The 115,343-nt window shown below is 42.4% G+C and carries 80 protein-coding genes (2 of these 80 only partly in view); 43 read left to right on the top strand and 37 right to left on the bottom strand.

The genetic code is table 11. The features are described from left to right. Window positions 1–280, top strand: partial view of an MFS transporter gene (locus E2P86_RS07150; RefSeq protein WP_134431894.1) — the 3' portion only. It extends 905 nt beyond the left edge of the window; only the last 280 of its 1,185 coding nucleotides appear in the window; its start codon lies beyond the left edge, outside the window; the stop codon is at window positions 278–280. Between the two features lie 44 nt (window positions 281–324). On the opposite strand, the gene E2P86_RS07155 is transcribed toward E2P86_RS07150, so the two are convergent. From E2P86_RS07155 to E2P86_RS07185, 7 genes are all read right to left on the bottom strand, one after another. Then, window positions 325–2,814: a zinc-dependent metalloprotease gene (locus E2P86_RS07155; RefSeq protein WP_134431897.1), complete on the bottom strand. Its 2,490-nt coding sequence runs from the start codon at window positions 2,812–2,814 to the stop codon at window positions 325–327. A 24-nt stretch (window positions 2,815–2,838) separates the two neighbouring features. Continuing rightward, window positions 2,839–4,473, bottom strand: coding sequence for a RagB/SusD family nutrient uptake outer membrane protein (locus E2P86_RS07160; protein WP_134431900.1), 1,635 nt, complete (start codon window positions 4,471–4,473; stop codon window positions 2,839–2,841). Window positions 4,474–4,492: 19 nt separating this feature from the next. After that, complete coding sequence (locus E2P86_RS07165; protein WP_134431903.1) at window positions 4,493–7,831, bottom strand: TonB-dependent receptor; 3,339 nt, start codon at window positions 7,829–7,831, stop codon at window positions 4,493–4,495. 143 nt (window positions 7,832–7,974) lie between these two features. Further along, window positions 7,975–9,150, bottom strand: a complete 1,176-nt coding sequence (locus tag E2P86_RS07170; protein ID WP_134431906.1) for a FecR family protein — start codon at window positions 9,148–9,150, stop codon at window positions 7,975–7,977. A gap of 69 nt (window positions 9,151–9,219) precedes the next feature. Further along, window positions 9,220–9,828 (bottom strand): RNA polymerase sigma factor, encoded by a 609-nt coding sequence (locus E2P86_RS07175; RefSeq protein WP_085473038.1) that lies wholly within the window; start codon window positions 9,826–9,828, stop codon window positions 9,220–9,222. Window positions 9,829–9,994: 166 nt separating this feature from the next. Beyond that, window positions 9,995–11,164: an FAD-dependent oxidoreductase gene (locus E2P86_RS07180; protein WP_134431908.1), complete on the bottom strand. Its 1,170-nt coding sequence runs from the start codon at window positions 11,162–11,164 to the stop codon at window positions 9,995–9,997. Between the two features lie 25 nt (window positions 11,165–11,189). After that, window positions 11,190–11,930: a helix-turn-helix domain-containing protein gene (locus E2P86_RS07185; protein WP_240775587.1), complete on the bottom strand. Its 741-nt coding sequence runs from the start codon at window positions 11,928–11,930 to the stop codon at window positions 11,190–11,192. Between the two features lie 150 nt (window positions 11,931–12,080). Here E2P86_RS07185 and E2P86_RS07190 point away from each other — a divergent pair, with 150 nt between their 5' ends. From E2P86_RS07190 to E2P86_RS07205, 4 genes are all read left to right on the top strand, one after another. Continuing rightward, the gene (locus E2P86_RS07190; protein ID WP_206368000.1) at window positions 12,081–13,376 is read left to right on the top strand and encodes an adenylosuccinate synthase; all 1,296 of its coding nucleotides are present in this window, start codon (window positions 12,081–12,083) and stop codon (window positions 13,374–13,376) included. Window positions 13,377–13,443: 67 nt separating this feature from the next. After that, window positions 13,444–14,010, top strand: coding sequence for a Crp/Fnr family transcriptional regulator (locus tag E2P86_RS07195; RefSeq protein WP_134431911.1), 567 nt, complete (start codon window positions 13,444–13,446; stop codon window positions 14,008–14,010). 125 nt (window positions 14,011–14,135) lie between these two features. Further along, window positions 14,136–15,380, top strand: a complete 1,245-nt coding sequence (locus tag E2P86_RS07200; RefSeq protein WP_134431914.1) for an outer membrane protein assembly factor BamB family protein — start codon at window positions 14,136–14,138, stop codon at window positions 15,378–15,380. A gap of 38 nt (window positions 15,381–15,418) precedes the next feature. Then, window positions 15,419–16,285 (top strand): alpha/beta hydrolase, encoded by an 867-nt coding sequence (locus E2P86_RS07205; protein WP_134431917.1) that lies wholly within the window; start codon window positions 15,419–15,421, stop codon window positions 16,283–16,285. An 89-nt stretch (window positions 16,286–16,374) separates the two neighbouring features. Here the strand turns inward: E2P86_RS07205 and E2P86_RS07210 are convergent, their stop codons facing one another. From E2P86_RS07210 to E2P86_RS07250, 9 genes are all read right to left on the bottom strand, one after another. After that, window positions 16,375–17,532: a sialidase family protein gene (locus tag E2P86_RS07210; RefSeq protein ID WP_134431920.1), complete on the bottom strand. Its 1,158-nt coding sequence runs from the start codon at window positions 17,530–17,532 to the stop codon at window positions 16,375–16,377. Window positions 17,533–17,542: 10 nt separating this feature from the next. Next, on the bottom strand, window positions 17,543–19,504 hold the full coding sequence (locus tag E2P86_RS07215; protein WP_134431923.1) for a beta-N-acetylhexosaminidase: 1,962 nt from the start codon (window positions 19,502–19,504) through the stop codon (window positions 17,543–17,545). 1 nt (window position 19,505) lies between these two features. Beyond that, the gene (locus E2P86_RS07220) at window positions 19,506–20,684 is read right to left on the bottom strand and encodes an AGE family epimerase/isomerase (RefSeq protein WP_134431926.1); all 1,179 of its coding nucleotides are present in this window, start codon (window positions 20,682–20,684) and stop codon (window positions 19,506–19,508) included. A gap of 10 nt (window positions 20,685–20,694) precedes the next feature. Further along, a complete protein-coding gene (locus E2P86_RS07225; RefSeq protein WP_166785160.1) occupies window positions 20,695–22,722 on the bottom strand; it encodes a GDSL-type esterase/lipase family protein in 2,028 nt (675 codons plus the stop codon). A 61-nt stretch (window positions 22,723–22,783) separates the two neighbouring features. Beyond that, complete coding sequence (locus tag E2P86_RS07230; protein ID WP_085472763.1) at window positions 22,784–24,025, bottom strand: MFS transporter; 1,242 nt, start codon at window positions 24,023–24,025, stop codon at window positions 22,784–22,786. Continuing rightward, window positions 24,015–25,169 (bottom strand): kelch repeat-containing protein, encoded by a 1,155-nt coding sequence (locus tag E2P86_RS07235; protein WP_134431932.1) that lies wholly within the window; start codon window positions 25,167–25,169, stop codon window positions 24,015–24,017. The genes E2P86_RS07230 and E2P86_RS07235 overlap by 11 nt, the downstream gene beginning before the upstream one ends. Continuing rightward, a complete protein-coding gene (locus E2P86_RS07240) occupies window positions 25,169–26,086 on the bottom strand; it encodes a dihydrodipicolinate synthase family protein (RefSeq protein WP_134431935.1) in 918 nt (305 codons plus the stop codon). Before E2P86_RS07240 ends, E2P86_RS07235 begins: the two co-directional genes overlap by 1 nt. 86 nt (window positions 26,087–26,172) lie before the next feature. Continuing rightward, complete coding sequence (locus E2P86_RS07245) at window positions 26,173–27,726, bottom strand: RagB/SusD family nutrient uptake outer membrane protein (RefSeq protein ID WP_085473040.1); 1,554 nt, start codon at window positions 27,724–27,726, stop codon at window positions 26,173–26,175. An 18-nt stretch (window positions 27,727–27,744) separates the two neighbouring features. Continuing rightward, window positions 27,745–31,125 (bottom strand): SusC/RagA family TonB-linked outer membrane protein, encoded by a 3,381-nt coding sequence (locus tag E2P86_RS07250; protein WP_134431938.1) that lies wholly within the window; start codon window positions 31,123–31,125, stop codon window positions 27,745–27,747. A 121-nt stretch (window positions 31,126–31,246) separates the two neighbouring features. Here E2P86_RS07250 and E2P86_RS07255 point away from each other — a divergent pair, with 121 nt between their 5' ends. From E2P86_RS07255 to E2P86_RS07275, 5 genes are all read left to right on the top strand, one after another. Further along, the gene (locus E2P86_RS07255) at window positions 31,247–31,957 is read left to right on the top strand and encodes a FadR/GntR family transcriptional regulator (protein ID WP_085472767.1); all 711 of its coding nucleotides are present in this window, start codon (window positions 31,247–31,249) and stop codon (window positions 31,955–31,957) included. 72 nt (window positions 31,958–32,029) lie between these two features. Next, entirely contained in the window at window positions 32,030–33,394 is a 1,365-nt protein-coding gene (locus E2P86_RS07260; RefSeq protein WP_134431941.1) for an alpha/beta hydrolase family protein, read from the top strand. Between the two features lie 51 nt (window positions 33,395–33,445). Then, window positions 33,446–33,988 (top strand): GNAT family N-acetyltransferase, encoded by a 543-nt coding sequence (locus tag E2P86_RS07265; RefSeq protein ID WP_134431944.1) that lies wholly within the window; start codon window positions 33,446–33,448, stop codon window positions 33,986–33,988. A 91-nt stretch (window positions 33,989–34,079) separates the two neighbouring features. Further along, window positions 34,080–34,820, top strand: coding sequence for a metallophosphoesterase family protein (locus E2P86_RS07270; protein ID WP_134431947.1), 741 nt, complete (start codon window positions 34,080–34,082; stop codon window positions 34,818–34,820). A 25-nt stretch (window positions 34,821–34,845) separates the two neighbouring features. After that, complete coding sequence (locus E2P86_RS07275; RefSeq protein ID WP_134431950.1) at window positions 34,846–36,144, top strand: cryptochrome/photolyase family protein; 1,299 nt, start codon at window positions 34,846–34,848, stop codon at window positions 36,142–36,144. Between the two features lie 19 nt (window positions 36,145–36,163). Here the strand turns inward: E2P86_RS07275 and E2P86_RS07280 are convergent, their stop codons facing one another. From E2P86_RS07280 to E2P86_RS07295, 4 genes are all read right to left on the bottom strand, one after another. Next, entirely contained in the window at window positions 36,164–36,745 is a 582-nt protein-coding gene (locus tag E2P86_RS07280) for a DUF1003 domain-containing protein (protein ID WP_085472772.1), read from the bottom strand. 132 nt (window positions 36,746–36,877) lie between these two features. Beyond that, window positions 36,878–38,470 (bottom strand): RagB/SusD family nutrient uptake outer membrane protein, encoded by a 1,593-nt coding sequence (locus tag E2P86_RS07285; RefSeq protein WP_085472773.1) that lies wholly within the window; start codon window positions 38,468–38,470, stop codon window positions 36,878–36,880. 15 nt (window positions 38,471–38,485) lie between these two features. Then, the gene (locus E2P86_RS07290) at window positions 38,486–41,416 is read right to left on the bottom strand and encodes a SusC/RagA family TonB-linked outer membrane protein (protein ID WP_134431953.1); all 2,931 of its coding nucleotides are present in this window, start codon (window positions 41,414–41,416) and stop codon (window positions 38,486–38,488) included. A 524-nt stretch (window positions 41,417–41,940) separates the two neighbouring features. Next, window positions 41,941–43,572, bottom strand: coding sequence for an ABC-F family ATP-binding cassette domain-containing protein (locus E2P86_RS07295; protein WP_134431956.1), 1,632 nt, complete (start codon window positions 43,570–43,572; stop codon window positions 41,941–41,943). Window positions 43,573–44,234: 662 nt separating this feature from the next. Between E2P86_RS07295 and E2P86_RS07300 the strand changes: the two genes are divergently transcribed. Then, on the top strand, window positions 44,235–44,753 hold the full coding sequence (locus tag E2P86_RS07300; protein WP_166785161.1) for a GNAT family N-acetyltransferase: 519 nt from the start codon (window positions 44,235–44,237) through the stop codon (window positions 44,751–44,753). 109 nt (window positions 44,754–44,862) lie between these two features. Then, a complete protein-coding gene (locus E2P86_RS07305; RefSeq protein ID WP_134431962.1) occupies window positions 44,863–47,391 on the top strand; it encodes a cation-translocating P-type ATPase in 2,529 nt (842 codons plus the stop codon). Between the two features lie 66 nt (window positions 47,392–47,457). Here E2P86_RS07305 and E2P86_RS07310 read toward each other — a convergent pair whose 3' ends face one another. The 10 genes from E2P86_RS07310 to E2P86_RS07355 all read right to left on the bottom strand — a co-directional run bounded on the left by E2P86_RS07310 (window position 47,458) and on the right by E2P86_RS07355 (window position 61,368). Beyond that, window positions 47,458–48,612, bottom strand: a complete 1,155-nt coding sequence (locus tag E2P86_RS07310; RefSeq protein ID WP_134431965.1) for a TlpA family protein disulfide reductase — start codon at window positions 48,610–48,612, stop codon at window positions 47,458–47,460. Beyond that, window positions 48,602–49,699, bottom strand: a complete 1,098-nt coding sequence (locus tag E2P86_RS07315) for a TlpA disulfide reductase family protein (protein WP_134431968.1) — start codon at window positions 49,697–49,699, stop codon at window positions 48,602–48,604. Before E2P86_RS07315 ends, E2P86_RS07310 begins: the two co-directional genes overlap by 11 nt. A gap of 1 nt (window position 49,700) precedes the next feature. Beyond that, the gene (locus E2P86_RS07320) at window positions 49,701–51,074 is read right to left on the bottom strand and encodes a RagB/SusD family nutrient uptake outer membrane protein (RefSeq protein ID WP_134431970.1); all 1,374 of its coding nucleotides are present in this window, start codon (window positions 51,072–51,074) and stop codon (window positions 49,701–49,703) included. Between the two features lie 11 nt (window positions 51,075–51,085). Continuing rightward, complete coding sequence (locus E2P86_RS07325; RefSeq protein ID WP_134431973.1) at window positions 51,086–54,565, bottom strand: SusC/RagA family TonB-linked outer membrane protein; 3,480 nt, start codon at window positions 54,563–54,565, stop codon at window positions 51,086–51,088. A 20-nt stretch (window positions 54,566–54,585) separates the two neighbouring features. Beyond that, a complete protein-coding gene (locus tag E2P86_RS07330) occupies window positions 54,586–55,746 on the bottom strand; it encodes a FecR family protein (protein WP_134431976.1) in 1,161 nt (386 codons plus the stop codon). A 71-nt stretch (window positions 55,747–55,817) separates the two neighbouring features. Next, a complete protein-coding gene (locus tag E2P86_RS07335; RefSeq protein WP_134431979.1) occupies window positions 55,818–56,381 on the bottom strand; it encodes an RNA polymerase sigma factor in 564 nt (187 codons plus the stop codon). Between the two features lie 142 nt (window positions 56,382–56,523). Beyond that, entirely contained in the window at window positions 56,524–57,582 is a 1,059-nt protein-coding gene (locus E2P86_RS07340; RefSeq protein ID WP_134431982.1) for a dihydrodipicolinate synthase family protein, read from the bottom strand. Beyond that, window positions 57,582–58,604, bottom strand: a complete 1,023-nt coding sequence (locus E2P86_RS07345) for an NAD-dependent epimerase/dehydratase family protein (RefSeq protein ID WP_085472779.1) — start codon at window positions 58,602–58,604, stop codon at window positions 57,582–57,584. Before E2P86_RS07345 ends, E2P86_RS07340 begins: the two co-directional genes overlap by 1 nt. 10 nt (window positions 58,605–58,614) lie before the next feature. Beyond that, the gene (locus E2P86_RS07350) at window positions 58,615–59,841 is read right to left on the bottom strand and encodes an Nramp family divalent metal transporter (RefSeq protein WP_085472780.1); all 1,227 of its coding nucleotides are present in this window, start codon (window positions 59,839–59,841) and stop codon (window positions 58,615–58,617) included. Window positions 59,842–59,847: 6 nt separating this feature from the next. Then, complete coding sequence (locus tag E2P86_RS07355; RefSeq protein WP_134431985.1) at window positions 59,848–61,368, bottom strand: PQQ-dependent sugar dehydrogenase; 1,521 nt, start codon at window positions 61,366–61,368, stop codon at window positions 59,848–59,850. A gap of 361 nt (window positions 61,369–61,729) precedes the next feature. On the opposite strand from E2P86_RS07355, the gene E2P86_RS07360 reads away from it, so the two are divergent. From E2P86_RS07360 to E2P86_RS07375, 4 genes are all read left to right on the top strand, one after another. Further along, window positions 61,730–64,846 (top strand): SusC/RagA family TonB-linked outer membrane protein, encoded by a 3,117-nt coding sequence (locus E2P86_RS07360; RefSeq protein WP_134431988.1) that lies wholly within the window; start codon window positions 61,730–61,732, stop codon window positions 64,844–64,846. Window positions 64,847–64,857: 11 nt separating this feature from the next. Next, entirely contained in the window at window positions 64,858–66,471 is a 1,614-nt protein-coding gene (locus tag E2P86_RS07365; RefSeq protein WP_166785162.1) for a RagB/SusD family nutrient uptake outer membrane protein, read from the top strand. A 61-nt stretch (window positions 66,472–66,532) separates the two neighbouring features. Then, window positions 66,533–69,271: a hypothetical protein gene (locus E2P86_RS07370; protein WP_134431993.1), complete on the top strand. Its 2,739-nt coding sequence runs from the start codon at window positions 66,533–66,535 to the stop codon at window positions 69,269–69,271. Between the two features lie 60 nt (window positions 69,272–69,331). Further along, on the top strand, window positions 69,332–69,970 hold the full coding sequence (locus E2P86_RS07375; protein ID WP_085472784.1) for a GntR family transcriptional regulator: 639 nt from the start codon (window positions 69,332–69,334) through the stop codon (window positions 69,968–69,970). 27 nt (window positions 69,971–69,997) lie between these two features. Here the strand turns inward: E2P86_RS07375 and E2P86_RS07380 are convergent, their stop codons facing one another. Then, a complete protein-coding gene (locus tag E2P86_RS07380) occupies window positions 69,998–70,795 on the bottom strand; it encodes an SMP-30/gluconolactonase/LRE family protein (protein ID WP_134431996.1) in 798 nt (265 codons plus the stop codon). Window positions 70,796–70,949: 154 nt separating this feature from the next. Here E2P86_RS07380 and E2P86_RS07385 point away from each other — a divergent pair, with 154 nt between their 5' ends. The 17 genes from E2P86_RS07385 (at window position 70,950) to E2P86_RS07465 (ending at window position 97,648) form a co-directional block, all read left to right on the top strand. After that, window positions 70,950–72,272 (top strand): aspartate aminotransferase family protein, encoded by a 1,323-nt coding sequence (locus E2P86_RS07385; protein ID WP_085472786.1) that lies wholly within the window; start codon window positions 70,950–70,952, stop codon window positions 72,270–72,272. Between the two features lie 6 nt (window positions 72,273–72,278). Next, window positions 72,279–73,457, top strand: a complete 1,179-nt coding sequence (gene dgoD / locus E2P86_RS07390) for a galactonate dehydratase (RefSeq protein ID WP_085472787.1) — start codon at window positions 72,279–72,281, stop codon at window positions 73,455–73,457. 16 nt (window positions 73,458–73,473) lie between these two features. Next, on the top strand, window positions 73,474–74,244 hold the full coding sequence (locus E2P86_RS07395; RefSeq protein ID WP_085472788.1) for an SDR family NAD(P)-dependent oxidoreductase: 771 nt from the start codon (window positions 73,474–73,476) through the stop codon (window positions 74,242–74,244). A gap of 1 nt (window position 74,245) precedes the next feature. Next, window positions 74,246–75,631, top strand: a complete 1,386-nt coding sequence (locus tag E2P86_RS07400) for a hypothetical protein (protein WP_085472789.1) — start codon at window positions 74,246–74,248, stop codon at window positions 75,629–75,631. After that, a complete protein-coding gene (locus tag E2P86_RS07405; protein WP_085472790.1) occupies window positions 75,621–77,186 on the top strand; it encodes an SLC5 family protein in 1,566 nt (521 codons plus the stop codon). The genes E2P86_RS07400 and E2P86_RS07405 overlap by 11 nt, the downstream gene beginning before the upstream one ends. A gap of 44 nt (window positions 77,187–77,230) precedes the next feature. Further along, window positions 77,231–78,439: a M20 metallopeptidase family protein gene (locus tag E2P86_RS07410; protein WP_134431999.1), complete on the top strand. Its 1,209-nt coding sequence runs from the start codon at window positions 77,231–77,233 to the stop codon at window positions 78,437–78,439. Continuing rightward, complete coding sequence (locus tag E2P86_RS07415; RefSeq protein ID WP_134432002.1) at window positions 78,432–79,403, top strand: Gfo/Idh/MocA family protein; 972 nt, start codon at window positions 78,432–78,434, stop codon at window positions 79,401–79,403. The genes E2P86_RS07410 and E2P86_RS07415 overlap by 8 nt, the downstream gene beginning before the upstream one ends. A gap of 89 nt (window positions 79,404–79,492) precedes the next feature. Continuing rightward, window positions 79,493–80,104 carry an RNA polymerase sigma factor gene (locus E2P86_RS07420; protein WP_134432005.1) on the top strand — a complete coding sequence of 204 codons (612 nt, stop codon included), beginning with the start codon at window positions 79,493–79,495 and terminating at the stop codon, window positions 80,102–80,104. Between the two features lie 98 nt (window positions 80,105–80,202). Further along, window positions 80,203–81,369 carry a FecR family protein gene (locus E2P86_RS07425; RefSeq protein ID WP_134432007.1) on the top strand — a complete coding sequence of 389 codons (1,167 nt, stop codon included), beginning with the start codon at window positions 80,203–80,205 and terminating at the stop codon, window positions 81,367–81,369. Between the two features lie 107 nt (window positions 81,370–81,476). Beyond that, on the top strand, window positions 81,477–85,124 hold the full coding sequence (locus E2P86_RS07430) for a SusC/RagA family TonB-linked outer membrane protein (protein ID WP_134432010.1): 3,648 nt from the start codon (window positions 81,477–81,479) through the stop codon (window positions 85,122–85,124). A gap of 22 nt (window positions 85,125–85,146) precedes the next feature. Further along, complete coding sequence (locus E2P86_RS07435) at window positions 85,147–86,691, top strand: RagB/SusD family nutrient uptake outer membrane protein (protein WP_085472796.1); 1,545 nt, start codon at window positions 85,147–85,149, stop codon at window positions 86,689–86,691. Between the two features lie 63 nt (window positions 86,692–86,754). Beyond that, window positions 86,755–87,888 (top strand): TlpA disulfide reductase family protein, encoded by a 1,134-nt coding sequence (locus E2P86_RS07440; RefSeq protein ID WP_134432013.1) that lies wholly within the window; start codon window positions 86,755–86,757, stop codon window positions 87,886–87,888. A gap of 281 nt (window positions 87,889–88,169) precedes the next feature. Continuing rightward, a complete protein-coding gene (locus E2P86_RS07445; protein ID WP_134432016.1) occupies window positions 88,170–89,264 on the top strand; it encodes a serine hydrolase domain-containing protein in 1,095 nt (364 codons plus the stop codon). A gap of 159 nt (window positions 89,265–89,423) precedes the next feature. Then, window positions 89,424–90,899, top strand: coding sequence for an alanine/glycine:cation symporter family protein (locus tag E2P86_RS07450; protein WP_134432019.1), 1,476 nt, complete (start codon window positions 89,424–89,426; stop codon window positions 90,897–90,899). Between the two features lie 473 nt (window positions 90,900–91,372). Continuing rightward, on the top strand, window positions 91,373–94,642 hold the full coding sequence (locus E2P86_RS07455; protein ID WP_134432022.1) for a SusC/RagA family TonB-linked outer membrane protein: 3,270 nt from the start codon (window positions 91,373–91,375) through the stop codon (window positions 94,640–94,642). 3 nt (window positions 94,643–94,645) lie between these two features. Then, the gene (locus E2P86_RS07460) at window positions 94,646–96,382 is read left to right on the top strand and encodes a RagB/SusD family nutrient uptake outer membrane protein (RefSeq protein WP_134432025.1); all 1,737 of its coding nucleotides are present in this window, start codon (window positions 94,646–94,648) and stop codon (window positions 96,380–96,382) included. Window positions 96,383–96,442: 60 nt separating this feature from the next. Beyond that, window positions 96,443–97,648, top strand: a complete 1,206-nt coding sequence (locus E2P86_RS07465; RefSeq protein ID WP_134432028.1) for a purple acid phosphatase family protein — start codon at window positions 96,443–96,445, stop codon at window positions 97,646–97,648. Window positions 97,649–97,881: 233 nt separating this feature from the next. Here the strand turns inward: E2P86_RS07465 and E2P86_RS07470 are convergent, their stop codons facing one another. Continuing rightward, on the bottom strand, window positions 97,882–98,541 hold the full coding sequence (locus tag E2P86_RS07470; RefSeq protein WP_085472803.1) for a YceH family protein: 660 nt from the start codon (window positions 98,539–98,541) through the stop codon (window positions 97,882–97,884). A 108-nt stretch (window positions 98,542–98,649) separates the two neighbouring features. Here E2P86_RS07470 and E2P86_RS07475 point away from each other — a divergent pair, with 108 nt between their 5' ends. The 3 genes from E2P86_RS07475 to E2P86_RS07485 all read left to right on the top strand — a co-directional run bounded on the left by E2P86_RS07475 (window position 98,650) and on the right by E2P86_RS07485 (window position 101,786). Beyond that, entirely contained in the window at window positions 98,650–99,555 is a 906-nt protein-coding gene (locus tag E2P86_RS07475; RefSeq protein WP_240775588.1) for a histone deacetylase family protein, read from the top strand. 82 nt (window positions 99,556–99,637) lie between these two features. Next, window positions 99,638–100,696, top strand: a complete 1,059-nt coding sequence (locus E2P86_RS07480; RefSeq protein ID WP_085472805.1) for a nucleoid-associated protein — start codon at window positions 99,638–99,640, stop codon at window positions 100,694–100,696. Next, window positions 100,677–101,786 (top strand): DUF3810 domain-containing protein, encoded by a 1,110-nt coding sequence (locus E2P86_RS07485; RefSeq protein ID WP_166785163.1) that lies wholly within the window; start codon window positions 100,677–100,679, stop codon window positions 101,784–101,786. The genes E2P86_RS07480 and E2P86_RS07485 overlap by 20 nt, the downstream gene beginning before the upstream one ends. On the opposite strand, the gene E2P86_RS07490 is transcribed toward E2P86_RS07485, so the two are convergent. The 4 genes from E2P86_RS07490 to E2P86_RS07505 form a co-directional block, all read right to left on the bottom strand. Further along, complete coding sequence (locus tag E2P86_RS07490; RefSeq protein ID WP_134432034.1) at window positions 101,783–102,943, bottom strand: MFS transporter; 1,161 nt, start codon at window positions 102,941–102,943, stop codon at window positions 101,783–101,785. The genes E2P86_RS07485 and E2P86_RS07490 overlap by 4 nt on opposite strands. Window positions 102,944–103,023: 80 nt before the next feature. After that, window positions 103,024–103,362, bottom strand: a complete 339-nt coding sequence (locus tag E2P86_RS07495) for a DUF2853 family protein (protein WP_085472808.1) — start codon at window positions 103,360–103,362, stop codon at window positions 103,024–103,026. Between the two features lie 89 nt (window positions 103,363–103,451). Continuing rightward, window positions 103,452–105,479, bottom strand: coding sequence for a M3 family metallopeptidase (locus tag E2P86_RS07500; RefSeq protein WP_134432037.1), 2,028 nt, complete (start codon window positions 105,477–105,479; stop codon window positions 103,452–103,454). A 62-nt stretch (window positions 105,480–105,541) separates the two neighbouring features. Continuing rightward, window positions 105,542–106,108: a YqgE/AlgH family protein gene (locus E2P86_RS07505; RefSeq protein ID WP_134432040.1), complete on the bottom strand. Its 567-nt coding sequence runs from the start codon at window positions 106,106–106,108 to the stop codon at window positions 105,542–105,544. A 176-nt stretch (window positions 106,109–106,284) separates the two neighbouring features. Between E2P86_RS07505 and pdxH the strand changes: the two genes are divergently transcribed. The 6 genes from pdxH to E2P86_RS07535 all read left to right on the top strand — a co-directional run bounded on the left by pdxH (window position 106,285) and on the right by E2P86_RS07535 (window position 112,718). Further along, window positions 106,285–106,941: a pyridoxamine 5'-phosphate oxidase gene (gene pdxH / locus E2P86_RS07510; RefSeq protein WP_134432043.1), complete on the top strand. Its 657-nt coding sequence runs from the start codon at window positions 106,285–106,287 to the stop codon at window positions 106,939–106,941. 4 nt (window positions 106,942–106,945) lie between these two features. Beyond that, window positions 106,946–107,437, top strand: a complete 492-nt coding sequence (locus E2P86_RS07515) for an NADH-quinone oxidoreductase subunit C (RefSeq protein ID WP_234991194.1) — start codon at window positions 106,946–106,948, stop codon at window positions 107,435–107,437. 6 nt (window positions 107,438–107,443) lie between these two features. Then, window positions 107,444–108,634, top strand: a complete 1,191-nt coding sequence (locus E2P86_RS07520; protein ID WP_085472812.1) for an NADH-quinone oxidoreductase subunit D — start codon at window positions 107,444–107,446, stop codon at window positions 108,632–108,634. Between the two features lie 184 nt (window positions 108,635–108,818). After that, window positions 108,819–110,156, top strand: coding sequence for a dihydroorotase (locus E2P86_RS07525; protein WP_134432046.1), 1,338 nt, complete (start codon window positions 108,819–108,821; stop codon window positions 110,154–110,156). A 4-nt stretch (window positions 110,157–110,160) separates the two neighbouring features. Then, entirely contained in the window at window positions 110,161–111,216 is a 1,056-nt protein-coding gene (locus E2P86_RS07530) for a S66 peptidase family protein (RefSeq protein ID WP_134432049.1), read from the top strand. A gap of 8 nt (window positions 111,217–111,224) precedes the next feature. Further along, complete coding sequence (locus tag E2P86_RS07535; RefSeq protein ID WP_134432052.1) at window positions 111,225–112,718, top strand: M14 family zinc carboxypeptidase; 1,494 nt, start codon at window positions 111,225–111,227, stop codon at window positions 112,716–112,718. Window positions 112,719–112,757: 39 nt separating this feature from the next. On the opposite strand, the gene E2P86_RS07540 is transcribed toward E2P86_RS07535, so the two are convergent. Beyond that, on the bottom strand, window positions 112,758–114,926 hold the full coding sequence (locus tag E2P86_RS07540) for a S46 family peptidase (protein WP_134432054.1): 2,169 nt from the start codon (window positions 114,924–114,926) through the stop codon (window positions 112,758–112,760). Between the two features lie 114 nt (window positions 114,927–115,040). On the opposite strand from E2P86_RS07540, the gene E2P86_RS07545 reads away from it, so the two are divergent. Next, on the top strand, window positions 115,041–115,343 hold the beginning of the coding sequence (locus tag E2P86_RS07545) for a hydrogen peroxide-inducible genes activator (RefSeq protein ID WP_134432057.1). The gene runs 639 nt beyond the window's last position; the window shows 303 of its 942 coding nt (coding positions 1–303); it begins with the start codon at window positions 115,041–115,043; the stop codon falls past the right edge of the window.

Raw genomic sequence — 115,343 nt, forward strand, 5'->3', positions numbered from 1 at the left:
TACTACCGCTATTCTGATGGGAGGTGCCAGCGGATTGGCATTTAGTCTTGCCATTCTTTTTTTCTCCTTGAAAAGTAAGACGATGGAGGGAACCATTAAAATATCCGGGATGGCACAGTCGGTCGGGTACTTGATCGCCGCAATTGGACCGCCTATATTTGGCTTGCTGTATGAACGAGATCCTTCGTGGCAAAGCTCTTTTTATTTCCTATTGGTAACCATCACCCTAATGGTTTATTTTGGTGCAAAAGCAGCCAGGCAACGTTTTATTGAAGATTAATCACATAAAAAAGGTGGATAGCTGCTGCTACCCACCTTTTTATTTTATTTGTTTATCTTTTTAATCTGTGTGATTCGATTTAAAAGATCATTGTAGTGTTCTTGTTCAAAATTGCTTGCACGTTTGGCTGCCTTTGCGATTCTTTTTTCAACTTGGTTTAGCGCACTATGCATAATAATACGCATGTCGGAAAGATTCGGGTTATATGGCGTTAATCCACTAGCCGCATAGATGGTTTCCTGTACAGGTTTATCTAACTTTAAGAGGACGCCTAAACGATCTACGTACGCCCGTTGTAAGCCTCTGCTGAATACATCATTGACCGGGCTATTAAATATCTGCGCTTCGATATCGTTCAGAAGATCGGTTACTTTATACGCCTTGTTTCCGTTTTTAAACTCATCATCCAACATGCGGGCAAAGCCATATGTTTCTAAAAGTGATGTTAAAACTTGATTTTGCATTTCAACCACTTTGTTGACCATAATACCATAGTCTACACGTGACATCAGGGTACTATCCAATAACCAGGTCGGTGTCTGGAAAACCTGACGATTGATAAAGGCAACGGCCGCTTGTTGCTTATCTTTGGGAACGTAATTGAAAACGGCACCTTTCTCGCCCATAGTTTTTACATCCTCTGTCATCGCTCCAATATTTGCGACAACATGATTTACATAGCGACGATATTGGCGCATTACCTCAAGGTATAACTCTTTCGTACTGCTTAGATTATCGTCCTTATCGAAAGTCCATTTCTCCAGGTTAGGGAGAATATATTTCAGGTTAGCTATCCCATAGTCACTCGCTTTCACGGCATCATTCCCTAAATCTTCACTTTGTGCGCGCGGATCCATAGAACCTTGCTTACCGTAATAGTACACCGGATTTTTGATTTTCTCTTGAATGTGTCTTTCCCACCACGAGGCATCTTGTTCCGGACTTAGGTGCGGCATGTAACGGTACCCAAAATCAATAGCGTAACGGTCATACTCCCCAATTTTAGGGTAGATATTCTTAATTCCATCGCCCGGTTGTGCTACGTAGTTAAAACGAGCATAGTCCATAATGGACGGCGCTGTACCATATTTCTCCGTGAATGCCGGTGAACGCAACGAATCCACATCATACGCACTGCTTGATCCAAAATTATGTAATAAACCTAATGTGTGACCAACCTCATGTGACGATACAAAACGAATCAATTGGCCCATCTGCTCATCGCTTAATTTTGCACCTCGGGCACCCTCATGGATAGCTGCTGTTTGTACAAAAAACCAATTACGTAGGAGAGACATCACATTGTGGTACCAACCGATATGGCTTTCAATAATTTCGCCTGACCGAGGATCTGAAATTCGCGGACCATACGCATTCTCTGTTTCAGATGCGAAGTAGCGGATCACAGAATAGCGTGCATCTTCGGTACTAAATTCAGGGTCTTCTTGTGGGGAAGGAGCTTCTTTACCGACGATAGCATTTTTAAAGCCAGCAGCCTCGAAAGCCGTATTCCAGTCGTTCACACCCTCAATTAAGTAGGGAACCCATTTTTTTGGTGTGGCCGGATCAATGTAATAAACAATTTGCTTTTTCGGAGTTACCAGTTCGCCGCGTGCATAGGCTTCCGCATCGGAAGGCTCAAGTCTCCACCGTTGAATAAATGCTTTTGCCGTAACTTTTTGATCGTTGGCCCCGAAATCCATTTTACGATTTGCAAAATAACCGATACGCTGGTTGTCGTAACGAGGTTGCATTGGTGTTTTTGGCAATAAGACCATCGATGTATTTAAGCCAAAGGTCATCGCCCCAACAGTTTTATCTGCCGGCAGGTCTGGTGATTTGAAAGTTTTTACCGTTTTTACCTCTATATTCGTTGGAAACGCTTTGATGGTATCGATATAAGAACGGGCGGCATCAATGCCAGCTAACTTATAGGTTTTCTTTAGATTCTCAGGCATTTGCATCCCTGGAATCTCGCCGTTATAAAAGTCGGTTACATCAATGAGGTAATTTTTTCCACCTTCATTAAAAGCTTTGATTTCAAATGCTGCTAGAATTGGCATCGCATTAGAGTTGGCAAGAGCTTGGTGAATATCACTGTTGCCAGAAGCCATGTATGCATAACTTGGTACACGTAGAAAGATGGTGTTCTGGTGTCGCTGCCATTGCCAAAGTTGATCGTTAATCATTTCTCCGCCATACTGTGATCTGTATTCTTTAAGACCAACAGGGGTTTGGGTAAAACGGGTAACGACCAACATATCACGGTGAAGTAAACTGTCCGGAATTTCCATGTAATATTTGTCGGCTACATGGTAGGTGTTAAAAAGACCTTTTGACTTGATCGCGGTATTGTCGATCAGGTCTTCAAACTTTTTAATCTTTTCCTTTTTTGTCTTTTCCGTATCCTTTTTAGTTTCCTCTGTTTTTTCGGATACTTTTACCAGTCCGGACCATTTGCCTTGCGCATGGCTTGCTCCCATGGAGAGAGCAAGCGCAGCAAGGGTGAACGTAATTTTATTTAAATGTTTCATTTTTAATTTTAGGACGAATAATAATTACCAACCCGGATTTTGTGGGTTTAGATTCGTGTTGACGCCAAGTTCAACTAATGGGATAGGCATCCAGTAGTTTTTAGTGGTAAAGACACGTGTGCCGGCTGATTTTGGTGCGTATTTAAAGCTACCATCGTTATTTTTGGTGATGGTAACGCCTGATACCGATTTGTTAAGCATCGTTTCTGCGGCTTTCCAACGACGTAGATCCTGGTACCTGATATTGTCTTCAAAGGCAAGTTCAATACGGCGTTCGTTACGAATTTTGACGCGCATTTGTTCCTGATTAAGATCTTTTGCAAGCTCCGGCATATTGACACGTTTGCGGATAGCATTTACAGCCTCGTAAACAGCTTGTGTAGGACCTGTTGCTTCGTTTTGTGCCTCTGCGAAATTTAACAGGACCTCGGCATAACGCATAATGACCCAATTGGTACTACTACCTGCCGACGCATCTTTGTTATAATCGAATTTTTCATCAATAAATTTACGGATGTAGTAACCGGTAGGTGTAGGGTTTGTACGAGGCATATCAAGGCCACCCGTAAATGTTTCAATTTTACGATCTTTAAACAAGCTTTCATTGTGTAATATCGCTTTATCAAAACGAGGATCACGACCGACGTAAGGTTTTGCTTTATCGTAGCCTGAACCTTGTTCCGTAATAGCTTTTCCATTGGCCATCTCGTAGGCGTCTACTAGATCTTGGGTCGGGCAGTTGATTCCTTTTCCACCAAATCCAGTCGAGCTATTGTTTTTATCAAAAGCGTGTTGTCTTTCTCCTTTCAAGCCATTATATCTGGACTCGAGTATAACTTCAGGACGTGTCATGATGTTTTTAGTCAAAAAGACATTGGTGTATTCTTTTTGAAGATCATAAGCTTGCCCACTTATTACACGCGATGCTGCATCTGCAGCCTTCTGCCAGCGCTGTTGGCTATTGTCCTCATTATTCAGTGGGCTGGCATCCCAGATTAATACCCGTGTTAAGAAAGCTAAGGCAGCATCTTTGGTGATGCGTCCCCATTCTTCCTTACTGTATGTACTAGGAAGCTCCGTTGCTGCTTTTTCGAGTTCAGCTGCGATAAAAGCCATGCCGTCTTCATGACTTACCTTCAACGGCTTGTCTTCAGCCTCTTCTATGGGCTGCAAACGCGTAATAAGCGGTACGTCTTTAAAGTTAGAGAATAACTGAAAGTAGATAAAGGCACGGAAGAACCTAGCCTGTCCCAATAACGTTTTGCGATCGGTATCGTTCAATACGTTGGTTTGCTCTACACGTCCAATAAAGTAATTTACCTTACGTATCTGTGCGTACGCGTCTTTCCAAAGGTTACGCTCTGGGAAGGTCGTGTTAAAGAAATCACCACTGAGGTAACCAATCAACTTACGTTCTTCTGAACCGATCAATTGGAGGTCATCAGTGATGGCTCCGGGCAGGTATGTATTGGTAAACCCTGTGTTTAAGAATGTGTAAAATTCATTGATGGATAATTTGATTAAGGCAGGGTCTTGCCATACGGTTTCTTCAGAAACCAAATTTAACGGTTTGCGGTCGAGAAAATCTTTTTGACAAGAGGTCATGGTGGTGAGGCCTGCCAAGAAGAGTATTCGAGCTATATTGTTTATTCTTTTCATTAGACAAATGCAATTAATATTAAATACCGACACGTACACCAAAAGAGAAAATACGCTGTGGCGGATAGAGATTAGCTGTTGCACCGGTAGATTCTGGATCGTAGCGTCTGTTTTTACTGATCGTAAATAGATTTTGCCCTTGCAGCGTCAGTCCTACAGAACGAAGTCCAGTACGTGTTAACCATGCCGATGGAACGGTGTAAGCTATTTGTGCGGTTCTAAGCTTCAGGTAATTCCCATTTTTCACAAAGAATGTGGAAGGGAGTCTGTTATTTTCGTAATTGGATAACAGGCGCGGGTAGCTCGCATTAAGATTCTCCGGTGTCCATCTATCCATATGCAGCTCATAGAAATTTGCAATATCGTTGGCTGCTGTATAGTTGATGAAAATATCCGTAGAGGCTTGGAAAAAAGCATCGACAGATAGCCCTTTCCAGCTCGCACCTAGATTAAGTCCGTATACGGTCGGTGGGTTAATATATTGCGCTTCGAAGGCACGGTCGGGGCTGCCGCTATAGAGTTCAACAACACCGTCGCCATTCATATCCTCATATCGGATATCACCCGGTTTAGGTGTGATTGGCGTTCCATTCGGACTACTCAAATATTTTGGCCAGTTTGCGACATCGGCTTCATCCTTGAATATACCATTTGCCTTTAAGATCCGTACCATCCCGACAGTGCTTCCTTCTTGACGGTTACCCGGTAAGACGGCATCATTTTCACCATAATCTACTACTGTACTTTTGGTATAGGTCATGTTTAAACGCGCATTGATTTGTACGTCCTTGATCTTACTACGGTGTGATACGGCAGCTTCGTAACCATAATACCGTTCCCGTGCGAAGTTTTGAAGTGCAGGTGTTATACCGAAAGAAAGGGGTACATCATAGGATCTAGAGCGTAGGATGTCAAATTTGTTCTTGTTGTAGTAATCAACTTCAAATCCAAGCTTACCTTTCCAAAGTATCGCATCTAATCCAATATCGAACGCATCGACCTTTTCCCATGTAATATTAGTATTTGGCACAGTTAGGTTTGATATACGAGTCAATGGTGTAATGGTGTTACTTGTACCAAAGACATATCCTGCTGGTACTACAGCGTAGTTGTAAAAGTAGGTATATAGATTTCCACCATCGTTTCCAAGACGACCATACGAAGAGCGTAGTTTTAAGTTATCCACAAAGGAGAAATTGTCTTTGATAAAACGCTCATCAGAAACAATCCATGCGGCAGATACGGCAGGGAAAAAGGCATCTCTTTTACCTTTCGGGTAATAAGGAGAGCTGTCATGACGGAAGCTTCCTTCAACGATATAGCGTTGGTTATAGCTATACACAAGTCTTCCTACCACACTACGTCTTGCATTTTCGGTGGATGAACCTAGGTTCTTTTGTGTGCTTGCATCGCCCAGGAAAAGTTGGTCTAGACTGGAAACGGGGTAGTTGCTACGCGAAGCGTTCATCATCTCACTCTTGAACTCGTTTTGTTCATATAAAGCCATTGCATCTACATTATGCGCACCAAATTTTCGTTTATAGTTCATTCGAACTTGAACATTCACGTTGTTATTTTGGTTATATGTTTGGTCGAGATATGGCTTTTCCGTTCCATTTTGCAACGTATAATCATCGGTGTTCTGTGCGATGGTGTATTGTTGCACTGGAATGGTGAATCCTTTTTGGAAAGAGCTGTTACGATCTACGGTCACTGCTGCACCGGCCGATAAACCTTTTACAAAAGGAATTTGCTGTGTCAGTCTAAATGAACCGGTAAATACATTTCTAGTTGTCCGATTGTAACCACTCTCCGGCATTACGTCAGTTTTAGGATTTCCTGAAAAGCCAGAGTACGCATAAAAACCATTCGTAAACTGTGCCGGAGAAATCGAGCCCAAGGATGCCAAACGACTAAAGATTGTTTCTGCATACGCAGAGGGGTTACTTGCTGTTTCGGTGATATAGTTGATTCCGACAGCTAGGTTCGTGTTCTTTGTGATATCATAGTCGGTATTGCTTACCAATCCATACCGTTTCAGTCCTGATGTTTTCATTAAACCATCTTGATCGGTATAAGAACCACTGACAAAATAACGTGCATTTTTAGAACCGCCATTAATGTTGACGTTATGCTTTTGCAACATCGCAGTGGTATTCAATACTTCTTTATACCAATTGGTATTGGGGTAGCGATTCGGGTCAGATCCGTCAAGGAACTTTTGCAATTCAGCATCTGTATACTTGGTTTTTGGGGAAGTACCACGTTCAGCGATATCATTGTCATACATCTCATTATTGAGTAATGCGTAACGATATGAGTCTAGAAAACGAGGTAAACGCGTGCTTTCCTGAAACCCCAATTGTCCACTGTATCCAATTTCGAGTTTATCTCGGGTTCCCTTTTTTGTCGTGATTAAAACCACGCCATTTGCACCACGTGTTCCATATACTGCTGCTGCGGCATCTTTTAATATGGTAACACTTTCTATACTGTTGGGGTCAAGTTTATCGATTTCCATTCCGATAATCCCTTGTCCTTCACGGGCAACACCATCGATTACGATCAATGCTTCGCCCATACCCCGAATTTTTAATGTTGCGCGGTCCCGGTCGGGTGCACCCGAGGTCATCGTAGAGGTCAAACCCGGTGCTCTACCCATTAAGGTATTGGATAAATTAACGGCAGGAGACTGTGCCAGTTCTTCCCCCTTTATGGTATTTATCGCTCCGGCAACAAGTTTTTTCTGTTGCGCACCGTAACCCACGATAACGATGTCACTGAGTTCGGTAACCGCTTTAGAAAGGACAATTCGAACCGTTGTATCGTCCGTTTTGATCTTCAGGTCGCTACGTTGGTATCCCAAAAAAGTCCCTTCAAGAATATCATCAGATTCGGCAGGAATTGCGAATTCTCCTTGACTATCCGAAACGACAATAGCGCCTGTACGTTTGTTTCGAATCGTTGCGCCGGGAAGGACCGTCCCTTGATCATTTTGGATCGTACCTTTACGTATCTTTTCCTGTTGTTGTTTGGTCGTTGTTGTCGAATTTGTTGCTTTCGCTTTCTTTTTTAGGACAATATTTTTGTCGGTCACGACATAACTAATATTGGTGTGCTCAAAAATGGCCTGTAAAGCTTGTGTTACGGATGCATTTTTAATGTCGATCTGCTTCGCCTTCGTTCCGGCAAGAAGCTGATCATCAAACAGAAAGTTATATCCTGATTGTTTTTGAATCTCTTTAATTAGATTTTCAATTTGTAGATTATTTCCCTTGATATTTATGGCTTGCGCTTCTCCTCGAAAAGAAACGAGTGAGAATGTCACAGCCATCAATAGGGCTGCATTAAATTTCATATATTTGAAATAATTAGGTGTTCTAAGCTAGTGTTAGGTGTTACTTTCGAAGGGTTAACCTTAAAGCACAATGCTTTTAATTCTTAGTCTAGGTAAACCAGGGGTGTTGATCACTTCTGGTTTTTTATTTGGATTAGTACATACTACATCATCAAGCGAACCCTCCCTTCTTTCATTTCAAACCTGATGGTTTCGGTTGTTTTAAATAGATTTAATATTTCTGTTAGTGGTGTATTTCTGCTTAAAGAACCGCTAAATGTTTTCTTATTTAATGCTTCAGAACCAGAAGCGATATACATATCAACATTGTACCAACGCGAAAGCTTTTGAATAATCTGTGGTAAGGGTTCTCGTACAAAAACAAAACGGTCATTCATCCAGGCTAAAGCAACCTCCATATTAGCTGGTTTTGTTGTTAGGTGGGACGCCGAATTTATGCTCTGCATTCCGGGGATCAACGTTTCGTTTTGTCCAAAGGCTGATACATTGACTTTCCCCGCCACGAGGGTGGTAACAGTTGCTTCATCCGGATAGGCCGATAGATTAAACTTGGTGCCAAGAACTTGCACTTGCTGTTCGTTACTTTCGACTATAAAAGGCTTCTGCGCATTATGAGCTACCTCAAAATAGGCTTCTCCTTCTAACTTTATTATTCTTTTACTTCCATTAAACTGCTTGGTAAAGGTCATCTTGGATGCTGAATTTAACCAAACTTTGGAACCATCAGCGAGTATCATTTTGTATTGTCCCCCTGTTGGAACAACAAGAGTCTGCCATGTATTGGTATTATCTTCGTTTTGAATCTGTTCTCCAGTTGCATCGATCAAACGATTATTTTCAACGCGAAGTGCTCCTTCTGCGCCCAAGGCAATCTCTTTTCCATCGGCAGTCTTTAGAAAAGCTTTGTTTGTTCCAGGCTGTACCTCCTCCATATGACTATACGTAGGGTAGGGATGTGTTGGTTTGCTTTCACGGAAATAATTACTTCCTAAATAAATGAAACACGATACCATACATGCCGCTGCAATATACTTCCAAATTTGACCGTACGAACGTTTTTGCTTCCGTATCTGGGGATGTGTTTCTTCTGGGGCTTGCAGTCCTTTTATCGTAGATTGGAAACGCTGAAACGCTTGTCCGGTATGGAAGGCATCGGAAGCACTCTTATCCGTATGAAATGTTTCGTTCACAAGCTCCGAAAAGGTAGCTTCATTCGCCGGATCATTAGACTGTTGGATAAATTCCAGTAACTCCTCAGCGGTTAATTGCCCCTGAAGGTATTTTGTATATAGATCTTCGAATTTTAATTTATTATTCATGTACAGCTGTAGCTAAAGCGCTCCCATTATAGACAGACGTAGAAAACGGGATAAGGAAGACATTAAAAATCACTTATTTCGAAAAATAATTTTTTCGAGGAGTAAGGTGGCAATCAGAATTGTATTTAAATCCATGTTACTGGCCATATGAGCACGGATAATCTTGAGAGCCCGAACGATATATGTTTTTGAAGAGGTGATAGATATATCTAGTTTTACGGCGATTTCTTCGTGTGAAAGACCTTCTATTCTGCTTAGTACGAAGACAGCTTTTAGCTTTTCAGGCAAAGCGTTGATACTTTCCTGTATACTATGTTGTAACTCTTTATATTCTAAGCGTTGTTCCGGAGTAAGGGCATGGTCGGAGAAGTAATGGATTAATTGTTCTAAGTTATCGGTCACTAAGACTTTTTTTCGCAGCACATCGAGTGTCGTATTTCGTGCGATGGTGTAGAGATACGCCTCAATATTAGTAACAGACGATAGTTCCTGTCTGCGACTCCATACTTTCACAAAAATCTCTTGGGAAACATCTTCGGCTAATTCATGAGATTTAATTAACTTTTTAACTGTGGTGAAAACGTGGGACCAGTATCTGGCAAAGAGCTTTTCGAAAGCTGCGGTAGACCCTTCTGCCAACTGTTCTATAAGGTCGCTATCCTCCTGAAAAATGTGCATCTCACCCCTGTAGTTAATAAAGTTCATTTCCGAGCTGGAAACCATCGTTTTTAAGATATTGCCTATCAAAAACTTAGATACAAAGATAGATTATTATTAAGAAACTGTTAATACATTTGATGTTTTATTTGAAAAATGACACCGATTTAGCTATCGGCTTGAGCGGCTAGGGGTTCTCGAACCCCGTGAAAAAAGCCAGCATATCACGTAAGGCATGCTTGTTATGCATGGTTTCTCCGTTGTCGAGTGATTCTTTTGCGATTAAGCTCGCTCTTTGCCGCATCCTGGACTCATAATCTGCTATCGCTTCGAGGGGCGCTTTAAATATATTTCCGGTCAGGTTGTTGCATAATTCAAGTGCATCTAACATCGCCATATTTACGCCTTCACCGGCAAAAGGAGGCATCACATGAGCGGAATCACCTATAAGTGTTAGATTGGGTTGAGCAACCCAATGTTGATCTAAAGGCATGCAGTAAATGGGGCGCGGGGTCAATGGATAGGTGACCACTTCTAGGAGTTCATCCCATAATGGATTCCAGGATGCATATTTTGTTTTGTACCAGTTTTTTACTTGTTGTGGGGTATTAAAATCTACTGTATTCTGCTGTGTCCAGTTTTCATCGACTTTAAAGCTGAGATAAAATCCGATCTCATCACCTCCTTTTTGTCCCATCAAGATATTTTCGGTCGCGCCAAATGCCATGATCTTTCCTCCTTTTAAGAGTTGTGTAACAGCAGGAGATTTTTCTGAGGCGTTTGGTATATTTCCTTCGATCATTGTAATGCCTGAATAAAAAGCCTTGATATCGGTGAGGTAAGGTCTGATTTTAGAATGTGCTCCATCAGCCGCAATAACAATATCTGCGTAGGCAGTATTTCCATCTTTGAAGTAAAGTATCCATCCGTCGTTCTGCGGTTTCATCTCTGTAAAATGACAGTTCCAATGTATGGTACCCGGTTGTAAAGCGTCTAAAAGAAGGTTTCTCAAAACTCCGCGATCAATGTCGGGACGAAAATGAGGGTCGCCAAAATTTTCTTCCTTTTTGACACCATGATCGCTAAAGAAGACCGTTCCTTGGGGATCCATGATTTGCTCCCGATCCGCGCCACGCATATAATTTTTTTTGAATACCTCCATTAAGCCTGCTTGTTGTAAAGCTGCTAATCCCGATTCTTGGTGTAGATCCAAGGGAGAGCCTTGTACCCTTGCTGTGCGGTCAAAATCTCTTTCATAAATTTTTATATTGACACCTTTATCTTGTAATAACTTAGCTAATGTTAATCCGCCAGGTCCACCGCCTACAATGGCTATTTTCTTGTTTTGTAGTAACATATTTTCAATTTTGAATACCACAAAATTAGGGCTTGGCTACCGTGAGGAATTGTAAAAAACGGTCATTTTCATTTTTGAATAACTCTTTGGGAGAAACGCCCGATAGTTTTTTAATCTCCTTGATAAAATGGGACTGATCGGTATAGTTCAATTGCGGAGCCAGTTTACCTTCTTTGATGTAGGGGAGAGCGGCCTGAAAGCGTAATATATTGCAATATGTCTTTATGGGCAGCCCTAACTGTTGGTTGAAATAACGGTTTATCTGGCGTTCGCTCCAACCAATATTGTAGGAAAGTTCCCGAATACCAATCGCTCCATTGGAATCGAAAATAAGACGAAAGAGTTTGCGTTTTCGTTCATCCATGTTGGTTGGTTGCTTACTGTGTACCTTGTTGGTGATCGCCGAACAGAATTGTTCGAAATTCATGGAATGAAGGGAAGGCAGGTCCCAAAAATCAACAGGTAAAATTTTTCCGTTATCTAGCACATCTGCAACAGAAATTTGAAGTATATACTCTAAAGCAAGGGGATTGAAGCTAACCGAGTAGAATTTTGTATAGTTTCGGTCGGGCATTTTCTTTGGCTTTGTTTCCAAACCGAGCAGGGTAACTTCGATCTCTTTCTCTGGTTTAAAAGCAAAGACGAGATCAACCCTGCCATTAGGAATAATGATTCCTTCACGAATATCCTCCATGTTGTCCAAGGCTGAAAAACAATAAACGAAATCCGCTATACCTTCATCGCTTAGTTTAAATTCAAAGTTCACTGTCCTTAGTTATATCTTCAATACTATTTATATGATCACACAACTTTTTTGAAAGATACAGTATTTTCAATAGGTTTCAATTTGCTTTTTGCCAAATGACAATTGTGTTGTATCGCACAGCACATAGCTTTGTATTACAATTTAAGTTAGATGAAAACAGGAAAAATGGATATTCTCGTTGGCCTGCAATGGGGCGACGAGGGAAAAGGAAAATTTATCGATCGCATTTGTTCGGCGTACGATATTGTCGCTCGTTTTAATGGAGGAGCGAATGCCGGACATACAATCTTCTGGCAATCGCACAAAGTAACATTGAAATTATTACCTTCCGGGGTATTCTACCCGCATATAAAAAATGTAATCGGTACCGGTGTGGTGGTTAATCCAACGCAGTTAAGACGTGAAATCGATGATTTATCAGCAATTTCCGCAGGTTTGTCGATCACTAATAATCTATTCATCTCCAAGAAAGCCCACTTAGTACTGCCAACGTATGCATATCGAGACACTTATATGGAAGCGTCAGCTGATTTTCAAACAATCGGGACGACAAAAAATGGAATTGGACAGGCGTACGCGAATAAGATGCTTCGTCAAGGGTTCCGTGTTGGGGATATCTACATGGATACGTTCGAGGAGAAAGTGAAGACTGCCATCGTTCGGGAATATGAGGAGCTCCGAGCAAAAGAACAAGAGATGATTGATTTGCAAGAAATGATACATGTTTTTTTTACTGATATCGAATACCTGAAGAAGCTGCACATTATTGATACAGAGTTGTACTTGAATACGGCACTATATTCCGGGGAACGAGTTTTGGCAGAAGGAGCGCAAGCAACTATGCTTGATATTGATCACGGAACATATCCTTATGTTACTTCCTCCAGTACGATTGCTTCAGCCGCCTGTGTGAGTTTGGGGGTTTCACCAACTAAAGTAGGGGATGTTTATGGTGTTTTTAAAGCTTATACAACAAGGGTTGGGGACGGTGCTTTTCCGAGTGAGATCGCGGATGAACTAAGTGAAAAACTTCGACAAAAGGGAAATGAATTCGGTTCTAATACCGGACGGCCACGTCGCATCGGGTGGTTAGATTTGTCTGCGTTAAAGTACGCGGTGATGTTGAATGGTGTTACACAGCTTATCATGACAAAGGCTGATGTATTGAATGAGATGGAGACGGTTGATATCTGCACGCAATATATAGTCAATGATGTGATATCTGATTATGCATCTTTAGATTACAGTTTTCAGTTGGCAAAGCCAGTGTGGACGAGGTTGATGGGTTGGACTGGTGATTTTACGCAAGTCGAAAGTGAGATGGATTTACCGGATGGCCTGATGGCCTATATTCGCTTTTTGAATACAGCGCTGGAAGTTCCTGTTCGATATCTTTCTATTGGTCCGCAGCGGGATGCAATTGTGGAATTGACGGAGGATCTTTAAAAGATATTTACTGTACGATAAGAACGAAAATTTTTGTATTTTTTGGTTCTTATTTATACCCTACTGGATGAAGGAGCTTATTGCATATATAGGAAAATTTGGAACCATGGATAGCGAGGAAAAAGCCAGCATCCAAGAAGCCTTCAAATGTATATATATAAGGAAGGGCGATTATTTTGCAGAAAATGGTCGAATAAGTGATAAGATAGCCTTTGTCGAGGATGGTGTGTTTCGCTCCGTCTACTACAATAAAAAAGGCGATGATTTCACAAATTACTTTATTTATGAAGGTCGTTTTATTGGCGACTTGCATAGTTTTCAAGGGCAGTTACCGGCCAGTGATTATATAGAAGCAGTAACGGATGCGACGATATGGTCTATTGACGCAGCAGGTTTCGCTTTGCTGGAAAAGGAAGTTTCTATATGGCCTGTATTAATCAGTAAGCTTTATGCTTTTGTCTCTGAAAGCAAACTTAAGACAGCAAGTCTAATGAAGAATTTAGAAGCAAAAGAGCGCTATGCGCTCTTTCTTAAGCATTACCCTGGATTGGCCAATCGTGTTCCTCTAAGTATGTTGGCTTCTTATCTCGGTATAACATCCTCTTCACTAAGTCGAATACGTCGAAATGGTTGATGTGTCTCTGTAATCTCGACGATAGTTGCGTTAATAAAGATCTTATCTTTTTGAATATGAATATTTTGTGCATTCCTTTTTTTTGTGTTAATTAGTGTACTAACCCTTATCTAAACGTATTCAAAATGCCTCAAAAATCAACGCTTGTTTTTTTCTTGCTCTTCGTAGTCGGCCTGCAATTGAGTTTGTATGCGCAACAATTGGGGCGGACGGCTAATCGACAGAATAATAGTGAAGGCGCAGACATCGGGGATCAGTTGGCTTTGCAGTGGAAGTTTCAGACGAAAGGTGTGGTATATGCATCGCCGATTGCGGATCAAGATTTCATTTATATCGGGTCCTGTGATAGCAATTTGTATGCGCTACATAAAACCACTGGAGCAGAAGTTTGGCGTTTTCGAAGTAAGGGCGAAATTCGTTCCTCGGTAGCCATTGCTGCCGGCTTAGTACTTTTTATGAGTACGGATGGTGTTTTTCATGCGATTGATGCAGCGAAGGGTACAGAGCGTTGGTCTTTTCAAACCAAAGGTGAACGGTTTTTTGATACCTGGGATTATTATCAATCTTCACCTGCGGTGTATGACGGTACGGTGTATGTTGGTTCGGGGGATCAACATATTTATGCACTCGATCTGAAGAGTGGGGTGTTGCGGTGGCGTTATAAGACGGATGGGATTGTGCATGCATCACCTACGGTAAATGAGGATGCAGTCTTTATTGGTAGTTACGATGGTTTTTTCTACTGTCTGGAACATAGCGGGAAGTTACGTTGGCGTTTCAAGACGGTGGGGCAAACTTATTTTCCGAAAGGAGAGGTGCAGTTCCATGCCGCAGTAGCCGATAGCAGCGTGTATTTCTGCTCGAGAGATTTTAATCTGTATGCCTTGCATACGAAAAGCGGTACTGGCCAATGGATATATCACCAACCGGGTAGTTGGACATGTGTGCCCAGCATAAACAAATCAGACCTAGTCGTTACGATGTCGGATTCTTTTACAACATTGGTCTTTAATAAAGAAGACGGCACCCTTCGGCATAAACCATCTGTACCACTGAACGTTTTTAGCAGTCCTACAATCCATAACAATCAAGCTTATTTTGGAGCGCTTAATGGTGTTCTATATCGGTTGAATTTAGAAACAGGGCAGCAGGAAAGCATTTTCCAAACAGATGCGAGTAAAAAATATAGCGCTGACTTTTTTGATCATGATGGTACGATGAGGAAAGATTTAGACGCACGTTACCAGCATGATATCAATAAATTATTCGCGGGCTATCTCAAAATGGGAAGCATCTTTTCTACGGTGTGGGTCGAGGCTTCTACGTTATATTTCGCCACAGCTGACGGCGCGGTGTATGCTATCAAATAAAATAGTTTTATCTTGCCGTGCTATTTAACATTGGTTCTATGCAGAAGCTATATCCTTTTTTGATTACGATCCTTATTGTTGCTGTATCTTCCCGATTACAGGCTCAGTTTGTGAAAACTCCTGTTACTTTTGGAGAAACTACGGTCTTTCCCTCCAAGGTACTGGACGAAGACCGTCGAGTAAATGTCTATTTACCACCGTTATATGCAGAGAATCCTGAAAAGAAGTATCCTGTGGTCTATATTCTTGATGGTGGGGTTGAGGAAGATTTTTTTCATTTGACAAGCTTACTTCGTTTTAGTGCACAAGCATGGGTCGATCGATTTCCAGAAGCAATCGTTGTCGGTATCGAAAATGTAAATAGAAGACGAGATTTTACTTTTGCGGTTCCTAATCTTGATTTTTTGGCAGAGGAGGGTTTTCCAAAAACCAGCTTTGTCGCACATGGTCAATCTGCGAAATACATTCAGTTCTTAGGAGAGGAGTTAAAACCCTTTATTGAGGGGACGTATCGAACGGAAGACAGAAGTGTAGTAATTGGGGAATCGCTAGCAGGTTTATTAGCGACCGAAATATTGTTAAAGAAACCTACGTTGTTTACCGACTATATCATCATCAGTCCTAGTTTATGGTGGGGAGGTCGCTCTCTTCTTTCGGAAGCCCACGTGCTTTTAAATAAGAACCTTAAAAAAGAAGTTAACGTCTACATTGGTGCGCCCAGTAAGGACGAAGATACGAAGATGTTCAATGAAGTGGAACAGTTGCACGGTATAGTAGAAAAGTCTTCGAAGATTCATACTGTTTTTGATTACTTGCCGCAAGAGACTCATGCCACGGTGATTCATCAGGCTGTTTATAATGCCTTATTGTTTTTGAAACCCTTACCTACTGTTTCTAGACCTTAATTAAGGTGTTATTGATTGCATTAGGTCTAAAGAAACCCCTATAAAATGATGTGTCGACTATAGGGGTTTCTTTGAAAAATTATACTTCTTTATAGTTTGACCGGTATAAAGACGATTTCTTTATAGTTGTCTTTTTCATAAAATACGCCTATTGTTTTTGGATTCAATAATACCAAATCCGAATATGCGGAATATGATCCTTTGTAGCCGGCTGGCGCTTTTGCAACGACCGTATTCTTATACCAAGTTTTACCTCCGTCTTTCGATAATCGTAGCGTGAGATTATCCCGGTTTTTTGTGTCGGCGGCATTGCAGACGGCAAGGATGTATTTACCTTTCTTACGCCATGATAAGACGCTACCTTGGTTTACCGGATCGGGTAAGTTCTTATCGTAGAACGTTGTGTCCCACGTTACTCCACCGTTGTTGGAGTAGCTGATAATGCGTGTACGTACATTTCCCTGTTGATTGCGGCTATTCATGTAAACACCGGTTTCGGATATTTGGGCAGCCATAGTCTCGTTGCTCCCCTCGAAAGGAACAGTAGACCCTATCTTATAAGTTTTTCCGTGGTCATCGCTATAGAAAGAGTGTGCATAGTAATCTTTGCCATTGGCGAGCGGATTTCCTTCCGAATGATTTGCCGGAATATAGAGACGACCTTTGTAGGGACCGCTATCTAATTGTAAGGCATGCCCTGGTGTATTCGCGAGCGTACGCCAATCTGCATCAAAATTATAAGCTGGATTGACATCCGGTTGTTTGGGTTGGTGTGTTGCCGCCGTGATGTTTACTGGGGCAGACCAGGTCTTTGCTCCGTCTGTAGAGGTGATAAACCAAGATTCCCGTAATCCTTTTCCTTTCCGTATTTCACTTTCGTGGTTGTTTCCAGTATTATAAAATAAAAAGATACGTCCATTGGGATAGTTTGGATCAAGCAAATCGACTACTGGAGCCGCATTTCCTGCTTGTAGTTTTTCATAGTCTGCAGCCACCTGTATGGCGCCCCATGTTTTACCATTGTCTTTACTGATTTTATAGACAATGTCCACATTTCCATAGTCGCCTGCATGATCGACTCGGCCTTCTGAAAAAGCCAAAAGATCTCCATTTTTATTTTTAACAATCGCCGGAATCCGATAACTGGCGTAACCCGCTTCGCCGGATTTGAAAACGGTTACTTCTTGTGCATTTAAGGTGCTTTGCATCAGTAAAGCAGCACCGATATAAAAAAGTTTATTCATCATAGTCATTGTGTTAGCGGTAAGGAACAAAGGTAAACATCCATTTGTTGGGGTTATCCCAACTTCGACCAGCAAAACTACCCACAGGTAATTTTATTAAGACATGGTTCCATCCTTTATTCAGATAAATTTGTTGAGGCTGACGAAAGGTGTATCCTTCGTCGAGTAGTGGTTTTTCTAGGTTGCCTTTTAGGCCTGGTTGTCTCCAGATGGGTGGTTCAATCCATTTGCCATTTACCTGGATGGCACTGTGTAGGTTATCCCAGGTGTCCTTAGTTGGTGAATCGCTCGCATATGAACGCGATAAATTTCCGAACCCGATCCAGAAAGGTTGATAACCGATGCTATCGGACCATATTTTAGTACGCGCATACCAAGTTGTATTTGTTTGTGGTTGAGCGAGGACGCCTTGTATAACATCGGCCCACCAATGGCGCAATATGACCGTTCCACCAGTAATGTGATATGTAGGCACGATTGTCGAATCGAACGCCTGCTTTTCGATGGAGAATGCCTGCGTTAGTTTTCCTTCATTCGGAAAAGGTCCAATTAACTCCCATGTGATGTGGCTATGTTTTACATAAGGAAATGGTAGGTTTTTGAAAAATTTTTCCTTGTGCTGTAATAGTCTTTTTTCAAAGGAAGAAAAAGATAGATTTTCTTCCTGATCTACGGGTTGAATATTTGCCTTCCAACCAGCCAAACCACCCCCTTGCCAAATTCTTTCTGCAAAGGTGAGCATCGCTGGATAAACGGCATTTTGTAAAAACATATCTTCAGGAGCCGAAACAGCGCGGTCCGGCCATACGCACAAGGTGGCTCCCCACAGATTTTTATGCGCTTTCTTCTGCTCGCCAATCTGGCGGTAAAATAACGTCGTCACCGTTTCTAGCGGATCCATGTGGTTAATGTAAAGGTGTTTCGAGTCTATATAGATTAATGCGCCATCAGGCTCAATTGCCTTTGGTCCACCCATCCATAGCTGACGGATTGTTTGCGGCATTAAATTGCCGCCTGGATCCCAACCTAAGGTTTTAAATCCGAGGGACTCGACATAGCGCGTCATTTCCCCCATGAAGTTAGGGTTCGTTATTTTGACTTCGTCCCCACCAATATGAAGGTAAGGCAGTCCCGGGTAGGTGTTTGCAAACTCATGTAACAGTTCCTTTAGAAATACCATACCCGAATCTGATTGCATATCCACACCAAAAAAACGATGAAAAGCGGCGCTGTGTCCCGGCATATCGATTTCTGGCAAGAAGGTAATATGTCGATCCGAACAGTATTTGATGAGTTCTCGAAACTCTTGCTCAGTATATGATTGACCCGCCCATCGTGTCATATTGGTAGAATCGGTTAATCCGGGATAACGTTTGCTGCTCAGGCGCCATGCAATATCTTCCGTAAAATGAAAGTGGAAAACATTAAGCTTGTATTGCGCCATGATATCGATTTGTTCTTTCAGCATTTCTAAGGGCTGGTAATTTCGACCAACATCAACTAAGAATGCACGCCATGGAAAGGCTGGTTCATCTTCGATGCTGCAAAAGGGGACAGTGCCTTGCGCTGTTATCAATTGTTTCAAGGTTTGCAAACCATAGTACAAACCAGATTTCGTGGAGGCAGCAACAGTAATGCCCGTTGTCGAAATGGTCAAGCGGTAGCTTTCTTTTTTCTCGCGCATATTCCGTGCGTTCAACGTTAGATTTAATACTGTTGAACGGGGGGCAGATCTGTTTTTTGCATACGAAAACGGGATCCTATTCGCCTTCATTACTTCAGACAGGAGGTATAATTCTCGATCTATTCCGGAGGTGTCTCCTTCTAACGTTATGCCTTGACGAAGGTCTAGAATCCCATTTTGCCAAGATACTTTTTGAGGCATAGGGAGCAGGTCGCTTTGTGCGCGAACGGGATGAAGAAAACCCACCAGAATTAGTGTGAAAAGAAAGCAGATTGGGCCGTGTTTTTTCATGTTAAGGTTTCATAAATTTCGTTAACGTCATCCAGCAGTACCACTCTTGACGAGGGAGGTGGAATGGGCCTTTGAACAGATTTCCTTTTGCCGGCTGTGCTACTTTTCCATCGCGATGCAGGTAACCAAACCACTCGCCATGTTCTTTATCATGAAAATGTGTATAGGCATAATCGTGTATCTGTTGATGCATTTCTGCATATTTTTCATCTTTGGTGACCAAGTAGGCGAGGAGGGTGGCGATGATGGTTTCATTTTGTGGCCACCAAAACTTCATATCTTGCCAGTACTCCTGTACAGGCTTGTTGTATACATCTCTGAAATATAAGATTCCGCCATGTTCTTTATCCCAGCCACGTTCCCACATATAATCAAGCATACGACACCCAAGATCTATTAATTTCGGATCCTTGTTGCGGTATAGCGCTTCATGTAGAATAAACCAGGCGCCTTCGATTGCGTGTCCTGGGTTTAGGGTGCGTCCTTCAATGTGATCGACAATACTCCCATCGAGGGCTACCTGCTCCATTACACATCGAATATCGTCTTTCACAAAATTGGTTTCAATTTCTTTGATCCAACCTTCAATGGCGCTATCGCACCGACTGTCACCAATGGTCTCGCGTAACTGTTGCGCTGTGTTGATCATAATCATAGGAATTCCGATTCCCTTCGTTGGTCGTGTATTTTCAAATTTAGGCTCTATCTTGCGCTCCCCCTCCGCATATTCCATACAAACCCCAAAAAGATCACGTGCATTTTTTGCGGCCTGCGGATCGCCAGACGCCTTGGCATATGCGGCAAACGCTATAACGGCAAACGTCTCAGAGAAAAAATAACGACGCATGCGTAAAGGGGTCCCTTCCTGATCAACATGAAAATACATTTTACCATGCTCATCAAAACACTTATTCAATAGAAAATCGTAACCCAGCTTTGCGCCATCCAACCACTCTTGACGTGGCTCTACGGTATTGTATAACGTGGCGAGCAACCAGCAAGCACGTCCTTGAATCCAAACTGCTTTATCCGTGTCTAGTAAGGAGCCATCGGCGTCACGCATCAGTAGGTACCCACCATTTTCTTCATCATATGATCTTGGAAACCAAAAAGGAACCGTGTCTTCTAAAAGTTGTTTTTTATAAAAGTCAGCTAGTGACTGTAGTTGTTTCTGATCCATTATTCTTTTTTTATAGAGGCAAGCGGAAAGTGCTGGCCGGTAAATTTGCATTGTTTACTAAATTTCCTGTGCTTACAGGCTCCCAACTATATACCAAGGCTTTCAAAGTGACTCCTTGCGGTTTTACGATGGTCACCTTATTTTGTATGATGTTGGCGGTGGCAGGTAATAGCTTCCCTTCTGCCGTTTGGAAGGAGAATCCGGCTAAAGAAGCCGTGTTGCTGGTCTTCATTCCTGTTGCGTAATCGAATGTCAATTCGATGGTGTCGCCATGGATTGTGCTTGTCCGAAATAAGGGGCCAGAAGGAGTTACCTGTTGCTTATAATGTTTCGCCAATGCCCATTGCGCAAGCCTTTTTCCAACGGTTATTTTATTTCGAGGATGTACATCAAGAGGATCACCTATGTCCGTAGTAACAACCATTCCCGCATTAGGAATTTTTTGTAGCATCTGTCGTTGTACATCGCGAAAGAAAGGCCAAGATGGGCGTTCAATACTCGATAGTTGTACATAATAGAATGGAAGTTCTTCCTGCCAGCGCTGGCGCATGTCTTGCACGAATGTTGGGAAAAGATGTTGGTACAGTTCCGCATTTTCGGCATCGCTTTCTCCTTGATACCAAAGGATGCCTGCTAGTGCAAAAGGAGCGATTGGAGCAATGCCAGCTTCATAAATATAAGAAGGGGCATAGGGATGTTGCTGAAATGGCGATGGCGATTGTTCCAGGTTTTTATTTGCTCGTTCACGGCACCAGGTCATAAGGTAGTCGCTTTTTCGCCAAGGATGCAATGCCCCTGTATATTGTGCATTGGACTCGAGGGTTAATCGTGGAATCCAGGCCAATTGCGGCGAGCCGCCAACGGAAAGATCGATCATGCCGATTGGAATCTGTTGGTTGTTGGCAATCTCTACCGCAAAAGCATAAGCTACCGCAGAGAAATTTTCAGCCTCTTGGGGACTATTTACTGACCAAGCGCCGGTAAAGAAATTTAGGGCATTAACTTGCGCTAATGTTTGTTGATCCCAAACGATGTCGTCGGTGGGTGCAAGATTGTTAAACTTGAGTAAGCGTATGGGTAAACGTTTGCCTTCCTTGTGTGCTAAATTATCCCCTTGGTTCGCGCTCTTTACAGGAAAAGCCATGTTGGATTGCCCCGCTGCTAACCATACATCTCCCACGAGTACATCGTCGTAAGTAAATGTTTGCCGGTCGCTCTTAACGGTTAAGGTTTGCGGGATGCGGTTTACGGCTTGTGCAGGGAATTGCACCTGCCAAGTTCCATTTTTGTCTGTTTTTGTGCGTTGTTTCTGTGCCGACCACTGTACTTCTATTGTCGTGCCAGCATCTGCGGTTCCCCATACCGTAAATGGCTTATCTCGCTGTACAACCATCTGTTTTCCAAAAACAGCTGGCATCTTTAATCCACCAAAATTACCTGTTAGATGTTGTGCGACAAAATCAGCAATTTTGTATGCTCCCTTTTTATTGGGATGTAATGTTGGAGAATCTGTAATAAGATCAGGTCTATTATGCAGAGCCGCGTAAAGATCAATGACCGGCAATGCACGAGCGGCAGCAACATCGACTATTAAATCCTGTATTGCGTGGTACCAGTTAAATGTACTGGACGAAAATCGCGGGTGTCCCGTGAATATGGGCGACATTTTACAGATATATATCTTTAAAGTCGGGTTATTTGTGCGTAAGGTATCAATAAGCCAAAGGTAATCTTGCACAAATTGATCCCGATAGTGGGGGAAGTTACGCGGGTCGGTATCATTCAAGCCTAAGTGAATGATAGCAATGTCTGCACGAAAATGTAAAGCATCTCGGAACTGCTTCGTATTAGCATAAGGACGATGTCCGTGGCGTAATAAAGTAGCGCCACTGTGACCAAAATTCTCTACATTGAATTGTGCTCCAATTTTCTCTTGCAGTACAGCCGGATAAGCGTTTGTTGCCGGTGAATCAAGACCTAACCCTTCCGTTACAGAGTCACCTATACAAGCTACTTTTACCTTTTTTTGCTGCGCCATTACTAACGGGATCACGCAAAAAAGAAGGTAAGCTACGCCCAAAATTTTGTATAGCTGTTTTTTAGTCTGCGTCGACATAATCTATAACTTTTGGTTTGAGAGTAAGAAGTTGCAGCAGAAGGGCTATGGCGACAATGAGTGCCAGCAGAGCAAATCCATTATTAAAGTGGCCTTCGTCTTTGAAGCGGCCTAATATCTGCGTAACGGCAGCGCCGGCAAAAACACCTACCATATTCATAAAGCCATATGCGGTGGCGCGAAGGCGTGGCGGAACAAACTGACAAAGGATCGGCATATTATTCGCATCAAAAATGCCAAACCCGATTCCAAACAAGATAGCAGCGCCTACAATACTGTAAAAGGTACTTCCTGTACCTAACAGAATTAACGCAGGTATTGTTAGAAACAAGCCGATTGCGCTGGTGTAAACGCGACCGCGTACATTTCGAAGAACCCACCTGTCGCTCCAGATTCCGCCGACAATAACGCCGATGAAAGAAGCCACAGCAATTGTAATTGTCGATAGTGGACCAGCTGTCGCCATCGGAATATTCAGGTTGTCCGCAAATAAAGTAGGGAGCCAGTTTTTGGTTGCCCAACCGGGAAGGCTGGGGGCGGCAAAGTAAAAGAGGATAACCCAAAAAGCAGTCATAGAAAATAAAGAAGATAAGCCTTTTATAAACGGAATTCGCTTTGGTAGATTTTCTTTGCTAGCGCCTGCTACTTGCTTTATTGTTGGTTCATGAAGCAAAGCAGCAAGGATAAAAGCATAGATAACCCCAATGATGCCAAACCAATGAAAGGCGGTATGCCAGCCATATTGATACGCTACCGTAGCACCAAAACCACCGAGAGCTTGTCCCATGTAAAAACCAGTCATATGTATACCCACAGCTAATGATCGGGTGCGTCCCGTGTGATAATCTGCGATGAGCGCCAGTCCGGCTGGAATGTATAAGGCTTCACTAAGTCCCATAATAGCGCGTAATACTAACAATTGATTGTAATTTTCTGCTAGCCCCATGGCATAGGTGACGGTAGACCACACAAACAGGCTAGCGACAATTAACCACTTTCGGTTTACCCGATCTGCAATAATCCCAGCAATAGGACTCATGAACCCATAAATATAAAGGAAGACAGCCATGAGGACTCCAAAGGCTTCTGCCTTTTGGAGTTCCACAATATCGATTTGCATGCTTTCACGCATGGTAGATAACATTTGGCGGTCCAGATAATTAAGAAGGGCTACGACCCACAGTAAACCGACCACGAGCCATGGATAATATTTGTTATTTCGCATGTTTACCTCCCTTTCCTATAGTTCCTACGAGAATCTGGTCGGTCCGAATCCCAGCCTTTATCTCGCCACTCGGAATGATAATCATGTTCTTGTAGGATAGCGCTTGCGTTGTGACCGGTGATTTCGCCGGTAGGGGCGCTATTTTGGACCATTTTTTCTGCTGTATATTGAATTTCCAGCTGTCGGATGTAAAGCCCGGATGGTTTTGTTGTAGGAACGCCTTTTGCTGTATAAGTATTTGTTTTTGGTTGCTATCTTCTGTCGCGGTTATTTTTGCGATCAGGTCTTCTACCTGATGGAACGTAGACGCATCATCGCCACCGAAGATCAGGATGTCGCCTTGGTCATCCATAACACCTGTCCCGGCAGCCAATGGGCGCGGAAGCGTTCCTATAGTCTCTATTTTTTGTGTGCTAAGATTCCATTGTAGTACCTGATCGTACATTGTACTTCGACTGTTTTCGTTACGTTTACGTCCACCGATAATGTAAATGTTTTGTTCTTTTGCATCGGTTAAAAATATAGCATGGCTAACCGGATAAGGGAGTGTTGTAGGATGTGTTTCCCAAGTTGATCCTGCGGTCGAAAGGTTCAGTTCATATATACGTGCTGACACGTGTTCGGTGTTCTCTCCTCCAATAAAAAACAACTTGTTTTTTACTTTCAAGAGACCGCCATTTGTATATGGATGTGGTAGGTTAGGTAACCGCGCTATCTGAATGGAATCTGCGGTTAGTTCCAAGGTAAATACATCTTTTTGAATCCCATTATTATTTTCTCCACCAGCTATATATAATCTCGTGCCATCACTGCATACAGCGCTGTAGGCCAGTGGGATATGTGTAGGTGTCTGTTTGACGAAGTCTACATGTCCGTCACCGATTTCATAGATATAGGCCTCTTGATGGTATTCTTTCGCGCCACCATCCCAAGGCATCGTTGCCGGAAAGTTAGCTCCACCCATAAGAAGTAACTTATTATCGATAATTCCTGTAATAGGACCAGCAAGCCCTAGGTGGGCACTGCCATCCGCTTGCATGGGTAATTTCGATTGGGTATCCCAATGGATCGTTTGTGTTGCATCCTCGGGGTTACAGGCGGTTAAGGCAATAGTCATGCAGAAGGTGAAGATTTTAGGTTTCATTAATGTTTAGATTTAAAAGCGGCAAAACCAAGGTTTGCTACCTCTTGCTCAAAGGCTGTAAATTGTGCATTGTCCATATTCGCAACCGGGAGTCTAAAGCCACCGCAGTTTAGGTCAATTAGTTTCATATAGGCCTTTCCGGTAGCAATACCGCCGTATTTTCCGAGCAAGGTAATCATATCGATTGATTTTTGCTGTAAGTCATTCGCTTTTGCAAAATCACCTGCATCGTATGCGGCTATCATGTCGTGATATAGGGGAGCGGCATAGTTGTACGTACTTCCAACCGCACCTTTACATCCCAGAACTAAGGAAGAAAGCATATTTTCATCACGTCCCCATAACATATCATATTTCTTATTCTTGTAGTTGCTACACGAAAGAAAATCCATAAAATCTTCATGTGTATATTTAATTCCCTTAAACGTTGGAATCAGCGCATCCACTTCCTTTAATAGATCTAACATAGCGTAATTTCCACCTGTTAGTACAGGGATATGGTAATAGTAAAATGCGGTATTGGGTGCAGCTGCAGCTACTTCAGCACAGCATACGGCCAATTGTTTTGCCGTAGCCGGTTTAAAGTAGAAAGGGGAGGTGAAAGAGATAACATCGACGCTTTCATGTTCAGAAATTGCCGCCAACTCCTTGCACTCCTTTATATTAGTACCGCCTAAAAACATCATTAAGGTGAAGTCTTGATCGTTACGTGTAAGCGCGGCCCATGCTTTCATGACATTAACTTTTTCGTCGAATGTGAGGGAAACACCTTCTCCGGTCGATCCACATATAAAAGCACCTGCAATGTTGTTTCGTTTTAGACTTTGGTAGTAGGTGGGGATTAAGTCAAGGTTTAGTTCACCATTATCTAGAAAGGGTGTAAAAGGAGCTGCAATTAAGCCATTAATGTGTTTCATCTTTTATTAATTTTTTATGTGTTTCTTGTAAAGGAGGTTGTATTATTTGATGATGTAATACAACCTCACTTATCTCGTTTTGCGTGTTATGGTTTGGTTGTGGTATATCCAGGCGTCTGATTCACCAACGGATCATTGGTCCACACATCGCGTCCAATCGGCCATAATACTTTGTAAGCTTCTGTGCTTTTTGTGAGCACGCCGTAGGGATGACTGGTTGATTTGAACGCCAAGGGTTCATTGTTGTACTTCATGCGGCGGATATCGTACCATCGTTTTCCTTCATAGACAAACTCTTTGGAACGTTCGGCAAAAATGGCAAGCTCATTCGCATCTTTGGTACCATTGACAAAAGGTGTTGGATCATTGCCGTTAAAGGCCCGGTTGCGCACCGCTTGGATGTATGTTTGTGGATTGGCTCCCTCCGCATTTGCAATTTCAGCTAACATCAGTAATCGATCTGCTTCCCGATATATTGGCCAATCATCGGTCCAGTTGCGAATATTATTATTTATCGTTCCCATGAATTTGGTCAATACGGTATTACGGATAGTAACCTTTTGAGGTGTTACGGAGCGATCGATCGCATAAAAATCATAAAAGGTAGCATCTCTGCGGCGATCCAAGATGTTATATGATTTAAAGAGCTCATAGGTATACGCATAACGTTGTATTCCACCTGTGCTGCTTTGTGCGATATTAAGTGGATCTATTAAGGTAGGGGCTGTCGTGCTAACCGTGTCTTTGTAGTAAATTCCATTGAAATTAGAGGTAGCGTATAAAAAAGATGCTACCGCAGGTTGTTCGGCTTCATTGAAAGCAAAAGGCAAGGTGAAAATGATTTCAGCGTTACGCTTTTGCTTGAAGACATCCGCAAAGTTGGCCACCAAGGAATAGCCGGTCACCGCATTAAGTGCTGTTTTTGCTTCGGCTAAATCGGCCGTATTATTATATACTTTTGCGGACCAGAGGAAAACTTCTCCTTTTAACATTTGGGTCGCGTTTAACGTCCAATAGGCTTTATTAGTACCCTGTATCGTTCCGAAATACTGTGCCGAGGAAGCGATGTCTGCTTTAATTTGCGCCAATACCTCAGGCTCTGTCGACCGCGCCAATCGCAAAGCAACCGGATCCGGTTTGCCGGTTAAAACATCGGGAACTAAGCGTAACGGAACGCCCCCAAAGGTGCGCAAGAGATGGAAATAGTAGAATGCACGCAAACCATGCGCTTGTCCGAGTAGATTGGCTTTTCGCTCTGCCGATAGAAAGGTGACGGTGTTTACTTTATCAATAAATAGATTGATCTGTAAAATGCTATTCATAAATCCGGACCATGCACCGAGTCCCGGTGAGACTTCAGTCATCGCTTGATTTATAACAACTAATTCGTTCAGAGATACATCCATACGTGCTGTACTCGTTAGACCACCACCACGCATTTCACCTAGGCGGAAAAAGCTGAATTGGTTGTTCCGGAGATCACTATGGATACCAATCATAAAGTTGTTTACTTGCGTTTCATTTTCCCAAAAATTTCCTTCAGCAAAAAAATCTTCAGGCGCCAAATTCAAGTGCTTATCGCAGGCTGTTAACCCTGTCAAGGAGAAAGCAACCAAGGCTAATTTTATATATTTTTTCATGTTGTTTTTCATCTGTGTTTAGAAAGTGATTTTTCCGCCCATAATCAGCATCGTCGGAATGGTATAGGCGCTGTTTTGTAGGCCAGTTCGTTCCGGTAATACGTTCATTTTATTGGTGATATATCCTAGGTTTTGTCCCGATACGGTGAGTGTTAATCCCGCTATTTTAGCGCGATTTAGCCATTCTTTAGGCAAGGCGTAACTCAAAGATACTTCGCGGAAAGCCAAGTAATTGGAACTTTTCCAGAACATATCACTTGGACGGTCAAAGTTCTTTGCATTCAATTGATCGGCCCATACGTAGCGTGGGTATTTTGCATTTGGATTTTCTGGTGTCCAGGTATCGTTCACCAACGTCGTCGCATTAAACTCCCCTTGAAAGAAACCTAAAGACCACATTTGCATCTGATCCATTTGAATATGACCTAAGGCAAAATCCATACGAGTAAACAAGGAAAGCCCTTTGTAACTAATGGTTGTGTTGAAACCTCCGGTCCACTTCGGTAAAGTATTTCCTAACCGCACACGATCATCCATATTGATCACACCATCTCCATTGATATCTTCCCACATCACATCGCCTAATTGTGTCGGTAGGTATCCCGTCAGCCCCTGTTCTTGTATAATTTTTTGGCTGGCTACTTTTTTACCCGCAGCAGCACCATAAAATACTTCTCCAGCGGCATCATCACGCACATTATAATTCGAGAGATCGGCCTCATTCCGGATAATCCCTTTCATCCGAAAGCCATAAACATCACCCCATTCCATGCCTTCCTGAAGTCCGCCAACCCAAATAAGAGAACCGGTAGCAGGGTCATACACTTGCGTACCATCCTGGCGGTTGCGATCATTCCCGTTGTAAGGCAGCTTTATCACTTTGTTACGCACATAAGCGGCATTGGCATTCACGGTCCAGTTTACCTTATCATTCTGAATGATTTTGTATCCCAGTTCAAACTCAATACCGCGATTTCGCATCGTACCATTATTGGTTCTAATGGACGGGATACCGGCGGAGTTAGGGAGATTGATGTAGGCCAATTTATCCGATGTGATACGGTTGTAGTATGCCGTGGAGAAGTTCAGTTTGTTGTTCAATAGACCGATGTCCATTCCCACTTCGGTAGTTTTACTTTTTTCCCAAGTCAATTCATTGAGTGGAGCAGCAGAGAAGAGGAAGCCACGCGACTGGTCGTATGCCTGTTGAACACTATAGCCCCCCTGCACTTCGTAGACACCAATAGCGTTACTTGTTCCGATACCAATATTTCCGTTTTTACCCCAACTGGCGCGTAGTTTTAAGAAATTTAACCATGGTGCTTTTTCCTGCATAAATTGTTCTTTAGTGGCAATCCAGCCGACAGAAGCAGCCGGAAAGACACCCCATCTGTTGTCGGCGCTTAGGCGCGATATCCCATCGCGACGAAAGGTTGCAGAGAAAAGGTATTTATCGGCATAATCGTAGGTTGCATTTCCAAACTGTGAGATAATACGATCATTCGTATGTGCGGAGGATGCACCTCGCGTAGGATTGGCCGCCGTGTTGGTCGTTAAACCTAGCGCCATGAAATCGTCGGTCGGAGCTAATGCACCTGAAGCACCTAAACCGCGGTAGTACGAGTCGTAAAATTCAGCACCAGCCAAGGCGCTTACCGTATGGTCACCAAATGACTTGTTGTAATTAAGAACCGCGTTATAGGTTTGTCTGATGTCTCGCCAAAAACTAGCCGAACTACTGCGTTGTCTGTTCCAGCCCGCATTGGGATCTGTATAACTTAGGAAGCCTGTTCGGAAATCCTGATTGAAGGATTCGTGATACTCTTCCTCGTAATACAGAATACCCTTCATTCGTAAAGATAGTTCCGGTAAGAAATTGACGACTAATGCTTGGTTTAAGGTGAATTTATCACTCTGTGCTCGTCTTTTGTATTTATCAATATTAACCAATGGGTTACCATCGCTGGCATCCCGGCCAAGAATCCAATCTCCTGTAACCGGACTTTTGCTCCGTAGTGTTGGCGGAGCCGATAGCATACGTCCCCAGTAATTGCTCTCGCCGTTTGTTAAACTTTGATCACGCCAGTTTGCGCGGGTGAAGTTGATCGTCGATTCGGTCTTAATCCAATCCTTGATTTTATAATCCGCATTTACAGCGAAATTGTACCGTTTGTAGAAGGTTTCTAATGAGAGTCCCTTTTCATCATATAGGCCGACACTACTAAAGTAGTTGGCTTTGTCATTTCCGCCTGAGAAGGATAGGTTGTAATCTTGTGATGGGGCAGGGCTTTTGAAAGCAACGTCACGGTAACTGAAGTCTTCATAAATGAGGTCATAAAATTGCCCGTTTGCATCATAGTTACCAGCTGCATTGGTTGGAATTACATCTTTCATTGTTTTCCAACCTTGATCCAAGAGAAATCGATTTTGATCCGTTAGACGCATGAGACTCCATCGTGCTTCATTAGCATAATTGCCATCAAGTGGCGTTACACCGTCAGCAGCAAAGTATTTGTTGCCCGTACCGCGTGGCCCCGGGCTGCCTAATGTGGTATTTGGGAGTGTGCCTGATTTTATCGCACCGACGGCGCCAAGTCTATTCCATTTTACATAATCACCTGCATCTAGAAACTCATATGGAGAGTTTAGATAATTGATACCCCGAATTGCTTTTAAACTTAAGGAAGAACTTCCTGTTTTCCCTCTTTTTGTGGTGACTAATATAACACCATTACTTGCTCTGGCACCATAGATAGCTGTGGCAGCGGCATCTTTTTGAACATCTATACGCTCAATTTCATCGGGATTAATATCTGATAAACTAGTTCGAACCTGACCATCCACTAAAATAAGTGGGCTACCGGTACCGTCCCAATGGGTGCCACCACGTAATACAATGTTCGGCATGGCGCCGGGACGTCCCGAACCGGTCGATACACGCAAACCTGGTACTGTTCCTGCAAGTGCTTGCGCCGGATTTGCGCGCATTCCGGATTCTAGTATTTTATTGTCCAACGTAGAGACGGAGGCCGTTAGTTTCGTACGTTTTACGGTGCCATATCCCATAACGACTATCTCATCTAGCTTTTCATCATTGGACTCCATGATAATTTCCAAATGATCTGTTTGGGAAACAGATGTTTCTTGCGCACGGTATCCTACCGCGGTAAACAATAACTTATCCCCATTTTTTGACCGAATGGAAAAGTTGCCATTTTCATCGGTGGAGGTACCTGTTTTTTGTGTTAGGTTGGCGATCGTTACCGCAGTAAGTGGATTTTTGTTTCCGTCTAATACCCGGCCCGAAAGCATGTTCTGCGCTACAGCTTCGTCGTGCAGTAGGCAGAGGAAAAGCAATATAAAGACGCTTTTCAGTTTAATTAGGTAGTTCTTGTTCATAATTATTTGTTTTAATATTGGATTATGTATAACATAATAACAAAACAAATGTATGACATAATATTTCAGATGTCAAAATATTTTTGATATTATTGTGAATAAATTGTTAAGTATATAGGCTATGAGTCAGGAGAATGTCTCTATTGAAAAGCTTGGAGGTATCGATACCTCCAGTTTGGTAGACAAGGTTGAAGCACGTATTGTGAGCTTTATTCAAGAGAATAAATTAAAAGTTGGGGATGTGCTTCCTAAGGAGTTGGACTTAGCAGAGAGCTTGGGGGTGAGCCGTACAGTTATTCGGGAAGCATTACTACGCTTAAAGACTATTGGCCTCATTGAATCGAAGAAACATAAAGGGGCTGTCTTGACGAATCCGGATGTGCTTGGATCTTTGCGAAAAGTTTTTCATCCTTCAATTTTGGATAATGCTACCTTGAAGGATATGTTCGAGATGCGTTTGGCGTTGGAAGTAGGGATGGCTGATTTTATAGTCAATAAGATTACAGATCAGGACCTACAGGAGCTGGAAGCGATTGCAGAAGATATTGTATCGGGCGATACGGCCGCACCCTGGCAGGTTGAAGATGAAATACGGTTTCACGGTAAGCTATATGAGATATCGGAGAATAAAATCCTTCTCGAGTTACAAGAGTTGTTGATTCCTATTTTTCAATATGTACACCAAAGTGGTTTGTTAGAACGGCCTATTGTAGAAGGTGATTTTATCTCGCATAAAGAGCTTGTTGAGGTGCTTAAAAAGCGAGATGCCGATGCATATCGAAAAGCAATCCGCCAACATTTAAGTAACCACTTCGCTCGAATCTTAGCTTAAAAAACGCAATTCTGTATTTTGATAAAGTATCCATATTGCTTATCTTGTGGGTACTTACCAAAATACACTTATATGACTTTTAGTGCATCGAAATTTCTATTTGCTTGTTTATCCTTTTTCCTATTTACACACGCCGTTACCGCTCAGAATTATGCGGGGCGCTGGCATGGTGATTTAGATGCAATGGGTACCATCATTCCGATGGTTATCCAACTCCAAAAAGTTGAAGGTACCTGGAAAGGTGCTTTAGATGTGCCAAGCCAGAATGCACTTAATTTGCCTTTGGATATTAGCCTTGTGGGAGATAGTGTCTCCTTAAAGGGACCAAGTGGTATAAAAATAGCCGGACGATTTAGTTCGGATAGCGTGTTACATACGGTTTACTTTCAAAATGGTTTTGAAGCAAAGGTCTTGTTCAAGCGAAAGGAAGGAACCGAAATGGTTAGTTTACCGCCTGCACGTGTACGCCCACAAGAACCGAAAGCACCCTTTCCTTATTTAAGTCGTGATTTTAAGATTACAGATGAAGGGACGACGCAGGCTGGTACCATAACAAGCCCTAAGGGGGAAGGAAAGTATCCCGCCGTTATCCTCGTGAACGGTTCTGGACAACAGAATCGTAATTCGGAACTGTTTGAGCATAAGCCATTCCTAGTTTTGGCGGATTATCTTACTCGAAATGGAGTTGTTGTGCTGCGGTATGATGACCTCGGAACAGGAGAATCTGTAGGTGATGTCGGCAGTTTAACGACATTAACAGCGGCAGATAATGCGGAGAAATTACTAGCGTATCTTAAGAGTCAGCCGGAGGTTGATGGTAATAAACTTGGTATAATTGGCCATAGTGAAGGTGGTGTGATAGGTCCCATTATTGCGGCGAGAAATCCAGATGTGAAATTTGTGGTTAGTTTGGCTGGGATGGCTATTTCAGGCCGCGAGTTACTGGGGCAACAGTTGATGGAGCTTGGGTTAAAAGGGGCATCAGCGAGCAAGAAACAATTCTATATGTCGATGCTGGATGCGATGGCAGCCGAGAATACTTATAATCAGGCACGGGCCAAAATGGAGGATCTAATTGAGGAGTTTAATGGTGTGGAAAAATTGACCAAAGAAGATACCGCTAGCTTACAGCCTTTATTTATGCCTTGGTATTTGACGTTCCTGAAATTACAACCAAAAAATTATTTGTCTGAAGTGAAAGTACCGATGTTGGTGCTTAATGGAGACAAGGATGTTCAGGTGCGTTCGGAAGCGAATATTGCTACTTTTCAAACGTACTTGCCTGCAAATAAGAAGCATACTTACAAACGCTATCCACAATTGAATCATTTGTTTCAAACCGCTCAAACAGGTCATGTAGATGAGTATGTAACGATTGAGGAAACGTTCAATCCGGAGGTGATGAGCGATGTCCTGGAGTGGATGAAAAAGCTCTAAGCCTCGGTTAAATTATTGGATATCCCGTTTTTTTAACGTAAGTTGTTAACTATGATATTTTTACCTGAGATAGAAACGCAACGATTGATTCTGCGTGAATTGCGGGATGAAGATGCCGCAGCTATTTATGCTTATTTTTCGCAAGATTCGGTGACCGAGTTTTATGATTTAGAAACGTTTACCAGTATTCGACAAGCGCGTAGCTTATTGAAGTTATGGAAGAATTTGTATGTCAAAAGAGGAGGGATGCGTTGGGGGATTGTGTTAAAAGGCGAAGACGATCAAGTGATTGGCACATGTGGCTATCATGCCTGGTCTAAGATTCATAACCGAGCAGAAATTGGCTACGAATTGGATCCCACTTATTGGGGGCAAGGCTTGATGACTGAAGCAATTGAAGCTATCGTTCGTTATGGAAAGAATGCGATTAAACTAAGGCGTATAGAGGCTTTTATCGATCCAGCGAATCGTTCCTCTGGTCGGGTTTTGGAGAAGGTCGGTATGGAAAGTGAAGGCATTTTGCGAGATTATTATTTTGAAAAAGGACGTTTTGTCGATGCGGAAATCTATTCGATTATCAATAAGGAAAATTAAAAGTACTTATAAACAATCGCTACCTGAACTTCGTCGTATAATGGACAATAGGAAGCAATAAGATTCCTTATCTTTGTTTTTTTAGATAAAGATGATACAACTCGCCATCATTAGTGATATACACGGTAATCTTTTAGCATTAGAAGCTGTTTTAAAGGATATTTCAGATCGTTCTATTGACCAGATATATTGCCTCGGTGACCTCGTTGATTTTGCCCCGTGGGGAAACGAGGTAATCGATCGGATTCGGGCACATCGTATTCCTTGTTTGTTAGGGAACCACGATGAGCGTATTGCATACGATTTACCAATTATACCATTAGCCCATCATGATGCGATTGAAACCGCGAACCGCGAGATCGCGATCAACTGGAGTAAACAGAGTATTCGAGCAGATAATAAGCAATGGTTGGCGGCACTGCCGTATAACATTACCTTGACTTATAAGAGCGGATCTTCGATAAAGAATATCTTGTTGGTACATGCTACGCTGGAAAGCAACGATGCCTATATGTATCGTGATGATTCTAAAAACGAGCTTATAGCGGTACTGAAAGAACGTTCGGTTGATACGCTGGTCATGGGACATACCCATCAGTCCTATATCCAAGAGCAGTCGGATATTCTTTTTGTCAACAGTGGTTCTGTTGGCCGCAGTAGGGAGGATGATCGAAAAGCAACCTATACCATATTGCAGATTACGGAAACAGGAATAGATGCTGAAATCGTGAAACTGAATTATGCTATTGACGAAGTGGCCTCTGCAATCTATAAGAGTGACATCCCAAATTTCTACGGTGATTTTTTATTAAAAAAGGCTGCATTAGTCTAACTCCAACCTGTCAAATTAAAAGTATATGATCAAAGAAGAAGTTGCTGTTTTCTGGTTTCGAAGAGATTTACGTTTAACGGATAATACAGGCTTGCATCACGCTTTGAAGGGTGGCGTACCAGTGCTTCCTATTTTCATCTTTGATACCGATATTCTGGATCGATTGGAAGATCGAAACGACCGTCGTGTTGACTACATTCATCAAGCCATTTGTGCCATTAATGAAGAGTTAAAAAGATATGGTACCACTTTATCTGTTTATCAGGGTAAGGTGATGGATATCTTCGAGGAGCTGCATGCTTCTTACCGGATCCAGGGCGTCTATTGCAACAGAGATTACGAGCCGCAAGCGATTCAGCGAGACACCGCCGTTTTTCGCTATTTTGAAGAAAAGGAAATCAGCTTCAAGGCTTATAAGGATCAGGTTATTTTTGATAAAGGAAATATTGTGAAAAGTAACGGTGAGCCCTATACGGTCTACACACCGTATGCGACAAAGTGGAAGCAGACATTACAGGGATCTCATTATGCGGAAGTGAATCTCGAACTGGATAATTTCTTTCGACAACCATTCATGCCGGTGCTTGCGCTTGCTGATCTTTCTTTCGGTAAGACTGATATTACCTACGTTGAGCCAACGCTTGATCGCCGTATAATTGAGACATATGATGCGACAAGAGATTTTCCAGCGATCAAAGGAACGACAAACCTCAGTATAGCGTTACGTTTTGGGACGATTAGTATACGGAAGTGTGTTTCTTTTGCCCTTCAATATAATCAAACCTGGCTTTCAGAGTTGATTTGGCGCGAGTTTTTTATGCAAATTCTCTACCATTTCCCCCATGTGGAGAATCATGCTTTTAAAGAGAAATATGATCGCATTGCTTGGCGCAATGAGGAGAATTTGTTTAAGTTTTGGTGTGAAGGGAAGACCGGCTATCCGATGGTAGATGCGGGCATGCGCGAGTTGAATACCACCGGATTTATGCATAATCGAGTACGGATGGTAGTTGCTAGCTTTTTATGTAAACATCTCTTGATTGACTGGCGTTGGGGGGAAGCTTATTTTGCCGCTAAACTGAATGATTATGAACTATCGGCTAATAACGGAAATTGGCAATGGGCAGCAGGATGCGGCTGTGATGCGGCTCCCTATTTCCGGGTGTTCAATCCTACACTACAAAAAGAAAGGTTCGATAAAGAGGGTATCTATATTAAACGATGGGTTCCAGAGTGGGGGACAGCAGCCTACCCTGATCCTATTGTGGATCACAAAGAAGCTTCAAAACGAGCGGTCGCGGTATATAGCTTAGCCGTAAAATAGTGTAGGGGCTACGTGCGGCTTAATTGGTTTCCGGTAACTTCTTTTCTAAACGTTCGATTTTTGCGGTAAGTTCCTTGAGTAGTTTTAAATGGGCGACCTGGGAATCGAATAATTCTTTTATTTGATCCTCCAGAAGAACATCTACCTTTTGGTGCAGGCTTCGTATCTCCAGCTCCGCTTTGAGGTTTACCAGATAATCATTTTCGCTCCGTTGTCTATCTTTTTCCTCTTGACGATTTTGGCTCATCATAATGATAGGCGCTTGTAGCGCTGCCACACAGGAGAGTACGAGATTCATCAGAATAAAAGGGTAGGGGTCGAATTGTTCATTCTTTGCGACAACCGTGTTGTAGAGTATCCATAACATCAATATGACCGTGAACAAAATAATAAACTTCCAGCTACCGCCAAAACGAGCAACCTTATCCGATATGGCTTGCCCCCGCGACAACATTTCTTTTGGGGGATGGAGTAGGTTGTTTACGATGAGTTGTTCCTCCTCCAATGTTTTTTTTACTATATCATGAAGTTTCCGAATATGATCGTCACTTTGTTCAATCATTGCAATAATCTCTTTGTTGCTTATTTGTTCTTCTTTCATGATGAATAGGCTGCTGAGTTAAAGATATAAACTAAGGTTTAAAGATACAAGAAGAACTTCTGCCTGGAGAAAAAAGGAGGCGCCATTTTTTGATGGCGCCTCCTAATCTACCTTATTTTGGAAGTAGTGACGTTAATAACCTGGATTCTGTACCAAATTAGGCTCTGTAGAAAGACTGCTTTCATGGAATGGCCATAAGTATTGATGTGGTTGGAACCTACGATCTTCCACTTTTAGTACTTCTTTTTTATCACCTACGAGTCGCGCATGGCCCAGTAAAGGTTGGTTTAATACCTGCTCAGCAAGTCTCCAGCGTAAGATGTCGTCGTAGCGTAAGCCTTCGCCGGCAAACTCAGTACGTCTTTCGTTGCGTATAAGATCTATCCATTCCGTTTGTGTTTTGGACACCAATGTTACGTCAGCAGTGGTCATATCCAGTCCCGCACGTTTACGCACTTGGTTGATGCAACTTTTTGCCAAATCATCCACATCGTTAAGCATAATCTTTGCTTCCGCATAGGTTAACAATACTTCCGCGTAACGAGCAAGGCCAAAGTGCATATTTCCTCCAGTCCTGAAAGCATCCGCTTCGTCCACAAACTTTTTAAACCAATAACCTGTGCGGCTGCTGCGGAGGTTCTGGTAATAGAAGATTGCCTTCGGGTCGTAGATATCAATTTTTTCCTTATTGAAGAGGTCGCCATGCCCGAAAATACTTGCAGCTAAACGCGGATCTCTATTCAATTTCGGGTTTAACTCATATTGTTCTTTCGTATGCAAGGGGCATTTATCAATCGGTCTTCCCTGTAGTGTCCAATAACTGTCGACAAGCGCTTTTGAAGGGACAACGTAAGACTGACCTTTGCCTGTCCGGTATTGGGGAGCAAGGTGTTCAAAAGAGGCTGTCGCCGTATTGTTGTGACTCTCCATGTCAAATTTGATGATAAATTCTTTATTTGTTTTATCTGCTTTGTAGTTAAACAAGTCTTCATATTTGGTGTGGAGTTGAAATTTCCCGGAATCCATAACCTCTTTCGCCAAGCGGGCAGCTAGGTCATAACGACCATGTTGGAGCGCGTAACGCATGACCAATGTCTTAAAGGAATATTTGTTAAACATGTATACATTGGTGGTGCCTTCCTCCTCTGGTAGGCGGTTGGCGACATCTTCACACATGTCGAAAAGCTTATTTAGCACTTCTTCTTTTTTTGTTACAGGAGGCGTTGCTTCCTCGAGGGTAACAGGAACTAATACGAATGGAATGTCTCCCCAGTAAGTGGTAATACGGAAGTAATGCCAAATACGTAGCCCTTCGAGAATAGCTTTGTATTTTTGACGTATGGCCTCATTTTCCACATATGGAGTCTCGATATTTGCCAGATACGTGTTGATGCGTCCAACATGTTTGTTAAATAATGTCCAATAGTATTCCGAGGCACGGGCATTACTAGTGAAGTTTCCATTCGCTATAATCATGTGGTGATCCGTCTCAATACGGGCATAGGCGTTATCGCTGCGACCTTCACTCATGTAAAAGAGTAATCTTCGTTCCGTAGGTCCCATAAAGGCATCCAGATAACTACTGTACACGACTCTTCGTAAATCTTCCTCCGTGTTGAAGAATTCTTCAAAAGAAGTTGCTGTTGGATCTCGTTTATCTAAGAATTTTTCACAGCTCGAAAAAAGGGTTGCTGCTGCGACAAGGGGTAATATATATCTTTTCATTTGCTTATTTCTCAATTAATAAATACTTGTGCTGATACCAAAACTATATGTCGCCATTCGTGGATAGTTACCATTACCATCATTGGTTGATGGGCTATCTACATCGATACGCTCCGGATCTAAACCTTCCCATTTTGTGAAAGTAAATACATCTTGTGCATTGGCATATATGCGGAAGTTCTTGAAGCTTTTTCCAATCTTAGGAAAGGTGTATCCCAACTGAAGTGACTTGACGCGGAAGAAGGCCGCGTTGCTAAGCCAAACATCACTTAAAAGTGTATTTGTAGTTGGACCTGTCCACAGACGAGGAAAGCGACTGTTGGGGTTCTCTGCAGACCAATAATCATTAGCATACTCTACCCGAGGAGCCCCCAGATTGTTGCTGTTTCCATCCACAAAAACCGGATAAGCTTCTTGACCAATCAGACGTCCTGTACGTTTCCCAATACCTTGACCTAAACCAAAGAAATCCCAATTTTTATACTTTAATGTAATGTTTATTGCGTAATTCATGTGTGGTAGAGGGTCAGCGAGATAAGTCCGGTCCTGATCGTTGATAATGCCGTCACCATTACGGTCTACATAGCGTATATCTCCGGGCAATGTGTTTGGTAGCTTTGCTTGTGTAGCATCTATTTCAGCTTGGTTTTGGAAGTACCCATTGGTTTCAAAACCATAGTAGTTGTTAATAGGAATTCCTTTGTACCAAATACGGTTGTTATTGCCTTTAAAAATTAAGCTATCTGTGACGTTGTGTCCTGCTTTGAGCATCCTATTTTTATTATCAAAGAGCATTCCCCCTACGGTATAGGAGAAGTCTCCTTTTTTGTCGGACCACGAAGCCGAAAGTTCCCACCCTTTGTTTTCCACTTCACCAATGTTTACGGCCGATATAAGTGTGTTGGAACCCGTCAGTGGGGGCACTGCAAATTGATCGTAAATTAAGTCATACGAGTTTTTGTTATAAACTTCTGCTGTTACTGTCAAGCGATCTCGGAGTGCTGTAATATCAACCCCCACATTCCATTGTTTTTGCTTCTCCCAAGAGAATTTTGGGTTGGGAACACGCATGGTCCAACCCCAGGTGTTTACCGACTCCTCCCATAGATAGGGGTCTACATTTTCATTTCCAATAAGACCGTACGATCCACGGAATTTAAGGTTGGTGATGACCTTGCTGTCTCGTAGACCGCTGAAGAAAGATTCGTTATGTGCGTTCCAGGCTACAGCTCCTGAAGGGAAGAAGCCCCAACGGTGTCCGGGCGCAAATTTTGAACTCCCGTCAGAACGTCCGGTTAACTCCAGGATATATCGGTTATCGAAAGCGTAATTTAGTTTCCCGAAGAAAGAAGCTTTACTGATTTCTTTATAATCTGTGTAGGTAAGGTTCATTACCTCTGTTCCTAAAGTAAGATATACCTTATCGCGACTGTCCCGAAGATCTTTATTGTAATTCAATAATCCGCGTGCGGTGAGCTGACTTTCACTAACCCCTTGACTGGCTTCTACATTGTTTGTCCAGATGGTGACTGGCGCATTGTTTTCGTCAAAGAATTTATAGGTCTGGCGTTCTTGTTTATTCGCCGATTTATTAATCATGTAGGATACGTTTCCTTCGATATTCAAATTCTTATTGATATTGTATTTTGGACGAAGATTAATAGTGCTCCGATCGTACATGCTATTTTTTGTTCCTCCATGCTGAATAGCAGCCACTGGATTCATGTTGTTGTGCAAGATATAGGGCTCTGGGCGGTCAATATCATAGAATATAGACTGTGTAGGGTTCATGCGCCAGGCAATTTTATACAAACCATGACCATCATCGTTCGCAAGAAGTCTGTTTACTTGTAAGCGATGTGCGTAAAAGTCGGCCATAAGCACAAATTTGTCCGCAATATTGATGTTGGTATTAAAACGAGCCGAGAATTTTTGTGATCCTTCAATTTTGTTGAGCCCGTTTTCCTTAATATGGCCCAACATGAGGTTGAAGGTACCTACACCACCGCCACCGGATACGCTCGCGTTGTTATTTAGCGCTGTCGAGGTGCGTTCCATAATCTCATCGACCCAATTCACATCTTTCTTTTGCCCACTTTCGAAAGCTGAAATTTCTTCTGCGCTATATACAGGAGGTTGTCCTTGCTGCTGTAATGTTGCATTTCGAAGCTTCATAAACTCGGCACCCCCTACAAACTTGGGTAGATCAATTGGTTTGTTGACTGCAAACCAATTGTTGGTACTGACTTTAAACTGACCCGTCTGTCCGCGCTCTGTTTCAATAATAATTACACCGTTTGCTCCACGAGAACCATACATTGCGGTAGATGCAGCATCTTTCAGTACTGTTACACTCTTAACTTGGTTGGGATCGATATCATGGATGCTTTGTTCCATACCATCGACAATAACCAAAGGGTCGGCAGCACCTAAAGTGCTGATTCCTCGGATAGAGATAGTTCCTGGTACACTTCCGGGTAAGCTGTTGCCACGCATCATGGTTACCCCGGGCATCGTTCCAGAGAAGGCGTCTTGCATTTTGAAGATAGGGCGATTTTTAATCTTATCCATATCCAATTGGGCCACCGAGGAGGCGACGTGCTTTTTGTTTACTTCGGAGAAACCTACAACAACAATTTCATCAAGACCAATATCATCAGAATTTAATGTTACGTTTAGTTCTGTTTTGTTTTCGATATTGATTTCGGTTTGATGATAGCCTACGCCGCTGAAGATCAATGTTGCTCTGTTTCCTTGTGGTAGTTGGATTTGGTATTCCCCTCTGTCATTGGTAGTTGTGCCGATGTTGGTCCCTTTAATTAGAATACTGATGGAAGACAAAAGATTGCCTTTTGAGTCTCTAACGATGCCTTTTGTAGTTTGCTGGGCATACAGTTGTGTGACCGCTGCCATAGTAAAAATGGCAGCAATAACTGGTTTTCTCATAGTTTATAATTACGTGTTTAAATTAGTTTTTGACTGGTATTTGGTTTTTAAAAGTATTCTTTATTTTATAAATACGCAAATATAAGTTATAATTTGTTTTCGTAATGTTATTAAATCTTTAATTTAAAAACTATTAACCTTGTTTTTGCGTTCTTGTATTTCGTTTTGTTTCATTTATGTTTGTTTAGACAAATAAAATTAAGATTTGCCTATGGTGAGCTCATTGTATAGTGTTCGGGTGTTAATAAGCTTTAGGTTTTGAGATGACGGTAGAAATTTGAAATGTTTTAATGCTCTTTCCAATCTTAAAAGCTCTTTCTGCACGTTATCGTGTAAAGAAAACTATCGGTAGGAATGATGTATAGCGTACTATGATGCCTGCGGCAGTTTAGCGAAGGAGAGGAGGAGTGGGGGAGGTTTGGTAGCGACGCTACATCATTCGTGTTGGAATGATGTATAAAAGAGCGCTGATGTTTGTATTTTTGGGGGAGGAAGTGAGGTTCGCGCCGTATGGCGCGAACTCCTTATCTTTCAATATCCTTAAGGCTTGCCATTTTTTTGTATTCTAAGAAGCCTTTGATGTCTTCAAAATGTTCACGAACACGTTTGTTGCCAAACTCAAAAACTTTTTTCGCCAGGCCGTCCAAGAAATCACGGTCGTGTGAAACCAGAATCAATGTACCATCAAAGTCTTGTAATGCATCTTTGATAATATCTTTTGTCTTCATATCCAAGTGGTTGGTTGGCTCATCGAGAATCAAAACGTTCACCGGCTCCAGCAAGAGCTTAATCATAGCTAACCGCGTCTTTTCACCACCCGATAATACTTTTACTTTTTTCGTTGTGTCATCACCGCTGAACATAAACGCGCCAAGTAGGTCTTTGATCTTAACGCGTACATCGCCGACGGCAATTTGATCTATGGTTTCGAATACGGTTAATTCCTCGTCCAATAACGCGGCTTGATTTTGTGCGAAATAACCAATTTTTGCATTATGACCTACTTTAAGAGAGCCTTCAAAGTCGATTTCGCCCATTATAGCCTTGATCATCGTAGACTTTCCTTCACCATTTTTTCCAACGAAAGCGACTTTCTCTCCGCGTTCGATCACTATTGCGGCTTTTTCGAACACCAGGTGATCTCCATATGCCTTCGTAAGATCTTCTACAATCAGTGGATACTGTCCTGAACGTGGAGATGGTGGAAATTTTAAACGAAGTGCAGAGGTGTCGACCTCATCGATTTCTATAATCTCTAGTTTCTCGAGCATTTTCACCCGCGACTGCACCTGTAGCGTTTTGGAGTAAGTACCTCTGAATCTATCGATAAACTCTTGATTGTCGGCGATAAAACGCTGTTGCTCTTCGTACGCTTTTAGTTGGTGCTGACGTCGCTCTTTGCGCAATTCTAGGTAGTGACTGTATTTAGCTTTATAGTCGTAAATGCGACCCATCGTTACCTCAATAGTACGGTTGGTAATATTATCCACAAAGGCACGGTCATGGGAAATAACGATTACTGCTTTTGCAGAATTGACCAAGAAATCCTCTAACCATTGAATACTTTCGATATCCATGTGGTTGGTAGGCTCATCCAATAAAATTAAATCAGGTTTTTTCAGAAGGATTTTTGCTAATTCAATACGCATGCGCCATCCACCGGAAAATTCGGAGGTCTGACGGCTAAAATCGGCACGCTCAAAACCTAAACCTTTTAATACTTTTTCTACCTCTGCATCGTAGTTGGTGTCTTCGATAGAATAGAACTTTTCACTCAATTCTGAAACACGCTCGATTAACTTCATGTAATCATCGGTTTCGTAGTCGGTTCTGATATTTAACTGTTCGTTCAATTCTTCCAACTCATCCCGCATTTTATATACTTCATCAAATGCTTTAGATGTCTCCTCAAAGACAGTCATGCCATCCGTGGTAAGTAAGTGCTGAGGCAAGTAGGCGATTACAGCATCTTTGGGTCCTGATATATTACCTGTTGTTGGCTTTCCAGCCCCCGCAATAATCTTTAATAGTGTGGATTTTCCTGCACCATTTTTACCCATAAGGGCTATTTTATCATTTTCATTGATCGAGAATGATACATCACTGAAAAGTGTCGTTCCACCAAAAGAAACGGAGATGTTGTTTACGTTGACCATTTTTATTCTTAAAAGCCTGTGCTGGCTGATTTATAGCGGCTACTTCTTTGTTTTTGAAACAGTCGGCTTTTGTTAGCTTGGCGTGCATAACGTTAGGCAAACGGCTTTTGTCAATACAAACTATGTAGCTAAGCGTATTTGGGCGCAAAGTTACGATTAAAAAAGATTTTTAACAGATAGATTTTTATGATGGTCATAAGATGCTGAAATAATACAAATGCATCGATTTCAAAGGTCTTTAATTTTGCGAAAGGTTTAAAAAATGTTAAATGATATTTTTTTAAGTCTTTCGGCATTGCTTTTGAATTAAAATAATAGATATTTAATCATCTATAAATTCTTAAGCCTATGAAAAAGATAAGAGTTACAACGGAGGATGGTTCAGAATTAAAAATCAATAAATCTGATATCAGAGTTTCAAAGTGTTCCCCGAGACAATACCCATTTGCATTGGTTGGCGTATCGTTAAAAGACGGGAAGATCATACTTGAAAAGCGATCAGATAATTTATAGAAAACCATCACATTATAATAATTCTCACCTTTGATCGTCTCGAATACAAAGGTGAGAATTTTACCTTCTATTTTGCGATTTGAATCTTTTCACCATTATAGGTATACCTATTTATGTATATCTTTATTATTAAGAACAGATCGATACAAATGTCCGCAGAAAATATAAGATCAGGCAACAGGTATACTTTGGAACATATGGTGCCTTCGCAGTGGGAGCTTTATAAAAGTATCCGGCTTGAAGCCCTCCAGACCAACCCGGAAGTGTTTGGAAGTAACTACGCGAAAGAAGTGCTGTATACACAAGAAAATTGGGTTTCTTTTTTAGCAGATTCGACGCGCGCTATTTTTGGCTTATGGAGGCAAGGTGAGATCGTCGGTTTGACGGCTGTGGCACTTCATCGAGATGATCCAACCAAAGCGATTCTGTATTCGACATTTATCAAAGAGGAGCACCGTGCAAGAGGCTTGTCACGGCTTTTCTATGAAGCTAGAATTGAGTGGGCCAGATCCCAGGGGTGTGCCGCGGTGGTGGTGTCTCATCGACAAGGTAATGACGCTTCCATGGCGGCTAATCAGCGGTATGGATTTATTTATACACACAGGGAACAAACGCAATGGCCCGATGGGACTGTCGATGATGAACTGATGTATATTCTGGAATTGTAGAAAACACCTGCCTTGGCAGGTGTTTTTATTTATTGTTTTTTAAAAACAAAATGATGCGTAGGTTGGTTAATTTGAAAAGATAATAAGTACATACCTCCTGTGTTATATTATGAGTAAAAAAGAACAACCTTACCTGGGGCTCCATGACGATGAGGTCATCGAATCTCGCGCAAAGCACGGCTCCAACCAATTGAAGTCTACGACAAGGTGGCACTTTTTACATACTATTTTGGGCTTGTTAAAGGAGCCTATGATCATCCTTCTATTGGTAACCTGCAGTATATATTTGATTAACCGATCGTATGATGATGCAATTTTTATGGCATTTGCGATTTTATTTATGGTGGCGATAGAGATTTTTCAAAACATGCGAACGAAGGTCGCCATGGAAAATCTGAAGGATTTGTCGCAGCCTAAGACTCTGGTATATCGTAATGGGGAAAGGTTTTATATACAGAGCGAGGAATTGGTTGTGGGTGATGTGATGGTGGTGGAAGAAGGGGGCGCAATTCCTGCTGATGCTTTGGTTTTGGATTTCCATGATTTTTCGGTTAATGAGGCTGTTTTAACGGGGGAGTCTCTTTCTGTTTTTAAAAACACCTCCGGTGAGAACAAAATCTTTAAAGGTACTTTAGTGGCGACGGGTACAGCGACAGCAAGAGTTACTGCGGTGGGAGATTTTACTGCGATCGGCAAAATAGGAACTTCAATTACGGCAATTGAAGTGGAGAAAACGCCATTAGAGGTGCAGATAAACAACTTTGTTGGTAAGATGGTGCTAGTTGGCGCGTTGGTATTTGGAACGGTGTTGTTAATTAATTATCTCGAGTCGCGGTCTTTTGTGGACAGCCTATTGAAATCGTTGACATTGGCTATGAGTATCCTACCGGAAGAGATTCCTGTTGCTTTTACCTCTTTTATGGCGTTGGGGGCCTGGCGTCTGATGAAGGTGGATGTGGTTGTTAAGAATATGAAAACAGTGGAGACATTGGGTAGCGCCACGGTAATTTGTGCAGATAAAACAGGAACTCTTACACAGAACAAGATGCAGTTGGCAGGCGTTTATTCCGCTGTTGAAAAGGAAATTTTTTACTATGAGGGTAAGGCTGATACTCATGGGGCAGAGGTGGTCGCCGTTGCGATGTGGGCGAGCGAATCTATGCCTTTCGATGGAATGGAAAAGGCGCTGCATAAAGCTTATTTGGAGCAGCAGGAGACGGATCAACGGAATACCTATACATTGGTGGAGGATTACCCGCTCAGTGGGCAACCGCCCATGATGACGCATGTATACGAGAAGCCCGATGGTCGCTTTTTGGCAGCCTCTAAGGGGGCTCCGGAAGCAATTATTGCGGCTTGTAAAATGAGTAATGCTGAGGTTGCTGTGGTTACTAAAGTAATGGATGAGCTGACGTCAAATGGATATCGATTACTGGGGGTCGCATGTACAGAATTGGATACTGCCGATTTCCCACTAGACCAATGGGGGTTTGATTTTGCCTTTGTAGGTTTAGTTGCATTTTATGACCCACCCAAAGCGAATATTCGAGAAGTGCTTAGCGATTTCCGTAAAGCAGGTATTGAAGTTAAAGTTATCACGGGTGATAATCTGTTGACTACAAGAGCGATTGCGCAGCAGGTCGGGCTTGTACAAGTTGAAAATGGTTTGATCGGGGCGCAAATACAGGAAATGACGGATGAGGAACTGTCTAAGCAGTTGTCCAACACGGCTGTTTTTGCGCGCATGTTTCCGGAAGGGAAGTTGCGGATTATTAATCTGTTGAAAAAACAAGGACATATTGTGTCTATGGTAGGAGATGGTGTTAATGATGGCCCTGCTCTGCGTGCAGCGCATATTGGCATTGCGATGGGACATAAAGGAACTGATATTGCGAAACAGGCTGCCTCATTGATATTAGTGGAAGATGATCTTTCTCGAATGGTCGACGCAATAGCGATGGGAAGGCGGATATACTCGAATTTGAAGAAAGCCATTCAGTATATAATCTCTATTCATATTCCTATTATACTTACGGTTTTACTTCCATTGATATTGGGGTGGGTATATCCCCATATTTTTACGCCCATGCATATTATTTTCTTGGAGTTGATTATGGGGCCAACGTGCTCTATTGTTTTCGAGAATGAACCGTTAGAAAAAAATGCGATGAATGAACCTCCTCGTTCCTATGTTCGTACTTTTCTGAAAGGAAAGGAGCTTATGGTGAGTGTCGTGCAGGGGCTGGTGATTACCCTTGGTATTTTAATAACGTATCAATGGGGTGTTTCGAGAGGTGCGTCGGAGAGTGAGGTGCGGAGTATGGTTTTCCTTACATTGATTAATGCGAATATCTTTTTAACCTTGGTCAATCGCTCGTTTTTTTATTCGATTTGGTATACATTACGCTATAAAAATAATTTGGTGCCTCTTGTTATCAGTGCAACTGTACTTTTGGTAATGTCCTTATTTTTGATTCCTTTTTTTACAAGCTTCTTTGGTTTTACGAGTCTCTCTATGGAAAAATGGTTTTTTAGTTTAGTTGTAGGTGCGCTTTCTGTATTGTGGTTTGAGGTCGTGAAATGGTATATCAGGGGCTCTAAAAAGACATCTGAGCGTAATAAAAAGGATCGCGTGTAAGAAAGGAAACCACGTCGCAGCAAGAAGGCGGGCGACGTGGTATTCATCGTTATTTTTAAGAGATCTTTAAAGCACCGATTGCAGAAATTCACGTAGCTTTTCACCGCGCAGGTTTTTAGCAATGATTTTACCTGATGGATCAATTAAGAAGTTTGTCGGTATGGCGGTTACCATGTACAAATTGTTAGCGTTGCTTTCGTCCTTGCGATCGATGGCATGTACAAAGGGCATCGCATCTTCTTTTAGCGCCTTTTCCCAAGCAGATCGATCTTTGTCAATTGACAGCGCAAAGACGGTAAAGTTTTTATCTTTAAATTCCTCATACGCTGCTTTTACGTGCGGCATTTCTTTGCGACACGGCCCACACCAAGAAGCCCAAAAGTCCAACAATACATACTTGCCACGGAAGGCTGCCAGTGATGCCTCTTGACCATCCAATTTTGGAGCAGTAAACGTAGGTGCTTGTTGTCCGACCTCGATTCTGCTATAACGTTGTAGGTCATTTTGCATCTTTAATAAATAGTAGCTTTTGGTTAGTGATGCGTCTCCAAATTGGCCTAAAAATGCCGTAAGCTCTTCTTTGGTACTTCGCGGCGGACAATATTGTGTCGCCAACATCGCGTAAGTCATGGAGTTCGGATTCTTTTTTACAAGCGACATAATTTCGGTTTTTTGTAAACCATAAATTGAATCTATCTTTTTGCCTTCCTCCTTGAGCATAGCCAGGTTTTCTGGAGTTTTTGCTTCCGTATTGTATGCGTGGAAAGCCTTATTGTAACCGTCTGTTGCTTTTTTCAGGAGTTTAGTCGATTGAAGGCTATTATACGTTTCATTGAAAAGCCGCATCGGCTCCGACTTACTAATTTGCTCCTCCGTGAGGCTGCCATCAACTACTTTTGCGTGGATCTCAGCACCTTTGTTTCCTGTAAGGAAGTAAATCGCAGGTCGTTTCATGGAAGGTCCCAAGTTACCGAGAGCCGGTACATGCAGTACATAGAAGCGTTGGTCTTCTATGTTCAATGGTAAGGTTAACGCAAAGCGATCTTCTTTACTGCTGGTGGTACCAATAACTTGGTGGTTTGCATCTAAGATATGGATCTCTTGATTTCCCAGCCCGACCAGTCGGCCACTGATATTTACTTTTGTTTCTTGTGCGTCGGCGTATGAAAAAATGCCACTCAATCCCAGGATGTATCCTAGTATTATTTTTTTATTTACCATATTTTGTCTCTAAGAAATGAATAAGTTCATCGTGATGGATATGTTCTTTGATAATTTGCCCTTCCTCGTCAATAAGAAATAAGGAGGGTAGCAGCTTAACTGCATATGCTTCCGCTGTTGTATTTCCTTTAAAACCTGTTAGATCGGAAATCTGTATCCATGGAATCCCATCCTTATGGATTGCTTCTTTCCATAGATTTTCTTTATCATCCATGGATAGGGAAACGATTTCAAAGCCTTGATTTTTGTATTTTTGGTACGTGCTGACCAGTTTCCTGTTCGCAATGCGACATGGTGCACACCAGGAAGCCCAAAAATCGAGTAATACTACTTTGCCACGCAATTGCGCTAAGTTGAACGTTTTGCCAGCAGCCGTTTTGCTGGTCAGTGCCGGTGCCTTTTTTCCTACAAGGTAGGTCGCTGCTTTGCCTTTCAAGGCAGACTGGAGCTCTTTATAACTGGCTGTATAGGCTAATTGGGGATCGAACAGTGCAGATATTTTTCGTAGCTGTTCATAATTGAGGACCGCAAAGTAGGGACGGCACCAATCGATTACAGCAATAGATGATGGATAGCATCGGATATAGTTGTAGCGAATCGAATCCACTTTGTTATTCCATTTTTGCATGGCAATCCCCAGTTGTACTTTACCTTCCTCATCTGCATTTTCATATTGCCGTCCAAGTTGTATCAAGCTGTCCTGAAGCTGTCTTGTATCTTGTTCAAAACCCTTCTTTAAAGCGTTCTGTGTACCGCCAATAATTAGATTATTGTGTTTCCAATCTTCGTCAAGGCGAATATATGTTGAACCTTTTTCTAGATAAAATTCAACACTACGGCGGATTCCTTTTAGACGAATGCTGGCGCTATAAGATTTGTCCACTGTGCCGGAAAAAGAGAATTTATTATCCTTCACCAGAACCGAGTCTAATAGCTGACGCCCTCCATCGTTTTTATACAAATAGGCCCACGAAAGGGGAGATGTCGAAACGACTTCACCCGAGATACGATAGTCTTCTTGTGCAGTAGCGGTGATGGATAGGCCACAAAGGCCTATCCATAAGAAGAATTTAGAAATACTGCTCATACTACCGCGGATTAGGAACCATGTTGGTGTTCATCAGTAAGACCTTTGCCGGAATCTGCTGTACAAATTTTAAGGAACCTTTTTCCAAGGTGTAGTCGGCTCCTGTGTTTGCTCGTTTGTATGTTTGGGCAAATAGTTGGTCCTTATCTAAGCGCTTCATATCCAGCCAACGTTGTCCGCGACCAAAAAGTTCAATACGTCTTTCGTTGATGACTAGTTTAAGTGCATCTTCTGCTGCTGTCGCCGTTAGTAGTTTGTAGTCGGCTGGGGCAAAGCGTTTTTTACGTAAATTGTTTAGTAGTGTTAAAGCTTCACTGGTTTTACCTGAACGGGCGTAGCATTCTGCTGCAATCAGCATCATTTCTGGCACCCCGATATTGTAGTTGAGCTCGCTACGAAGATATACTGGATATGGCTCCTTGGTCGGTGTGCCATTAAACTCCAGGTTAGACCAACCAAATTTAAAGCGCAAGTCTTTCTTGTCGATAATGCTCAATAAATCAGGAGAAATGCAACTGCCTGTCAGTATAGTCCCCGAATTGGTGATCCGATAAGCAAAAGCTTCTGGATCCGCCTCTGGTTTAGGTTTGTTGGTAATGCCAGAGTGAGGTTTAGCAGGGGTCACAAAAGAAAAGGTGTTGTAATCCACTAGCGTGCTTTTCACCTGTAACACTTCATTGGCGAGTCGCAATGCCTCGCTGTAATTTCCCATCTGGAGGTGCACCCGCGCCAACATCGCTTTTGCTCCGGTCTGGTTGTTGCGATATACATTTTTTGCTTCGAGCGGTAGGAGTGGGATTGCTTCTTGCAAGTCACGTAGGATGAGGTCGTATACCTCTTTTATTGTGGCACGAGACGGTTTTGATTCCAGGTCTGGAACCGTCAACAGGGGAACGCCCAGATCCTGCGCTGCGGTTTGCGGGTTATATACCGGAGCATATAGGAGGATCAAATTGCTATAAGCAAAAGCCCGGTTACATAATGCATCGCCCTTCACTACGTTGACCCGATCCTGAGGTTCGGCACTAAAGTTGGGGATATGTTCCAAGATAATATTGGCGTTGTAAATATTGTTATACATCGGGTTCCATCCATTATCATTTTCAGTATTCAGATAAAATTCTGGAGCCCACATGTAGGTTTTTGAATTACTTGTATTGATGCTGCTGTTTACCTGTGCATCGGAGAGGTAAATGCCATCCGATAGGCGTTCCAGCGTGGCATTGCCCGTTGATGCATAACTTGGGTTGGATGAAAGCTCTTCAAAATCTTGTAATGTTTGTGGGATAAACTTGCCTTTGGGAATAACATCAAGATAGTCTTGACAGCTAACCAATGAGGCAGAGATTACGAGTAGTGTGAATATTTTTTTCATTTGTCGTAGAATTATAGTGTTAGGTTTAAGCCAAAGGTGATTACTTTCGGCTCTGGTAGCATGTATTGTCCTCCTATAATTGCTTCGGGGTCAATGCCCGATTTATTGGCTTTCCAGAGGTAAACATTATTTAACTGTGCGACGGCACGGATACTTGAGAAAGGTAGGCGTCCTAATAGTTTCCGGTCGTTGATCGTATAGCCAAACTGTACCTCGCGAATACGTAAAAACGAGGCATTGAAAACGGAGTTGCTCGATAAGGTAGCTACACGGGTGTAATTTTCGCTTAAGTCTTTCAACTCTGGTATCGTCGGTATGTCGGTCAGCAGTTCGTCGCCTGGTTTTTGCCATCTGTTAGCAATCTGATTGTTGTACGCACCATTCCAGTCATAGCCATACATACTTGGCATTTCTTTGCGTGCGACATGACCTGTATTGAATACGGTATACACGGATAGGTAAAATCCTTTGTACGTAAAGGTATTGGACCAGCCGCCACTTAGGAGCGGACGTGTGGTTCCGTTGTGTTCCAGGGATCCGATAACCGGAATATAAGTGAGTTTATTATCTGCATCGTATGTTTGCGGATAACCTTTCTCATCTAAGCCTGCCCAGCGGTAGCTCCACAATGCGTCACGGTCGTAGCCCACCAGGAACGGAACGGTATTTTTCGGACGGTTGATGGCCGGGTTGGAGTCCGTAATATTGTTCGACGTCACTTTGCTTTTATTAAAAGCAAGGTTTACCGCGCTGTTCCAGTTGAATATACCACGGATAATATCAGCTTTTAAGCCTATCTCTACCCCATTGTTTGTTAAAGAAGCCGCGTTGATCGTCGCTTGAGTAAGGCCTACTGTAGGATCGAGATCATTGGTGCCTAAAAGGTCATAGCTGTTTTTCCTATAATAGTCAAAAGTCAATGCAAATCGGTTATCCAACAAGCCTATATCAAGACCGGCATTGAAGGTGCGCGATTTCTCCCACCGTAATTTCTCGTTTGGGGGAGTTTGTAATCGTGCAACATAATCGTTTGCTATATTGTTGAAGAAACGTGTTGCCACAAGATAGGTACTTGTTGTGTTTGCGCGATCAAAATTACCGGCAAGACCGATGGTCGAACGTACACTCAGTTCTGAAATGAGATCCGATTTGAAAAACGGCTCATTGTGTATTAACCATTTACCGCCGACGCTCCAGAGCGGAGTTTTGCGTAAGCTGGGGTCTGCTCCAAACAGATTTGAGTAGTCGTTCCGTAAACTTCCTGTTACAGCATAACGTTTGTCGTAGGTATATGCCAACGTGCCATAGAAGGAATATTCTCTATTCTCACGATATTCGAGTTTATTATACCCTGCGGCATCGTAGATCTGTCGTTTTCCGTCCCAATTTGTGATACCCGCAGCTAGCGTTTTGGCTTCAATATTTTGCTGGGCTAGTAAGTCATCATTGTAGCCCAAGAGTCGGTGGGTATTTGCATCCGCAATGTTCTTGCTGATATCAAATCCTGCCAAAACATTGATATAGTGTTTCTCTTGAATGTTTTTGACATAGTTCAGTTGGTTTCGTGTAGCTATTCGGCGGTAGGTTGAATGGGTATTGTCGAATACATCGCCGTAGGGGATGTGGTTGACCAACTTCTTTGTCGTGGCGTCTGTAGTGGTAAATCTGTTCACCAAGTCGCGCGTGTAAAACGTTTCTTTGCTGCTTATGTTGCGTTGGTTTCCGGCCGTACGCTCATAAACAAAGTCATTGCTTAACTTTAGCCCATCGATAAGCTTCCAGTCGAGACCAAACAGCGTGCGAATACCAAAATTTCGGGTTCTGTTGTTGGCCAGTTGGTTTTCTTCATAGATATTGATGCCGTTGTCAAGTAAGCCTTCTTTAATTATTTGTTCGTTTACTTTGGAGCTGAACTTGTAGTAATTATTGATATACTGTCCTTGTTCATTCAATAACAGCTGGTACGGTTGAAGATTCCGAATCTCTCCGGTTAGGCTGCTGAGTCCTTGGGCTCCCCACATGTAGTCAACAGCTATATTGGAGCGCAGGCTAACAAATTTTGCCAATTCATACTGCATCCGGTTAGCTAGGTTAAAGGACTGCTGCTGTGTCTCTTTGGTACCCGCCAAATCGTGCTGGTAGTTCGCGGAGCTGTAGTACCGGAACTTGTCGGAACCACCCGATAAGCCGATAAAATGACTTTGGTTAACCGCCGGGCGTAATAGAAGCTCGTTGACTTGTGCCTGGTTATCCAGTTGAGCCAAAGCCCCTAGGCGCCTATCGCGCTCTTCCAGCGTGATGTCGCCACGATCATAATCTAAAATGGCACCAATCGATTGGGAATAGCCGGTAGAATTGCCGTCAAATATTTGATGATCGATATATCCCTTTTTATACTGCTCTTTTTCATAGTCTATTACGGTGGCCGCATCGGCTCGTTTTAGTGCTTTGTAATCTGGTCGCATTGCTACACGCAGATTGCCGGAATACTGAATGGTATGTTGTCCACTCTTCCCTTTTTTAGTGGTAATGACGATGACCCCATTGGCGGCCTGCGAACCCCAGACGGCTGCTGCGGCCGCATCTTTTAGGACGGTGATGTTCTCGATCTCGTTGACATTAGGCATAATCTTGGACGGAAAGCCATCGATAATCATTAGTGGCTCTGTTCCGGCGCGTAAGGAGCTCCCGCCCCGGACACGCATGTCGGTTACGCCGTTAGGTCCCTTGTATAACGTTAGTCCCGGAATAGATCCTTCCAGTAGTCCTTCCAGTGTATTATTATTTCGCGCTTCAATCTCTTTTCGATTCATGCCGGCATAAGCCCCTGTCGTGTTTTCCTTGTTGTAGGCTTGGTAACCTGTTTGGATCACGTTTACCTCTTCGAGTACAGCTTTATTTTCTACCAATTGCACCAAGACCGTTTGGTCTATGGAGGAGATACTGTATTCCTGAGGTTGGTACCCTACATAAGTAATTAAGACATGAACTGGAAATTTATCGGTCTTAATTTGAAAAGCCCCCTTTTCATCCGTTACGGTGTTTTGGTACTGTCCGGAACTACTGTAACGGATAGAGGCGCCAGCAATGGGGGCTGCATTTGGATCCAGTACGCGGCCTACAATAATCTGTTGTGGTGCTTGTTTACTCGTGTCACGTTTAATGACAATGGTCTTCTTATGCAATGTGTACTGCAAAGGCAAATCTGCAAACAAACGGTTTAATACCTGCTCGATATTTCCGTGGGTTGAAACGTTGACTTTGATATTCGAAAAATCTTCCCCTTCCCAAAAGAAAGTATAGCCGTTTTCTTTTTTTAGTTTTTCAAAAATCTGATTGAGTGATTCTTGTTTAGCCTGAATAGAGATAACCTGTGCTAAGGAGATCGAAGGATCCTGCAGGAGCGCTAAGCCGAGCAGTGTAACGCCCACACGGCGTACAGTCGGTTGTCTCATGCCTTTCCAGACACGATCTAAAATGTAATGATTCATAATATATTGTTAGGTAAATTTTACTTGTTTGTCAAACGCACAATAATTTTGTCGTCCACATTACGGATGGTATACCGCATATTGTCCTGTATTAAGATTTGCAATACCTCGTTCAAGCTGTAGCTTTTGGGAATATCACCGTGGTATTGTCCTTCGGGGAGTTTTTCTTCAATGTCGAATTCTACCGGATACCAACGTGATAGTTGATGGCATACTTGAACCAGGCTTTCCCCCTGGAAGGTGAAATAGCCGTCACGCCAAGATTGACCGCCTTTACCTGCAATGCTTCTGAAGTCCAACACACCATTAGTCTTATCATATATACTTTCTTGACCCGGTTTTAGGATAACAGATTTATCTGCTGTGCGATCGGTTTTTAATGTTTGTACCTTCACAGAGCCCTCGAAGAGGCTGGTGCTCGTGACCGGATCATCGGCAAAACTCTTGACATTGAATTTGGTGCCCAGTACCTCCACGACTTGACGGTCTGTGTGTACGCTGAATTTTACGAAACCATGATGTGCCAGGTTTGTCACTTTGCTGACCTCAAAATAAGCTTCACCCTGAAGACGTACTGTTCGCGGTGTTGCTGTATTTGATTGAATTGGGAAGGAAAGGGTAGATGCTGCATTTAGCCATACACGTGTGCCATCAGGAAGTAGTAATTTGATGTCCGACCCCACAGGTGTTTGTACTTGGTAGGGCGCCGTTTGCTGGTTTGTGTCGCCTAAATACTGGTACGCGAGGTATCCATCCTCGGTCCGGTAAAGCAATACCTGATCCAACAGGATAGAATCCCCTGGTTGGATGCTATTTAATGCTAATCTTTGGTTGTTGGCAGTTATCAATTCAGGAGTAGCCGTACTGTCTACATTTACTATTAATTCAGTCGCATTTTTTTGATAATCACCCGTTATAAACCAAATGGAACATAGGCTCATAATCAAAACGGCAGCTGCGGTCCAGGCATACCAAGGGCGTCGGTTAATTCGTGCTGTATGTTGCTTATGTGGTAAATTTTGCTCAATCCGATGTAATCGATGTTGCAAATCATGGGCATCAAAAGTAGTTTCTTCTTTTGCCTGCTCATTGTACCATCGGAACAACTCCGCTCGCTCCGTAAGGGTGAGTTTACCGTCTCTATACTTTTTTAATAGTCCTTCAATATGTGCAGGTTTCATAATTGTCTTGATGCTTTCTTATAGGGTAGACAATTTAGAATGCTAAAGGATATACGCACATTGAAAAAAAATTAGGTGCCCATCAAAAGTAACACACCACGTAGCACATTAGTCTTTAGAATCTTCAGTGCTTTAGATACCTGGAGCTTTGAGGTGCCTTCGGTAATATGCAGTAAAGCAGCAATTTCTTTGTGGCTTAAGCCTTCCTTGCGACTCAATACAAAAATTGTTTGCATCCGTTCGGGAAGTTTATGTATTTCTGATTCAATGAGGTCTGCCAGCTCTTTCTCCAATAAAAAATGATCTGCATCGGGTTCGTGGACAGGATGCAGGTAAAGTGCGTGGTTGATATAACCCTCGATTACTTTTTCACGACTAAGCCTATTCAGTACACGGTGTCGTACCATGCCGTACAGATAGGATGAAAGCAGTATCTGTTCCGGTATCATATCCCGCTTTTCCCACAAGGTGGTATATACTTCCTGAATAACGTCTTCGGCATCATCCATATCGCGTAAAATACGATGGGCATGTTTAAAAAGAATCTCTTTGTATTGATGAAAAGCAATGTCAAAGGCTGTGGTGTTTCCTTCGCGAATAAGTCGTGCCAAATCTTTTTCTTGGATCGTATTCATCGTTGCTCACGGTATTGTCGCCTAGATTTTGCTATGGAAGCCTGCGGTGTCAAAGTTAAATATTGTTTAGTACCATCAAACATAAGAAAAGTGAAAGGTATTTGCAATAAATAAAAACACCTGCTTCAGCAGGTGTTTTTATTTATTGTTGACTCAGAAAATCACGCACGAATGCATCGTCGTTCAGTTCCGGATATTCCCGATACATACGGTCTATCTCTTCGCTTTGTCCCGGAGAAAGAACCTCTTTGGGGTTGAGGCACCAGATACCCTCCATTAAGCCTTGTCTGTAAAGTACTTCATGAATCCCTGGTATGCAACCATGGAAGTCGTGTGATGGATCGAAAAATGCCGCATTGCTCTCCGTTACGGCTATTGCTTTGCTCAGCAAAGCATCTGCTGTGGCATTAGTTGGGTTCTGCTTGTATGCCTTCGTTTCGGCAAGTAACGAAACAGCTTTCTGTGTCCACACCGCCCAATGTCCCAAAAGACCACCTTTGAAGTCAACAGCGATAGTACGGCCGTTAACAGGAAAACGATAGGTTGTCATCAAATCATTGACGATATTATCATCATTACCGGTATACATCGCAATTTTATCGTGTCGCCCCGAGTTGGCAACAGCACGCATAACATCGATTGTTTGATAACGGTTAAAAGAAGCACATTTAATCGCGACGACATTTTCAATTTTTGCAAATTCAAGCCAGAACTCGTAGCTAAAAATACGTCCACCTACCGAAGGCTGGAGGTAAAACCCAAATACGGGCAGGATGGCAGCAACAGCACGTGTACGTTCAAGGATTTCCTCTTCTGTCCAACCTTGAAGTCCGCCCATACTCAATAATCCAATATCATAACCGTAACGTACGGCTATTTCCGCCTCACGGGTAGCCTGTTCCGTTGGGCCGCAGATGCCTGCCACCTTAACAAAAGGACGGTCAAGGTTGGCTTGGTCAATTTCTTCGCTCGCCCATTTTAGAACCGTTTCAAAAAGGTTGACCTCTGGATCACGGATTTCAAACTGCGTGGAGTGTACCGCTATTGCAATGCCTCCTGCGCCGCTTGCCATGTAGTAGCGCGTCAATAATCGTTGATATTGCTCGTTTATCTTTCGGTCCGCATTTAGTGCTAGCGGATGCGCCGGAATAACTGTGCCTTCCCAAAGGTGAGCGCTAAGTTCTTTTGTTAGTGTTTTCATTAGAATTTTCCCTTTCTTTCTTGAAAGTGTGTGTCTTTGTTCCAAAGTTGTCCACCCTCCAGAAGCCATTTTGCTGTGATGTCTATCGCTTCGCGAATTGTCGTGTTTGGATATCCAAATAAACGGTGGCATTCCGATGCGTTATTTAGCAGAGCTGTACCCGCCGCTTGGTTCACAAAAGTTGCGGTTGTGCCAAAATGTTCCGCAAAGCGTTCCGCAATCCAGCGTGTCGACAAAGTCTCCGGACCGGTAACATTTAACATCTTCGCCGGCGACTCACAGTGCAGTAAAGCGCGCAAAGCAATTTCGTTCGCATCTCCTTGCCAGATCACGTTTACGTTTTCACTCGTCAGATCGATTGGACGCCCTTCGCGCACGGCCTTTGCAATCTCTACCAATACACCATAACGAAAGTCTACAGCGTAGTTCAAGCGGTAGATCAATGTCGGAGTATTATTCTTTTTTGAGAAATATTCAAAGATACGTTCCCGTCCAAGGCATGATTGTGCATATTCGCCAACAGGTTCCGGTGTTGTTTCTTCTGATACGCAACCGTCTGTCACAGGAACAAAAGGAAGGACATTTCCAGAAGAAAAAGCAACAATATTAGCTTGCTTAAAGTGGGAGGCAACAAGACCAGGGAGGTACGCATTCATGGCCCAAGTAAAGTCTTCGTTCCCTGTTGTTCCGAATTTATGTCCAGCTAAGTAAATGATGTTCGGAACCTGCGGCAGTTGCTTCAGTTCCTCTTCATTTAATAAGTCACATGCTATAGTTTCAATTCCGATCTCTTCAAGCTCTTGTTGCAGCGCTTTATCGGAAAAGCGAGATACCCCGATTATTCGCTTGGAGATACCTGCTGCGGCTAATGCACGAACAGCAAGTTTAGCCATGCTCGGTCCCATTTTACCACCGATACCTAAAAGCATGATATCGCCTTGTATTTTTTTGATATCCTCAATCAGGCGCTGCGAAGGAGCGAGGATTTCTGCTTCAAGTTGTTCTAAAGTTTTGTTTTGCATAGTTTGTAAATTATTTGATTAGACTTTGCGCGCTATGGTAGGCCAGAACCACCAAAACCATAAGCCCAAGAACAGCCCATATATTTGTTAATGTTTTGTTTTTAAAATCCCCCATGATCTCTTTATCGTTAGCGATAAGCAACATGATAATACCAATAAAGGGTACCAGGAAAATAGTGATACTCTGTGCGAAGACAATCAATTCTAGAGGTAGTTTCCCAAACACTAGCGCGATGATCGAACCGAAAATCATGACCAAGGAGATGAATAGCTTCACCATGCGGTTGTTTAGGTTATTGCCATAACCAAAGGTATCCCCCAGGAGCGATCCTCCCAATACGGCGTTCCCAATGAGGGAGGAGAATGAGGCTCCAAAAAGACCGATGAAGAAAAGGTGTGAGGCATAACTACCTAATAATGGCTCCAGTGCTTTTCCCATCTCTGCTGCCGAGCTCAGTTTAATCCCTAAAGGGTGCAAAGTATTGGCTGCACAAACCATGACAGCAGCACTCATGATACCCAAAATTGTGATACCAACACGACTACCCAGTAACTGTCGACTAGCATCCAATGGCGCTCCAGAAGCCTTCCGGCGAGCTTGTACCAGGTAGCTTTGATAAAAAGCACCAACAATCGAAAAGCAAGAGGCTGTAAAAGCGATAATTAAACCGAGGGAGCCTTCTGGAATAGTAGGAATAAAACCTTTCGAGAAATCGACTAGCGGTGTTTGGATCATTACTGCTGTAGATAGAAAAGCAAAAAGCATCAGGATAATCAGACCAAGCATCAACTTTTCTAGTATAACATAAAAAGACTTAAAGAATAAGAGAAGAATTCCAATGACATTGAACACGATAATCCATATTTTCGGATTCGTTCCAGTTGCTTCTGAAATGGATATGGAAACACCAGTTGCATTTCCTGATTGGAAGGATGTCGCTACAAGAAATATCCCCAGTCCAATAATAATGGACACACTTTTACCAAATTTTTGGTTGATCAGGGATAGCAAGGATTCTTCTCGTGCCAAGCCAATCCGAGCTCCCATATTGGTGAACACCATCATAAAGAAAACGGCGACGACGATAATCCATAAAAGGGCAAATCCGTAGTCGGTACCCATCTTCGACGTGATCGTCATTTTACTGGGCCCAAAAACCAAGGCGGCGGTAATAATTCCGGGACCCAAAATCGAGAGCCAGTTTTTAAGAAACGATGTTTTATTCTTATTTTCCATAAGGCATTATCGTATAGAGGTTAGTGATTTTAATGATATTGGAGGAGCGCTATTGTCAAAATTCTGACGGATGTAATCTGCGATAGCGATAACTTCTTCGTCTTTTAGGAATGAAAAGTTGGGCATCGCGCCTTCGTAGCGTACTCCATTGATCGGTTTGTCCTGTAAACCATGAAGAAGCACATGAAGTAATGGCTTTTCGTCTCCGATGACAAGTGCCGATTTAGACAATGTTGGAAAGGTCTTATCTAATCCTTTACCGTCACTTTTGTGACAGGAGGCACAGTAAGATTCGTAGAGCGCTTTGCCGTCCTTTGTCTGTGCTAATACTTGTGCTTTCTCAGGGCGTATCACCGGGCCGTTAACTTGGTCCGTGACACGTAGACGATAAATTGCGTCATCTTCTGGTTTTGGAAAACCCTTTTGTGGATTCCAGTCTCGGTTGCTGGAACAAAAGTATACATCGCCGTTAGGAAGCGTCAGGACAGATCGTAAACGGCCAAGTTGATCTTTAAATAAAACTTGTTCGTCGATGATCTTGCCTCCGTCGGTGGATAGTTTAAGGATGCGTAACGACTGATTCTTTAACGTGGCAAGAATCAAACTGTTGTTCCATTCAGGAATCATGGTTGATCCATAGTAGGCCATACCAGAAGGTGCGATAACCGGAGTCCATGATTTTATAGGTTCTTGAATAGGAAGGATTGCTGCTGTTGCTTTCTCCTTTTCGGTATCAATCATGCCTTCAATGAGGGGCCATCCGTAGTTTTTTAAAGGTTTTATGAGATTTACTTCATCTTCGATGGCATCGCCATGTTCAGAGGTATATAATATTCCGGATGGACTATGGCATAATCCCTGCATGTTCCGGAAACCCCAAGCATAGACATAACTGTTTTTTATTGGATTATCGTCCGGAATACTTCCATCCAGTTCCAAACGCAGGATTTTTCCATTTAGGGACGTACTATCCTGTGCAAAGGTGTCGCTGGCGGCATCCCCCGTCGCCCAATAAACTTTTTTGTCTGTCGATACAATTACCCGCGAGCCGTTGTGCCCCGTGTTACCAGGGATCTGCAGTAATAGTTTGGGCTCCGATAAGGTGCCCTTTGTACTATAGTTATACCGAAAAAGGTTAGAATAAATAGTACTGTCTTTCTTACTGGTGTAGGATAGGTAGAGGTACGCTTGTTCATTTTTAGGTTGATAGAGCGCCATACCTAAGAGGCCTAGTGTTCGTTGATGGTATACATCTTCGATACTATCTATTAGTGTAACTGTTTTGTCCGTGAGGTCCAGTCGACGAATTGTACCACCAATTTCAGAAAATATGATCGCATTATTGAGTTGATCATATTGTAGATCCCAAGGTACGTGCAAGTTCGTTGCCTCTCGGGTTAGTGAAAGGATACTCTTGTCAAGTTGCACAGCACTGATAATAGGCTGTTCCTTTTCTCTCTGTTGCAAACAGGAAGATAGAAACGGTAGTATAGCGGCAAAGCAAATATAAATCTTGCGCTTCATCATGCGAGGGTTTACCTGGTTATACATAAACTCAATTAGGTTGAATCAAAACTAAGTGATTTAAAATTAATATACAAAAAATACTTAAAAATGTATACAATATTTTTTGCTTGAAATACGCTAAATTGGTTTAACGACTGTTTGAGTGGAATTTTTGGAGTATAACTTTTGAAAAATCACCAACAAGGGAAATAAAAAAAGTAAAAAAATATTTGTTTGTATACATAATATATCTATTATTGTATTCATTATGATATAGGTGTTTCGAAAATATGGCCAATCGTTAACCGCGTTGGCCTGTCGTAACCCAAAAGAAACTAGATAATTATAAATCATTTAATTAATCATTTTAACCTGAGTAACAATGAAACTAAAGCAGTTTAAAATCAGGGATGCTGTAAATTGGAAATACCTATTAGTGGGTGTTCCGTTTATTTCATTTAGTGCGATGGCCGATACGGGGCATGGATCATTCCATACTTCCGCTTCTGTGTTTTCCATGGCTCATGCGCACAGCAAAGTCAGTGTTTTCCAGCAACAACTTGTCGGTCAAGTTTTGGATGGCAACGGTCAGCCCTTGGCCGGCGTGGAAGTGCGCAATCTGAAGCGTAATGCAGTAACCGTAACGGATCAGGAAGGTCGATTTCGGTTGGAAGGCGCGGAGTCAGATCCGTTGCGATTTCGACTGATCGGTTTTAAAACCAAAGAAGTAGCCGGAAAAGATGTGCGATCTGTCATTTTAGAAACGAGTGAAAGTACGTTGGATGAAGTCGTTGTGGTGGGGTACGGTAAGCAAAAGAAAGAAAATCTGACGGGTTCAGTATCTAGTGTTAAGTTTGATGAGTCGACTGTAAGTCGACCAAATATGAACTTGGCTTCAGCTTTAGTGGGTCGAGCGTCAGGATTGAATATTGCGCAAACTTCCGGAACGCCGGGAGCGGAAGGTTTCGATTTGTTGATACGTGGAAAGGGAACGATGAATGATGCGTCACCCTTGGTGGTCATCGATGGGGTACCCGGTGCGTTGAATGATGTGAATCCAAATGATGTTGAAAGTATTTCTGTTTTGAAAGACGCTTCTTCAGCAGCTATTTATGGTTCTCGTGCCGCAAACGGGGTGATTTTGGTGACAACAAAGCGTGGTTCAGGAGATAAGTTTACTGTAACCTATAACGGGTATTACGGTAGACAGCGAGCGGCTAAAAATCTGGACTTTATTACGGATATGGCTACGCATATGGAGATGGTTAATGAGTCGGAGGGACGTGCGAAGTACGATCCAAAGCTTATTGAAACCTGGCGTACAGAGTCTGCTGCCGGTAACCCGCTTTATCCGAATACGGATTGGTATAAAGAGATGTTAAATAATTCCCCATTGACCGAACATACTTTGTCCGTGCGTGGCGGAGGTGCGAAAGGTAATTTTGCAATGTCTTTGGGCATCTTGGATAATCCGGGGATAATTGATAACTCAGGATATAAAAAGTATGATTTCCGGATTAATGCTGATACGAAGATAAAAGACTTTTTGACTTTAGGAGGAAATGTGTTCGGTTCTTGGTCGAATCGTCAACCATTGGATGTCAATAGTTTCTTCTCCACCATTCGGAATACAACTCCGGGGGTGGTGCCGCAGTATGAAGACGGTCGTTATGGCGGAGAAATGTTTCCTGGTTTACCGCAGGGATCTAACCCGCGCGCTTACGTGGATAATATACGGGGCGATTACGAACGCCAAAAATTAGGCCTTAAGTTTTTCAGTGTTGTAAATTTCATGAAAAACTTGGAATGGGAAACTAGTTTTGGCTTTAACTTTAACAATAACCGAAACTGGGAGTATGTGCGCCCTTATTCCTTATGGAATCTACAAACCAATTTCGAATATCAGAAAAAACCTAGTGTAAACAGTTTGTTTAATGGAAGCATTCGAAACTACACGACCGTCGTAAATACACTCTTGCGCTATCGGGAAACTATTGCACAAGATCACCATCTGGCTTTGTTAGCGGGTTTTGATCAGCAATATAATCGGATGGATAAGTTCGATGCTAAAAAGAATGATATTTTAGGGGACGATGCGATCTATATCATGGATGCAGGGGCAAATCTAGAATCAATTACCGGTTCAGGCACAGATGATGCTTTACAGTCATTTTTCGGACGGGTTAATTACGATTATAAAGGTAAATATCTTTTTGAAGCAAATGCGCGTTATGATGGATCTTCACGTTTTGCGAAAGAGAATAGATGGGGATTCTTTCCTTCCTTCTCTGCAGGATGGCGTATAACTGAAGAGTCTTTCGCACAGCCTTTGAAGACTGTCTTTGATGAAATTAAATTACGTGGTTCTTGGGGACGTTTAGGAAATAACCGTATCGGTGATTATACCTATCAGGTAGTTTATGGTTCCTATCTATATCCTTTCGGTGGACAATTAAAGCAGGGGGTAGCTCCTAAAGAGATTGCTAACAGCAAGATCAAATGGGAAACAACAACAATTTCTAACATTGGTTTAGATTTAGGTTTGTTGAATAATAGATTGACTTTCAGTGCGGAATATTTCAATAGAAATACGACAGACATCTTGACGAAAATTCCAATCCCAATGGTATTGGGTAACTTCTCGCCACCTTGGCAGAATATTGCGGAGATGCGTAATAGGGGTTTTGATTTTCAAGCGGGATACATGGGTAAGATAGGGAGCGACTGGTCGTACGGTGTTAATGGAAACATCTCGTTTATTGATAACAAAGTGATTAAGTTTAATGGTAATAAATCCATTAATGAAAGCTATATCACCATGGAAGGCAAGCCGTTTAATAGTTTTTATATGTTAGAGTTTGATCGCATTTTGCAGAGTCAAGAGGAGATCGATCAACTGAAGGCAGATGGTTATACATTTGGAACCTATGTCGGCGGAGAGCCTAAGCCAGGGGATATGCTTTATAAGGATACGAACGGCGATAAGGTGTTCAATGACCAAGATCGCGTGGTGAAGGATTATTCCGCTATGCCGAAAGTTACCTACGGACTTCAGGTGAATGTAGGTTATAAAGGCTTTGACTTAAATGTTGTTGGACATGGGGTTTCAGGGGTGCGCCAATACTGGGGCAATGATGGATTCAATACGTTTAATATCAATGAGGGATTTTTACAGAGTACAACGATCTTAAATCGGTGGACACCAGAAAATAAATCAACAGAATATCCGCGTTTACGTACCTCTGGCAGTGCTTTGAATACCGTTTATAGCGATTACTGGTTGCACAATACATCTTTCTTTAGAATCAAGTCGATTCAATTGGGCTATGCATTGCCACAACATACTTCACAACGGTTTAAAGTGGATAGATTACGGGTATTTGCGAACGTAGAAAACTACTTCACATTTACGAAGTTTAAAGGCTACAATCCAGAGAATGCGAGTGTCGCATATCCTTTAATGAAACAATGGGTAGTCGGTTTAAATGTTACATTTTAAAAGGAAAAGCCATGATTAAGAAATTTTACAAAATAGCAGTGGCCTTACTTGTGGTCACAGGTTTGAACTCTTGTAGCGACTTCCTGGATAGAAATTCGTTGGTGGGTTTATCAGAAGATAGTTTTTGGAAATCCGAGCAGGATGCTATAATGGGTGTAAATACGCTCTATAGCGCAAACAAAGAATTTACGAACAGTATTGTTATCTATGGTATGATGGATGATTTTACGGATATATCATACCAATCCTTTGCGACGGGACTAACAACGGGTGTTTTTCCGACCAACGCAGGTTTTTATTTGACTTCTTGGGGGATTTTTTTCAAAGGCGTTTATCGTGCTAACACAGCATTGAAAAATTTACCAGGAATCTCGATGAATGAAGCGATTAAGAACCGAAGCATTGGTGAAGCCAAATTTTTTAGAAGTTATTTCTACTTTAAACTGTGGGATTATTTCGGTGGTGTTCCGTTGTATGATACTCCGATGAACGTGGATGAATCTTACAAACCACGGAACACGGAAAAAGAAGTGTACGAGTTCATCGTTAAGGATATGACGGAGGCTTATGCGGTTTTGCCTGAAACGTATGATGCTTCCAACAAGGGGCGGGTAACAAAATGGGCGGCCTTAGCTATGCGCGGAAAGGCACACTTGTGGGCGAAAGAGTATGCAAAAGCGGCAGCCGATTTTAAAGAGTTGATGGAGAAAAGCGATCGTAAACTTCTGGCGGATTTTCATACCTTATTCCGCGTAGCGGGAAATAACAACAGTGAGGTTATTTTTGATGTGCAGTATATAGCAGAACAGGGACACGGTATTGCTACAGATCGTAATTATGGTAACGCGCGTGGTGCTACCACAGGATCACAACGTACACGTCCGACCCCAAAGCTGGTTAATACCTTTGAGATGAAAGACGGTACTCCGTTCGATTTTAAAAATTATAAAAATGCCAAAGGAGGTGAATTTAATCCGAATAGTGTAGAAGATTGGAAAGATGAAGCTTCGGTTCGCAAATTGTTTGAAAACCGGGATCCACGTCTTCAACAATCGATCGTTTTACCGTGGTCAACCTTTGTGGGTAAAGGCGGCGCAACATTTTTGTACCGATTCCCTGTTGTTACGAGTGATGCCTCGGCATATGTGCCAGTATGGACGAATGGTAGCTATGCTTGGCGTAAGTTTGTAGAAACGGGATCTGTCTACGTGTTGCAGGATAATATGCCACAGAATTTCCCATTAGTTCGTTTGGCCGATGTGATGTTGATGTACGCAGAGGCTAAGAATGAGGAGCTGGGAGCGCCAGATCAAAGTGTTTTTGATGCAGTCAATGCGGTGCGCAAGCGTGCCGGTATGCCGAATGTTTCGGGTCTAAATAAAGATCAGATGCGTGAAAAAATCCGTCAGGAGCGTATGGTAGAGCTGTGTGGTGAAGGGCAACGCTATTCTGATATCAGAAGATGGAAGATTGCAAAAGATGTGGTTGATAAGGTGTGGATGACAGATTTTAATGGAACACAAATCAGACAGCGTGGGTTCCCGGATCATTATTATTTATGGCCGATTCCGCAGGCTGAAAGAGATTTGAATACAGCTTTGACGCAAAATCCAGGTTGGGAGTAATATACTCCCAACCCTTTTGTAACGTGTAGATTTTTTATATTTTTCTTGGTAATTTAATTCGATGTTGCGTAGATATTTAGGTTTAGTTTATTTGTTTTTTTTGATATCCGTTTCCCAGGGGCAAACTACGGAAGTCTCCATTGTTCCGCGTGAACAATGGAAGGTGAATAAGAAAACGGCGGTTCTGGAGAAAGGAAAGGAGTATTCCGGGGTGGGGTTGGTTTTGAAACATTCCGTCGAAGAGGGTTATCCTAAGCGCGTGTCCGATGTGGAAATTGTGCTTCAGGTACCCAAAAAGGGACGTTATGTTTTGGAGACGGTAGCGGCACCACGTGTGTTGGAGCAGCTCAAGAAGGAAGATGCAACGGGGCGCTTGACGCGCGTAGCTTATTTTCAATTGGGAGCACAACGAATAACAAAACGAATCGTCTACGACAATGCAAAAGGAGGTAAACAAGAACTGGGGAAATTTGAGTTTTCAGGACCTAGTGAGCGTCTAAAAGTATGGCTTCCTAATAACCTGGCTTTACAGGAGGTTCGTCTTGTTCCCTATGTTGCTCCCGTGGCGCCGGAAGCCGCTGAGGTGTATAAACCAAAAGTGCTGCCAAGCTCGGATAGACCTCGATTGTGGGTGAATAAAGAAACCTTGCCTATCGTGCGCGGGCGCTTGTTGTCGGTAGAAAATAAGGAGGCTTGGGAGCAGGTCAAAGTGGTCGCATTGACACCTTATTCGTTTGCATTTAGTGCGGATCAGGAGATGTTTTATGATGAAAAGTTAGAACAGGTCATCGAGCAAAAAGCATTCTACTATTTAATGACACAAGATGAAACGGTAGGTCGTGAAGCGGTGGATTTGATGGTGAAGTATATGTCAGTGCTCGAGTTTGGAAATGTAAGCTACGGTGATATCACACGCGAACTTGGACGTGCAATTTATACCGGTGCGTTGGTGTATGACTGGTGCTATGGGCTGATCGATGATGCAACGAAAACTGCAATGCGCGGAGATTTTACACGTTTGGTGCATGATATGGAAATTGGTTGGCCTCCTTTTTATGGATTAGAGAGTATTATCAATGGGCATGGTAATGAGGCGCAAATCTGTCGAGATATGTTGTCTTGGAGTTTAGCGGTGTACGATGAAGATCCTGACCCTTACAAGTACGTTTCTTATACCATATTGGAGCAACTCGTTCCTATGCGGAAGTTTGAATACCAGTCGCCTAGGCACAATCAAGGTGTAGACTACGGTGGTTATCGTTTTGGTTGGGAGATGCATGCTGTGTGGCTGTATTATCGTATGCTGGGATATTCTGTTTTTGATGATAACATCAAGAATATGTCGGATTATTGGTTGTATATGCGGACGCCAGATGGGAAGATGCTGCGCGATGGCGATATGTTTAATGTGAAGTATTCGGGGAGCGATGAGTTCTATTGGAAGAATCCGCAAACGATGCTGTTGTGTTATGCTTTTTCGGGGAATAGACTCATTAAAGGTGAGTTTAAAAAGCAAGGTGGTTTACCTAATAATCCAGTATTGTATCTGTTGTTAAATGATCCGGAGCTAAAAGCTGATTATGATCTTAATCAGTTGCCGTTGACCAAGGGTTTTGGTCCAATACTTGGCGGAATGGTTGCGCGTACCGGTTGGAGCGAAGATCGGGAGAGTGGGGATGTGATTGCCGAGATAAAAGGCGGCGGTTACCACTTCGGGAACCATCAGCATGCCGATGCGGGTGCTTTGCAGATTTACCATCACGGTATTCAGGTCGGCGATTTAGGACTTTATCTTTCTTATGGATCTCCGTATGATTTCAATTTCAATAAACGTTCGGCTTCGCATAGTATGATGCTGCTGCGGGATCCTGCGGAGCCTTTGCTTTTTCGCACAAAAACAAACGATGGAGGAACCCGTTTCAGTCAACGTTTTCCGAAAACGCCTGAAGAAGTGCTATCCGATGCATGGTTCCATACCGGAGAGATACGGGCAACAGCAGTAGGGAAAGATAAGCTAAAACCGAGTTATAGTTTCTTCAATGCGGACTTAACTGCTGCGTACACAGCAAAAGTCCGTTCTTATGTTAAAAGTTTCCTCTTTGTGAACCTGGAGCGTAAGGATGTTCCAGCCTTGATCATTCTTTCGGATGAGTTAACAAGTAATAATGCTGATTTTGAACCTTTCTGGCAGATCAATACCTTAGAAAAGCCAACCGTCGTTCCTGCTGGTTTTCAATTAACAAGTGAGTTTAAAGGAAAGAAGGGGACCACATATGTTGATATGTTAAAGCCAAAAGCAGGGGATCGTGAAGCGTTATTGTGGAGTGGAGACTCTTCGGCATTTGTTTTTGGAGATCTGTATCAGGTGAAATCTCCTTGGCCGGAAGCAAAAGGTACTCGTATTATGGTGCGTCCCACGAAAAAAGAAACAACAGCAAGCTATTTGAGTATTTTTCAAATGGCAGAGGGCGAAACGCCGAAGCTGCCAGTTGTTTTTGAGGAGAAAGAGAACTATTATCTTTTTAAGGTAGCGGATAAAGTTATAGTAATGGCAAAGGCACATGTTTTCTTGCGGGAGTCGGTGCAGCTCGAAGTGCCAACTGATCAGGCGTATGAGGTTATCATAGTCGGTCTGCAGGAAGGTTTTTGGAATGTGAAAAATACCGCAAAAAATAGTAACTTTAACTTAAATGTGCTAAAAAGTAATCATACAACCAGTTGGAAATCTAGCGGAGGAACATTTCTATTAACGCCCGAACGGGTGTATGGTGCCCAAGAAGGGAAATCTGAAACATTCTAAGTGACGTTTGTTTTTCTAAATGATTTTGTATTCTTATTTTTGCATTAAATTGTATACAATATGAAAGAAGATTCGCTAGCCAATAAGGTCTACTCGGAGGTACGTAAGAAAATTTTGTCCAGTCAACTCGTTGGAGGGGCGCGTTTAGTAGAGAGCGTTTGGGCGGATAAGTTGGCGGTGAGTAGGGTTGCTGTGCGGGAGGCTTTTATGCGTTTGGCCGGAGAGAGTTTAGTAGAGTTTGGTGAGAAAGGTGGGTGTTTTGTGAAGAAGATGACCGCCGAGGATGTGAAGGATATTCGGGAGTTACGCGAGTTATTGGAGGTTGGTGCCTTGAAAATTTTATTTGCGAAGAAAGATAAAGAGGTGATCCGGGATCTGGAGTTGATCTGTAACGATTTTTCGGAGATGGTAAGTAAGGGTTATTATGGCGGGGCGTGTGAGGCTGACGTGCGTTTTCATGAACGCATTATTGAAGGGACCGAAAATGCACGATTAATTGCAATCTATAAGAATAGTAACATTCCGCTTTTTCATATGAAGCTCGGCGCTATTATGGGGCAGATGGAGGATTATAAAGATACAGAAGAAGAGCACAAAAGCTTGGTTCAGGCTTTAAAAGCCGATGATTGGGAAAAAGCCTATGATACGTTGGTTAACCATTTAGATCGAGGTGAGCATGAAGCGCTAGAGTTGATTTAGTAAAACCGAAAACCTTAGGGGGCCTGTTTATAACAGGCCTTTTTTTGTGGTTGGAATCTGTACTAATGTTCCGTTTTCAGCCTCTGTGATGATTAAGCCTGTTTCTCCGAAAGGGTCTATCGCACAGTTTGTTGGGTTTCTGCCCAAGGTGCTGATTGTGGTTACTGCTGTTCCGTCAGGTTTGTAAACGTCAATTTTAGCGGAGCCATAAAGTGCGATGTAGATATGATCAGTTGTGTCTATAGCAATACCGTCAGGTCCTACGTTTCCGCCAACGTAACATAGTTTAATGGCGTTTTCAATCTTTTTTGAAAGTATGTTCCATTGCATTTTCCATAACCACTGGGTTCCCGTTTCCGCTACAAATAGGGTGTTGCCGTCTGTGCCAAAGGCTAACCCATTGGGGTAGTATAGTCCGTTGTATATTTTTATGATTTGTCTTTCAGGGGTAAGGCAGCATATGTATCCCGTGCCATCTTCCAATTTGTCTCCAGGGCATGTGAAAAGTAAATTCCCAACACGGTCAAAGCAAAGGTCATTTGGCATTTTTAAGGGGACGCCTTCGATTTCGTTAATAACAGTTTGTGTCTCTTTTGTAATCGGATCATACTGTCGAATACTGTTTTGTTTGGAATCGCAAAACCAAATAACTCCCTCTTTATCTATTGCAATTCCGTTAGGGTGTCCGTCGACAAATATGCGTTCTGTTACTTTATTGTTGTAATAAATCAGGTTTCCAGCTTCCTTTTCGACCAGCCAAATCGCACCCTTTTTATCGTATGCAGGGCCTTCTGGGAAATTTAAACCTTCAATTAGTGTTTGCATAATAATTATTTAAAATTTATTTTTAAATGTATACAAAAATATCATAAATTAGTATACATAAAACGTTGGTGTATTTATTTCTCTTTTTAAGGAAGTATACCAGCAAAAAGAGAACCCAATTGTAAAATAATAATAGCAAAAGTTTAGAATAAGCATGCAAGTAAATGAAAAATCAACCGCTATACTGCGGGAAAATTCAAAGTGGATACCAGGAGGTGTGGTATCACTAAATCGTAAATCAGATCCAAATATCTGTTTTGTGAAAGGTTCTGGGAGTAAGGTTGTCGATATTGACGGAAATAGTTTCATCGATTATCAAGCGGGTTTTGCGGCTTCTTTTTTAGGGCATAATGATCCTGATGTCAATGCCGCAGTATTACAAACCTTGCAGGAAGAACAGGTGTTGATGGGAGCTGGACCTACTCTTTTGGAAGGGGAGTTTGCAAAATTGTTCTGCGAATCGGTTCCGAATGCAGAAAGTATACAGATTACAACAACTGGATCTGAAGCGACATATCATGCGATTCGTATTGCTCGTGCGGTGACCTCTCGTGATCATATTATTGTCATGCAAGGTGGATACAATGGTTGGCACAATGATGTTGCTTGTAATGTAATCAGTCAGAAGGCTGATATTGGCGCCTATACTTCTCCTGGTGAATATCCTTTTGATTCTTTGAGTGCAGGCGTGCCGAAAAATCATAGTGACTTGGTTCATGTTGTTAATTTTAACGATCTGGAGAGTGTGCGTTATGTGGTTGAAAAATATGAAGTCGCGTGTATCTTATTGGAGCCAATCTTGCAGAATGTAGGTATTGTAAAACCAGAACCAGGTTACCTGGAAGGGCTTCGCGCTTTAGCCGATGAGCTTGGGTTTTTACTGATTTTCGATGAAGTCAAGACCGGCTTTAGGCATGCTCTTGGTGGTTACCAGTCGTTATGTGGTGTACAACCAGACTTGTCGACTTTTGGTAAGGCTGTTGCGAATGGTTATCCACTTGGGGTAATCGCTGGTAAGAAAAAATACATGGATTATTTTGTTGATCCTGACCGTAAGAAACGCGTTATGATTGCGGGTACATTCAATGCTTTTCCGTTGACAACCGCTGCAGCAATTGCTACATTAAAGAAACTTTCTAGCCCTGAACATCAGGTTTATACACATGTAGAGCGTTTAGGGGCACTTTTAGAAGCAGGGTATAACGAAATATTTCCTAAATTAGGTGTACCATTTTATGTGGCGAGACAGGGGTCTGCTTTTTGTACCTATTTCATGGATCATGCGCCTGTTAATTTCCATGATATCTTAGATAATCACGACTTTGATTTGGATCTACGCTATCGGAAGCAATTAATTAAAGAAGGGATTTTTAATTTCCCGGCAGCGATTAAACAAGGAAGTATCTCCTTTGCGCACACGGAAGAAGATATCCATAAAACATTGGAAGCAACAGTGAATGCGATCAATAAATTATAGCCTACTATGAAAATTACTGCTATTGAAACCTTTGTGTGCCATGCGCGCATGAGAAACTGGATCTTTGTGAAGGTAGTGACGGACCAGCCAGGATTATGGGGTTGGGGAGAAGCTACTTTGGAATGGCATACCCAAAGTGTCGTAGGTGCGATCAAGGACATCTCACAACTATTGATCGGTGAAGATCCGCGTCGCATTGAGCACTTGTGGCAGATGATGTACCGTCAGCACTTCTGGCATGGAAACGGTGTCGTACGGGGTACGGCCATCAGTGGTATCGATATTGCCCTGTGGGATATATTAGGAAAGATACATAATGTTCCGTGTCACGAGTTATGGGGAGGTCGCGTGCGCGATTATATCCGCCTATACTGTCACCTTGGTGGTGGACGTATGGAGGATTTTTATGAAACTGCACCCGATGATGCGAAACGTTTTGGCGATCTGGCACTGGAAGCGGTAGCGGAAGGCTTTACGGCATTTAAATCGATGGCCGTTCCGGAGACGATGTCTTTGGAAGGACTTCGTCCGATAAAATATGCGGAAGCCTGTGTACGAGCGATGCGTGAGGCCGTGGGTGATGATATTGATATTATGGTGGATTGTCATGCTCGTCCTAGTCCTCGGATGGGATTGCAGTTCGCAAAAGCATTGGAACCATACGGACTCTACTTTTTCGAAGAACCTTGCTGGCCGGAGGTGATGGATGATATTGCGCTGATCCAGCGTTCGGTAACCACACCGATTGCATCAGGTGAACGTTTAATTGGTGTTCACGCCTTTCGAGATATGTTAGAAAAGAGAGCGGTAAGCGTTATTCAGCCTGATATTACGCATTGTGGCGGTTTGACGGAAGCCCGGAAGATTGCGGCTTTAGCGGATGCATATCGTGTTTCTATGGCGCCACATAATCCGCAGGGGCCAGTGAGTACGGCCGCCTCTATCGAATTGGGGTTTGCCACACCTTCGTACATTATCTGTGAGAGTGTACATAAAGATGTCGAATGGCGCCAAGATGTGGTCTCCGAAGGGTTTACTGTTCAGGAAAAGGGAAGAATCGTTTTACCGAACAATAGACCTGGGTTAGGGATCGAAATTAATGAGGAAGAAGTCAAGAAACATCCATTTCAACAAGAAATCTTACAACGTACATTTTATAAAGATGGTAGCGTAGGGGATTGGTAAAACTGGTAAACCGTTTATGATACAAGAATTTAAAGATAAAGTCGTTGTTATCAGCGGAGGTTTGGGCGATATCGGAAGAGCTATTGCCCAAGCTTTTCTTGCTGCAGAAGCCATTGTTTGTATCGGGGATAAATCGAGCATGGCAGAGGCTATCGAAAGGTGGCCTTTTTTGGGGGAAGCGACTAGTAGAGTGAGTTACCATACCGTGGACGTTGCAGACCCACTCTCGGTAGAGACATGGATTACAGACTGCCGTAAGCTATATGGTGGGATATCTATATGCATCGCCAATGCTGCACGGGTGACATTGAAAAAATATAGCGAGATCTCGAACAGCGAGTGGAAGGATGAAATGGGCGTAAATCTTGATGGCGCCTTTTTTGTTGCTAACACATGCGCCCGTGCTTTTGTTACAGATAAAATTCCGGGAAATATTGTGTTCCTAGGAAGTTGGGCGGCGCATGCTGTACATGAAAATTTACCTGCTTATAGTGTTTCGAAGGCCGCTGTTCGGATGCTTTGTCAAACCATGGCGCTGGAGTATGCTGCACAGGGCATTCGGGTGAATGAGATTGCTCCGGGTTACGTGAATGCGGGTTTAAGCAAAGTGGTATGGTCTAAAGATCCTCGGTTGCAAACCGAGGCAGCGGCAGTAGTACCATTGGGGACGATTTTGGAAAGCGAAGAAATTGCCGACCAGGTGCTATGGATGTGTTCCAGTGCATGTCGTCAAATGACTGGTGCTTCTATTGTGTTGGACGGTGGTTTATCCTTAATCAGGCCCTAAGATGAAAGAGCAAAAGGAACAGTTGAAAGACCGAGCGACAAACTTACATGCAAAATTTGGTCTTGCTTCACGTGTTATTACACCACCATTAGGGATCTACTCTCGTAATTGGGGGGCGGCTAAATTTGATCAAGCGACCGGTATACACCAAGACTTGATGATGCAATGTTTATACACCCAAAGCGAGGGCGGAAAACCTGTCGTTTTGATTACTGCAGATCTGGGGTGGTGGAAAAATGCAGCCGATGAGCAAACTCTACGTTTTTCTTTACTGTCGTATTTTCAGTGGGATGAATCGCAACTTATTTTCGCGCTTTCACATACACATGCTGGCCCTAGTATTTGTTCGACGGATGAAGGGCAACCGGGAGGATCGTTGATTAAACCGTATTTGCTTTTCCTCGAGGAGCAGGCTAAAGCTTGTGTGGAAGAGGCGCGTGAAAACCTTTTTGAGGGGTTACTAACCTGGGGGTATGGCGTTTGTGATTTGGCGACAAATCGTGATCTGAAAGTTGGCGATGACTATCTAATCGGTTATAACCCAGCAGAAGCGGCTGATCAGACCTTGTTGGTTGGACAATTACATGATTTAACCCATCAAAGACGTGCTATTATCTGTAATTATGCTTGCCATCCGACCAGCTTTGCCCATGAAAATGAATTGATATCGCCAGATTTTGTGGGGGAACTTCGGGAAACGGTCACAGGCTCCCTCCAGGTTCCTTGTTTCTTTTTGCAAGGTGCTTCGGGAGATCTTGCTCCGAAAAAACAGTATGTAAAAGATCCTAAATTAGTAGAGGCCAATGGCAAACAATTGGGGTACGCTGTATTGGCGACAGTAGCGCAGATGGAACATCCCACGCAACGCTGGGTATTTGAAAAGGCGTTGGTTTCAGGGGCTCCGCTTGCTTGCTGGCGTTTTGAAGAGGAGGTACCCCATAATACGGTTGACCAAAAGATACAGCATGTTGAAGTTCCTTACAAAACGATGGACCATGCAGAAACCATCTTGGCCGAGTATGAAGCTTGTACCGATCGTGTCTTAAAAGATAGACTATGGCGTAAGTATAACACGCGTATGTCCATTGGTGATCGGCAAACGGCGACGATACCGGTATGGCTTTGGAAAATGGGAAATGCAATTGTTGTGGCGCAGGCCAATGAAGCTTATTCGATGTATCAACAGGCTGTCCGTGCCGCATTTCCTGCGTATTGTATCGCTTTTGTCAATATCGCGAATGGATATGTGGGGTATCTTGCTCCGCAAGAGCTGTATGGTAAAGATATCTATGCCGTATGGCAGAGCCCATATGAAAAAGGAAGTCTCGAGATATTAATTGAAGAAACTAAGGCCGCTATACATAAACTTATAACCAATGAAACTTGAATGGATTGACATCACCATATTTGTTGTCTATATTGTAGGAATTGTATTGCTCGGGCTCTACGCGTCCCGACAGAGTTCCAAATCGAAACGAGACTACTTCTTAGCGGGTGATAAATTACCGTGGTGGATGATTGGCGGAAGTATAATTGCTGCCAACATTAGTAGCCACCACTTAGTGGGTGCCATGGGAGCGGCTTATAGCCGTGGCTTTGTTGCCATCACCTTGGAGTGGGGAGCCATATTGATTGGCTTTAACGCGTTGTTATGGATTTTCTTGCCTTTTTATATTCGTAACGGCTTTTATACCGTCCCTGAATATTTAGAAAAACGTTACGGAAATGGAACACGGACGCTCTACGCGGTCTTAATCCTTTTTACGTATGTATTTGTTGAAATTGGAGCCGTCTTGTATTTAGGCGGACTTTCGCTCCATGCGCTGTTTGGAATTCCGATTCTCTATAGTATTTTCGGAATGGCGGTATTAACCGGTTTATATACCGTTTTGGGAGGTTTAAAAGCAGTAATATGGACCGAAATGGTACAATTGGTGATTTTGGTCTTAGGCGGAATTGTTCTCACCTTTGCTACCATTGATGCTGCAGGCGGTTTTCAGGCTGTTGTAGATTCTTCTACGGATTGGAAGATGTTCTATCCGGCTTCGGATCCGGATTTTCCTTGGACGATGTACCTCGGTGGTTTACTTTGTATTAGTATTTTTTATTGCGCGACAAACCAGTTTATTGTACAGCGCGTTTTAGCGGCTAAGAATGAGTGGCATGGTAGAATGGGCGTTATATTTGGTGATTACCTGAAATTTTTTGTACCACTGATTATTACGATTCCTGCCTTGGTAGCGCCTAAATTTTTGCCGCATTTGGATCAACCTGATTTACTTTTCGCGACATTGGTGGAGACATTACTCCCTAAAGGTTTGGTCGGGTTAGTAATGGCTGGATTGATATCGGCTATTATGTCGCATATCTCGGGCGCTATAAATTCCTGTACAACAATCCTAACAGTCGATGTTTACAGCCAATATATTAATAAGAAAGCGACCGATGTAGAAGCTATTCGTTTTGGAAAGAGAGCCGGCGTAGCCATCATTATTTTAGGGATTATGAGTGCGGTTGTGTTGATTAGTCATGCCGATAAGCCTGTGTTTCTCTATTTAATGAACCTGTACGGACTTTTTACGCCAGGAATTGCCACGATGTTCCTCATGGGGGTATTTTGGAAACGCACGACTTCGCAAGGGGCACTCGCTGCGGGGTTATTAACGATACCACTTTCCTTGATCTTGGAATTTGCTCTACCGGAAATGCCTTTCTTTAACCGTACTGGGATTGTCTTTTGGGCCTGTATGTTGGTCTGTGTGATTGTGAGTCTATGTACGCCGGCCGTACCTGCTGATCGATTGGAGAATCTGATCTTGACAAAGGATAATTTTAGAAGATCTGCCAGCGATAAGGCGAAATACAGTGGTTTTAAAAACCCGACTTTGTGGTGGGCGCTTATTACCGCGATGGTACTCTATTTTTATATTCGTTATTTTTAGAAGTGATAACGGAAAAGGAAGAGTTTATAATTTTTAGTTAAGTAATGAACATAATGGGGAATACCATGGACCAGCGTGTAAAAGATATATTCGATACGGTCGTGAAGCACCGTAGACATCTGCATCAAAATCCGGAACTATCGTTTCAGGAGTATCAAACGAGCGTCTATATCCAAGAGGAACTAACGAAGTTGGGCATTCCTTTTCAAGTCGTTATGGAAACAGGCGTTGTTGCTGTTTTAGAAGGGCGTAAGGAGACTTCCGATGCGATTGTAGTTTTGCGAGCTGATATTGATGCTTTGCCAATATTTGAAAAAAATGAAGTGTCCTACAAATCCAATAACGACGGAATAATGCACGCTTGTGGACATGATTTTCATACTGCAAACCTGTTGGGTGCTGCGACGCTATTGGTTAATATGTTGGACACTTTTTCGGGGAAGATAATTCTTCTTTTTCAACCGGCAGAAGAGCGTATTCCTGGGGGAGCTAAACAGATTGTTGAATCGAGGGTGCTGGAATCATTAGAGGGGACGATTAAGGCCGTTTTGGGGCTTCATGTTAGTCCCCGCTTACCGCTAGGCACCATTGGTATCAAGCCGGGTCGGTTCATGGCATCCAGTGATGAGTTTTATATCCGAATTAAAGGGAAAGGGGGGCATGCTGCCGAACCACATCGTGCAGTTGATCCCGTTATGATTGGTGTACAGCTGTTAAATGCACTGCAACAAATCGTCAGTCGGAAGGCTGATCCAAGTATCCCTTCTGTCCTCACTTTTGGCCGATTTATTGGTGATGGGGCGGCAAATGTGATACCACAAGAGGTGCTGTTGGAAGGTACTTTTCGAACAATGGATGAGCCATGGCGTAAAGAAGCATTGCATCATATCGAAACATTGATTGCCAATTTGCCGGTCGCATTAGGTGCGGAGGTTACGTGCGAAGTGAGACATGGGTATCCTGTTTTACAAAATGATCCCCACTTGGCGCAGGAGCTTACGCGAGTGTTACGCAATCATTTAGATCAGATACATGTCGTAGACCCTGGAATCTGGATGGCGGCGGAAGATTTTGCTTATTACTCGCATCAATACCCTTCGTTGTTTCTTTTATTGGGAACCAGTAATACGAATGCCTCTACACAATACGGCTTACATAACGCACAATTTGATCTGGATGAAAATGCATTTCATGTTGGCATTCCCGTGTTGATACAATCCGTGTTACATCTGTTAAACACATCGAATGAATAGAAAGGGCTTTATGTTATCCTTGGCAGGACTTGGGGTGGGGTATTCGTTGTCCGCCACATCTTTAGCACCCGAGAGTAAAAGGTCAAAACGAATTGGCATTATTGGACTGGACACCACGCATGCTATCGCTTTTACAAAGGCTATAAATGAAGCTGTCGCTGGGAGCACGTATAGCAATTTTCGTGTTACTACCGCTTTTCCGTATGGAAGCCGCACTATTCCACTTAGTATAGATCGTATTCCGAAGTTTACACAAGAAATCCAAAAGTACGGTGTCAAAATGGTGGAAAGCATCGCACAACTAATCAGAGAGGTTGACTATGTGATGGTCGAAACGAATGACGGCAATCTTCATCTAGAACAGGCATTGACTGTTATTCGTGCGCGAAAACCGTTGTTTATTGACAAGCCTATCGCTAATTCGTATGCTGATGCTCTTCAAATCATGGAGACGGCAAAGGCATACCAGTGTCCTGTATTTTCAACCAGCTCCCTGCGCTATATCGGTGGCTTAGCGGACATGGATAAATCGAAGGTACGAGGGGCAGATATCTATACGCCAGCAACCACGGAACCGTCGCATAAAGACTTGTTTTGGTATGGAATACACGGTGTAGAGATGCTATTTGCACTGATGGGGAAGGACTGTCTTTCCGTTCAAACTATCAACGGTGCCGATGCGGATGTATATGTCGGCAGTTGGGCGGACGGTCGGGTGGCTACATTGCGCGGTATTCGTAAGGGGAAGGATGATTTTGGCGGAACTGTTTTCCTCTCGGATAAGATTTTTACACTTGGTAAGTTTGTTGGATATGCCCCGCTGTTGGATCGCATACTTTCGTTTTTCGAAACGGGTATTAGCCCGGTGGATGCTGAGGAAACATTAGCCATCGCTTCATTTATTGATGCCGCTTATGCCAGTAAGCTCCAAGGAGGGGTGTCCATTAAGCTCGTACAAAGGTAGTCGTGGAGGTCTACAGCGAAGTTTCGATTTTTCTAAATTTCATAATTTCTCTTTTTTTTCTTTAATTGCCATCCAATATCAATCTACACATGGATACTAGTCAAGAAGAAATAAAGCAGTTTGAGGGCTTTAGATTTGGGGATGAGGCAAACTACGAACTTCTCTTTCATCGCTATTATCAACCCTTATGTCTCTTTGCGCTTCAATTTAAGATAAAGAAAGTAGAGGCGGAAGAGATTGTTCAAGATGTACTGCTCCAGCTATGGAACAAAAAAAATGACTTTCAGGACGTAGAAAAGATGCGTGCTTTTCTCTATGTAAGCACACGTAACGCCACCTTTAATCTTTTGGATAAAAACAAACGTCTGCTCAAAAACCGTGAACTTTTCTTGACCGATGCTGCAGCTGAGGCACATACCATCCCTCTGACAGCGGAGCAACACCAAATGATCGTATACGCCGAGATGGTTAAGTCCTTGCATGATGGTATTATGCAATTGCCGGAGCAATGCGCAAAGATTATGCTGATGTTGTATATAGACGGCTTAACGGTTGCCGAAATTACCGAAGAATTGCAGATTGCAGGAAGTACCGTTTATGCGCAGAAGCGAAAGGGTATAAGCCTGCTTAAGACATACCTCAATCCAGAAGACTATGTCCTTATTTCTCTCCTAATAACTGGTTTTTTTAAAAATTATTAACCTGTTAATCAGTTTCTTGTAAAGTTTATTGGTTAACGCGTAGTAATTTCTTACCGCAGTTCTGTTTGTATCCATTAACTGACTGCCAGAAAAAGATTATGAAGATTGTACCGCGTAAAATAGCTGCCTTGATTGCGGCTGCGAAAATAGATAGCCTTAGCCCCGAAGAAGCGCTAATGCTACAGGAATGGCGTGAGTTGACTCCTCAGAATGAGGATATCTACCAGGCGATAATCCGTCGGGAGGATATTCGGGCAGATGTAACGCTACTCGGTGAGATCGATACCATTGCAGCACTGGACGCAGTCCGCAAACGGATGGAAATCGAAAAACAGGCACCAAAAGTAATACGGTTAGATCGTCGTTTACTCGCCATCGCATCATGCATCTTGGCTATTTCCATTCTTGCTGTACTCTGGTGGGCACGTAATAATACCGATAGGACCTCGATTATACAACCCGGAACGAGTAAAGCATATATCACCGTGAATGGACAGGAGAATATTGCTTTGAATGAATCGAAAGGAGAAATTATCTTCCTGGATAGCATGCAATATGCGGATGGATCTACTGTTTTGGTAAATACAGACGCGTCTAAGGCTATGGATGATACCGTGCAAATAACGGTTCCTTATGGAGGGGAATATAAGATTGTATTATCTGATGGTACAAAAGTAATGCTCAATGCGGGATCATCTCTACGGTTTCCTAAACGCTTTACAAAAGCGCCGCGTGAAGTTCAGCTTTTTGGAGAAGCCTATTTTAATGTCGCGAAAGTACTGGATGCAAAATCAGAGCGATTGTCTTTTTTCGTACAAACAAAACATCAAAAAATTCAAGTGCTGGGAACGCAGTTTAACGTTTCTGCGTATGCGAGCGATAATGAAACGGCAACCACACTTGTCGAGGGGCGTGTTTCAGTATGCACCCAAAGCGCACAGGAACAGTGCGTCATCCTGGAGCCTGGATATCGAGCCACCACCAATAGTAAGCAGGAGATATATACGCAAAAGGTCGATGTGTTTAGCACAATCGCGTGGACTAAAAATGAGTTTGTTTTTGCGGGAGAACCTTTATCATCGGTTATGGAAAAAGTCGCCCGTTGGTATGATCTCGAATACACCTTTAAAGAACCTAGGCTGAAAAAAGAAAAGATAGAAGGAATCTTACCGCGATACGCGTCCGCCAAGGAGTTATTTGATCTCCTGCAGGAGTCTGGGTTGGTTCGTTTTACTGTGGAAGGAAAAAAAGTGACGATATACTAATACTTAATACAGAAAGGAGGAAAATAAGGAGAGAAATTTAGCGGCTTGCGTTACCGGTGAATAACGCACTACTAACACCATTATTAAAATAAATAAATACCTAACTAATGTACAAGATTTTTACGAGAAAGGGGATGCCTACATCCCTCTTGGGTACTTCTGTTCCACTAACCGACGATAAGGAGACCACAAATGTAAAGAGTAAGATGTTTACAAAAAATGTGAAACGTTTTTCTTTAGCGTATGCCATGATGCTGTTGGGGGTGATGGGCGGATACGCTTCCTCACATGCGCAACGGATCAATATAAAAGAGAAGAATATCTCTTTTAGAAAAATTTTACAAGAAATAAATAGACAAGCGGGTTATCATTATCTATGGACCGCTAAAAATATAAATCCAGAGACGCAGATCTCGGCCGCCTATACGAATCTTTCTGTACAGGATGTCCTGGAAGATATCCAACGCAAGAATCCGGTGATTTTTGAGGTTGCCGATAATGTGATCCGAGTGAAACAACGACCTGCATTAAAGGCGATCAACGCAAATGTAAATGTAGAAGAAAACATGCCAGTTGTGGTGGTTGAAGAGCAGCGTCCTATTCGCGGAAAGGTGGTTAACGAGCAAGGCCAACCGATGGTTGGCGTTACGGTGACCGTTCAAGGAAAGAAATTGGGCGCATTGACGGATGCTGATGGTGCTTTCTCCATACCTGGTGTGGAAGAGGGGGCGACTCTTTTGATCTCCTATGTAGGTTATACCAGTCAAAACGTAAAAGCAAGTTACAATGGTGCGAATATTACCCTTATTCCGGACGACCGCGTGGTTGATGGCGGTACGGTTCGCGTGAACACGGGATATCAAAGTCTAGCGCGGGAACGGATGACTGGGGCGTTTAGCTATATCAGTGGAGAGCAATTGGAAAGCAAGCTTGCAACAGGATTGAAAAATGCACTAGAAGGACAAGCTGCAGGGGTTGTAATTGATAAGTCCGGTAATATTGAAATCCGCGGTATATCGACTTTTAATGCACAAAAGACCCCTTTAGTAGTCGTTGATGGCTATCCAATTGAAGGATCGATTGATGACATTAACCCGATGAATATATCGAGTATTGTTGTACTGAAGGACGGTGTGGCTGCTTCTATTTATGGGTCACGTGCCGCCAATGGGGTAATCGTAGTGACCACGAAAACAGGTAGAAGTAGTAAACCGAAGGTAAGCTATTCTGGATTTGTAAATATCGTGCAACGTCCGGATCTGAAGTACCTGAACCGTGCATCGAGCTCGGACTATATTGATGCAGAGATTGACCTGTTTAACTTAAACCCAAATGGTCCTTCGACGTTAAGTACCGGAAATATGAGCCGTGTTACGTACTTGCTGATGCAGGTTCGCGAAAAGAAGATTACCGAAGCAGAAGCTATGGCGGAAATCGATGGTCTGCGTAAGATTGACGGGATGAAGCAGATTGAAGATGCTTTCTTCCGGAAGAAAATCACCCATCAGCATAACCTCGGTATTTTAGGTGGTTCGGAGGAGTATAACTATAATATCGCCGTTAACTACCAAAATACGAGAGAGAATTTGATCAATAACGATGGTAAACGGATTATTTTCGATTTGAAAAACGAGTGGAAACCCTTTTCATTCTTAACGGCTGGTGCATCTGCTAATTTTACGGTAGACAATGGTTCTTCCAGTTGGATGTTGGTTAATACAAGCACAGGGCCTTCCTACGTTGGGAATCATTTTTCGACTTTAACAGCGTACGGTAGTGCCTCTCTTTTGAGACCTTATACGAACCTTTGGGACGAGAATGGCGATCCAGCCGATATCTGGGGGATAAGCCAGTATAAGGTGAATACCTACAAAAATACACCAGGTATGAAGCAATGGGGATACCACCCGATGCAGGATATCAACGATAACAATTATAGTAGAAAGTCGTTCTCATCGCGTCTTACAGGTTTCGTTAGAGCACAGATTATCGATGGGCTTACCGCCGAATTTGGTGGTAACTGGGTACGTGGTAACACCCATGTAAAAGGTGTACAAGGGGCAGATGCTTATGCCGTACGTATTGCGTACAATGATGCAACATCCAAAGCAAACAAAGCCAACCATTATTTTCCAGATGGAGCCGTTATCAACGAAAACAGAGATATGAACGAGTCGTGGACATTACGTTCACAGGTTAACTATAATAAGAACTTCTTAGGGGATAAACACCGTGTGAATGCGTTGGTTGGAAATGAGATCCGTAAAATTACTGCGGACAACAATCAGCTCGCTACGCGCTTGGGATATAACCCAACGGCAGGCTCTTTTATTCCAGTGAACTTAAAGGATTACCTTGGAGGGATCTATAGTTCGGACATGTTATTTGCATCTTCCTTCCAAGGGATGACAAATGGGGAGTTTCGCTATGCGGATAACCGCTTCGTATCTTGGTATGCTAATGGATCTTACGAATATGATAACCGTTTTATCGTTAGTGGATCGATGCGTTTGGACTTAACGAACTTCTTTGGAACGGATAAAGAGTATCGCTACAAACCGCTTTGGTCGCTTGGTGCTACGTATAAACTGAGCAATGAGAAATTCTGGAACAGTGATGTGGTTAACAAATTGTTCTTACGTGGTTCGTATGGTATAAACGGAAATATTTCTTTGAATAATGGTCCGTTCTTGATCCTTAGCGTGGGAACTTTCTCGCAAACGACGGGCGGTGTTTCTTATGGTGTTTCCTCGCCACCAAACAATCAGCTGCGCTGGGAGAAAACCAAAATATCAAATGTGGGGATAGATTTTGGTTTATTCAACAATGCGGTGGAAGGTACATTGGATTATTACAACAAGAAAAGTTCCGATTTATTGGCAGCTGATGCTATTGATCCTACATTGGGCTACACATCACTGGTTAAGAACGTAGGTGAGATGAGTAACCATGGATTCGAATTAAGTCTGAATATGCGTGTGGTGAATACCAATAATTTTAGATGGACGGTATCTCCGAATATTGCATACAACTTCAATAAGGTAAACCATTACAATGTGACACGTGCTTATCCTTCAAGCTATACGACATCACAAGGGATCTTAGCGGCCGGCTATCCTGCAGCTAGTATTTGGGGATACCGTTATGCAGGCTTAAATGATAAAGGACAAACACAAATCTATGGTAAAAACAACGATGTGAAGTTGATCGGAAATGCATTGATCGAGGATGTTTCGTATCAAGGAACATTTCGTCCGAAATGGGACCTTGCCTTAACGAATAGATTAAAGTATAACGATTGGAGTCTTTCCTTTATGTTTATTGCGAAGCTTGGACATAAATATAGAAAAGATGGTTTCTTAGGTTCTAATTTCCAAAACAGACACGTCGGTGAACGCTGGAAGAAACCGGGAGATGAAGCGCATGCTATCTATCCGGCACTACAATCATGGAATATGGATATGTTCACTTTCCCATATACGGATATTTTATTGGGGAATGCCAGCTATGCTAAACTTCGTGACGTAACCTTGTCCTATGATTTAAGCAAATGGACTAAATCGTTGAAGATAGCGAATGCACAACTGTATGTACAGGGACGTAATTTGTTCAGAATAACAGGTAAAGGTGTAGACATCGATCCAGAGACGGCAGAAGTAAACTTAACTTCAGGAACGGGAGCTGCCACCGAACAGGGGTACACATTATTGCCTTTGCCGCGTGAGTTCTTTATTGGATTACGTATAGGCCTTTAATCATTAATCAATAGCATTTAATATGAAAAAGATATTTTATTCCATACTGGTTTCAGGAGCGCTTGTAAGCAGTTCTTGCACGAAGTTTTTGGATGTGAAACCGGTCGGGCAATTGATACCTACAAAAGTGGAAGATTTAGAGAATCTACTAAACAATACGCGTACGATTGACTACCACTTTATCGATAATAACAGAGGTTCATTTTATGCCTTTCTAGGGGATAACCTTCAGATCAGTGTCAACCAAGAAAAGTATTTGTACCTGAGTACGCATCCCAATGTGGATCGCTATGCGGCCTATACTTTTTATCATCCTTATTCAGATCCTACTAAACCTCAATATGCTTGGGAGTGGGGGATTTATCGCGCAACAGCGATTTTCAATACGGTTATCGATGAGGTGACGAATTTAAAAGCGGAGGGTTCCGATTTGGGCAAAATTATTTCTGGTCAGGCCAAAGCGGGACGGGCTTGGTCGTATATGGTAGGCGGACTAGCTTACGGACCGATGTATGATCCAGGTGCTGCGAATGATAAGAAGGTTTTACCATATCGGAAGGCGAGTTCACCGATTGTGGCAAACCCGGATTTAGCAACGACAAAGGAGATTATGGATTTGGTGGAGCAAGATTTGATGGAAGCGCGTACAGCTCCGGATAATGTGGGGAATCCATCACGCGCCAGCTTGGCAGCTGTTCATGGTCTTCTTGCTCAGTTTTATATGTTCAAAAGGGATTGGGCTAAAATGTCCGAGAATGCGGAGTTGGCTTGGACCAAAGTTTTAGCGAACAAAGGGTCGGTAGATAATGCAATTTATGATTATAACAAATTCTATTACAAACCAGATCCCAATGCTTCTCCTTCACCGGGTACGGATGTCGAAGTCGGATTAGAGCTAATTGGGCAGGATAATTTTATTCGTCAGACGGACAACCGTGAGCAGCTGTTCTACCGCATGACGCCGTCAAGTTCTGGACATTATCCGTCGGATGAATTCTTATCAATTTTCGATAAAACGAACGACCTTCGCTATAAATTGTTTGCCTTAAAATCGTTAGGCTATTCTATAACGGTTGGAGGTGTTAAGTATGATGATGGTATTAAAGTATATTACTATAGAGATGCGAAAATGGTCGATAACCAAGGGCTTACCAATCCAGAGCTCTTGTTGATGAAAGCAGAAGCAAATGCGCGCTTGAATAAGCTCTCGGTTGCATTGGCAGATTTAAATTTGCTTCGTAAATACCGCTATGCGGGAACGAATAAAAATTTGCCAAACGGTGCTTCTTTAAGCCAAGATCAACTCTTGGAAGAGATCCTAAAGGAACGTCGTCGCGAGTTGCCACTTGGTACATACCAACGGACAATGGATGTTAAACGCTTGGCGCTAGATACCGGTAAGCCGTGGGCAAAAACAAAAATCGACCATGTTGTAGGCGGTAAAACGTACTCGGCGGAGGTTAATTCGAAGTTTTATACGTTAGAGATAAACAACCCTACTATTAATCTTAATCCGCAATGGGGCTTGCAGCCAAATAATACAACTTATTTACCAATAAAAAACTAATTTTAATCCGGATAGTCCTTCCCATCGGGGTGGGGTATCCGGATTTCTTAACCATCTAGAAAAATGAAAAAATCACTCTTAAGTACGCTGTTCTTACTACCGATGTGTGTATGGGCGCAGCAAGAAAATTTTAAAATTGAAGGTGCACTTAAAAAAGCACCAAAGAATGCGAAAGTGTTCTTGTCTTACCGCACGCCTGATAGTAATGTTACGGACTCTGTTGAGTTGAAAGGCGGTAAATTTGCGTTCAACGGTAATGTGGCTGGCCCTACATTAATGACGGTACGCGTACAACGTGTCGGAGATAAACCGAGCGCGAACGGTGGCGGTGATAGCTATAGTTTATATGTGCATACGGGCTTAAACAAATTGGCAGCTAATGATTCAATCAAAAATGCTTCTTTCTCCGGCCCTCAAGTAGGCTTGGATTATGTGGGCTATGCGAAGAAATTGGAAAAGGTTACTACGGCAACTCGGGCGGCGGAGAACATGTGGTATGATGCGACCGATGAACAACGTAAGGATCCTAAATTAATGGAACGTGTGCGCGCTGCAATGAAGCCGTTAGGGGAGCAGAAGTTGGCGTTGCAAAAGGAATATCTTGCAGCAAACCCAAATTCTATTGCAAGTTTGATGGCCCTTCAGGATATCGCAGGTTATCAGATGGATTTAGACGTTGTTGAACCTGCTTTTAAGGCACTTTCTGCCGCGGTACAAAATTCAGCTCCAGGGGAAGCGATGAAGAAACGTATCGCCACCGCAAAGGTTACTGCAATTGGCGCTATAGCTCCTGACTTTACGCAGAATGATCCAAACGATAAGCCGGTGAAATTGTCTGATTTTCGTGGTAAATATGTGCTTTTAGATTTCTGGGCATCTTGGTGTGGTCCTTGTCGTGCTGAAAATCCACATGTAGTCGAAGCATACCATAAATTTAAAGGAAAGAATTTTACGGTGCTTGGTGTTTCTCTTGATAATCCAGGTAAGAAAGATAATTGGTTAAAGGCGGTAGCGGATGATAAATTGGAGTGGACACAAGTGAGTGATCTACAGGGATGGAAAAATGCTGCTTCTACGTTGTATGGGGTGCGCGGAATACCACAAAATTACTTGATCGGTCCTGATGGAAAAATTTTAGCAACAAACCTTCGTGGCGCAGGACTAGAGAAGAAACTTATTGAATTGTTAGGCGAATAAGGCAAAGCTGCTGAATATAACATTAAAAAAATGTCCCGTTAGCTCCCCGCTAGCGGGATTTTTTGTTTGAATAGATGATACCGAATTGCCCCTGTGTCTAAGCCTGTGGACAGTTTGAATAACCATCAATCCATATCAAATGTAAGGTGTGAAGTTTTGTCCGATTTATGTGAAAAAACTATTTTATATTCGCTTGATGATCAATAAGACAATAGCGATTGAGATAAAGAATAGGTAGAGAATATTGCTCCTGTTCCTCAGTTGTTTATAAGATATTTAATATGAAGAAAATAATATCATTATGGTTGGTGTGTATGCCAATTCTAGGGTTTGCTCAACTAGAGATAGTTTTTAAGAATAAAGTAGATTCGGTTTTTGATAAAAATAAAGATGCCATAGGAATCATTGTTCATGTGGAGGCACCGAAACGAGGTATTTCGTGGAGCTATGCGATAGGGGTGTCGAATATCAAAACAAATGAACCACTACAGGATCAGCAACCTGTTTTGGTCGCCAGTAATACTAAGCCATACGTTGCGGCAGCAATACTTAGAATGGTCGAAAAACAAATGATACGGATTGATCAACCTATTCGCACGTTGCTATCGGAAAAAACACGTGAATTGTTCGAAAATGTGGGGTATGATTTGAATAAGATAACGGTGAAAAACTTGTTATCACACACCTCTGGCATTGTAGACTATGTCAATGAAGCATATTTCGATTTTGTGAATCAAAATCCTACCTATAAATGGAAAAGAGAAGAGCAAATGGAAAGATCGGTTGGTTTGGGAAGTCCCGAACCAGCAGGCGAAAAATTTAGCTATGGAGATATTAATTACTTGCTTTTAACTGAAATTATTGAGCAGAAAACGCATCAACCATTTTATAAAGCGATTCGAAATCTGTTAAAGTTTAATGCATTGAATCTGACAAAGACATGGTTCGTTGACTTAGAAAATTTTCCTAAGAATACTCTTTCACTTGCGCATCAATATGCGCGTAAATATGGTTGGGATTCTTTCGATATAGATCCGTCCTGGGATTTGTATGGAGGTGGAGGTATTGCTGCAACAGCCAAAGAGTGTGCTTTGTTTTTTCAGTATTTGTTCGACGGGAAAATCATAAAAGATAAAAGGATTCTGGAAGCTATGCATACCCATGTTTTACCGCCAGAACAATCCAGATATTGCTTAGGACTCTATCATTTTGATATGGGATTTAATGCGTATTACCATGGCGGTTGGTGGGGGACAGATGTGATTTATTCTCCGCAATCTGATGCAACGATTACTGTTTTTACCTTGCAAAAGGATTTTCAACATATCATTAATCCATTTATCGGAAAAGAGTTCCAAAAGTTATTGATCGATTAATAAATCGACATCCAGTAAGTCATCTGTTAAAGGTTAGAAATCGATTAGTCTATGTTGAGGCAGATTGTTTGAAATGTTTTCGGATTTTCTGCCTTTTTTGGATAAAAAAAACCGTTCTTTATGATGTAAAATAAAAGTATAAAACCGATACCATTAATTATGGAAAGCACAATAAAAGCAATTTCAAATATTGTCTGGAGCAACTTCTTCATTTATCTCTGTCTATTTACAGGCCTTTATTTTTCCATTAGGACAGGTTTCTTGCAAGTGCGTTATGTTCGGGAGATGTTGCGTTTGCTTTTTGTAAAACGGGAATCGGATAAGGGAATTTCTTCCTTTCAGGCTTTTGCTTTAGCAATTTCGGGGCGTGTCGGAACAGGGAATATTGTTGGTGTTGCTACCGCTATTTATATGGGTGGACCAGGTGCTGTCTTCTGGATGTGGGCTATAGCTTTTCTTGGATCAGCATCTGCTTTTGTTGAAGCGACGTTAGGACAGTTGTATAAGCAGGTGATTGATGGTGAATATAGAGGCGGACCGGCTTATTACATTGAAAAAGGACTTGGTGTAAAGTGGTACGCCGTACTATTTGCCGTTGTGACCATCGTAAGTACAGGACTTCTCTTGCCAGGGGTGCAGAGTAATGCGATCAATGGCACGATTTCTAATGCCTTCGATTACCAGAACAGTATTGTTCCCTTTCTTGGAATCGAATTTCCTTTAAGTATAGTTGGGTTAGCAATTATCGTACTTTTGGCGGTTATTATTATTGGTGGTGTAAAGCGATTGGGACAAGCATCAGAGTTTATCGTTCCTTTTATGGCGGGAGCGTATATTCTGATGGCTATTGTTATTATAGGTTTGAATTTTTCAGAAATTCCAGCTGTTTTCAAGCTTATTTTTTCGTCGGCTTTTAGCCTGGATGCTTCCTTTGGTGGCATTGTTGGGATGGCTATTGCTTGGGGAGTGAAAAGAGGGATCTATTCAAACGAGGCAGGACAAGGCACAGCACCACATGCGGCCGCGGCCGCGGATGTCAGACATCCCGCGCAACAAGGATTGGTGCAAGCTTTTTCAGTTTATGTAGACACACTGTTTGTTTGTACCGCGACGGCGTTAATGATTCTTTTTACGAATATGTTCAATACGGCAGAAACCTTTGATAAAAGTGGTAAGGCACAAACGTATATTGTAAATAATGTTCCAAATATTGAGGCCGATGGATTTACCCAGGCTGCCATCGCCTCACATTTTCCTGCTATCGGGCATCAATTTGTTGCAGTAGCTTTGTTTTTCTTTGCTTTTACGACTATCATGGCTTACTATTATTATGCGGAAACTAATGTGACATATATATTTAAAGGTCGTTTTCTCAAGCCCGTTATTTGGTTGCTTCGTATCAGTTTTTTAGGAGCGACTTACCTCGGTACGGTTAAAACAGCCAACCAAGCTTGGGATCTCGGCGATATTGGAGTAGGATTAATGGCATGGGTCAACCTCATTGCGATTTTATTATTGAGTAAAACGGCAATGAAGGTATGGAAAGACTATAAAAACAAACGAAAAGCAGGCATAAAGGATCCGACTTTTAGTGCAAAAGAAATTGGTATAAAGAATGCCGATTTTTGGGATTAACATATGATTGTAAACCGTAATATTTAACCTAAATCTGAACAAGTCGTTGTAGAAAATGTAGGTGGTACGAACACCGTAAGGTCATCAAGTTCTCTATTGATATTTGTTGTAAGTGCACCACAGTCTTTTTTGTGGTGCGAAATCTTTCATTAACAACCTCTAATAACCTTTTTTTATTCATTTGGTTTCTAATACTTTCGTTTTGTTTTTTTGCGCAATCGATTGTGTTTTATTTTTTCTTTTCTATCTATAATTATTTCTTTATAATTGATTAAATAACCTTTTAATCATCAGCCAAAATTTAAGAAAAATACTGAATTAGTTCTCGTATTGTGCTCAATGTTAAGTTGATGTTACATTGTGCCGCGCGTTAATGTTCATTTTATCTGTTTAATATTTATTAACACAAGGATAATATTAACCCAATTTTATAAACTCTTTCTTTGCCGAACAAAGAAATTAACTAAATCTACATGAAAAGGAATTATGCATTGCTGCCTGTTTTCATAGGCCTATCGCTTTATCCTTGGTCAAACGCCAGTGCGCGGCTATTAGACCTGGATCCGAATTATCACGCTACTGTTTATGTGCAGGGAAAGCTTCGGGGTGTCGTTCGTAATGAGGACGGACAGTCGATGTCTGGTGTTTCTGTGTTAAACCTCCAGACCAAAGAAACGGTGCAAACAGATGATAATGGGATATTTGAAATTATTGCTGCCGTAGGGATTGATATCCGTGTATCTATGGTCGGCTATAAGAGTCAAGTAATCAAAGCAGATGGGAACCGGAAAGAAATAACCTTACAGCGGTCGGACGAATCATTGGATGAGGTTGTGGTTGTTGGTTATGGACGCCAAAAGAAAGTAAATCTAACGGGGGCGGTGACGCAGATCGATTCCAAGATTCTGGACAACCGACCGGTAGCTAATGCCGCGCAAGCCTTGCAAGGAGCGGTTCCTAACCTTAACATTACATTTACCAATGGCCGTCCGGGGGGTGAGGGAAATATTAATATACGTGGGTTTGCTTCTATTAATTCAGCAAATGCTTCTCCATTGGTCCTGATCGATGGTGTGCCGGGAAACATAAATACCATCAATCCACGCGATATTGAATCGATATCGGTCTTGAAAGACGCATCAGCCGCCGCTATATATGGAGCACGAGGTGCTTTTGGGGTAATGTTGGTAACCACTAAGAAAGGAAAAGAAGGGAAGATGAATATCAACTATAGTAATAACTTTAGTTGGGCAGGGTTAACGGTTAGCACGGACTTTATGACATCCGGCTATGATGCGGCAAGATTAAACGATGAGGCGTTTATGCGCCATACCGGTAATAGCTATACGGGGTATACAGCTGAGGATTATGCCGAATTGCTGAAGCGCAAAACAGATCCATCCCTACCGTCGGTCGTGATACAGCATCGTAATGGTAAGGATCAATATGTGTACTATGGAAGTACAGATTGGTGGAATGAGATGTATCGGAAGAATCAAGCTGGGATGGAGCATAACCTGAACTTTTCGGGAGGTAATGAAAAGATCGATTATTATATTTCAGGCCGTTTGTATGAAAAGGGGGGATTGATGAAGCTCAATCAAGATCAGTTCGATGCATACAATGTCCGCTCGCGAATCAATGCACAGGTAACGTCTTGGTTGAAAGTGAGCAGTAATTCGCAGTTGAATTATCAAAATTACACCTTCCCGGGATGGGCAACAAATCCGGACAACAATAACAACTTTATCTCCACCACGGTACACGCCTTACCATCCTATGTGCCGGTGAATCCGGACGGTACAGCAACCTACAGAACAGAGTTGAATAACTACAATATTGGAGATGGTATTTATGCCGATCTTTTGTACGGCAAATCAAAAGGTGGGCAAAAGAAATATGAATTTATCAATATGTTTGAGGCCGTGGCCCAACTGCATAAAGATTTAAGTGTAACCGCCAATTATACATTCACCTATAATCCGATCCAGTCGTTTACGCGACGTGTTGCAGCCCCTTGGTCTGTGTTTCCGGGCGTGATCAATACGTTGGGGAACGATACCTTCACAGAAATAATCGAGAATAAGCCCAAGCATTCACTGAACTTATTTGCGAACTACAATACGCAGCTGGGAGATCATCATCTGGGCGCTACAATAGGGTTTAACAGAGAGCAGACGGGGTATAAGCGTATCGGTGGAACGCACAATAATCTATTATCTGAAGATCTAAACGATTTCGCCTTAGGAACCGGGCAGATGCAGTTGCTTGGCGGGGCGAATACCTGGGCACTTCAAGGTTATTTTGGACGTGTGAATTATGATTACAAAGGGAAGTATCTGATTGAGGTGAATGGTCGCTATGACGGGACCTCTAAATTTCCGGTAGGGCAACGCTATGGTTTCTTTCCTTCGTTCTCCGCCGGTTGGCGTGTGTCGGAAGAGCCTTTTATGGCGTCGATCAAACCGATCGTAAATGAGGCTAAATTTCGGATGTCTTATGGGGCGTTGGGGAATGCAGTCGAAGCGGATCCCTACGGCTATATACAGCAGCTAAATACAGGTCTTTCTAATTATATTACTAAAGGTACTAAAACACAATATCTAAGTGCACCGACCCCAATTTCGGCGGACCTTACCTGGGAGCGTACCAGTACCTTAAACTATGGTGTTGATTTGGAGTTTGCAAACCGACGCTTAACGACTTCATTCGATTACTTTATTCGCGAAACTTTGGATATGCTGATTGCAGGTAAGACGCTTCCAGCGGTATTTGGTGCCGCATCGCCGAAGACGAATGCTGGCGATTTGAAGAATAAGGGATGGGAATTGTCACTTGCATGGCGCGATCAATTTATGGTGGCCAATAAACCTTTTGGGTACAATATTGGTATCGGCCTATCTGACTCTAAAGCGAAGATTACCCGTTTTGATAATAAAGAGATGTTGTTGAGTAACTATTACGTCGGGCAAACGTTAGGGGAGATCTGGGGGTACAAAACAGATGGTTTCTTCCTGTCTAATGAGGAGGCAGCCAACTGGAAAATAAACCAAGACTATGTGGATAATGTGCGTTTAAGTGCTTCAGGAGATTGGACTAAACTACAAGCCGGCGATCTCAAGTTTGTGGATATCGGGGGCGGACCGGATGGAGCGCCAGATGGTAAGGTGAACAACGGTAGAAATACATTGACGAATCCGGGGGATCAAATGATAATCGGAAATAGTAGAGCGCGTTACACATTTGGCTTTAACCTGGGTGCAAACTGGCAAGGATTTGATGTGTCTGCATTTTTTCAAGGGATAGGAAGACAGCATTGGTGGCCTGGTGCGAATGCAGATAAATTCTGGGGTCCTTATTCTCGTCCGTATTATTCTTTTGTACCGAAAGATTTTGAAGCAGATGTGTGGACGCCTGAAAATACAGATGCTTATTATCCTTTATTACGCGGCTATATCGCATTGAATGATAGAGGTTCATTGAACGTTAAGAGCGATCGTTATCTTCAGGACCTGGCTTATATCCGATTGAAAAACTTAACGGTTGGGTATAGCATTCCGCAGAAATTGCTGCAACGGGTGAAACTCGGTAATGCGCGTATTTATGTCTCTGGAGAAAATCTATGGACAGCGACGAAATTACGCTCCAAATATATCGATCCGGAGCAGGCTGCGCAGGAAACCAATGGGCGTTCGTATCCCATTTCAAAATCATTTTCTTTTGGTTTGGACTTAACATTCTAAGACATGAAAAAATTATTCTTTTTATATATTACTATTGGGCTTTGTTTGCAAGGTTGCGACAAAAACTATTTGGATCGTGATCCAGAATCTACCATTTCTCCAGAAGCTTCTTTTAAGACCGTTAAAGATCTGGAGTTGTTTACAAAATCTTTTTACGAGGTATTGCCATCAGCAGAAGGCGTATACAACGAGTCGGTGGATAACATTGTTAAAAACACACTTGATGATGAGTTAACAGGTAAAAGACAGGTTCCTGTAAATGGTGGCGGTTGGACCTGGACGAACCTCCGTAATATTAATTTCTTTTTAGGGAATGCTACAAACACGCTATCGGCTGCCACAGCGGCTCCCTATATTGCCGAAGCACGCTTTTTTAGAGCCTATTTCTACTTTGATAAATTAAAGCGATTTGGTGATGTTCCTTGGTATAACACGGTATTAAACCCAGACGATGAAGAGCTCTTGAAGAAAAAGAGAGATCCGCGCACGCTTATCGTGGATTCTATTATGCAAGATTTAGATTTTGCGATCAAAAATCTAGAGACGAAGTCTTCGGACGAAAAAGTAACGAAATGGACTGCATTGGCTTTAAAATCTCGTATAGCCTTATTTGAAGGAACCTTTCGCAAATATCATACGAACCTAACGTTGCCGAATGCGAAAGAATTGTTGGAAAAAGCTGCTGAGGCAGCTAAGCAGGTGATCGATGGAAAGCAATATAGTATTTATATGGGAGCTGGCGATAATTCTTATGGGGCACTGTTTTATTCGGTGAATAGTTTGCCACAAGAGATTATTTTAGCCCGTAAATTCTCAGATGCTTTGCAGATTTGGCATAATGTAAATTATTATACGATTACGGCCTCTTATGGTAAACCTGGATTGGATAAGCATTTTGTGAATTCTTACCTGATGAAGGATGGGTCTCGTTTTACCGACAAAGCGAACTACCAAACGATGACTTTCCTTCAGGAAATAAAAGATCGTGATCCACGCTTAAGTCAAACGATCCGTACACCGGGCTACAAACGTATTGGTGGTGCCGCAACATTAGCGCCGAATTTTGGTAATTCTGTGACGGGCTATCAGTTGATAAAATATGTCGGCGATCCGAAGTACGATAACTTTAATCGGTCTGAGAACGACATGCCAGTATTTCGATATGCCGAAGTGTTGTTAAACTATGCGGAAGCAAGGGCAGAGCTGGGTGAATTAACGCAGGAGGATATCAATATTTCCATAAAACCCCTTCGTGATCGCGCTGGCATGCCTAATATGGATCTCGCTGCGGCGAAAGCTTCAGTGGATGCTTTTATGGCCAATGATTATCCCTTGGTAACCGGGGCTTTTCAAGGGCCGATCTTGGAAATTAGGCGAGAGCGAAGGATTGAGTTAGTGATGGAATCTTTCCGCTGGGATGATATCTTACGCTGGAAGGCTGGTAAATTGGTAACCAAACAGTTCAAGGGTATGTATTTTCCGGGTATTGGTAAGTATGATCTTGATGGTGACGGTAAGGATGATGTTTGGATATATGAAGATACGAAGCCTACAGCGACTGGCATACAGTTATTGAAACTGGGATCCGAAATTCTACTTGAAGAAGGGAAAAAAGGAAATGTAGTCGTGAACTCACATATTAAAAAGGCTTTTGATGAAAGTAAAGATTATCTCTATCCAATACCGATAGATCAGCTTGAATTGAATCCTAACTTGGAACAGAATCCAAACTGGAAGTAATCAATAGATAATGAGATAGGTATTTTCCATGTTCATCCTGCGGAAATACCTATCTTTATTATGTTAAACCTAAATCTTTTTATTGTGTTAAAAAAATACTACTCTTTACTGCTTTTGTGCAGTGTTTTGACGTTACTGTTTATCACAGCAGTAAACGGACAAACGCAAAGTCCAATAACGATAACGCACCAACCCTATATACAGGGACTTACTGGAACCTCCGTATCGGTCATATGGACAACAAACCGGCCTGCAATAGCATGGGTTGAATTGGCGCCTGATGATTCATCGCATTTCTACCGGGTAGAGCGTCCGCGCTTCTTCGCAACGAATTATGGCTTTAAAAATGTTGGCACCGTGCATCAGGTTAATCTTGAAGGACTAACACCTGGTACAACATACCGCTATCGCGTATATAGCACGGAGGTCTTAAAACATGTTGGCGTGAACGTCGATTATGGCAAAACAGTTGCTACAGGGGTCTATCAACAAGCTCCGCTTCAGTTTAAGACATTAGGCAATAGTGCATCCACTAAGTTTGCGGTGATCAATGATATACATGGGCGTAATGAGGTGATGCAGACGCTGTTGGATCATTCTAATCTTCCAGCGATGGATTTCATTGTTTTTAACGGTGATATGGCTAATAGTCTATTGAGCGAGGACCAGATGTTTCAAGATTTTATGGATACGGCTATAAAGCGTTTTGCGAGTGAAAAACCGATGTATTATGCACGGGGTAACCATGAAACGAGAGGCCCTTTTGCGGTTTCCTATCCTGCATATTTCCCCACCCCGACAGGCAAATTGTATTATCAATTTCGTCAGGGTGATGCTGCCTTCATTGTGTTGGACTGCGGTGAGGATAAGCCTGATTCCGATATGGAGTATAGCGGTATTGTGGATATGGATAATTATCGGACCCAACAAGCAAAGTGGCTTGCTAAGGCCGTTGAAGATCCTGCGTTTATCTCTGCCCGTTATAAAGTGGTAATTTGTCATATGCCTCCCTTTGGAGGATGGCATGGTGAGCTGGAGATTCTGGAAAAGTTTGTTCCGATATTAAATAAGGCAGGCGTTCAGATTATGCTTTCCGGACACCTCCATAAACACATAATCCAAAAAGCTAATAATCAGGTACATTTCCCCATCATTGTAAATTCAAATAATAATTTGATACAGGTAGATTTGAACCCAAGTAGAGGTTTATTTAAAGTATTGGATCAACAAGGGAAAACAGTCGACGAGGTATTGGTAAAGCCTTAATTGTTAAGCAAGGCCAGAACAAGTTGTGGCAAAAATCATAATAAATGCAATTACGGCAAGTAATATAAAGGTCGTTAATGGTGTTCTTTTCATGTTAAGGTGTTAATTATGCTGCTTAACACTACCTTAACAAAATGTGTGCCTAAGTAGTGGTTCGATTTTAGATTTTCTTTCTTTGGGTAGAAAGAAAATCTAAAATCGAACCCTATTATTGCCTGAAAAGCGGTGACATATTAACTCAACTGTTCCATTAATTTATCAAACTCTTCACGGAGTGTCGCTAGTTGTTCTTCCAATGTTTGGACACGTTCTTCTAGCGCTTGCACTTTGGATCCAGACTGATTGTCGGATACGGGGTTGCTCAGGTCGTAGTCCTCTTCATTCACATCGCCTAGTAAATGTACATATCGGCTTTCCTTTTGTCCGGGACGCTTTGGCAATAACTTAACATAAGGTGGCTCTTGTTCGTTTAGTCTATTTAACACTTCTTGAACCTCTTCAATACTTTCAAAATCAAACAATCGACCTGCGTTTGAGTTTATTTCACCAGCCGTAAGCGGCCCACGTAAGATCAGTAAGCATAATACGGCTAGGTCCTGTGGTATGAGTGGAAACTGGATGGCCAGGTTGTGCTTATATTTAGTAACGCGACTACCTCCGCCAACAACAGTGGATACGAGGCCTCTTTTACGCAAACTATCCAATGTCTGAATAACGGTTCCCTCATCGTAAGAGACAACAGGTTTGCGCGATGTTTTTTGATTACAAGCCGTCTGTAGACTGTTCAATGTCATCGGATAATACTCTGGTGTCGTCTTTGACTTTTCTAACAATGAGCCTAACACACGAAGTTCTTCAGCGTTTAAAATAGGTAGGTTGTTATTCTCTTCCATTGTCTAATTGATTTGATGTGAACCGAAGATAGGAAAAATAAACACTTTTCAAAATTCGGACACAGCAAGAGAAAGGATTTAGTACCTTCGTTCTTATAAAAGAATTTTGTGTTACATATTGCCCATCACCCCGCCTATATACATCCAGTACGTGAAGGACATCGTTTTCCGATGTTAAAGTATGAGCTGATACCTGCCCAATTACTGCGCGAAGGTGTCGTGTCTCAGGCTGATTTTTTTGAACCATCTTTGGCTACAAAAGAAGTTCTTTATATGGCGCATGATCAGTCGTATATTGATGATTTACTGGATTTGAAGCTGAGCGAAAAGATGATTCGCCGTATTGGTTTTCCCTTGACTCAAGCTCTGGTAGATCGTGAACGATACTTGGTTGACGGAACCGTGAAAGGAAGCCTCTATGCTTTGGAGCATGGTATCGCTTTTAATACGGCGGGAGGTACCCATCATGCGGGACGGGATTTTGGAGAAGGGTTTTGTTTGGTCAATGATCAAGCGGTAGCAGCATGCTTTTTAAGGGAGCGGAAGCTAGCCGCCCGGGTCTTGATCATCGATCTCGATGTACATCAGGGAAACGGTACAGCGCATATTTTTGCTGGCAGCTCATCCGTATTTACCTTTAGCATGCATGCGGATAAAAATTATCCCTTTATCAAAGAACGTTCCTTTCGCGATGTCCCTTTGGAAGATGGTATTGATGACGCATCCTATTTGTCTTTATTGGAAACACACCTTTTTGAACTTTTTGAGGAAATCCGTCCGGATTTTGTGTTTTATCAGTCTGGGGTCGATGTCCTCGCAACCGATAAACTTGGTAAGCTTAAGCTGACCGCGGAAGGTTGCCAGCGCAGGGATGCTCTTGTTTTTTCCTATGCAAAAAACTATAAAACTCCTATTCAGGTAAGTATGGGAGGGGGGTATTCCATTGATATCAAGGATATTGTTAATGCGCATGTCGCGACCTTTAAAGCCGCGATTGCTTGTTACAACCTATAGTAAAGGAAAGATTAGACGGGATTTTCTACCTTTTTTGAGTATTTTGCCTGTATCATTATTTAAATAATAGAATAAGAATTATATGTTTTTTCACCAAGATGCTACTTTTGAGTCGTTGTCCATTCACCGTGTTGGAAACAAAGCCCAAGATGAGTTTTATGTGTTGTCGGATAATCCGGTAGATCTATCTGAAGATGAGGTATTACCTGATTTACTGATGCAATATTTTATGAAGCCTTTCAGTAAAGCAAATGAGGTGTATCGTTTTTATCATCCCAATGACGACCTGCAACTGAATGAAGTCTATTACTTTGTTAAACAGTATTTTGAGGATAAAATGTCTTTCCATGATATGTCGGAACAGCTTGCAAAGCATTTGTATGAAGTTTCTGACCACCCGAAGATTAAAGCCGGCGAAGTATATGTTGTAGCCCTAAAAAATGTGCAGATGGAAGGTGAGGACCATCGTGCTATTGGTTTCTTTAAATCTGAAAATAAGGAAGCTTACTTAAAGGTTTATCCGAATACAGGTGGTTTTCAAGTCGATTACGAGCAGGAAGCAATCAATATAAACAAACTAGATAAAGGTGTTGTTATCGTGAATGTCGATCAAGAGGAGGGGTATAAGGTATTAGTCGTAGACCAAACGAACCAATCCGAAGCGGTCTATTGGAAAGATGATTTTTTAAAAATAAGACCTAGAAACGATAATTTTCAGCAGACCGGTAATTTGATGAAGGTTTATAAAAACTTCGTGACCGAGAAACTTGATGAAGTGTTTGAGTTAGAGAAAGCAGATAAGATTGATCTGTTAAATCGGTCCATGGATTATTTTAAGACGAAGGAGACCTTTGATGAAGCTGAATTTGAAGAAGAAGTAATCGCTAACCCACAGGCGGCTTCCTTGTTTAAAGAATATAAGCAATCTTTTGCTGATGAATTTGACAGTCCGTTTCAAGCGAATTTTGAAATTGCCAATCCAGCGGTCAAAAAGATGGCTTCTTCGTATAAATCGGTCATCAAATTGGATAAGAACTTTCATATTTATGTCCATGGAAAGCGGGAGTACTTGGAGACAGGCTTCGATGAAGACAAGGGTATGAACTACTACAAGTTGTATTTTGAAAACGAGAGTCAGTAGAAAACAAAATCATAAATCATATTCCAATTCGCTTTACTGGGGGATTGGGATATGCTTTCTATTGCTCATCGGTTGTGAGTTGGCCAAGCACTATCCATCCTGGATCGAGAAATATTACAGTCAAGGCTTTTACAGCTATTTCAGTTATGTACCCAAAGTACTCTTTGGATGGCTGCCCTTTAGTTTCGGAGATCTGTTTTATGTTGCGGTAGTTGTTTTTATAGTGCTACTGTGTTTACAATTGCTCCGAGAAGTGTGGCGTCGTCATTTTAAAGCTGCTTGGCATTATCTCTTAAAGCTCACCCTAACTGTTCTCAGTTTATATCTTTTCTTTTACTTCAGCTGGGGCCTGAATTACTACCGAATCCCCATGGTGCATCATCTCGATCTACAAGTTGATGCCTTGAAAAAAAGTGATTATCTATTTGTGTTGGATAAATATATAGATCGCTGTAATTCATTGCGTAATGGTATTGTGCCGGAACAATTAGATAAGGGTAAAGCAAAAATGGAGTTACAGGCTTTAATGCAGCAAGACACGGACTTGAGCCCTATACTATCACATACACAGGTACAGGCGAAGTCTCCTTTATCAAGTACGCTCGTATCATATTTCACTGTGACAGGATATTTTAATCCTTTTACCCATGAGGTGCAGGTGAATGAAAAAATGCCTATTGTTTCCTATCCATTTACAGTGGTACACGAACTCGGTCATCAAATGGGTATTGGTTTTGAGGATGAATGTAATTTTGCGGCTTTCTTAAAATTAGTGGATCACCCTGAACCCTGGTATCGCTATGCGGCGGCGTATGAAACCGTGCAGTATTTACTGCGGAATCTGCGCGCCGAGGATGAAGCACTGTTCAAGATCTATTACAAAAAGCTATCGCCCTTGGTGCTAGCTGATATAGCGACAGAGCGCGCATTCTGGAAAAAATACAGCGGTTGGGTCGAAGGGCTGACCAGTTATCTCTATAGCGGGTACCTGCAACACAACAACCAGCCGGAAGGGATAGAACGTTATTCTATGATGAGCCGAATGGTTGTTGCATGGGAGGTTCAGCAAAAAGCTAAAAAAAAACTTTAAACATTCATTTGTGGACGAACGACCTTGATTAGAAAAACGTAGGCTAGCAAGGCTCCAATCGTTGCCATCCCTACACCAATTAAGGAGGGATAGTTATAGGCATAGCCAAGTGATATCGGAATAGCCCCTAGATACGCTCCTAAGGTATTCCCGATATTAAAGCTAGCTTGTCCCGCTGATGCGGCAAATGTTTCGGCCCCTTTTGCGTTATTGATGAGCATCATCTGAAGGGGAGAACCAATCGTAAAAGAAATCATCCCCGTAACAAAAGCCATAGGATATGCTAATTCTTGGATATGTGCGGTGAAGAAGACGACCACCAAACAAATGGCCATCGCGGAAAAGCTTGTTATGGCGGCTTTTGATGGAGATATGGTGTCCGCAAGTTTACCACCAATAATATTTCCAAAGAACATACCCAGACCGATTAAGATCATAATAAAAGGAACCCGATCCGGATCAAGTCCTGATACATGTGTCACCAGTGGAGCAATATACGAGATCCAGGCAAAAAGACCGCCGGTACCAATAGCAATTACTCCCACCATAAGCCAAGCATCCCACCGTGTGAAGTAACGTATCTGCTTGAGGATATTGTTGTTTTTATTGGCTTCGAACTTAGGCATCCACACATAAATAGCCAGAAAGGTCAACAAGCCGAGTAAACTAATGACAGCATAGGTAATACGCCAGGAGTAATGGTGGCCGATATATGTCCCAAGGGGTACCCCTGCAAGATTGGCGATGGTCATGCCTGTAAACATCATCGATATGGCTTGTGCTTCCTTTCCGGGTTTCGCTAATCGTGCTGCCACAACAGATCCGACACCAAAAAATGCGCCATGCGGTAAACCAGAAATAAAACGCGTTGTAAACAAGAGCGCTTTACTCGGGGCAAATGCGAAGAATCCGTTAAACACAAAAAATAAAAGCATCAAAAAGAGCAATACTTTTTTAGGTGATTGTTTGGAAGTAAGAGCAACGAGGGTGGGAGCTCCCACGACGACGCCTAATGCATATAAAGCAATCAGATTACTGGCGGTAGGAATGTCGACATCAATATCTTTAGCAATATCGGGAAGAATTCCCATCATCGTGAACTCGGTCATGCCAATGGCCAAGCCGCCAAATGCTAATGCAATAAGTGCTTTGTTCATGGAGTAAGTTGATAAGAGGCCAAAGGTAGCCTTTCTGGGGGAGATAAAAAAAGGTGAATCTTAGATTCACCTTTTTTTCTTTATGCGTAAACGCTTTCTTTCTTAAATTTCGTAACCAATAAGGTATACACAATCGCTCTATACTTATTTCGGTTGGAACGACCTACCTGATCAATAACCTCGTCAATTGCTTTATCCAGATCTGCTCCATCACTCAATCCTAATTTTTTGATTAAGAAGTTGTTTTTAACACGTGCAATCTCTTCTGGGTCTGTCGCCGCGATGGTTTCCGAATCTTCATTGTAAATAGAAGGACCTAGACCTTTGGTAACTGCAGCCAGTAATTTCTCATCAATAGATAAGCCTAATTTTTTTGCTTCAGCAGCGTATTCCGCTACTTTTTCATCTAATTTACTCATAAATTTAATTTTAAGATATACAATGATTGTCCTTAAAGTTACAGATGATTTTTCTTAAAAGAAAGCTTTTTTCTTAGTTTTTTTGTCACCTAAAGGAGGCCTGCTCTTTTTAGTAATGGCTCTACGCGAGGCTCTTGCCCGCGGAACCTTTTATAAAGAATCATCGGATGTTCTGTCCCTCCTTTTGAAAGGATATTGTCTTTAAATTTATCAGCTATTTCCCTGTTGAAGATGCCATGCTGTTGAAAGTAATCAAATGCATCGGCATCCAAAACTTCAGCCCATTTGTAGCTATAGTAACCCGAAGCATAGCCACCATTGAAAATATGAGAAAAGGACGGGCTCATCGCATTTTCTTGAACATCAGGGTATAGCTTTGTAGAAGCAAAATGTTGGTTTTCGAACGCTTTTATTTGCGAGATCGTAGAGGGATCCTGACCATGCCATCCCATATCCAGCAAACCGAAGCTCAATTGTCGCATAGTTGCCATGCCTTCCTGGAAGGAGGCCGATTCTTTTATTTTAGTGATCAGCTCCATCGGGATGGATTCTTGGTTTTCGTAATGTTTGGCAAAGAGGGCTAAACATTCTTGTTCATAACACCAGTTTTCCATAATCTGACTAGGCAGTTCTACAAAATCCCAGAAGACCGATGTTCCCGATAAATTAGGGTACGTAGTATTAGCTAACATACCATGCAAGGCATGTCCGAACTCATGGAAGAGCGTTGTTACTTCATTAAATGTGAGTAAAGAAGGTCGGGTCGCTGTCGGTTTTGTGAAATTACAAACGATCGAAACGTGCGGACGTTCCTCTTTGCCATCCAACTTATATTGCGGCTTGAAGGAAGTCATCCACGCACCATTTCGTTTTCCTTTTCGAGGGAAGAAGTCTGCGTAAAAAATAGCGGTCAATGAACCATCTTCATTACGTACCTCAAAGGTTTGTACATCGGGATGGTATTTGTCGATGTTGTCCACTTCCGTGAATTTCAGCCCGAATAACTTGTCCGCAACCTGGAAAGCGCCAGAAAGAACATAATCTAAGTTGAAGTAAGGTTTTAATTTCTCATCATCTAGATCAAATTTTTGTTGTTTTAATTTCTCCGAATAATATGCACCGTCCCATTTTTCAAGAGCGGTAATACCATCTTTATCGCGCGCGAACTGTTGCAGCTCATCAAATTCCCGCAGGGCAGCTGGTTTCGCCTTTACAAGCAGGTCTTCTAGAAATTCATTGACTTTATTTGCCGATTGTGCCATACGCTCTTCTAAAACGAAGTCTGCATGCGTGTTGTATCCTAAGAGTTGTGCGCGTTGGAAACGCAAATTAACAATCTTTAGTACATGTGTCTCATTATTGTACTCATTGGCTTGAAAGGCTTTGCTGCCCGCCGCAATTGTTATTTCTTTTCGTAGAGCGCGATTATCCGCATAGGTTACAAAAGGGATATAACTCGGGTAATCTAATGTAAAAATCCAACCTTCTTTTTCCAGGCTTTCTGCGAGCCCTTGTGCGGCTTCAACGGTACCGGCAGGTAATCCTTGTAGGTCTTCTTCTTTTGTTATATGTAATTGATAAGCATTTGTTTCGGCCAGTACATTTTCGCCAAACTTTAACTTGACAACCGCTAATTCAGCATCGATCTTACGCAATTTCTCTTTATCATCATCAGCGAGTAAAGCTCCATTCCTGGTGAAATCTTTGTACGACTTTTCTAGCAGTGTTTCTTGCTCAGAAGTTAATGTTAAGTTTTCTCTGTTTTCGTAGACTTGTTTTATTCGATTGAACAAGTCTTGGTTCAGTGTGATATCGTTCGCCAGCTCAGCCAATTGTGGCGCCACCTCTTGAGCGATACGGTCCATCTCGTCATTCGTTTCCGCCGAATGTAAGTTGAAAAAGATCGTAGAGATACGATCTAATTGCATGCCCGAAAAGGCCATGGCTTCGATCGTATTTTCAAAGGATGCAGGTTCGGTATTGTTAACGATACGATTTACTTCTGCTCGCGTTAGAGCAAGTGCTTGCTCAAAAGCAGGTAGGTAGTCGCTCGTTTTTATCTGAGAAAAGGGTGCTGTATCATGCACCGTCTTAAATACGCTGTTTAATATACTCATGAGGTAAAGTTAGGGTATTTTGGCAATACCCAAAAAAGGTAAATAGTAATTTGAAATGCCGCTTAGTTTAAGTCCGGGCTCTGTGGGAAATTAGCCACATGCGCATACTTGGGGCCTAAGCTGATGAGTGCTTCTTTCCAAAGGTCTTCGCCATCGGTCAGAAAAAGAATGTCGCTGGGGAATTTATTATGTACGGCCCAGCTGTTTTCTTCTATTTCTTGCGCGAGTTGGTCATTGCCCCAGCCCGCGTAGCCAATAAAGAATTTTACTTCGTCCACGGTTAACATGTTGGCATTGAGTAAAAATGTTACCTGGTTGAAATCCCCTCCAAAATAAATATTGTCGATCAGATGGGTGCCACCAGGAATTTTGTCTGGTACATGATGCAGAAAAAATAATGATTCAATCTCTACAGGGCCACCGATGTAAATTGGGATCGTGTCGTTCTCTATGTTGGGTACAACATCCTGGAGAAGTAAACTCGAGCGGTGGTTCAAGATAAAACCCATGCTGCCGGTTTCGGTATTATGCTCGCAAAGTAAAATAACAGACCGCTTAAAATTACTGTCTAGCATGAAAGGCTCAGACAACAACAAGCTACCTTTTTTGGGGTTAAATGCGCTAAACATATCTTATTTTTTTAAAGCCTTAAAACTATCATCAAGTTAAAACAAATTGCTTCATTTAACAACTTTTTTTTCTGACTCCAAAAAAATGAGCTTTACCCTACTTAATCTATCTGTTTTTATGCGTCGTTTTCCATGCCTTTTAGTTAAGTTTGTATACAGTATAAAACACGATTTATATGTCCATTATCCATAAAGATATAGCCGCGATCCGTGAAGATTATAGTAAATATAGTCTGGATGAAAAGGATACGTTGGCGAAACCGATTGAACAATTTAAGAAGTGGTTCGAAGAGGCCGTTAATGCGGAGGTAATTGAAGCCAATGCGATGGTATTGGCCACCAACAGTACCGATGGATACCCATCTTCTCGGGTCGTATTGCTAAAAGATATCAAGCCCGAAGGGTTTAGTTTTTTTACAAATTATAAAAGTAAGAAGGGGATATCCATGTTAGGGAATAACAAAGTGAGTCTCTTATTCTTTTGGCCGGAGTTGCAAAGGCAGGTGCGGATTGAGGGATTGGTACGTCAATTACCACAAGAGGATTCGGACGAATATTTTGCGTCACGTCCTAAGATGAGTAAAATCGGTGCTATTGCATCGCCCCAGAGTCATGTAATTAAGGATCGGTCGGTTTTAGAAGAGCGTGTAGCTGAGCTGGAAGCGATTTATCAAACGCAAGATGCAGTCCCGCGACCTGAACATTGGGGCGGTTATCTTGTAGAGCCTGTTTATGTGGAGTTTTGGCAAGGACGCAGTAGCCGGTTACATGATCGTGTCGTGTATGAACGTGATGCAGAACTGCAGTGGACACGATTTAGAATAGCACCTTAAAAATATGATGGATAAAGTAATAGAGTTAATTACTGCGCATGTTGGGGATGCTGCTATTGTCGCTGTGGAACGAAATGGGTTGCAGCCCGCTATTCAGGTGTCGCCCTTCTTTTTGCGGTCTATTGCCAAGTTGTTGCGCGACTCAGAAGGATTTTATTTTGATTTCCTGGCGAATATATCTGCGGTAGATCATTATCCTGAGAATCGCTTCAGTGTCGTTTATCATATCACATCTATTCCCTATCAGACTCAACTGGTACTCAAAGTTGATGTGGAGAATGAGCGAACAATGGATAAGTTGCCGGAAGTACCTTCGGTTTCCAAGGTGTGGCGCACAGCGGACTGGCACGAACGAGAGGCTTTTGACTTGATGGGGGTTTTCTTTACCGATCATCCCGATCTGCGTCGTATCCTATTACCGGATGACTGGGTAGGATTTCCTTTACGCAAGGACTATCAGGATCCTGAAACATATCACGGTATTTCAATTAAATAATACAGCATGTCTATTTATACCAGTGGATTAGATAAATACAAAGAGAAGATCGCCTCCATCTCCTCGCAAGAGATGGTGATAAACATGGGACCACAACACCCCTCGACACATGGCGTACTACGCCTGGAGCTTATCACAGATGGAGAGATCGTTAAAGATATTATTCCTCATCTGGGCTACCTGCATCGTTGCTTTGATAAACATGCAGAGTCCATGAACTATACGAAAAGCATTCCATTTACAGACCGATTAGATTATTTGGCCTCTATGAATAATAGCCATGCTTTTGTGATGGGAGTAGAGCGCATGCTGGGGATAGAAGGAGCGATTCCGAAACGGATCGAATACATCCGTGTCTTGGTTTGTGAATTAAACAGAATTGCTTCTCATTTAATTGCTATTGGAACTTACGGGATTGATATTGGAGCTTTCACCCCTTTTATGTGGTGTTTCCGTGACCGCGAACATATCATGAATATGCTGGAGTGGGCTTCAGGCTCGCGCATGTTGTATAATTACATTTGGATCGGTGGTCTTTTCTATGATCTGCCTGTAGGCTTCGAGGAACGTTGCAAGGAGTTTATTGATTACTTTAAACCGAAGTTGGTTGAACTCGATGAGCTGTTGTCGAACAACCAAATTTTTATATCCCGAACTGCTAATATAGGAGCGTTGCCAGCCGATGTAGCGATCAATTATGGCTGTAGCGGTCCGATGCTACGTGCATCAGGTATAAAGTGGGATCTTCGTCGTGTTGACGGATACTCCGTGTATCCTGAGTTAGAATTTGATATTCCCGTCGGAAAAGGAGAGATGGGGGTATTGGGAGATTGCTGGGATCGCTATAAGGTACGCGTTGACGAGGTAAGAGAATCAGTGAAGATTATTGAACAGTGTTTAGCTAGGCTGGCGTCTGACTTTCACAGGACACCAGATTTTGACCCACGGGCCATGGTACCTAAAAAGGTCAATTTAAAATCACAAGATTATTACGTAAGAGCAGAGAATCCTAAAGGAGAGCTGGGTTTTTATTTTGTAACGCAAGAGAAAACGGATATTCCAAAACGTGTAAAATCAAGAGGGCCAAGCTTTAATAATCTTTCCGTGCTGCCAGAGCTCGGGCGGGGACAGCTTATTGCGGACTTGATAGCCATATTGGGGTCCATCGATATTGTGCTTGGAGAAGTGGATAGATAGGCATAAAGATGCATAAAAACGCAAAAAAGTCTTGCAGTGTATAGGGTAAAAATGTATATTTGCAGTCTCATAATTTAAGTTTATAATTGGTTAATAGGAAAGCTCGCAATCGCCCGATTGCGGGCTTTTTCTCTTTTAAAAATGTTTTTTTTCGTAAGTTTGTTTATCAAACAAGAACAAAAACATGCCATCAATTCTTATTAAATCAGCACAATTAGTTAACGAAGGAAAAGTCTTTACTGCGGATGTCTACGTGAATCATGGACGCATCGAAATGATTGCCGAAGAGATTAACCATCCCGCCGATCAAGTGATCGATGCGAAAGGGTTACATTTGTTACCTGGACTTATTGATGATCAGGTTCATTTCAGAGAACCTGGACTTACACATAAAGGCGATATTTGGCACGAGAGTAGAGCGGCCGTTGCTGGTGGTACGACCTCTTTTATGGAGATGCCCAATACCGTTCCCAATACGTTAACGCAGAAATTGTTGCAGGATAAGTTTGATATTGCGGCAGATACCTCTTTGGCGAACTATTCCTTCTTTATGGGGGCTGCCAATGATAATATTGATGAGGTGCTTAAAACAAATCCACGTGACGTTTGTGGTATCAAGATTTTTATGGGATCCTCTACCGGTAATATGTTGGTAGATAACGAAGCGACTCTCGAGAAAATATTTGCACAAGCACCGACATTAATTGCGGTACATTGTGAAGATGAAGAAACGGTACAGCGGAACTTGGCTGCATTTAAAGAGAAGTATGGCGAGGAGAACCTTGATGCGACCATGCACCCTTTGATTCGTTCGGAGGAAGCTTGTTATCTGTCCTCTTCAAAAGCCGTTGCATTAGCCAAAAAGCACGGTGCCCGCCTGCATGTATTGCACATTTCCACGGCAAAAGAGACACAGTTGTTTGATCATACTATTCCTTTAGCGGAGAAGAAAATTACAGCCGAAGCGTGTGTGCATCACTTGTGGTTCTCGGATAAGGATTACGTGACGAAGGGAAATCTTATTAAATGGAATCCAGCCGTGAAGACAGAGGCTGATAGAGATGGTATTTTGAAAGCACTTTTAGACGGACATATCGATGTGATCGCAACAGATCACGCACCCCATACGGCGGATGAAAAAGCACAACCATACCTCCAAGCTCCATCAGGCGGACCTTTGGTTCAACATGCTTTACAAGCGCTGCTAGACTTAGTGAAAGCAGGGAAGCTTACTTTGGAACAGTTGGTTCAAAAGTCGGCGCATAACACGGCGACCCTTTTTCAGATTGAAAGCAGAGGGTACCTACGTGAAGGCTATTGGGCAGATTTAGTTTTGGTTGATCTAAATCGACCTTATACTGTAGAAAAGAGCAATATATTGTCTAAGTGTGGGTGGTCTCCTTTCGAGGGGCATACTTTTTCGTCTACCATTGTGCATACATTAGTTTCCGGAAATGTGGCGTATAGCGATGGAAAGATCGTAGAGGTTGGAACAGGGCATCGCTTGTTATTTAACCGCTAATCTAATGGATAAGCGGGATTTTCTCAAAGCACTTGGGTTCGGTGTAGCGGCCTATGCGACAACAGCATCTACGAGAACATTAGCTGCTGAGGTTCGCATGGATTCGGATCCTAAAATACGACGTGCAAGGGCGCTCGAAAAAGGCGACACTATTGGTTTGATAACACCAGCAGGCGCATTGACAGACGAAGAGCCAATTACACAGACTAAGGAAGTTTTTCAGGCACTTGGCTTTAAGGTCAAAGAAGGAGCGCATATTCGTGCACGCTATGGCAATTTAGCAGGAACCGATGAACAGCGAATCGCTGATATTCACCAGATGTTTGCTGATCCGGAAGTACAAGGGATTGTGTGCGTGCGTGGAGGCAATGGGGCTTCGCGTTTGCTGGATCGTATTGATTATAATCTAATCGCGAGAAATCCTAAAGTATTACTTGGTTATAGCGATGTAACGGCTTTAATTATGGCCTTTTATGCGAAAACTGGGCTGGTCTCCTTTCATGGTGCTGTGGGTTCAAGCACATGGACCAATAAGTTGGCAAAAGCGTTTGACGAACAGTTTATTCAAAATAAATTGCAGCGATATGAAAATCCACTGGATAAAGGAGATAGTCTGATTCCTTACAATGATCGGATAACAACTATTCGACCCGGAATCGTGGAGGGACGTTTGATGGGTGGAAATATGACGTTGATTTCAGGTTTATGTGGTTCTGAATTTTTGCCTGATTTTAAGGGCGCTATCCTTTTTCTGGAAGAGGTAGATGAAAATATAGATCGCGTAGACCGTATGTTCTGTCAATTGAAGAACGCTGGCGTACTCGGTCAAATAAAAGGCTTTATTTTTGGTAATTGCACCGGGTGTAAGCCAGCTTCTGGATATGGTTCTTTATCTTTTCAGGATCTGTTCCATGATTATATCAAACCTTTGGGAATACCGGCATATACGGGAGCACGTATCGGACATATAAGCAATCAGTTTATTCTTCCGGTTGGTGTGCGTGCCCGGATGGATGCCGATAAAGGAACGATTGAACTATTGGAACAAGCCTTGCTCTAACATAAGGTATGAAAAGGATATTTTTTACATTAACACTACTTGCAAGCTTGAGCGCCTGCTCCAATGAGTTTCGCTCGAAAGAAGATTATGCAAACGCTATGGTTTTAGATACAACACAGTTTAATACAGCATTTACGACATACCGAGAGAAAGCCTTGTTTCATCGTCGCTTTAAGCATAGTGATGTTGATTCGTTGATTCAGCAGCATAAGCAAAAGGGTATTATCGCTGCGGAGGCGATTGGTAAATCGGTGGAACAGCGTGCTATTTATAAACTGCAATATGGCGCGGGTAAGAAGAAGGTGATGCTTTGGTCACAGATGCATGGCGATGAGCCGACAGCTACCATGGCATTGTTTGATCTTTTTAATTTTTTGGAAGGGAAGGATGACGGTTTTGATACTGTACGGTCTTTATTGAAGGAGAATTTAACATTACACTTTATTCCGATGCTGAATCCGGATGGAGCGGAACGTTATATGCGTCGAAACGCGCAGTTTATTGATATGAATAGGGATGCACGTGATGGACAGACGGTAGAAGGCGCCTTGTTGCGAAAAATGGCGCAGGAAATTAAACCGCGTTATGCCTTTAATCTGCACGATCAGAATATCTATTATAATGTTCCTGAGACGAAAAATCCGGTTACCATTTCGTTACTAGCCCCGGCCTATAACTACGAACGGGATATCAATGATATTCGGCAGGGAGCGATGCAACTTATTGTAGGTATGAATAAGATACTGCAAGCCTATATTCCGGATGCGGTGGCAAAATATGATGATACACATACGCCACGGGGGTTTGGGGATAACTTTCAAGGGTGGGGAGCAAGTACCGTCTTGATTGAGTCCGGGGGTAAGAAAGGAGATCCCGAAAAGCAAGAAATCAGAAAATTGAATTTCATCATTATTTTGAATGCGTTAATAGAGATTGCGCAAGGAACCTACCAACAATATGATTACAAAGCCTATGAGGCGATCCCATTCAATGCATCGCAGATGCACGATGTAGTGATCCGTAATGTGGATCTCGGTAATGATACCGTTCCATTAAAAACAGATGTCGCGATCCGACGTGGTGAGGTAACTGTAGGGCGCGATTATTTTGTTCGTGGACGTGTAGAGGATATCGGGGACTTAGATGAATCATATGGCTACGATGAGTTCGATGCAAAAGGACTGGAATTGGTGCAAGGAAAAACATGGTCGCGTGAGATTGATTCCGTAAGTGTCTTGTCCTTCGATGATGCTTGGAATCTGCTTAAGGAAGGTTATATGGCAGTAAAGGTTAAAGATATTAGCGATGGACGGTTGCATAATTTGCCCCTCGTATTGTTTACACAGCAACGTTTTACGGCAGCGCCAAATTTGGTGTTGAGTGGGCCCACCAATTTCTTTTTAGGAAAAGGGGCGAAGCTCAAATATGCTGTCGTCAATGGCTATTTGATAAATCTGGAAGAGAAGCCGAAGTCGGATTTCTTTAAGAACAGAGTGAACTAAAAAAGAAAGGCGGATTATTTAATCCGCCTTTCTTTTTTATTAGATGCCCATTTCTTTTAAGATGAATTTGGCATTATCTATCTTATCGGCAATCCATAATACATAACGGATGTCTACGCCAATTGACCGACTGTAGTGTTCGTTCCAGGCAAAGTCATTGATGGTTGCATCGTAAGAGCGGTCAAAATTAACCCCAATCAGCTCTCCGTTAGCGTTCATGATCGGTGACCCTGAGTTGCCTCCTGTTGTATCCATGTTATAAAGGATATTGACCGGGACATCATTTAATTCTTTCTTCGCATAGACACCAAAGTTTTTCGCTAACCATGCATTTTTGATGGTTTCAGGATATTCAAATTCCGGAAGGCCTGAATTTCCCTTCTCGATCAAGCCTTGTACTGTGGTGAAGGGTTTCATAATCGTGGCATCAGCTGGACTGTAGCCTTTGATATTACCGAAGGTTAACCGCAATGTTGAGTTGGCATCTGGGATAAAGCTTTTTGCTTGATAAATCTCTTTTACCGCCACATAGTCGCCCATTAATCGGTTTAACACCCCTTCACGTCGCTTTTGTTCCGTGTTAAAGGTATCCATCTCTTCACCAAGTGTGCTTTGTATGCTTAACAGTTCGTCGTTATAGCTCTTTAAAGAGGTAAAGTCTTTTAGTACTGTATTGTATAATGATTCTTTACTGTTCAATTTCGATTTTTGTAAGGCATCGATTACATAATTACCCGCATCTTCTTTGTTTAAAAAACCTTTTTTAGTGAAATAAGCGATACGGTTTTCATCTTGTAATTGATAAGCATCTTGGAACATACGTTGAGCGATGGCTTGATCTACCTGTGCATTATAGCTTTCATAGAATCCATCCAACTGTCTTTTAACTTGTTCGATGTTGAGGTTGAAAACCTCCTCTTGTGCCTTTAGGCCGTTCTGCTTGAAGACTACATTTTTAAAACCATTGATTGTGTTAGCAACGCGCAAGAGTGTGGTGCTACTGTAAAGGTTGTTGAACCATAGCTCTTTATTTGCGACCTGAAATACCGTTTTATAATGGTTGTCAATATCTGACATTAAAGTACCATACTTCGCCTTCAGTTCGGGTTTGCTGGCTATAAATTGAGCTAGCGCTTGGTCTTCTTGTTGCTTTCCGGCAACTAAACTCAGGTTGTGAAGGCCTTTGAGTTTCCCTCGGTAGTTCTTCATTACATTGGCATTGCGTTTAATACGGGTTGCCAAAGCAAGCTCTGTCGCTACATTATCCTTGCCTGCTTTATACATTTCCTGGTTTTGAAAGTCGTAAAGCTCCGATGTATAGGGTAGTAAGAACTTTTGTTGATAATCCATGTACTGCGCAGGACGGTGACGGAACGTACGTCCCGGGTACCCGAGGATAAATACAAAATCATTTTCATTAACCCCTTGTGGATTTATTTTTAAATGCTTCTTGGGTTTATACGGGACATTCTCTTTTGCGTATTTTGCCGAAGCCCCTTTGGGAGATACGTAAGCACGAAGGAAAGAGAAGTCACCGGTATGACGCGGCCATACCCAGTTATCAGTTTCTCCACCAAATTCTCCAATGTCTTGTCTTGGAATATAGACCAAACGAACATCTTCAATGGTTTTGTATCGGAATAGAACATAGCTCTTTCCGATGAACATTTCCGAAACTTCTGCTTTGATCGTTGGGTCTTCTGCTTCCGCTTGTTTTGCGAGTTCTACTCTTTTTTTGTTGATGAGGTTGATGCGTTCACTGGGATCGCTGATATTCGCTACGGCATCAAGGATATCTTTGGACACATCACTGTATGAATCTGTGATTCGAATCGTTAGACCTTTCGCCTCTATTTCCTGTTCCAGATTATTTGCGACAAAGCCGTTCTTTAGGTAGTTGAATTCTGGAGAACTGACAAGTTGCACGGCACTGAAAGCACAGTGGTGATTGGTGATAATAAGTCCATTCGGAGAAACGAAAGAACCTGTACAGCCACTAACCTGTACCAAAGCATCTACGAGACCTACTTCTCCCGGATTGTAAATATCTTTTTCAGAAATCTTTAATCCTGCTTTTTTAAGACCAGCCCGGCTTAGCTCACTCAAAGGGAACATTCCCTCGTCGGGCACCGAAGCAGAAAAATTAAAAGCACCAATTCCTAACAACATCGCGCACAGGAGACTGTGTTTAGATTTTAGTTTTATCATAATCAACCATTTTTACTTTACCCAAAGGTAATAAAACATTTCCTTCTCGGAGAACGGCTTTATCATAGAATTTGGGGAATAAATGGCTATCTTTGTATAGTTAAAATTTATAAGATGACGCTTGTTCAATTAGAATATATTATAGCTGTCGATACCTATCGTAGTTTTGTGGCCGCTGCGGAGCATTGTTTTGTGACGCAACCAACCTTAAGTATGCAGGTTCAAAAGTTGGAAGAATCCATTGGTGCAAAGATTTTTGATCGAAGTCGTCAGCCTGTTATCCCGACTGAAATTGGTGTAAAAATTATTAAACAGGCCCGTGTGATTCTAAATGAGAGTCAAAAAATTGAAGAATTGTTGCAAGAGGAGAAGGGGGAGGTATCTGGCGAATTGCGGATTGGCGTCATTCCCACCGTA

The sequence above is a fragment of the Sphingobacterium psychroaquaticum genome, assembly GCF_004421025.1.
GTDB lineage: Bacteria > Bacteroidota > Bacteroidia > Sphingobacteriales > Sphingobacteriaceae > Sphingobacterium > Sphingobacterium psychroaquaticum.

Coding starts and splice junctions, on each gene's coding strand:
- E2P86_RS07155 (WP_134431897.1), bottom strand. CDS start 2,814: ATGAAACATTTAAATAAAATTACGTTCACCCTTGCTGCGCTTGCTCTC.
- E2P86_RS07385 (WP_085472786.1), top strand. CDS start 70,950: ATGCAAGTAAATGAAAAATCAACCGCTATACTGCGGGAAAATTCAAAG.
- E2P86_RS07245 (WP_085473040.1), bottom strand. CDS start 27,726: ATGAAAAAATATATAAAATTAGCCTTGGTTGCTTTCTCCTTGACAGGG.
- E2P86_RS07470 (WP_085472803.1), bottom strand. CDS start 98,541: ATGGAAGAGAATAACAACCTACCTATTTTAAACGCTGAAGAACTTCGT.
- E2P86_RS07530 (WP_134432049.1), top strand. CDS start 110,161: ATGGATAAGCGGGATTTTCTCAAAGCACTTGGGTTCGGTGTAGCGGCC.
- E2P86_RS07310 (WP_134431965.1), bottom strand. CDS start 48,612: ATGGTAAATAAAAAAATAATACTAGGATACATCCTGGGATTGAGTGGC.
- E2P86_RS07405 (WP_085472790.1), top strand. CDS start 75,621: ATGAAACTTGAATGGATTGACATCACCATATTTGTTGTCTATATTGTA.
- E2P86_RS07345 (WP_085472779.1), bottom strand. CDS start 58,604: ATGCAAAACAAAACTTTAGAACAACTTGAAGCAGAAATCCTCGCTCCT.
- E2P86_RS07450 (WP_134432019.1), top strand. CDS start 89,424: ATGGAAAGCACAATAAAAGCAATTTCAAATATTGTCTGGAGCAACTTC.
- E2P86_RS07240 (WP_134431935.1), bottom strand. CDS start 26,086: ATGAAACACATTAATGGCTTAATTGCAGCTCCTTTTACACCCTTTCTA.
- E2P86_RS07265 (WP_134431944.1), top strand. CDS start 33,446: ATGATATTTTTACCTGAGATAGAAACGCAACGATTGATTCTGCGTGAA.
- E2P86_RS07160 (WP_134431900.1), bottom strand. CDS start 4,473: ATGAAAAGAATAAACAATATAGCTCGAATACTCTTCTTGGCAGGCCTC.
- E2P86_RS07295 (WP_134431956.1), bottom strand. CDS start 43,572: ATGGTCAACGTAAACAACATCTCCGTTTCTTTTGGTGGAACGACACTT.
- E2P86_RS07280 (WP_085472772.1), bottom strand. CDS start 36,745: ATGAAAGAAGAACAAATAAGCAACAAAGAGATTATTGCAATGATTGAA.
- E2P86_RS07500 (WP_134432037.1), bottom strand. CDS start 105,479: ATGAGTATATTAAACAGCGTATTTAAGACGGTGCATGATACAGCACCC.
- E2P86_RS07250 (WP_134431938.1), bottom strand. CDS start 31,125: ATGAACAAGAACTACCTAATTAAACTGAAAAGCGTCTTTATATTGCTT.
- E2P86_RS07460 (WP_134432025.1), top strand. CDS start 94,646: ATGAAAAAATTATTCTTTTTATATATTACTATTGGGCTTTGTTTGCAA.
- E2P86_RS07270 (WP_134431947.1), top strand. CDS start 34,080: ATGATACAACTCGCCATCATTAGTGATATACACGGTAATCTTTTAGCA.
- E2P86_RS07445 (WP_134432016.1), top strand. CDS start 88,170: ATGAAGAAAATAATATCATTATGGTTGGTGTGTATGCCAATTCTAGGG.
- E2P86_RS07350 (WP_085472780.1), bottom strand. CDS start 59,841: ATGGAAAATAAGAATAAAACATCGTTTCTTAAAAACTGGCTCTCGATT.
- E2P86_RS07455 (WP_134432022.1), top strand. CDS start 91,373: ATGAAAAGGAATTATGCATTGCTGCCTGTTTTCATAGGCCTATCGCTT.
- E2P86_RS07320 (WP_134431970.1), bottom strand. CDS start 51,074: ATGAAAAAAATATTCACACTACTCGTAATCTCTGCCTCATTGGTTAGC.
- E2P86_RS07490 (WP_134432034.1), bottom strand. CDS start 102,943: ATGAACAAAGCACTTATTGCATTAGCATTTGGCGGCTTGGCCATTGGC.
- E2P86_RS07465 (WP_134432028.1), top strand. CDS start 96,443: ATGTTAAACCTAAATCTTTTTATTGTGTTAAAAAAATACTACTCTTTA.
- E2P86_RS07315 (WP_134431968.1), bottom strand. CDS start 49,699: ATGAGCAGTATTTCTAAATTCTTCTTATGGATAGGCCTTTGTGGCCTA.
- E2P86_RS07430 (WP_134432010.1), top strand. CDS start 81,477: ATGTACAAGATTTTTACGAGAAAGGGGATGCCTACATCCCTCTTGGGT.
- E2P86_RS07365 (WP_166785162.1), top strand. CDS start 64,858: ATGATTAAGAAATTTTACAAAATAGCAGTGGCCTTACTTGTGGTCACA.
- E2P86_RS07275 (WP_134431950.1), top strand. CDS start 34,846: ATGATCAAAGAAGAAGTTGCTGTTTTCTGGTTTCGAAGAGATTTACGT.
- E2P86_RS07375 (WP_085472784.1), top strand. CDS start 69,332: ATGAAAGAAGATTCGCTAGCCAATAAGGTCTACTCGGAGGTACGTAAG.
- E2P86_RS07325 (WP_134431973.1), bottom strand. CDS start 54,565: ATGAATCATTACATTTTAGATCGTGTCTGGAAAGGCATGAGACAACCG.
- E2P86_RS07300 (WP_166785161.1), top strand. CDS start 44,235: ATGTCCGCAGAAAATATAAGATCAGGCAACAGGTATACTTTGGAACAT.
- E2P86_RS07435 (WP_085472796.1), top strand. CDS start 85,147: ATGAAAAAGATATTTTATTCCATACTGGTTTCAGGAGCGCTTGTAAGC.
- E2P86_RS07260 (WP_134431941.1), top strand. CDS start 32,030: ATGACTTTTAGTGCATCGAAATTTCTATTTGCTTGTTTATCCTTTTTC.
- E2P86_RS07480 (WP_085472805.1), top strand. CDS start 99,638: ATGTTTTTTCACCAAGATGCTACTTTTGAGTCGTTGTCCATTCACCGT.
- E2P86_RS07210 (WP_134431920.1), bottom strand. CDS start 17,532: ATGATGAATAAACTTTTTTATATCGGTGCTGCTTTACTGATGCAAAGC.
- E2P86_RS07425 (WP_134432007.1), top strand. CDS start 80,203: ATGAAGATTGTACCGCGTAAAATAGCTGCCTTGATTGCGGCTGCGAAA.
- E2P86_RS07230 (WP_085472763.1), bottom strand. CDS start 24,025: ATGCGAAATAACAAATATTATCCATGGCTCGTGGTCGGTTTACTGTGG.
- E2P86_RS07335 (WP_134431979.1), bottom strand. CDS start 56,381: ATGAATACGATCCAAGAAAAAGATTTGGCACGACTTATTCGCGAAGGA.
- E2P86_RS07285 (WP_085472773.1), bottom strand. CDS start 38,470: ATGAAAAGATATATATTACCCCTTGTCGCAGCAGCAACCCTTTTTTCG.
- E2P86_RS07505 (WP_134432040.1), bottom strand. CDS start 106,108: ATGTTTAGCGCATTTAACCCCAAAAAAGGTAGCTTGTTGTTGTCTGAG.
- E2P86_RS07400 (WP_085472789.1), top strand. CDS start 74,246: ATGAAAGAGCAAAAGGAACAGTTGAAAGACCGAGCGACAAACTTACAT.
- E2P86_RS07165 (WP_134431903.1), bottom strand. CDS start 7,831: ATGAAATTTAATGCAGCCCTATTGATGGCTGTGACATTCTCACTCGTT.
- dgoD (WP_085472787.1), top strand. CDS start 72,279: ATGAAAATTACTGCTATTGAAACCTTTGTGTGCCATGCGCGCATGAGA.
- E2P86_RS07535 (WP_134432052.1), top strand. CDS start 111,225: ATGAAAAGGATATTTTTTACATTAACACTACTTGCAAGCTTGAGCGCC.
- E2P86_RS07525 (WP_134432046.1), top strand. CDS start 108,819: ATGCCATCAATTCTTATTAAATCAGCACAATTAGTTAACGAAGGAAAA.
- E2P86_RS07255 (WP_085472767.1), top strand. CDS start 31,247: ATGAGTCAGGAGAATGTCTCTATTGAAAAGCTTGGAGGTATCGATACC.
- E2P86_RS07540 (WP_134432054.1), bottom strand. CDS start 114,926: ATGATAAAACTAAAATCTAAACACAGTCTCCTGTGCGCGATGTTGTTA.
- E2P86_RS07520 (WP_085472812.1), top strand. CDS start 107,444: ATGTCTATTTATACCAGTGGATTAGATAAATACAAAGAGAAGATCGCC.
- E2P86_RS07370 (WP_134431993.1), top strand. CDS start 66,533: ATGTTGCGTAGATATTTAGGTTTAGTTTATTTGTTTTTTTTGATATCC.
- E2P86_RS07340 (WP_134431982.1), bottom strand. CDS start 57,582: ATGAAAACACTAACAAAAGAACTTAGCGCTCACCTTTGGGAAGGCACA.
- E2P86_RS07175 (WP_085473038.1), bottom strand. CDS start 9,828: ATGCACATTTTTCAGGAGGATAGCGACCTTATAGAACAGTTGGCAGAA.
- E2P86_RS07170 (WP_134431906.1), bottom strand. CDS start 9,150: ATGAATAATAAATTAAAATTCGAAGATCTATATACAAAATACCTTCAG.
- E2P86_RS07205 (WP_134431917.1), top strand. CDS start 15,419: ATGCAGAAGCTATATCCTTTTTTGATTACGATCCTTATTGTTGCTGTA.
- E2P86_RS07410 (WP_134431999.1), top strand. CDS start 77,231: ATGAACATAATGGGGAATACCATGGACCAGCGTGTAAAAGATATATTC.
- E2P86_RS07290 (WP_134431953.1), bottom strand. CDS start 41,416: ATGAGAAAACCAGTTATTGCTGCCATTTTTACTATGGCAGCGGTCACA.
- E2P86_RS07180 (WP_134431908.1), bottom strand. CDS start 11,164: ATGTTACTACAAAACAAGAAAATAGCCATTGTAGGCGGTGGACCTGGC.
- E2P86_RS07235 (WP_134431932.1), bottom strand. CDS start 25,169: ATGAAACCTAAAATCTTCACCTTCTGCATGACTATTGCCTTAACCGCC.
- E2P86_RS07200 (WP_134431914.1), top strand. CDS start 14,136: ATGCCTCAAAAATCAACGCTTGTTTTTTTCTTGCTCTTCGTAGTCGGC.
- E2P86_RS07330 (WP_134431976.1), bottom strand. CDS start 55,746: ATGAAACCTGCACATATTGAAGGACTATTAAAAAAGTATAGAGACGGT.
- E2P86_RS07420 (WP_134432005.1), top strand. CDS start 79,493: ATGGATACTAGTCAAGAAGAAATAAAGCAGTTTGAGGGCTTTAGATTT.
- E2P86_RS07190 (WP_206368000.1), top strand. CDS start 12,081: ATGAAAACAGGAAAAATGGATATTCTCGTTGGCCTGCAATGGGGCGAC.
- E2P86_RS07380 (WP_134431996.1), bottom strand. CDS start 70,795: ATGCAAACACTAATTGAAGGTTTAAATTTCCCAGAAGGCCCTGCATAC.
- E2P86_RS07215 (WP_134431923.1), bottom strand. CDS start 19,504: ATGAAAAAACACGGCCCAATCTGCTTTCTTTTCACACTAATTCTGGTG.
- E2P86_RS07495 (WP_085472808.1), bottom strand. CDS start 103,362: ATGAGTAAATTAGATGAAAAAGTAGCGGAATACGCTGCTGAAGCAAAA.
- E2P86_RS07360 (WP_134431988.1), top strand. CDS start 61,730: ATGAAACTAAAGCAGTTTAAAATCAGGGATGCTGTAAATTGGAAATAC.
- E2P86_RS07195 (WP_134431911.1), top strand. CDS start 13,444: ATGAAGGAGCTTATTGCATATATAGGAAAATTTGGAACCATGGATAGC.
- E2P86_RS07440 (WP_134432013.1), top strand. CDS start 86,755: ATGAAAAAATCACTCTTAAGTACGCTGTTCTTACTACCGATGTGTGTA.
- E2P86_RS07305 (WP_134431962.1), top strand. CDS start 44,863: ATGAGTAAAAAAGAACAACCTTACCTGGGGCTCCATGACGATGAGGTC.
- E2P86_RS07395 (WP_085472788.1), top strand. CDS start 73,474: ATGATACAAGAATTTAAAGATAAAGTCGTTGTTATCAGCGGAGGTTTG.
- E2P86_RS07415 (WP_134432002.1), top strand. CDS start 78,432: ATGAATAGAAAGGGCTTTATGTTATCCTTGGCAGGACTTGGGGTGGGG.
- E2P86_RS07355 (WP_134431985.1), bottom strand. CDS start 61,368: ATGATGAAGCGCAAGATTTATATTTGCTTTGCCGCTATACTACCGTTT.
- pdxH (WP_134432043.1), top strand. CDS start 106,285: ATGTCCATTATCCATAAAGATATAGCCGCGATCCGTGAAGATTATAGT.
- E2P86_RS07515 (WP_234991194.1), top strand. CDS start 106,946: ATGATGGATAAAGTAATAGAGTTAATTACTGCGCATGTTGGGGATGCT.
- E2P86_RS07220 (WP_134431926.1), bottom strand. CDS start 20,684: ATGGATCAGAAACAACTACAGTCACTAGCTGACTTTTATAAAAAACAA.
- E2P86_RS07225 (WP_166785160.1), bottom strand. CDS start 22,722: ATGGCGCAGCAAAAAAAGGTAAAAGTAGCTTGTATAGGTGACTCTGTA.